At 60.9% G+C, this 99,568-nt stretch carries 90 protein-coding genes, 1 tRNA gene, 6 pseudogenes and 2 riboswitches; of the genes and pseudogenes, 46 read left to right on the top strand and 51 right to left on the bottom strand.

The genetic code is table 11. From position 1 onward, the window contains the following. The 12 genes from J9893_RS17615 to J9893_RS17560 form a co-directional block, all read left to right on the top strand. Positions 1 to 303 (top strand): hypothetical protein (locus J9893_RS17615; protein WP_246875627.1); only part of this gene is annotated, 303 nt, incomplete at its 5' end. A 244-nt stretch (positions 304 to 547) separates the two neighbouring features. Further along, positions 548 to 913: a hypothetical protein gene (locus J9893_RS17610; RefSeq protein WP_232100731.1), complete on the top strand. Its 366-nt coding sequence runs from the start codon at positions 548 to 550 to the stop codon at positions 911 to 913. Then, the gene (locus J9893_RS17605; protein WP_021140796.1) at positions 913 to 1,128 is read left to right on the top strand and encodes a hypothetical protein; all 216 of its coding nucleotides are present in this window, start codon (positions 913 to 915) and stop codon (positions 1,126 to 1,128) included. Before J9893_RS17610 ends, J9893_RS17605 begins: the two co-directional genes overlap by 1 nt. Then, a complete protein-coding gene (locus J9893_RS17600) occupies positions 1,125 to 1,487 on the top strand; it encodes a hypothetical protein (protein WP_021140795.1) in 363 nt (120 codons plus the stop codon). The genes J9893_RS17605 and J9893_RS17600 overlap by 4 nt, the downstream gene beginning before the upstream one ends. A gap of 79 nt (positions 1,488 to 1,566) precedes the next feature. Beyond that, positions 1,567 to 2,109, top strand: coding sequence for a hypothetical protein (locus J9893_RS17595; protein WP_210601640.1), 543 nt, complete (start codon positions 1,567 to 1,569; stop codon positions 2,107 to 2,109). Position 2,110: 1 nt separating this feature from the next. After that, positions 2,111 to 2,467 carry a hypothetical protein gene (locus J9893_RS17590; RefSeq protein ID WP_210601641.1) on the top strand — a complete coding sequence of 119 codons (357 nt, stop codon included), beginning with the start codon at positions 2,111 to 2,113 and terminating at the stop codon, positions 2,465 to 2,467. A gap of 84 nt (positions 2,468 to 2,551) precedes the next feature. After that, positions 2,552 to 2,866: a hypothetical protein gene (locus J9893_RS17585; RefSeq protein WP_210601642.1), complete on the top strand. Its 315-nt coding sequence runs from the start codon at positions 2,552 to 2,554 to the stop codon at positions 2,864 to 2,866. Positions 2,867 to 2,868: 2 nt separating this feature from the next. Beyond that, positions 2,869 to 3,276 carry a type IV toxin-antitoxin system YeeU family antitoxin gene (locus J9893_RS17580; RefSeq protein WP_246875626.1) on the top strand — a complete coding sequence of 136 codons (408 nt, stop codon included), beginning with the start codon at positions 2,869 to 2,871 and terminating at the stop codon, positions 3,274 to 3,276. 368 nt (positions 3,277 to 3,644) lie between these two features. Next, positions 3,645 to 6,038 (top strand): class I SAM-dependent DNA methyltransferase, encoded by a 2,394-nt coding sequence (locus J9893_RS17575; RefSeq protein WP_210601643.1) that lies wholly within the window; start codon positions 3,645 to 3,647, stop codon positions 6,036 to 6,038. 13 nt (positions 6,039 to 6,051) lie between these two features. Next, on the top strand, positions 6,052 to 7,338 hold the full coding sequence (locus J9893_RS17570) for a restriction endonuclease subunit S (protein ID WP_210601644.1): 1,287 nt from the start codon (positions 6,052 to 6,054) through the stop codon (positions 7,336 to 7,338). Between the two features lie 143 nt (positions 7,339 to 7,481). Beyond that, positions 7,482 to 10,514: a type I restriction endonuclease subunit R gene (locus J9893_RS17565; RefSeq protein ID WP_210601645.1), complete on the top strand. Its 3,033-nt coding sequence runs from the start codon at positions 7,482 to 7,484 to the stop codon at positions 10,512 to 10,514. Then, positions 10,514 to 11,182, top strand: a complete 669-nt coding sequence (locus J9893_RS17560; RefSeq protein ID WP_021140873.1) for a UPF0149 family protein — start codon at positions 10,514 to 10,516, stop codon at positions 11,180 to 11,182. Before J9893_RS17565 ends, J9893_RS17560 begins: the two co-directional genes overlap by 1 nt. Before the next feature lie 198 nt (positions 11,183 to 11,380). Here the strand turns inward: J9893_RS17560 and J9893_RS17555 are convergent. Beyond that, a tRNA-Ser gene (locus J9893_RS17555) sits at positions 11,381 to 11,470 on the bottom strand. A gap of 340 nt (positions 11,471 to 11,810) precedes the next feature. Between J9893_RS17555 and J9893_RS17550 the strand changes: the two genes are divergently transcribed. Further along, a complete protein-coding gene (locus J9893_RS17550) occupies positions 11,811 to 12,728 on the top strand; it encodes a L,D-transpeptidase family protein (protein ID WP_042878776.1) in 918 nt (305 codons plus the stop codon). Between the two features lie 22 nt (positions 12,729 to 12,750). After that, positions 12,751 to 13,734: a DUF481 domain-containing protein gene (locus J9893_RS17545; protein ID WP_210601714.1), complete on the top strand. Its 984-nt coding sequence runs from the start codon at positions 12,751 to 12,753 to the stop codon at positions 13,732 to 13,734. A gap of 63 nt (positions 13,735 to 13,797) precedes the next feature. Here the strand turns inward: J9893_RS17545 and J9893_RS17540 are convergent, their stop codons facing one another. The 3 genes from J9893_RS17540 to J9893_RS17530 all read right to left on the bottom strand — a co-directional run bounded on the left by J9893_RS17540 (position 13,798) and on the right by J9893_RS17530 (position 16,347). Continuing rightward, on the bottom strand, positions 13,798 to 14,523 hold the full coding sequence (locus tag J9893_RS17540; protein ID WP_010673529.1) for a MaoC family dehydratase: 726 nt from the start codon (positions 14,521 to 14,523) through the stop codon (positions 13,798 to 13,800). Between the two features lie 236 nt (positions 14,524 to 14,759). Continuing rightward, positions 14,760 to 15,707 carry a 23S rRNA (adenine(1618)-N(6))-methyltransferase RlmF gene (gene rlmF, locus J9893_RS17535; RefSeq protein ID WP_210601646.1) on the bottom strand — a complete coding sequence of 316 codons (948 nt, stop codon included), beginning with the start codon at positions 15,705 to 15,707 and terminating at the stop codon, positions 14,760 to 14,762. Between the two features lie 151 nt (positions 15,708 to 15,858). Next, complete coding sequence (locus J9893_RS17530; protein WP_039039319.1) at positions 15,859 to 16,347, bottom strand: NlpC/P60 family protein; 489 nt, start codon at positions 16,345 to 16,347, stop codon at positions 15,859 to 15,861. A gap of 276 nt (positions 16,348 to 16,623) precedes the next feature. Here J9893_RS17530 and J9893_RS17525 point away from each other — a divergent pair, with 276 nt between their 5' ends. Both J9893_RS17525 and J9893_RS17520 read left to right on the top strand, forming a co-directional pair. Next, a complete protein-coding gene (locus J9893_RS17525) occupies positions 16,624 to 17,346 on the top strand; it encodes a 4'-phosphopantetheinyl transferase superfamily protein (RefSeq protein ID WP_210601647.1) in 723 nt (240 codons plus the stop codon). Next, positions 17,343 to 18,191, top strand: coding sequence for a tetratricopeptide repeat protein (locus tag J9893_RS17520; RefSeq protein WP_041214740.1), 849 nt, complete (start codon positions 17,343 to 17,345; stop codon positions 18,189 to 18,191). The genes J9893_RS17525 and J9893_RS17520 overlap by 4 nt, the downstream gene beginning before the upstream one ends. 140 nt (positions 18,192 to 18,331) lie before the next feature. On the opposite strand, the gene J9893_RS17515 is transcribed toward J9893_RS17520, so the two are convergent. Both J9893_RS17515 and ribB read right to left on the bottom strand, forming a co-directional pair. After that, positions 18,332 to 18,574 (bottom strand): Lpp/OprI family alanine-zipper lipoprotein, encoded by a 243-nt coding sequence (locus J9893_RS17515; protein ID WP_010634682.1) that lies wholly within the window; start codon positions 18,572 to 18,574, stop codon positions 18,332 to 18,334. A gap of 225 nt (positions 18,575 to 18,799) precedes the next feature. Continuing rightward, on the bottom strand, positions 18,800 to 19,453 hold the full coding sequence (ribB, locus tag J9893_RS17510; protein ID WP_010673523.1) for a 3,4-dihydroxy-2-butanone-4-phosphate synthase: 654 nt from the start codon (positions 19,451 to 19,453) through the stop codon (positions 18,800 to 18,802). 104 nt (positions 19,454 to 19,557) lie between these two features. Then, a riboswitch (FMN riboswitch) is annotated at positions 19,558 to 19,715 on the bottom strand. A 209-nt stretch (positions 19,716 to 19,924) separates the two neighbouring features. On the opposite strand from ribB, the gene purU reads away from it, so the two are divergent. Further along, on the top strand, positions 19,925 to 20,761 hold the full coding sequence (gene purU / locus J9893_RS17505) for a formyltetrahydrofolate deformylase (RefSeq protein WP_029313992.1): 837 nt from the start codon (positions 19,925 to 19,927) through the stop codon (positions 20,759 to 20,761). Between the two features lie 57 nt (positions 20,762 to 20,818). On the opposite strand, the gene J9893_RS17500 is transcribed toward purU, so the two are convergent. Beyond that, positions 20,819 to 22,087 (bottom strand): DUF945 family protein, encoded by a 1,269-nt coding sequence (locus tag J9893_RS17500; protein ID WP_182957596.1) that lies wholly within the window; start codon positions 22,085 to 22,087, stop codon positions 20,819 to 20,821. Positions 22,088 to 22,196: 109 nt separating this feature from the next. Then, positions 22,197 to 23,678 carry a cardiolipin synthase gene (gene cls, locus J9893_RS17495; protein ID WP_010673520.1) on the bottom strand — a complete coding sequence of 494 codons (1,482 nt, stop codon included), beginning with the start codon at positions 23,676 to 23,678 and terminating at the stop codon, positions 22,197 to 22,199. A gap of 96 nt (positions 23,679 to 23,774) precedes the next feature. On the opposite strand from cls, the gene J9893_RS17490 reads away from it, so the two are divergent. Then, entirely contained in the window at positions 23,775 to 24,317 is a 543-nt protein-coding gene (locus J9893_RS17490; RefSeq protein ID WP_232098057.1) for a DUF1439 domain-containing protein, read from the top strand. 4 nt (positions 24,318 to 24,321) lie between these two features. On the opposite strand, the gene J9893_RS17485 is transcribed toward J9893_RS17490, so the two are convergent. Beyond that, a complete protein-coding gene (locus J9893_RS17485) occupies positions 24,322 to 24,762 on the bottom strand; it encodes a GNAT family N-acetyltransferase (RefSeq protein ID WP_223919618.1) in 441 nt (146 codons plus the stop codon). A 342-nt stretch (positions 24,763 to 25,104) separates the two neighbouring features. On the opposite strand from J9893_RS17485, the gene J9893_RS17480 reads away from it, so the two are divergent. The 3 genes and pseudogenes from J9893_RS17480 to J9893_RS17470 all read left to right on the top strand — a co-directional run. After that, positions 25,105 to 25,845, top strand: coding sequence for a lytic transglycosylase domain-containing protein (locus tag J9893_RS17480; RefSeq protein WP_041213327.1), 741 nt, complete (start codon positions 25,105 to 25,107; stop codon positions 25,843 to 25,845). 14 nt (positions 25,846 to 25,859) lie between these two features. Beyond that, positions 25,860 to 25,963 (top strand): annotated as a pseudogene (locus J9893_RS17475) (lytic transglycosylase domain-containing protein); the annotation flags it as partial. Between the two features lie 14 nt (positions 25,964 to 25,977). After that, positions 25,978 to 26,081: pseudogene (locus J9893_RS17470) on the top strand (lytic transglycosylase domain-containing protein); the annotation flags it as partial. A gap of 105 nt (positions 26,082 to 26,186) precedes the next feature. Here the strand turns inward: J9893_RS17470 and aqpZ are convergent. From aqpZ to J9893_RS17450, 4 genes and pseudogenes are all read right to left on the bottom strand, one after another. Next, positions 26,187 to 26,872, bottom strand: a pseudogene (gene aqpZ, locus J9893_RS17465) (aquaporin Z). 293 nt (positions 26,873 to 27,165) lie between these two features. Next, positions 27,166 to 27,687: a crossover junction endodeoxyribonuclease RuvC gene (gene ruvC, locus J9893_RS17460; RefSeq protein ID WP_010673515.1), complete on the bottom strand. Its 522-nt coding sequence runs from the start codon at positions 27,685 to 27,687 to the stop codon at positions 27,166 to 27,168. Positions 27,688 to 27,920: 233 nt separating this feature from the next. Next, positions 27,921 to 28,829 (bottom strand): Gfo/Idh/MocA family oxidoreductase, encoded by a 909-nt coding sequence (locus J9893_RS17455; protein WP_048208128.1) that lies wholly within the window; start codon positions 28,827 to 28,829, stop codon positions 27,921 to 27,923. Between the two features lie 277 nt (positions 28,830 to 29,106). Continuing rightward, on the bottom strand, positions 29,107 to 29,334 hold the full coding sequence (locus tag J9893_RS17450) for a hypothetical protein (RefSeq protein ID WP_041214736.1): 228 nt from the start codon (positions 29,332 to 29,334) through the stop codon (positions 29,107 to 29,109). A 634-nt stretch (positions 29,335 to 29,968) separates the two neighbouring features. On the opposite strand from J9893_RS17450, the gene J9893_RS17445 reads away from it, so the two are divergent. Genes J9893_RS17445 through J9893_RS17435 form a run of 3 tightly spaced genes read left to right on the top strand, consistent with a single transcriptional unit; the run spans position 29,969 to position 33,956 of the window. After that, a complete protein-coding gene (locus tag J9893_RS17445; RefSeq protein WP_182957588.1) occupies positions 29,969 to 31,507 on the top strand; it encodes an OmpA family protein in 1,539 nt (512 codons plus the stop codon). Between the two features lie 17 nt (positions 31,508 to 31,524). Next, positions 31,525 to 33,120 carry a hypothetical protein gene (locus J9893_RS17440; protein ID WP_182957585.1) on the top strand — a complete coding sequence of 532 codons (1,596 nt, stop codon included), beginning with the start codon at positions 31,525 to 31,527 and terminating at the stop codon, positions 33,118 to 33,120. A 2-nt stretch (positions 33,121 to 33,122) separates the two neighbouring features. Continuing rightward, positions 33,123 to 33,956: a hypothetical protein gene (locus J9893_RS17435; protein WP_104454538.1), complete on the top strand. Its 834-nt coding sequence runs from the start codon at positions 33,123 to 33,125 to the stop codon at positions 33,954 to 33,956. A 665-nt stretch (positions 33,957 to 34,621) separates the two neighbouring features. Here J9893_RS17435 and J9893_RS17430 read toward each other — a convergent pair. After that, positions 34,622 to 35,572, bottom strand: a complete 951-nt coding sequence (locus tag J9893_RS17430; RefSeq protein WP_124813665.1) for a transposase — start codon at positions 35,570 to 35,572, stop codon at positions 34,622 to 34,624. A gap of 486 nt (positions 35,573 to 36,058) precedes the next feature. On the opposite strand from J9893_RS17430, the gene J9893_RS17425 reads away from it, so the two are divergent. Both J9893_RS17425 and J9893_RS17420 read left to right on the top strand, forming a co-directional pair. Beyond that, on the top strand, positions 36,059 to 37,144 hold the full coding sequence (locus J9893_RS17425; protein ID WP_210601648.1) for an AAA family ATPase: 1,086 nt from the start codon (positions 36,059 to 36,061) through the stop codon (positions 37,142 to 37,144). Between the two features lie 66 nt (positions 37,145 to 37,210). Further along, complete coding sequence (locus tag J9893_RS17420) at positions 37,211 to 37,696, top strand: hypothetical protein (protein ID WP_210601649.1); 486 nt, start codon at positions 37,211 to 37,213, stop codon at positions 37,694 to 37,696. A gap of 77 nt (positions 37,697 to 37,773) precedes the next feature. Here the strand turns inward: J9893_RS17420 and J9893_RS17415 are convergent, their stop codons facing one another. The 3 genes from J9893_RS17415 to J9893_RS17405 form a co-directional block, all read right to left on the bottom strand. Further along, positions 37,774 to 40,107: a YgiQ family radical SAM protein gene (locus tag J9893_RS17415; protein ID WP_210601650.1), complete on the bottom strand. Its 2,334-nt coding sequence runs from the start codon at positions 40,105 to 40,107 to the stop codon at positions 37,774 to 37,776. A 196-nt stretch (positions 40,108 to 40,303) separates the two neighbouring features. After that, complete coding sequence (locus J9893_RS17410) at positions 40,304 to 43,456, bottom strand: efflux RND transporter permease subunit (protein ID WP_210601651.1); 3,153 nt, start codon at positions 43,454 to 43,456, stop codon at positions 40,304 to 40,306. Further along, on the bottom strand, positions 43,456 to 44,508 hold the full coding sequence (locus J9893_RS17405) for an efflux RND transporter periplasmic adaptor subunit (RefSeq protein WP_210601652.1): 1,053 nt from the start codon (positions 44,506 to 44,508) through the stop codon (positions 43,456 to 43,458). Before J9893_RS17405 ends, J9893_RS17410 begins: the two co-directional genes overlap by 1 nt. 210 nt (positions 44,509 to 44,718) lie before the next feature. Between J9893_RS17405 and J9893_RS17400 the strand changes: the two genes are divergently transcribed. Further along, positions 44,719 to 46,275 (top strand): sensor domain-containing diguanylate cyclase, encoded by a 1,557-nt coding sequence (locus J9893_RS17400; protein WP_210601653.1) that lies wholly within the window; start codon positions 44,719 to 44,721, stop codon positions 46,273 to 46,275. Between the two features lie 34 nt (positions 46,276 to 46,309). Then, the gene (gene rssA, locus J9893_RS17395; protein ID WP_029313973.1) at positions 46,310 to 47,179 is read left to right on the top strand and encodes a patatin-like phospholipase RssA; all 870 of its coding nucleotides are present in this window, start codon (positions 46,310 to 46,312) and stop codon (positions 47,177 to 47,179) included. Positions 47,180 to 47,244: 65 nt separating this feature from the next. Here the strand turns inward: rssA and J9893_RS17390 are convergent, their stop codons facing one another. Beyond that, complete coding sequence (locus J9893_RS17390; protein WP_210601654.1) at positions 47,245 to 48,606, bottom strand: sodium-dependent transporter; 1,362 nt, start codon at positions 48,604 to 48,606, stop codon at positions 47,245 to 47,247. Between the two features lie 195 nt (positions 48,607 to 48,801). Next, positions 48,802 to 49,068 carry a helix-turn-helix transcriptional regulator gene (locus tag J9893_RS17385; RefSeq protein ID WP_010673503.1) on the bottom strand — a complete coding sequence of 89 codons (267 nt, stop codon included), beginning with the start codon at positions 49,066 to 49,068 and terminating at the stop codon, positions 48,802 to 48,804. A 258-nt stretch (positions 49,069 to 49,326) separates the two neighbouring features. Here J9893_RS17385 and J9893_RS17380 point away from each other — a divergent pair, with 258 nt between their 5' ends. From J9893_RS17380 to J9893_RS17365, 4 genes are all read left to right on the top strand, one after another. Next, positions 49,327 to 49,914: a hypothetical protein gene (locus J9893_RS17380; protein ID WP_111896972.1), complete on the top strand. Its 588-nt coding sequence runs from the start codon at positions 49,327 to 49,329 to the stop codon at positions 49,912 to 49,914. Positions 49,915 to 50,219: 305 nt separating this feature from the next. Continuing rightward, entirely contained in the window at positions 50,220 to 51,239 is a 1,020-nt protein-coding gene (gene ompA / locus J9893_RS17375; protein ID WP_010673501.1) for a porin OmpA, read from the top strand. Positions 51,240 to 51,651: 412 nt separating this feature from the next. Continuing rightward, a complete protein-coding gene (gene ompA / locus J9893_RS17370) occupies positions 51,652 to 52,653 on the top strand; it encodes a porin OmpA (protein WP_210601655.1) in 1,002 nt (333 codons plus the stop codon). A gap of 219 nt (positions 52,654 to 52,872) precedes the next feature. Continuing rightward, the gene (locus J9893_RS17365; protein ID WP_048208140.1) at positions 52,873 to 53,931 is read left to right on the top strand and encodes an OmpA family protein; all 1,059 of its coding nucleotides are present in this window, start codon (positions 52,873 to 52,875) and stop codon (positions 53,929 to 53,931) included. 74 nt (positions 53,932 to 54,005) lie between these two features. Here the strand turns inward: J9893_RS17365 and J9893_RS17360 are convergent, their stop codons facing one another. Together J9893_RS17360 and J9893_RS17355 are read right to left on the bottom strand one after the other, a co-directional pair. Beyond that, positions 54,006 to 55,700, bottom strand: coding sequence for an NAD-dependent malic enzyme (locus tag J9893_RS17360; protein WP_039039301.1), 1,695 nt, complete (start codon positions 55,698 to 55,700; stop codon positions 54,006 to 54,008). 55 nt (positions 55,701 to 55,755) lie between these two features. After that, entirely contained in the window at positions 55,756 to 56,613 is an 858-nt protein-coding gene (locus tag J9893_RS17355; RefSeq protein WP_041213342.1) for an AraC family transcriptional regulator, read from the bottom strand. 120 nt (positions 56,614 to 56,733) lie between these two features. Between J9893_RS17355 and J9893_RS17350 the strand changes: the two genes are divergently transcribed. Then, positions 56,734 to 58,113 (top strand): MATE family efflux transporter, encoded by a 1,380-nt coding sequence (locus J9893_RS17350; protein WP_210601656.1) that lies wholly within the window; start codon positions 56,734 to 56,736, stop codon positions 58,111 to 58,113. Positions 58,114 to 58,264: 151 nt separating this feature from the next. Next, on the top strand, positions 58,265 to 58,513 hold the full coding sequence (locus J9893_RS17345; RefSeq protein ID WP_010673495.1) for a YciN family protein: 249 nt from the start codon (positions 58,265 to 58,267) through the stop codon (positions 58,511 to 58,513). A gap of 30 nt (positions 58,514 to 58,543) precedes the next feature. Here the strand turns inward: J9893_RS17345 and J9893_RS17340 are convergent, their stop codons facing one another. After that, positions 58,544 to 59,683: a GGDEF domain-containing protein gene (locus tag J9893_RS17340; protein WP_210601657.1), complete on the bottom strand. Its 1,140-nt coding sequence runs from the start codon at positions 59,681 to 59,683 to the stop codon at positions 58,544 to 58,546. Between the two features lie 243 nt (positions 59,684 to 59,926). Between J9893_RS17340 and J9893_RS17335 the strand changes: the two genes are divergently transcribed. Further along, on the top strand, positions 59,927 to 61,324 hold the full coding sequence (locus J9893_RS17335) for a nucleobase:cation symporter-2 family protein (protein WP_210601658.1): 1,398 nt from the start codon (positions 59,927 to 59,929) through the stop codon (positions 61,322 to 61,324). A 100-nt stretch (positions 61,325 to 61,424) separates the two neighbouring features. Further along, entirely contained in the window at positions 61,425 to 62,138 is a 714-nt protein-coding gene (locus J9893_RS17330) for a protein ligase (protein WP_210601659.1), read from the top strand. Between the two features lie 201 nt (positions 62,139 to 62,339). Here J9893_RS17330 and J9893_RS17325 read toward each other — a convergent pair whose 3' ends face one another. Continuing rightward, positions 62,340 to 63,716 (bottom strand): sodium:alanine symporter family protein, encoded by a 1,377-nt coding sequence (locus J9893_RS17325; protein ID WP_210601660.1) that lies wholly within the window; start codon positions 63,714 to 63,716, stop codon positions 62,340 to 62,342. 265 nt (positions 63,717 to 63,981) lie between these two features. After that, a riboswitch (glycine riboswitch) is annotated at positions 63,982 to 64,092 on the bottom strand. A 506-nt stretch (positions 64,093 to 64,598) separates the two neighbouring features. On the opposite strand from J9893_RS17325, the gene J9893_RS17320 reads away from it, so the two are divergent. Continuing rightward, positions 64,599 to 65,747: a type III PLP-dependent enzyme gene (locus J9893_RS17320; RefSeq protein ID WP_010673490.1), complete on the top strand. Its 1,149-nt coding sequence runs from the start codon at positions 64,599 to 64,601 to the stop codon at positions 65,745 to 65,747. A gap of 65 nt (positions 65,748 to 65,812) precedes the next feature. On the opposite strand, the gene J9893_RS17315 is transcribed toward J9893_RS17320, so the two are convergent. The 3 genes from J9893_RS17315 to yfcD form a co-directional block, all read right to left on the bottom strand. Then, positions 65,813 to 66,781 carry a calcium/sodium antiporter gene (locus J9893_RS17315; protein WP_010673489.1) on the bottom strand — a complete coding sequence of 323 codons (969 nt, stop codon included), beginning with the start codon at positions 66,779 to 66,781 and terminating at the stop codon, positions 65,813 to 65,815. A 124-nt stretch (positions 66,782 to 66,905) separates the two neighbouring features. Continuing rightward, the gene (locus J9893_RS17310) at positions 66,906 to 67,376 is read right to left on the bottom strand and encodes a peroxiredoxin (protein WP_052816154.1); all 471 of its coding nucleotides are present in this window, start codon (positions 67,374 to 67,376) and stop codon (positions 66,906 to 66,908) included. 112 nt (positions 67,377 to 67,488) lie between these two features. Then, the gene (gene yfcD, locus J9893_RS17305) at positions 67,489 to 68,019 is read right to left on the bottom strand and encodes an NUDIX hydrolase YfcD (protein ID WP_080990053.1); all 531 of its coding nucleotides are present in this window, start codon (positions 68,017 to 68,019) and stop codon (positions 67,489 to 67,491) included. 177 nt (positions 68,020 to 68,196) lie between these two features. Here yfcD and J9893_RS17300 point away from each other — a divergent pair, with 177 nt between their 5' ends. Beyond that, the gene (locus J9893_RS17300) at positions 68,197 to 68,412 is read left to right on the top strand and encodes a DUF1107 family protein (protein ID WP_010673486.1); all 216 of its coding nucleotides are present in this window, start codon (positions 68,197 to 68,199) and stop codon (positions 68,410 to 68,412) included. 95 nt (positions 68,413 to 68,507) lie between these two features. Here the strand turns inward: J9893_RS17300 and J9893_RS17295 are convergent, their stop codons facing one another. The 20 genes and pseudogenes from J9893_RS17295 to J9893_RS17200 all read right to left on the bottom strand — a co-directional run bounded on the left by J9893_RS17295 (position 68,508) and on the right by J9893_RS17200 (position 86,940). Beyond that, positions 68,508 to 69,251, bottom strand: a complete 744-nt coding sequence (locus J9893_RS17295; protein ID WP_010673485.1) for an amino acid ABC transporter ATP-binding protein — start codon at positions 69,249 to 69,251, stop codon at positions 68,508 to 68,510. 13 nt (positions 69,252 to 69,264) lie between these two features. Continuing rightward, positions 69,265 to 70,359 carry an amino acid ABC transporter permease gene (locus J9893_RS17290; protein ID WP_010673484.1) on the bottom strand — a complete coding sequence of 365 codons (1,095 nt, stop codon included), beginning with the start codon at positions 70,357 to 70,359 and terminating at the stop codon, positions 69,265 to 69,267. A gap of 9 nt (positions 70,360 to 70,368) precedes the next feature. After that, on the bottom strand, positions 70,369 to 71,556 hold the full coding sequence (locus J9893_RS17285; RefSeq protein WP_236729495.1) for an amino acid ABC transporter permease: 1,188 nt from the start codon (positions 71,554 to 71,556) through the stop codon (positions 70,369 to 70,371). Positions 71,557 to 71,618: 62 nt separating this feature from the next. Further along, complete coding sequence (locus J9893_RS17280; RefSeq protein WP_010673482.1) at positions 71,619 to 72,638, bottom strand: amino acid ABC transporter substrate-binding protein; 1,020 nt, start codon at positions 72,636 to 72,638, stop codon at positions 71,619 to 71,621. A gap of 460 nt (positions 72,639 to 73,098) precedes the next feature. Further along, positions 73,099 to 73,410 (bottom strand): DUF2845 domain-containing protein, encoded by a 312-nt coding sequence (locus tag J9893_RS17275; RefSeq protein WP_029313965.1) that lies wholly within the window; start codon positions 73,408 to 73,410, stop codon positions 73,099 to 73,101. Continuing rightward, positions 73,395 to 74,408: an ABC transporter permease gene (locus tag J9893_RS17270; protein WP_210538121.1), complete on the bottom strand. Its 1,014-nt coding sequence runs from the start codon at positions 74,406 to 74,408 to the stop codon at positions 73,395 to 73,397. The genes J9893_RS17275 and J9893_RS17270 overlap by 16 nt, the downstream gene beginning before the upstream one ends. 79 nt (positions 74,409 to 74,487) lie before the next feature. Beyond that, the gene (locus J9893_RS17265; RefSeq protein ID WP_161469727.1) at positions 74,488 to 75,369 is read right to left on the bottom strand and encodes an ABC transporter ATP-binding protein; all 882 of its coding nucleotides are present in this window, start codon (positions 75,367 to 75,369) and stop codon (positions 74,488 to 74,490) included. 137 nt (positions 75,370 to 75,506) lie between these two features. Further along, positions 75,507 to 76,118 (bottom strand): FKBP-type peptidyl-prolyl cis-trans isomerase, encoded by a 612-nt coding sequence (locus J9893_RS17260; protein WP_010673478.1) that lies wholly within the window; start codon positions 76,116 to 76,118, stop codon positions 75,507 to 75,509. A gap of 191 nt (positions 76,119 to 76,309) precedes the next feature. Then, positions 76,310 to 76,399, bottom strand: a pseudogene (locus J9893_RS17255) (copper homeostasis protein CutC); the annotation flags it as partial. A 38-nt stretch (positions 76,400 to 76,437) separates the two neighbouring features. Further along, positions 76,438 to 76,527 (bottom strand): annotated as a pseudogene (locus tag J9893_RS17250) (copper homeostasis protein CutC); the annotation flags it as partial. Between the two features lie 38 nt (positions 76,528 to 76,565). Next, complete coding sequence (locus J9893_RS17245; protein ID WP_052816142.1) at positions 76,566 to 77,291, bottom strand: copper homeostasis protein CutC; 726 nt, start codon at positions 77,289 to 77,291, stop codon at positions 76,566 to 76,568. Between the two features lie 41 nt (positions 77,292 to 77,332). Next, the gene (locus J9893_RS17240; RefSeq protein WP_010673476.1) at positions 77,333 to 78,235 is read right to left on the bottom strand and encodes an ROK family protein; all 903 of its coding nucleotides are present in this window, start codon (positions 78,233 to 78,235) and stop codon (positions 77,333 to 77,335) included. 109 nt (positions 78,236 to 78,344) lie between these two features. Then, positions 78,345 to 78,851 (bottom strand): GNAT family N-acetyltransferase, encoded by a 507-nt coding sequence (locus J9893_RS17235; RefSeq protein ID WP_052816140.1) that lies wholly within the window; start codon positions 78,849 to 78,851, stop codon positions 78,345 to 78,347. Further along, positions 78,839 to 79,654 carry a M48 family metallopeptidase gene (locus tag J9893_RS17230; RefSeq protein ID WP_010673474.1) on the bottom strand — a complete coding sequence of 272 codons (816 nt, stop codon included), beginning with the start codon at positions 79,652 to 79,654 and terminating at the stop codon, positions 78,839 to 78,841. The genes J9893_RS17235 and J9893_RS17230 overlap by 13 nt, the downstream gene beginning before the upstream one ends. Positions 79,655 to 79,806: 152 nt before the next feature. Further along, positions 79,807 to 80,781, bottom strand: a complete 975-nt coding sequence (locus tag J9893_RS17225; RefSeq protein WP_039039286.1) for a phosphate ABC transporter substrate-binding protein PstS family protein — start codon at positions 80,779 to 80,781, stop codon at positions 79,807 to 79,809. Between the two features lie 273 nt (positions 80,782 to 81,054). After that, positions 81,055 to 82,350 (bottom strand): phosphate regulon sensor histidine kinase PhoR, encoded by a 1,296-nt coding sequence (phoR, locus tag J9893_RS17220; protein WP_010673472.1) that lies wholly within the window; start codon positions 82,348 to 82,350, stop codon positions 81,055 to 81,057. 72 nt (positions 82,351 to 82,422) lie between these two features. Further along, complete coding sequence (gene phoB / locus J9893_RS17215; RefSeq protein ID WP_010673471.1) at positions 82,423 to 83,112, bottom strand: phosphate regulon transcriptional regulator PhoB; 690 nt, start codon at positions 83,110 to 83,112, stop codon at positions 82,423 to 82,425. Between the two features lie 102 nt (positions 83,113 to 83,214). Beyond that, positions 83,215 to 83,625 carry a VOC family protein gene (locus J9893_RS17210; RefSeq protein ID WP_181023053.1) on the bottom strand — a complete coding sequence of 137 codons (411 nt, stop codon included), beginning with the start codon at positions 83,623 to 83,625 and terminating at the stop codon, positions 83,215 to 83,217. Between the two features lie 68 nt (positions 83,626 to 83,693). Beyond that, complete coding sequence (locus J9893_RS17205) at positions 83,694 to 84,980, bottom strand: GGDEF domain-containing protein (RefSeq protein ID WP_210601661.1); 1,287 nt, start codon at positions 84,978 to 84,980, stop codon at positions 83,694 to 83,696. Between the two features lie 283 nt (positions 84,981 to 85,263). Beyond that, entirely contained in the window at positions 85,264 to 86,940 is a 1,677-nt protein-coding gene (locus J9893_RS17200; RefSeq protein ID WP_210601662.1) for a sigma-54-dependent Fis family transcriptional regulator, read from the bottom strand. Positions 86,941 to 87,230: 290 nt separating this feature from the next. On the opposite strand from J9893_RS17200, the gene J9893_RS17195 reads away from it, so the two are divergent. Continuing rightward, the gene (locus J9893_RS17195; RefSeq protein ID WP_139700619.1) at positions 87,231 to 88,748 is read left to right on the top strand and encodes an aldehyde dehydrogenase family protein; all 1,518 of its coding nucleotides are present in this window, start codon (positions 87,231 to 87,233) and stop codon (positions 88,746 to 88,748) included. 51 nt (positions 88,749 to 88,799) lie between these two features. On the opposite strand, the gene J9893_RS17190 is transcribed toward J9893_RS17195, so the two are convergent. Beyond that, positions 88,800 to 89,594: a helix-turn-helix transcriptional regulator gene (locus J9893_RS17190; protein ID WP_210601663.1), complete on the bottom strand. Its 795-nt coding sequence runs from the start codon at positions 89,592 to 89,594 to the stop codon at positions 88,800 to 88,802. A 96-nt stretch (positions 89,595 to 89,690) separates the two neighbouring features. Between J9893_RS17190 and J9893_RS17185 the strand changes: the two genes are divergently transcribed. Beyond that, a complete protein-coding gene (locus tag J9893_RS17185; protein ID WP_210601664.1) occupies positions 89,691 to 90,578 on the top strand; it encodes a DMT family transporter in 888 nt (295 codons plus the stop codon). Positions 90,579 to 90,673: 95 nt separating this feature from the next. Here the strand turns inward: J9893_RS17185 and J9893_RS17180 are convergent, their stop codons facing one another. Further along, positions 90,674 to 91,078, bottom strand: a complete 405-nt coding sequence (locus J9893_RS17180) for a carboxymuconolactone decarboxylase family protein (protein ID WP_161470781.1) — start codon at positions 91,076 to 91,078, stop codon at positions 90,674 to 90,676. After that, on the bottom strand, positions 91,075 to 92,058 hold the full coding sequence (locus J9893_RS17175; protein WP_210601665.1) for an aldo/keto reductase: 984 nt from the start codon (positions 92,056 to 92,058) through the stop codon (positions 91,075 to 91,077). Before J9893_RS17175 ends, J9893_RS17180 begins: the two co-directional genes overlap by 4 nt. A 99-nt stretch (positions 92,059 to 92,157) precedes the next feature. Between J9893_RS17175 and J9893_RS17170 the strand changes: the two genes are divergently transcribed. Further along, complete coding sequence (locus J9893_RS17170) at positions 92,158 to 93,066, top strand: LysR family transcriptional regulator (protein ID WP_069785606.1); 909 nt, start codon at positions 92,158 to 92,160, stop codon at positions 93,064 to 93,066. A gap of 114 nt (positions 93,067 to 93,180) precedes the next feature. On the opposite strand, the gene J9893_RS17165 is transcribed toward J9893_RS17170, so the two are convergent. Continuing rightward, positions 93,181 to 93,873 (bottom strand): response regulator, encoded by a 693-nt coding sequence (locus J9893_RS17165; RefSeq protein WP_010673461.1) that lies wholly within the window; start codon positions 93,871 to 93,873, stop codon positions 93,181 to 93,183. 3 nt (positions 93,874 to 93,876) lie between these two features. Next, positions 93,877 to 95,442 carry a sensor histidine kinase gene (locus tag J9893_RS17160; RefSeq protein WP_210601666.1) on the bottom strand — a complete coding sequence of 522 codons (1,566 nt, stop codon included), beginning with the start codon at positions 95,440 to 95,442 and terminating at the stop codon, positions 93,877 to 93,879. Between the two features lie 258 nt (positions 95,443 to 95,700). Between J9893_RS17160 and slyA the strand changes: the two genes are divergently transcribed. From slyA to J9893_RS17135, 5 genes and pseudogenes are all read left to right on the top strand, one after another. Continuing rightward, positions 95,701 to 96,174, top strand: a complete 474-nt coding sequence (gene slyA / locus J9893_RS17155) for a transcriptional regulator SlyA (RefSeq protein ID WP_010673459.1) — start codon at positions 95,701 to 95,703, stop codon at positions 96,172 to 96,174. A gap of 1 nt (position 96,175) precedes the next feature. Next, positions 96,176 to 97,231 (top strand): HlyD family secretion protein, encoded by a 1,056-nt coding sequence (locus tag J9893_RS17150; protein ID WP_210601667.1) that lies wholly within the window; start codon positions 96,176 to 96,178, stop codon positions 97,229 to 97,231. Between the two features lie 10 nt (positions 97,232 to 97,241). After that, on the top strand, positions 97,242 to 98,270 hold the full coding sequence (locus J9893_RS17145) for a DUF2955 domain-containing protein (protein ID WP_210601668.1): 1,029 nt from the start codon (positions 97,242 to 97,244) through the stop codon (positions 98,268 to 98,270). A 183-nt stretch (positions 98,271 to 98,453) separates the two neighbouring features. Continuing rightward, positions 98,454 to 98,813: an MliC family protein gene (locus J9893_RS17140; RefSeq protein WP_010673456.1), complete on the top strand. Its 360-nt coding sequence runs from the start codon at positions 98,454 to 98,456 to the stop codon at positions 98,811 to 98,813. 131 nt (positions 98,814 to 98,944) lie between these two features. Further along, a pseudogene (locus tag J9893_RS17135) lies at positions 98,945 to 99,568 on the top strand (IS4-like element ISAeme15 family transposase); the annotation flags it as partial.

Below are 99,568 nucleotides of genomic sequence, written 5' to 3'. Positions count from 1 at the left end.
CTGAGCAAGCTGCGCCATCGTCTGGCTACTGCCTGCAACGAGGAGGCGCTGGCATTACTGGAAAAAGCCGTCACCAAGGCGCGTGATGACGAGGGTTATGCCAGGCAGCTTGAAGAGGCCTTGCTGCGGGGATCCACCATCGAGATCCGCGAATGCCTCAGCTGCTTTGGCGACTACTTCGAGCGCTCCCGAGACGCACCGCCCTATTACCTGCATCACGATACCGTCAACGGCATTGATTGTGCGCTCTACGCCATCCTGTTTGATGCGGCTTACCCAGACGCAGAACAGGCGCACGAATAACGCCAGCATCCCCAAACCCGGATCATCCGCGCCAACACCATGATCCGGATATTCCAACACTACCCACTGGGCCACCTCACTGCAGGTGGCCTTTTGCATTTCAAGGAATCACCCCATGTCTGCCTTCATGATCGATCGCAAGGATTACCTAGCCTTTGCCGTACAGTTACACCGCTTTTGCAATGCCCCGATGCCACCGCACTACATCCTTGAGTTGCTGCGCACCCTCTGGTGGAACTCGCCAATGGATGTCACCAGTACCTGGACGTGGCGGGTAGACCGGCTGGTACGGCTGATGATGCTCGCCAACCGGCGTGCAGTCTGGCATCGCTATCAGCTGGGGCGTCATCAACCACTTCAGCACCGCTCTACCAAGCTGAGTCCGCTTAAACCTGCCCACCGTTACCACCAGGCTCCACTCACCGATAGCGAGCTGGTGGCCCTCTACAAGTTCACCTGCTGCGCCCTGTACCAATCGAGCGAATGGACCGGGAGCCCTGAGCAGGCACCTCGGCTTGTGAAGGTACTACAGCAGTTGCAACAGGCTCTCGCACAAGACGTGCTGACCCGGCTGTCACTGTGGGAGCAAGCACCCTGGGGAGAGATGTGATGGATCTCTACATCACCCTGACAGTGGCAAGCTCGCCACCGAGTTCAATGGCCCACCTAGCCCAACGTGTCGCCGATGACATGGCACACCTGCATCACCGTCTAGGGGATGGGGTGAGCGATGAACTGGGCATCAGTATCAGCTATCTGGTCGAACAGTTTGCGCTACTGGCAGCTGCTTACCGTTCACCGGAGGAAATGGAGAAACATCAATGATTGAGTTCAATGACAGTTTTAGCCAGGCCGCCGTCGCGGAGGCCATGTGTGCCCATGCGGGACTCGCCAAGCTCATCAGTCAGCCATTGATGCTGCCGGGCTTTGCCTATGCCCACGATGTGGAGGGGCGACGTATTGGTGGCCCGCTGGTGGCCCCCAACCCTGTGTTGCACAAGACCACGCTCTTTGTCAGTCCACGGGATATGCGTGAGCACCTGCCACGAGAGATTAACTTCGCCCGCTTTCGCTGCGCCTGTAATGCAGCGGGTCAGCCGGTCGGTGAGTGGCAACGGGTAATTGTCGGGGCCTACGTCAACCACGGTAGTAATGACAAGCCGGATTGGAGTAGTCACACCTGAGCCACGGCCACCAGCACACACAAGAGCCCATACAGCCCCTCACTCCGAGGGGCTGTTTGCATTTGAAGGAAGCCCAACCATGCACGACCTGCGTGATTACAAGACCCTGACCGCTCGGCAGATCACCACTGCCATCGGTCAGCTCAACCACAACACCGCGCCGAAGATAATGACCTACCTGGGATTGCGGGCCAGGCAGCCGCAACCACTCGGTAATGGCCGTAGTAGAGCCAAAGCCCTCAAGCTGCTGCGCAGAGTCAAGAAGGCCCACAAGGCGGGGCGTATCCCGTTTGAACTTACAGTGACCGGCTGCCGCATCGACCGGGGGAGCCATCAGGCTGACCGCTATTACTACGACCGGACGCTACTGGCCCAAGGCTGGCAGCAATACGACACCGAAGAGGATGCCTGGTACTTTGGCATCTGGATTCACACAGAGAAGCTGGAGACCTTTACCTACGCCGAGGGGGATACCTGCCATGTGATTGCACCAAACGTTGAGGCATTTCGCGCTGAATTGGCGCGGCTCTACCAGTACCACCAGCAGGCACCGGCGTTTATCAGCATCGACCCGGAAGCAGGTGTTGTGACCCGTCACTTTGAACGCAAGCCGGAGGTGTGAAATGGCGAAAAACATCACCATCAAGGTGCCCGGCAAACATCCGCAAACTGGCGAGCTCACCACCTTCGAGCTCAAAGGGCAACGCATGGATATCGACATCGGCGGCCAGGCTGTGCCCTTCCTCATTCACGGGAGGGGGATAGGCACCTCGCTCACCCACATCCCGAGCGGCTATCGCATCGCGCTGCTCGGCGGCTGGCTCACCGCGCGTTACGCAATACCTGAGAATAAGCCCAGCAGAACGGCCTGCGCCCAGATGGCCATAGACCGACTGGTGGCCCAGTACGGCTCGCGGCACCTGCTGGGCCGACTCAACTGCAAGCCGGTTATCAATGAGACGGCTGACTGCGCTAGTTGACGGCCCGCCGTCTCGCTCATCCACAAACAGCATAAAGGGCCAGTCCACACAGGCTGGCCTTTTGCATCATTGGAGTCACCGAACATGACCCGTCTTATCACCGGACTCGAGGTGCATCGCTATGCCCCCGAGCTTAACAAGCTACACCTGCGCAACCGCCAGACGTTACCCGCTCCCGGCATCACCGCCATCAAAGAGGCCAAAGCCCGCCTGTTTGGTCGCTGGCAGCCAGGGCATCAGGTGACCATCACCGTGAGCCATCCTGACTACGTCAATCTCTCCCGGCTCTACCGAGGGCGACTGACAAACCTGACAGACCTCCCAGCGCATCTGGCCAGACTACGTCAGCGCCACAACGTGCCTGGCACTATCATCGACATTCAAATGAGGTGTCGCTAATCATGACCACAACCCATCCCACATACTCTGCCACGCACTCTCCAGAGCTCCAGACTCTCACACCGCTCCCCAGCATTTGCTGGGGTCTGCCGCGTGATATCTCCCCACGCTTTGGCGCTCGTCTGATACAGAGTCGCTACCGGCTCGATTTTCTATCCGAACGAGCCAGTCTGATAGGTGAATGGAGTGAGGCGCAGATAGCCAAGCTCGACCAGGTTTTCCCGGAGATCATCAAGGCACTGGAAGCCAAGCTGCTGACCGGCGAACTGGATGCCCAGCATCAGCACTGCATCACTATCCAGCACGGCGGCTTTACCTGCGAAGCCGATACCCTGGGTAGCCACGGCTATGTCTACTTAGCCATTTACCCAGCGACGAACATGGGCGCCAATCCTGACCGCAAGGCGTGACCACAAATCCGCTTGTGGTAACATTTTGGCACCTATTCGTCCGTGATAAGTGGGTAGGTTTGGGGAGGGCCATTTATGGCCTTCCCTTTGTTTTTGTCCCGTATCTCCCTGTTAATTAAAACAGCAGCTTGCCTGCAATCGGTCAGCCATTCTGGTAAACTGGCGGCCATTTTGAGGCTGTGCCAACACGCTCGAACCATCACGAAAAAACATCCATTTGAACCTCGTGATAAACGGTGGCGCTACTCCTCCACCTGACATCCGCTATCGCTTCCCATCATCCGGCGACACAAGAGCCATGCGTATGCGGTTAATCCCTCAGGCCACACTTTTTGCATTCCGGGGTAACCCGGAGACAGGAAAACAACATGGATCACAGTGTTCATAACAAACTCGTCTCTTTTATCTGGAACATCGCCGACGACTGCCTGCGCGACGTTTACGTCCGTGGCAAATACCGCGATGTGATCTTGCCGATGGTGGTATTGCGCCGCCTGGATACCTTGCTCGAACCCACCAAGGAAGCAGTCCTGGAAGAGGTCCGCTTCCAGCAGCAGGAGATGAACGCAGTCGAGCTGGACGAAGAGCCGCTCAAGGCAGCTTCTGGTTATGTCTTCTACAACATCTCCAAGTGGACGCTCAAATCCCTGTTGAACGCAGCCACCAACAACCAGCAGATCCTGCTGGCAAACGTCAATGAATACCTCAACGGCTTCAGCGATAACGTCAAGGAGATCGTCAACTGCTTTAACCTCAAGGCGCAGATCCGCCATATGGCTGACAAGCAGGTGCTGCTCGATGTGATTGAGAAGTTCGTCTCCCCCTATATCAACCTCACCCCCAACGATATTGAAGACCCGGAAGGTAACAAGCTGCCCGCCCTCAGCAATCTCGGGATGGGGTATGTGTTTGAAGAGCTGATCCGCAAATTCAACGAAGAGAACAACGAAGAGGCCGGGGAACACTTCACCCCGCGCGAGGTGATCGAGCTGATGACCCACCTGGTGTTTGATCCCATCAAGGATCAACTGCCGCTCACCATGACGATCTATGACCCTGCCTGTGGTAGCGGTGGCATGCTGACCGAATCCCAAGGCTTTATCGAAGAGAAATACCCGGCTACCGGTGTCAGCCGTGATATTCACCTCTATGGCAAGGAGATCAACGACGAGACTTACGCGATTTGTAAGTCTGACATGATGATCCGGGGCAATGACCCGGCCAACATCAAGGTAGGCTCCACCCTGTCCACCGATGAATTCTCCCATATGCGCTTTGACTTTATGCTCTCCAACCCGCCCTACGGTAAAAGCTGGGCGTCAGAGCAAAAGCACATCAAAGATGGCAGTGATGTGATCGACAGCCGCTTCAAGATAAAACTCGCCGATTACTGGGGCGTAGTCGATCCCAAAGGCTGTGATGCCACCCCACGCTCCAGCGATGGTCAGCTGCTGTTCCTGATGGAGATGGTCAACAAGATGAAATCCCCATCGGTAAGCCCGCTGGGTAGCCGTATCGCCTCGGTGCATAACGGCTCCAGCCTGTTTACCGGCGATGCGGGCAGTGGTGAGAGCAATATCCGTCGCTACCTTATCGAAAACGACATGCTCGAGGCCATTGTCCAGCTACCGAACAACCTGTTCTACAACACCGGCATCACCACCTATATCTGGCTGCTCAACAACCACAAGCCTGCCCATCGGCAAGGCAAGGTGCAGCTTATCGACGCCAGCCTGCTCTATCGCAAACTGCGCAAGAACCTGGGTGACAAAAATTGCGAATTCTCTCCCGAACATATCGAGGAGATCACCAACACCTATCTCGCCTGTGCCAATGTAGAACGCCAGCTGGATAGCAATGACGATCCAATCGGCATCGCCAGCAAGGTGTTTAAAAACGAGGACTTTGGTTACTACAAGGTGACGGTGGAGCGCCCGGATCGCCGCAATGCCCAGTTCAGTAGTGATCGTCTCAACGCGCTGCGTTTTGACAAATCCTTAAACGAGGTGATGGCACACTGCTTTGCCGAGTATGGCGAGCAGGTCTATCAGGATGGGTTCCTGACCGAGCACAGCAAGCAGATCCTCGAGTGGTGCGAGAAAAACGAGATAAGTCTGAACAACAAGGCCAAAGAGAAGCTGCTGAGCACCGATTTCTGGTGCGCTGCCCGCACTCTGTTCGATACGGCTCATACCCTGATGCAGGAGATCGGTGAAGCCGAGTTTAACGACTTCAACCTGTTTAAGGCGCAAGTCGAGGCGACGCTCAAGGCCCATAAGCTCAAACTCTCAGTCACAGAAAAAAATGCGCTGTTCAATGCCGTGAGCTGGTATGACGAAGCCGCCGCCAAGGTGGTGAAAAAGGTGGTGAAACTCAGTGCCGACAAGCTGGGTGAACTGCTGGAGCTCTACAGCTGTGAAGAGGCCGACCTGCCCGACTTTGGTTATTACCCTACTGGTAAGAAAGGCGAGTTCGTCACCTATGAGAGCAGCAGCGATCTGCGCGATAGCGAATCGGTTCCACTTACCCAGAGTATCTACCAGTACTTTATCGACGAGGTGCAGCCCCATGTGGCAGAGGCCTGGCTCAATATGGAGTCGGTCAAGATTGGCTATGAGGTGAGCTTTAACAAATATTTCTATCGCCATAAACCGCTGCGTTCACTCGAGACAGTCGCTCAGGAGATCCTGACGTTGGAACAGCAGGCCGATGGCTTGATCGCCCAGATCCTGGGTCTCACAACATCCCAAGCCCAGGCATAAGCAGGAGACGATCATGATGACGCTGACTGCTATGCAAAAATATAAAACTTATAAATGGAGTGGCAATCCATTCTTTGGAGATATCCCATCTTGCTGGGATATCTACCCTTTATTCAAAATCGCAAAAATAAAATCCATCATCAACAAGCAAGATGAGGAATTACTCTCCGTCTATCTAGATAGAGGGGTAATCAAATTCAGCGATGTGGACGAAAAGCGCACAAACGGCACCAGCCTTGATCTATCAAAATATCAATTTGTGGAAAAAGGGGATTTCGTATTAAACAACCAGCAAGCATGGAGAGGTTCTGTTGGCGTATCCAACCATATTGGAATAGTTAGTCCCGCATACCTAGTCTTATCTCTATCTAAAGAGATAAACCCTAAATATGCCAATTATCTTTTCCGTGATGGAAGCATGGTGTCGCAATATCTTATCTGTTCAAAAGGTGTTGGAACTATCCAGAGAAATTTATACTGGCCTCATTTGAGGAGAACAATTGTTGCTTTACCTTCGTATATCGAACAAACCGCCATCGCCAATTTTCTGGATGCAAAAACCACCCAGATTGACGAAGCGATTGCCATCAAGGAGCAGCAGATCGCGCTGCTTAACGAGCGCAAGCAGATCCTGATCCAGCAAGCCGTGACCCAAGGTCTCGACCCGACTGTGCCGATGAAAGACTCCGGTGTGGATTGGGTTGGAGATATTCCAGAGCATTGGTCGCTACAGCCAGGATTTATCGTTTTCAACGAAAATAAAAAATCAAACAAAGGGATGATTGAGTCACAAGTTCTTTCTCTTAGCTATGGAAAAATTATTGTTAAAGCGAAGGAAAAATTGAACGGCCTTGTTCCAGAGTCCTTTGAAACATATCAGGTAGTCTCGCCTGGCAATATCATAATTAGATGCACAGATCTTCAAAATGACAAAACCAGCCTGAGAACTGGATTTGTTAAAAACCATGGAATTATTACAAGTGCATATCTATGTCTTAATATTAGCCTAGAGCAAAATGCTGAATACATACATTATTTTTTACATGCATTAGATGTGTGCAAAGAAATTTACCGATATGGTTCTGGTCTAAGACAGAGTCTTAGCTTTTCTGATTTTAAAAGGATGCTTGTAATTGCACCGCCGATTGAGGAGCAAGATCAGATCGTTACTTTCATTAGGGAGCAAGAGGAAAATACAATGTCCGCTGTCGAACTATTGAAAACACAGATTGAAAAACTCACAGAATATAAAAAATCCCTAATACACAGCGCAGTAACTGGCAACATTAAGGTGATATAGCCATAACCAGTCAAGGGTACCAGTGACGTAGTCTGGCTGGGTTGGTGCAATATAGCCAAAGCCCAAGGAGGGCGGGTTTAGATCAATACCAAGGCAAGATGACCACGGGCAGGTAAACGAGAACAAGAGAGCAGGGAGTATTGATGGTCAGCAACACCAAAGAACAGGCCCTTGAAACGGCCATTGAGCAGGCCCTGACCGGCCAGTGTCTGGAAACCCTCGGCAATGATATTGGCGAGGGGGCCGCTGTCTACGCCAAGCCACACCATGGTTTTGTGTTGGGGCAGGCCTTCGATTTTGACAAGCAGTACGCCATCGATAAACGGCTGTTCTGGCAGTTTCTTGAAACCACCCAGGCCATGGAGCTGGCCAAACTCCAGCAGCATCATCCCCACGACTGGCAGCGCAAGGTGCTAGAGCGCTTCGACCGCATCATTAAAAAGCAGGGGGTACTGCACCTGCTGAAAAAGGGCCTGAGCATTGATGATGCTCACCTGACCTTGATGTATCCAGCGCCGCTGGCTAGCAGCAGCGCGACGGTAAGCCAGGATTTTGCTGCCAACCTCTTTAGTTGCACCCGGCAGGTGGCCTACTCGGCGCAAAATCCCAAGCAAGAGATCGACATGGTGCTGTTTATCAACGGCATCCCGCTGATAACCCTTGAGCTGAAAAACCACTGGACCGGCCAGAACGCCAGCTATCACGGTCAGAAGCAGTACCGTGACGATCGCGATATCAGCCAACCCCTGCTGCACTTTGGTCGTTGTCTGGTGCATATGGCGGTGGATACCGACGAGGTCTATATGACCACCAAACTGGCTGGCAAGGCGACCTTCTTTCTGCCCTTTAACAAGGGGCATCGCCATGGCAAGGGTAATCCGCCCAACCCCTATGGCCATAAGAGCGCTTACCTCTGGCAAGAGGTCTTTAGCAAGGAGAGCCTGGCCAATATCATCCAGCACTTTGTGCGTCTGGATGGGTCCGCCAAAGAGTTACTGAGCAAACGCACCCTGTTCTTCCCCCGTTACCATCAGCTGGATGTAGTGCGCAAGCTGGTGGACCATGCCGCTCACCACGGTGTTGGCCAGACCTATCTTATTCAGCACTCGGCGGGCTCTGGCAAATCCAACTCCATCACCTGGGCGGCATATCAGCTGATCGAGGTTTACCCTCATAGCACTGACGTGCATGGTGCCAAGGCCTTCGATCAGCCGCTGTTTGATTCGATCATTGTGGTTACCGACCGGCGACTGCTGGACAAGCAACTGCGTGAGAACATCAAGGAGTTCTCCGAGGTCAAGAACATCATTGCGCCAGCCAACAAGTCATCCGAGCTCAAGTCGGCCCTTGAGAACGGCAAGAAGATCATCATCACCACCATCCAGAAGTTCCCGTTTATCGTCGATGGCATCAGCGATCTGAGCGACAAGCGTTTTGCGGTGATTATCGATGAGGCGCACAGCTCACAATCCGGTGATGCCCACGGCAAGATGAACGCGGCGATGGGCAAGCTGCAGGACGAGGAGATGGAAGACACTCAGGATCTGATCCTGCAGGCCATGCGCTCACGCAAGATGCGTGGCAACGCCTCCTATTTCGCTTTTACCGCCACGCCGAAGAACACCACGTTGGAGAAGTTCGGCCAGTTGCAGCCGGATGGCACCTTCCAGCCGTTTCACCTCTATTCGATGAAGCAGGCCATCGAGGAAGGCTTTATCCTCGATGTGGTGGCCAACTACACCACCTATCGCAGCTACTACGAGATCAGCAAGTCCATCGAAGAGAACCCGCTGTTTGACAGTAAAAAGGCGCAGAAGAAACTCCGGGCTTATGTAGAAGGCAGCCAGGAGACGATCGACGTCAAGGCCGAGATCATGCTCGAGCACTTCATCCCCCATGTGGTGAATGCCAAGAAGCTCAAGGGCAAAGGCAAGGGGATGGTGGTGACGCAGAACATCGTCTCTGCTATCCGCTATTACAAGGCCATCACCCGCCAGCTGGAGGCGATGGGGAACCCGTTCAAAGTGCTGATTGCTTTCTCCGGCAGCAAGGAGGTGGATGGCGTCGAGTACACCGAGGCTGATCTCAATGGCTTTGCTGAGGGCGATACCCGCGACAAGTTTGATACCGACGAATATCGCCTGCTGATCGTGGCCAACAAATACCTGACCGGTTTCGATCAGCCCAAGCTGTGTGCCATGTATGTCGACAAAAAACTGAACGGTGTTCTGTGCGTGCAGGCGCTATCCCGCCTTAACCGCGCTGCGCCCAAATGGGGCAAGAAGACCGAAGACCTCTTTATTCTCGATTTCTTCAACCCAGTTGAAGAGATCAAGGCATCGTTCGATCCCTTCTACACCGCGACTTCACTCTCTGGTGCCACTGACATCAATGTGCTGCATGAGCTCAAGGATGCGCTGGACGATACCGGTGTTTATGAATGGTTCGAGGTTGAGGAGTTTGTTGCCCGCTACTTCAATAACGAAGATGCTCAACTGCTCAGCGCCATCATCGATGTGGCCGCAGACCGCTTCAACCATGAGCTGGAGCTGAGTAACGAAGAGAAGGCCGATATCAAGATCAAGGCCAAGCAGTTCGTGAAGATCTACGGCCAAATGGCCGCCATCATGCCTTACGACATGTTGACCTGGGAGAAGCTGTTCTGGTTCCTCAAGTTCCTGATCCCCAAACTTAAAGTACAGGACCCGGATGCCGACCTACTTGATGAGTTGCTCGAGTCAGTGGATCTCTCCTCCTACGGCCTACAGCGCGTGAAGCTCAACCATGCCATCACCCTGGATGACGAAGAATCTGAGCTGGAGCCACAAAACCCTAATCCACGCGGCGCCCACGGCACTGAGAAAGAGACCGACCCGCTGGATGAGATCATCAAGAGCTTTAACGAGAAGTGGTTCCAGGGCTGGAGCTCGACACCGGAAGAGCAGCGAGTGAAGTTCGTGAATATCCTCGATAGCGTGAAGAAGCACCCGGACTTTGAATCAAAATATCAAAATAATACTGATCCAATTAACCGCGAGCTGGCCTTCGAGAAGATCATGAGAGAAGTCATGCTGGCACGAAGAAAAGATGAGCTGGAGCTTTATAAGCTGTTCGCTAATGATCCGGCATTCAAGGCATCCTGGATGCAAAGCGCACAGAGAATGGTGGGGATGTAATGCAACCTTTTGAAATCTTGAGTGATGAAGAGTTTGATGAGCTGGAGGCGCTGCTTGAGCGCTACGGCAGTGATAACAGCATTGCCTCGATGTCGATGCTCGATGGCTTTTTGACGGCGGTGGTCTCTGGCCCCCATCTCATTATGCCGAGCACCTGGCTCCACGCGATCTGGGGTGGTGAGCAGGATCAACCCGAGTGGCAAAGCGAAGCCGAACTGGAACGTTTTATCGACCTGGTGATGCGCCACAGCAACGACATTGCGACCACTCTGACCTATGCGGCAGAAGACTATTTCCCGGTCGCGCCGGAATTTGAGCGACACGGAGAGTGGGTCCCTCTGATCCATGACTGGTGTGGGGGTTACCTAGGGGCGATTGAATTGGCACCATGGCCCGCTCTGCCCGCACCTGAAGCTGCTGCACTGGCGATGATCAGTGAACCGCTGGAGAAGATGCCTACATCGCTCGAAGCGCTCAGCAATGAACACCTGCAAGAACAAGCCACTAAAGCCCGCTTTGCCGCTCGTATCCTGCATGCCCACTTTCTGGCGCAACGAAGTGAACGCCCGGCACGTTCTCAACCAGTGGTGGCACCCATCAAGATTGGCCGCAACGAGCCGTGCCCCTGTGGCAGCGGCAAGAAGTACAAGCAGTGCTGTTTGCACTGACCAACACAATAGATAGCAAGAGAGGGCCATTGGCCCTCTCTTGCTTTGGTTAAACTGAAAGGAGTAACGACGATGACCTGTCCAAAGAAATGCTATCGAGGAGCAGGACAGCCAACACCTAATGGCATACTCACTGGCATACCGAAAAAATCACTAAAATAAAAAACCCAACTTTTTCAATGTGTTGAGCCTTTAAGATGGCGGAGAGACAGGGATTCGAACCCTGGGTGGCATTGCTGCCACAATTGATTTCGAGTCAATCCCGTTCGGCCACTCCGGCATCTCTCCACGGGCACTCATATTGACCCAACCCTAGCCGGGAAATCAATGTAAATCTCGTTGCAGATCAGACGACTGGCGATAAAACCGCCATCCGGCGATCCCCCCCCTCCCAACGCCAGTGACGTTCACCCGGCAACGCCTCCTCGCTCACTGTCTCCACCCTGTACCCGGTTCCGGGCGGGTGAATACGGCGAGCCTGATGGGCCAGTGACACCCTGTGACGCGCTCGCCTCCGCCCTCCCGGCAGTCATGGTGCCGGACTGGTAATCCCCGCGGGATTCGTTGACAATCTCTGCTCATTTTTTGGAAGGGAACCCGTCCCTCGCCCCAGCCGATAGGAACAACCATGCTCAACACTCGTATCGTCTCACTGCTGCTGGCCGCCGCCAGCCTCTGGGCCGCACCTGTCTGGTCCAACACCTATCCCCTGCCGCCAGCGGACAGCCGTCTCATCGGCGCCCTGGAAGATTACATCGTACAGCCTGGCGATCATCTGGAACTGGTCGGCAAGCATACCCGGACAGGCTTTCTGGCACTGCTCGAAGCCAATCCCGGCGTAGACCCCTATCTGCCCACCCCGGGCACCCGGCTCACTCTGCCGACCCAGATGCTGCTGCCCGACGTGCCGCGAGAAGGCATCGTCATCAACCTGCCTGAACTTCGCCTCTACTACTTCCCCAAGGGCAAGCAGGAGGTGATGGTGCTGCCCATCGGGATCGGTGACATCGGCCGCGAGACGCCGGAGATGACCACCACCGTCATTGCGAAAAATCCCAACCCGACCTGGGTGCCCGGCCCCATGGTCCGCAAGTCCTGGCTGGAGCAGAAGGGGATCGATCTGCCCGCCGTGGTCCCCCCCGGCCCCGACAATCCCCTCGGCAAGTTCGCCATGCGTCTTGGCTATGGCAACAAGGACTACCTCATCCACGGCACCAACAAGGATTTCGGGGTCGGTCTGCGAGTCAGCGCGGGTTGTATCCGGCTGCGCCCGGATGACATCGAAACCCTGTTTGGTCTTGTTCCCGTCGGCACCCCGGTCCGGGTCATCAACCAGCCGGTCAAGATGGCGGTGGAACCCGACGGTCGTCGCTGGCTGGAGGTACACTCCCCCCTCTCCCGCACCGAAGCGGAGATGGCACAGGGGGCGCCGCTGGTGCTCTCCCCCGAGGCCGAGCAGTTCATCGCTGCACCCGACATCGACAGTGCCCGGGTGACCGCCCTGCTCGAGCGAAAGAGCGGGCTGCCCAAACCCGTGAGCGGCTGAAGGCCTGACCACCATGAACAGAATCAGTCATGTGGTTTGCCTGTTGCTTCTGCTGCCTGGCTCCGCGGCGATGGCGGACATCCTCTGGATGCACAACGGCGATCGAGTGAGCGGGACCATAGAGGAGATCACGGACGAGCAGATCCGCATCAAGCCCACCTACAGTCAGGCCATGACGGTCCCGCGCCACGCCATCAAACGATGGCGTCTGGACAAGCAGGAGAAACCCAAGCCGCTCACCAAGACGGGGATCCCCCTGCTGGACTCTCCTGACGAGGCCAATGCCTGGCTGCTGACAGGGAACGGGGATCTCAACATCAAGCTCAAGGAGAACACCAAGAAGACCAACAACGTCAATCTCAAGGTCTCCACCGAGTTTGCCAATCTGGACTGGCGTTACAGCCTGGATGGCGAGTACATCTACGAAACGGCGAACAACATCACCGACAGCCACGAATACAAGCTCAAACCCAAGCTCGACTTCTTCTTCGACGATCACTGGTTCCTGCGATCTTCCGTCGACATCGATTACAACATGATCGATGCCGGCTATCTGGAGATTGACTATGCATCCGGCCCCGGCTACCGCTTCTGGAATGACAGGCAACGCCGGCTGGAGCTCATTACACAGCTCGGTCTGGAACGGGCCTATTTCAGGCCGGAGGTGTGGAGCAATTCCGACCTGTTTGACGACAGGATCATCAATTATCCCTTCGTCAGCCTGGGGTGGGACTACCGGCAGCCCTGGACCCTCTGGGAAGAAAAATTCGAGCTGTTTGGCAAGGGCAGTTATGAAAAATTCGTCGATCAACCCTCCCCCTACCTGACCAGAAAGCAGTCCGTCAGCGGCAGCCTGGGCCTCAGGTACTATTTCAACGATCACCTGCGCCTCTCCTGGTCAAGCGAACTGGATTGGGACGATGCCTGGCTCGACTACCACGGCCTGCACAGGGATGTGAGCGAGAAGGAGTGGCGTCACCTCATCACCCTGGGAGCGAGTTTCTGACCCGCCAGAAACGACACAGGCCCACCGAAGTGGGCCTGTGTTCATGGACGCAAGACGAACGCGTCAGAAATAGATCCGGGTGACCGACTCGATGACGCAGCCAGGGCGACGGATCCCCTCGATCTCTATCTTGATCTCCTTGAGGAGCTCGATGCCTCCCTTGATGGGCGTGACACGCGACAGCTTGGTACGTGCACGGATGTTGCTGTCCACCTTGATAGGATAAGGGAAGCGGACCTGTTCCAGGCCGAAATTCACCACCATGCGAGCGGTCGGGAACTCCGGCGTGCTCTCGTCCACCGAACCGGTCAACTGGGGCAGCAGGGCCAGAGTCAGGAAGCCGTGGGCAATGGTGGTCTTGAAGGGAGACTCGGCTGCCGCACGCTCGGGATCGGTGTGGATCCACTGATGATCGCCGGTCACGGTCGCGAACTGGTTGATCAACGCCTGGGTGACCTGCAACCACTCACCTACATGGGTCTCTTCACCGATGCGGGTCTGCAACTCGGCATAGAGTGCCGCCGCTTCACCTTCGAGCTCCACCACGGGATCCTGCGCCAGGGCAGGCTGGCCATTCGCGACCTGGGTGACTCTGGCAGCCTCTTGCTGGCGGGCATCCTGGGACTCCCCCTGCAGATCCAGCACTCTTCCCAGCAAGGGGTGAAGGTGTGCCTTTTGCTGAAACTCACGCCAGTAGTCGCGGATCGCCGGAGAGAGCCAATCCTTGAGCTCAAAGGGGTGTTGCGCCAGAATTTCGCGCTTGTGCTTCAGAAAATCGACAACTTTCATTTACCGATCCCTATTCGATTCAAAGCCTGTAAAGAGGTCTAACCAGTCCTATTTTATGAAAGTTTCATCAGCAAGTACAAAAAAATCTCGGCGTACACCTGTACCAGGCGCGAAAGTGGTCACTAACATGCGAGCAAACACGGGCAGGAAAACGATTGAATGGAAGGCTGCAAACGAATCAACATCTGATCTGAAAAAGAGACAGGGCCCGTGTCGCCACTGAGCCCCGTCCTCGATCATCTCCCCTGGGCGGTCCACCAGCTCTTGCGCTGCCCATCGTCCAGGAAACTCCAGGCGAGGATCCGGCTCACCTTGTTGCCTTGCGCCATGTCGAGCACGTGAACCTCCCGCGCCCCCACCCGAGCCAGCGCCTTTCGTGCGGCAGGCAGATTTTCCTTTTTCGACACCAGCGAGCTGAACCAGAGGCATTGGCTGGCAAACTCCTTGCTCTGCTCTATCATGGCCGCCAGAAACGCCGCCTCGCCCCCCTCGCACCAGAGCTCGGCCTTCTGACCGCCGAAATTGAGCACGGGCGCCCCGGCCACTGCCTGGCCCTTGCCCAGGTTGCGCAGCTTGCGCTCCGTCCCCTTGCTCGCTTCCGCCAGAGAAGCATGAAACGGCGGGTTGCACAGAGTCAGGGCAAAGTGCTCCTTCGGCCCCAGGATCCCGCGAAAGACATGCTTGGGGTTACCCTGATGACGGCATGTGATCTGGTTGCCCAATCCATTGCTGGTGGCCAGCAGGGTTGCCGCCTTCACCGACACAGGATCGATGTCTGAGCCCACGAAGCGCCAGCCATACTCCCGGGCGCCCAGCAAGGGATAGATGCAGTTGGCCCCGACACCGACATCCAGCACTCGAACCTGCTTGCCCGTCGGTACGCATCCCGCGCTCTCGGCCAGCAGATCCGCGGCTCGATGCAGGTAGTCTACCCGACCCGGAATGGGCGGGCAGAGATAGCCGGGGGGCAGATCCCAATGCGCAATGCCATAGTGCAGTGCCAGCAATGCCCGGTTGAGCGTCTTGACGGCGGCCGGATCGGCAAAGTCCAGGGTTCGGGTGCCGTGCTCGTTGGTGAACACGAAAGGCGTCAACGCCGGGGTACGCTGGCAGAGCGCGTCGAAGTCGTAGGGTGCCTGATGGCGATTGCGCGGGTGCAATCCGGTTTTCTGCTGGGGTGTCATGCTGGACCTGCCGAGGATCAAGGGGGCCACACTATAGAGAGTCGACCAGGGAAAGTCTAAACGAGGGTCATAAAAAAACCGGGCCCTGAGGGCCCGGTTCAAGTGAGGTTGGAAAAACAGTCCGTACTGCGAGCCGTTTGTCCAGCCTGACTCAGATGTCTATCCGGCGTGCCTGCCAGAATTTGCTGCGCCAGTAACTGCTGTCGAGCTTGGAGCGTGTCACCCCGGCGCGGGTGGAGGCATGAATGAATTCGCCATTGCCGACATAGATGCCCACGTGATTGAGGCGGCGGTTGATCTTGAAGAAGACCAGGTCTCCTTCGACCAGATCCTGTTTGGAAACCCGGGTGCCTTCATGGACCTGGGAGCGGGTATCGCGGGGTAACTCGATGCCGACGGCATTGCGGAACACTTCACGGGCGAAGGCGGAGCAATCGATGCCTCGCTGGCTGCTGCCTCCCATCCGGTAAGGAACGCCGCGCCACTCTTTGTATACGGTCAGGATTTCGTTGACGTCAGGGGTTGGTGAAACTTCGGGTTCAATCACGGGTTCCATCATGGAAACCTCGATCTTGCTCGCGACCTCGGGTTGGGGTGCCGATGCACAACCCACCATTCCGAGCGCGACCAGCAGTAGCATCAGGTGGCGCAATCCTTTATCCCCGCAAAAAGAGTGAAACTTGTTAAAATGCAGCCCGAAAGGGCAATTTATAAGGCAACAGCACCCGACTATATCCAAGAATTCTATCGAGGCAAGCGAAAATCCCAATCGACCTCACATTTTTGCAAGGAAATGCTCTGTTTAGCGCAATTTATGTGATCATGCCCAAACAATATACAATCTTGAAAGCATCGGTTTTGAGCGCATCAAACGGACTGTTATCGCTATTTCACCCCCATTTTTAAGTGAAATATTATGCTATCTGCGGATCTCTATTTGTTAAATACGGCAAGCGTTGATGCAGACCTGGTGATCAGGCTGGCATCTGAACTCGCCCCGGATGAACGCCGTCACTGGCACGAGATCCACCAGGCGGGTCGCCAGCATGAGTACCTGCTCGGCCGGGTGCTGCTGCGCCGCCTGCTGGCCGAGCGACTCCATTGCCGGGCCGATGCCCTGACTTTTGGCATCGGTGCGCATGGCAAACCGACACTGCTCAGTCATCGCTGGCAGTTCAACCTCAGCCACAGCGGAGAGTGGCTGGTGATCGCCCTCTGTGAGGAGGGTCCCCTTGGGGTGGACATCGAGATGGGATTGCGTCACCGTCCCATACTGCCGCTGGCCAAACGCTTCTATGCGCCAAGCGAATACCAATGGTTGAACGCCCTGCCCCGAGAGGAGCAACATTCGGCCTTCTATCGGCTATGGTCTCGCAAGGAAGCTGTGCTCAAGGCGCATGGCGACGGCATTGCCGCCGGACTCGACAAAATCTGCTTCCTTCCGGAGCAGGCATGGCAGCTCAAAAATCATCTCGACAATCGCCACTATGAAATCCGCGACTGGCCCGCGGGCAGCGGATGGCTCAGCCTGGCTGCCCCGACCCGCCGGGTCGATGCCCATCTGCTGGATACGCGCTTGAATTCCACCCCGCTGGACCCCATGTTGATCCACACCATTTTTCGAGAGTCAGCCTCATGATCGTCGACATCACTCCCCAGAACTTCCACGCAGAATTGCTCGATGCGTCCATGAAAAAGCCGGTCGTCATCTATTTCCACGCCCCCCAGATGCCGGAGTGCCAGGCCATGACCCCGCAAGTGGAAGCGCTGGTCGGCCCGGCCAATGCGGCGGTGACCCTGGCCAAAGTCGACATGAACGACCCCCAGTTGCAGCCTCTGGCCAGCCAGCTTGCCTTGCGCGCACTGCCCGCGCTGGTGCTGTTCCATCAGGGGCGCCCGGATGAACAGGCCATTCTGGAAGGGCCGCAGGATGAAGCCACATTGCGCCAGTATTTCGCCGCCTTTGCCCCCAAAGAGGAGGAGTTGCTGCTCGATCAGGCAAAGCAGGCGCTGGAGAACGGGCAAGCCGATGTGGCGCACACCCATCTTGGCCAGGCCCATCGCCTCGCCCCCGAGCGTCACGACATCACGCTCTGGCTGATACAGGCCGCGCTGGATCTCAATCTCCTTGACGAGGCGCAGAGCCTGCTTTCGACCATCCCCATGGTGGCACAGGATGATCATTACCAGACCCTGAGCTCCCGCCTCTCGCTGGCGCTGCAGGCCAGCGACAGTCCTGAGCTGCGCGCCCTGGAGCTGCGCCACGCTGAACAGCCTGATGACCATGCCCTCGCCCAGGAGCTGGCGGTGCTTTACAGCCAGGTTGGTAGACAGGAGGAGGCATTGGCCCTGTTGTTCACCATCCTCAAACGTGATCTCGCCTTTGGCGATGCCAAGAAGATCTATCTCGATGTGCTGGCAACCATGGGTGCGCACCCGGCGGCGCAGAGTTATCGTCGCAAGCTCTACAGCCTGCTCTATTGAGCGACAGGAAAATCAGATGAGGGGATGCCGATTCGTCGGCATTGCCTTGTCAGGCGGGTATTAGCGGGAAAAACGCGGGTATTTGACGAATTTCAGGCAAAAAAAATGGCGCATTGAAATGCGCCATTTTTTCGCATGGATTACTTCTTGTAGGAAGTAGCCATGTTGTCGATGCGCTGGTTAGCACGCATAGCTTCTTGCTTGGCTTCTGCAACATCAGCAGCGATCTTGGACTGATCAGCACGAACAGCGCTAACATCTTGAGCCAGTTGGTCAACTTTGTTAGACAGATTCTGAACGGAAGTTTCCAGTTCGCTGGTGTTTGCACAACCGCCCAGCAGAGCGGACAGACCAACAACACCTACCAACAACATTTTTTTCATTTTTAAAAGCTCCCTTTAACTCGCCAGACGTTTAGCAAGCGGCGTGATTATGGCACAAAAAAATCATAGTTTGGATAGGCCTCATCACAGATAAATGCGTTAAAACCCTCATTTTTTTTTAGTTGCACACTTTCCGTACAAACTTTAAGCAAAAATGAGTGTCCCTGGATGAGGTTCGCACAAAGCGTAACCAAAATTTGGGCTTATTACAATTTCGTATGAGGCTCAGGCTGAACGTTCTGACAGCAATTGACGATATTGCACCAGATCTTCGATGGTCAGGACCGGCATCCGGTGCTGGCGACCGAAGGCCACCAGGTCCGGCAACCTGGCCATGGAGCCATCTTCCTTGGTCAACTCGCACAATACTCCGTAAGGTTTGAGCCCGGCGAGCTGCATCAGGTCGACGGTCGCTTCGGTGTGACCACGGCGGGTCAGTACCCCACCCGTACGGGCGCGCAGCGGGAAGACATGGCCGGGTCGATGCAAATCGGAGGGCCGGGCGCCGTCGGCGATGGCCGCGCGGATGGTGGTAATGCGATCGGCAGCGGACACCCCGGTGGTCACCCCCTGCGCCGCTTCAATCGTCACGGTGAAGGCAGTCTGATAGTGGCTGGAGTTGGCCTCCACCATCATCGGCAGCTCGAGCTGGCGAACCCGCTCGTCGGTCAGACAGAGGCAGACGATCCCGGAGCACTCGCGGATCATCATGGCCATCTGCTCGTTGGTCATGGTTTCTGCGGCAAAGATGAGATCGCCTTCGTTCTCGCGATCTTCATCATCGGCCACCAGCACACCCTGACCGGCACGCAAGGCGGCCAGCGCGGCTTCGACGCGAGCAATGGGATCACCGAATTCACTGAGTAGAGACTGATTCATGGTAAGACTCCTAAAAAAGACAAGGACCAGAATCAGGGCATGGAAAGGCAGACAGAAGTAGCCATGCGGCGGCCAACCCGGCAGGGTCTGGCCAGCAATATCTGTCTTATCCTCTTTCATCCGGACTATGACCGTCGGCTCCGGCATCTCACCGGATCTGCTGACCCCGTCCCGGATGAATGCCGGGTCGGGCGCTCGCGGGCTGCCCGAGTCACATCGGGATACCGCCGGTGGGGAATTTCGCCCCGCCCTGAGAATAAGCGCAGACAGCCTAAAGAAAAAAGACGCAGGATGCCAGCCAAAAACCCATCAAAGACAAACCGGGAGCTGGCTGCACTGCAATTTTCGCGCGAGCACCACCCGATACACGGCGCGCTGTCCTTTCTGATTTCGTTTGTGGCATAGTGCCAGCAAAAACGCGCGCGCCCGCGCAGACCGGGTGCCAACATCACAAACGGAATCATGACAGAGATGGAAAAGAAAATACTGCTGACCGATTGCCCCGACGCCAAGGGTCTCATCGCCAAGATCACCAACATCTGCTACAAGCACCAGCTCAACATCAACAAGAACGACGAGTTCGTGGATCACGAAAACGGCCGCTTCTTCATGCGCACCGAGCTGGAAGGGCGCTTCAACGACGAGACCCTGCTGGCCGACCTCGACGATGCCCTGCCTGCCGGCGCCCAGCGTCGTCTCGTCAAGGCGGGCAAGAAGCGCATCGTCATCCTGGTGACCAAGGAGACCCACTGCCTCGGCGACATCCTGATGAAGAACTATGCCGGCGCCCTGGACATGGACATCGTCGCGGTCATCGGCAACTACGACACCCTCGCCGAGCTGACCGGCAAGTTCGACATCCCCTTCCACTGCGTGAGCCACGAGGATCTGAGCCGCACCGAGCATGAGGAGCAAGTGCGCACGCTCATCGATGGCTACCAGCCGGATTACGTCATCCTGGCCAAATACATGCGTGTGCTGACCCCAAGCTTCGTCGAAGCCTATCCGCGCAAGATCATCAATATCCACCACTCCTTCCTGCCTGCCTTCATCGGTGCCCGCCCCTATCGTCAGGCCTTCGACCGCGGGGTCAAGCTGATTGGTGCCACCGCCCACTTCGTCACCGACGATCTGGATGAAGGCCCCATCGTCGAGCAGGACGTGATCCACGTCGATCACACCTTCAGTGCCGATGACATGGCCAAGGCCGGACGCGACGTGGAGAAATCCGTGCTGAGCCGGGCGCTGGAACTGGTGTTGAACGAGCGGGTCTTCGTCTACGGCAACAAGACAGTCGTGTTCAAATAAGCGGCTGCGCGCCCCCAGAAAAAAGGCTCCCGAGGGAGCCTTTTCATTGCGCGGCACTCACGGGTGCAGCGGCAGACCATTGACGGTCACGGCCCCTTTGTCGAGCTTGAGCTCGGCCTGAAGCTGTGACTCCTGCGCCTTCAGATATCCCATGGCAGTGAATTGCTCCAGCATGGGGGCCAACTGGGGAACGGCCTGGCCCAGCGTCTCCCCAAGGTGGGCATGAAGCAGACCGGAGAGTGCCTGCATCCCCTCCTCGCTGCCCATCAACTGTGCCAGAGTGGTGGGCGCCAGCTTGGCCTCACCTTGCAGGCTGACAGGCTCACCGTTCAATCGCGCACTCAGATCCGCCAGTTCCAGCGTAGCCCCTCTCTGGAGCATCTTGTCCAGCGCTTCCTGGATGGCCGCTTCGTCCACCCGTTTGCTGCTGGCCTCTTGCAGCGTCTGATACCCCTCGAGATCCAGCCCCTTGAGGGAGAGATCCAGATTTCCCTGGGTCAGCGCGAGCCGGTCTTCCTCGCTTTCCATGTTGAGGGTCGCCACCTTCATCTGATAGCGAGTGGAGAGCGTCTGAAGATCGTCCCCCGCCAGCTCGGTGGCCGTGATCAGCCCCTCCAGCGTGATCTTGACGTTCCCCGGCTGGGTCAGGGTGAAGGCCGTGAGGGTCGCATCGCTGCGGGGAGAGAGCCAGAGCCCGCTGATCTCGGCCATGTCGGCACTGCCCTTGAGATCCGCCAAGGCCAGATCTGTCTTGCTCTGGGCATCGTGGACCGTCATCCCCAACCAGTGGGCGGTGAGATGACCATTGCCCTCGAGATCCCCACGATAGTCGCCGTTCAAGGGCAGGAAGGTGAACTCGTTGAGCCCCTCCTTGACCTTGAAGTCACTCACCCAGAAGCGGGAACTGTTGCTCATGGTCCAGAGGCTGCTCGCCGATTCTGCCCCCAGTTGCCACTGCTGCATCCCCAGAGAGGTCAGGATAGGCGCCAGCGTGCCCTGTGCGGTATCAAGCTGGAGGTGACTCTTGATATAGAGCGGCAACAGGCGGCTGTTGAACGCGAACTGCATCTCGATGGGTTCGCTTCCCGCCAGCTGGGGATCAAAACTCGCCAGCGTCTGGGGCGGCACCACCACCTTGAGCACGCCGTCGCGGGTGAACAGATTCTCCGTCTCCGGGCTCCAGGTGACTTCGATTCCGCTCTCCTGCTGCGCCCTGGCGATCTGCTCGGTCAGGATCCGGTCGAACGTATTGCCCGTGTACCAGCAGGCGCCAAGCCCTCCCACCACCAACACGGCTCCGACGGCCAAGGCCACTTTTTTCTTCATCAGTTCTGTTTCTCCACAATGGTTCAATGGCGGGTGCATGGGCGCACTCTACGGGGAGGATGGGCATCAACACAAGCCAGACAACGGCTTGGGGTCCACGCTCTGGCTGTCACAGCAGGGGGCTGAACAGGTAGAAGATGTTCTCAAGCAATTTTTTGTACCAGGGGCGGGCACGCCACCTGGTCAGTGACATGGGGGTCGCCTCCAGCATGTAGCCCTGCACCAGCTGGTTCATCTCGGCGACAAACACCGGGTTGTCGATGAGCAGGGTGATCTCGAAATTGAGCCAGAGACTGCGCCGGTCGAGGTTGACCGTGCCCACCAGGGCGAAATCATCGTCCACCAGCACGCTCTTGGTGTGTAGCAGTCCGGCATCATAGCGGTATATCTCCACTCCTGCCGCCAGCAGATCCTCCATGAAGGAGTTGCTGGCGTGGTTGGCCATCAGGGAGTCGTTGCGCGCAGGCAGAACTAACTGCACCAGCACGCCGCGGGCCGCCGCCGAAGAGAGGGCCGCAGCCAGCGGATCGTCCGGCACGAAATAGGGGGTGGTCAGCACCAGATGGTGACGAGCCTGGTAGATGGCGAGCAGCAGGCTCTGCTGGATGCAGTCACCGCCGACGAAGGGGCCTGAGGGAATGAGCTGGGCTCGATAGTTGGTCTGTGGCCAGGCTTCCGGCTCATGTTGCAGACTGTCGAGCAGCCGCTCGCCGGTCTCCATCTCCCAGTCCCAGACGAAGGTGGACCACATCAACGGCACCACGGGGCCCTGCACCCGGATCATGATGTCGACCCACTGGCCGACCCCGGCATCCTGCTTGAAGAAACGGGGATCCACCATGTTCATGGAGCCGGTATAACCAACCTTGTCATCGATCACCACCAGCTTGCGGTGCATGCGCAAGTCCTGGCGCTGGAAGGGGATTCGCCAGGCGCCGACCGGCAACACTTCCACGACTTTGACACCGGCGGCGCGCAAAGTTTTGGGCCAGGAGGAGCGGAAGAAGGTCTTGCTGCCGATGGAGTCGAGCAAGACACGACAATCCACGCCGCGTGCCGCCACCTCCATCAACGCCTCGCACACCTCGTCCACATCCCCGCCGGGGTGCCAGATGTAGAACTCCAGATAACAGGATTGGGAGGAGCCCCGGATGTCGCGCACTATCTCCTCTACGATACTCTTGGGCTTGTGCAGCAGGGTCATCCGGTTGCCCGAGAGCATGGGCATGGCCAAGCGTCCCTGGATCAGATCGTGGAGCGGGCGTGCCTTGCTGCCCACCTCGCAGCAGTGCTGGGGGAAGAGGCGCGCGAGCTGGCGGATCCAGATGGCGTAAGGACGGTACATGGCCTGGGCCCGCTCCGCCCGCTTGCGACCGAGGCGTATCTCGCCAAACAGCACGTAGAAACCGACCCCGGCGAAGGGGATGGCATAGATGAGGGCCAACCAGGCGAGGGATACCCCGATGGGACGTCGCTTCATCACCACCCGCAGGGAGATCCCTGCCACGATCACGGTGTGAAACAACAGCAACAACCAGCCGAGAAAGCGGGAAAACAGCAACTGAATGTCGTATTCCAGACCGTCGAGCAAGGCGACTCCTTGGTGTATTGGACAGATGGCACGGGCAGACCCCACAGGGTCGGGATGGTATGCTATGGGGCACACCCATTCTATCAGGTCGTTAGCATGATCCTGCAATCTATGCTGCTGAGTCTGGCCATGCTAGGTCAAGGCTCATATGACATCAATGAGCAGCAGATAACTCAGTACCTGCAATCCCAGGTGCAAGTGGACAAACAGCTGGAATTGCCCGGCATCATCAAGGCCCATGTGCAACTCGAGCAGAGCGATGTGCAGATTGGTCGCCAGAGCCCGGATACCGCCAGGGTGTTTGGCAAAGGCAAGTTGAAAATCGCGCTCCCGGATCAGACCGAGTACGACGCGCGCCTCAACATGACCTATGAGGCGAGGCCCCGCTACGACAAGGCCAGGAGTGCGCTCTTCCTCGACAACATGAAGCTCATCGATTACAAGCTGGAGCCTGCTGCGGCGGAACAGAAGTTTGGTTTCATGCTGAGGATGCTGCTGCAGAGCATGGAGAAACGGCTGGAGACCCAGCCTGTCTACAAGCTGGATGACAAGGACCCCAATCAGGCCTGGCTCAAGGAAAATCTGCTGGGGCTGGAGCTGTCACCAGGCAAGATCCACCTGCTGACCAAACCCCAATAAGACATCAGTTGAAAACAGGCGCCTTCGCCTGACGCACCAGCAGCTCGATCTGGTAACCCTGTTCGTGCTGCTGGTGATAGTGGGAGTGAAGGGGTCCGTCGAGTTCATGCAGGGGAAGGTGGTCAAATCCCGCCTTGAGGTAGAAGGGTTTCTCGAATGGCAGGGCGTGACAGATCACGGGCTTGTCGGAAAGATCGCGGCAGGCATGCTGCAGCAAGCGGGACCCCAGCCCCAGAGACTGGTAGTGAGGGAGCAGACGAAAGCCGCACAAGTGGTAGTAATCCTGTTCATCGCGCAGGCGCACCGCCCCCACCAGCCAGTGCGCATCACGAACCACAAAAATCCGTTCTGCCAAATCCGGCACATAGTGGGAAAACGTCGTCTCGTAATAGTCTCTGATGAGGGAAAGATCCGCATCACAGTACTCTTCGAATCTGAGCTCCATCGCTCGCCTGCTTGTCATGCCCATTTCGCTCTGGCCATACCGGCCCTCTCCTGCTCGCTCTCTGGCTCCACGAAGAGATCTGACCAGAGTGGAGCAACTGCAAGATAACACGCCTTTAACTTACAAAAAAGCCAATAACTAGATGGAAAAGACGAGGTTGCGATCATGCGTCCCTTGACGCCATGAGCCGCGCCCCTTGTCCTGAGTGAGCACACAGGTGGGACGTCCCTCTGCCATCACATTTCCAGCCTCCCCTGTTCACGGGCACTTGTTCTGCGCCATCCCGAATGCTTTACTCAACATGGCTAACGAGGCTTAAGGAGCAAGCCGTTGAAAGCATGGATGTTGCTGGGCATGATGCCGCTGTTTTCCCACGCAGCCCCGGCTCAGATACCGCCGCCGGCAGAGGTGGTGATCCTGACCCCGGAGACGGCTGTCTCCTCCCCGGTTCCCACGCCGCGTACCGTGGCACTCACCACGGCGCCGCTCCCCTCCCCTGAACCCGCTAAGCCTGCAAGCCGTCAGATCCAGGTCTACAAGTCGGTACAAAAGAACGGGGTCATACGCTATTCCGACATGATGCCGGAGCAGGGTCACTACGAACTGCTGCTGTTCAACGACTGCTATGCCTGCGATCCGGCGTCCAAGGTCAACTGGCGCACGACAGGCCTCTTCCTCTATGACTACGCCAGCACCATACAGGCGGCAGCCAAGGCTTATCAGGTCGAGCCTGCCCTCATCCGGGCACTTATCCATGCCGAGTCCGCTTTCAATCCTCTGGCCGTCTCCCGCAAGGGCGCCATGGGACTGACCCAGCTGATGCCCGCCACGGCGCGCGAGCTCGGGGTCGGCAACGCCCTGCTGGCGGAGCAGAACATCTTTGGCGGGGTGAAATACCTGGCGGGTCTGCTCAAGCAGTATGACGGCAATGTTGCCCTGGCCACCGCCGCCTACAATGCAGGCGCCGGTGCGGTGCAAAAACACGGCGGCATACCGCCCTATGCCGAAACCCGGGCTTATGTGGAACGAGTCAAGCTGCTGCATCAGCGCTACAAAGAGATGCTGAGCGCCAAGGGGTTGTAGGACCGGTACGGTACAAGCACGGCGGCATCCCTCATTGGCCGAAACCCGGGCTTATGTGGAACGGGTCAAGCTGCTGTATCAGCGCTACAAGGAGATGCTGAGCGCCAAGGGGTTGTAGGACCGGTACGGTACAAGCACGGCGGCATCCCTCATTGGCCGAAACCCGGGCCTATGTGGAACGAGTCAAGCTGCTGCATCAGCGCTACAAAGAGATGCTGAGCGCCAAGGGACTGTGATCATGCCGCACCCTATCGTCGGCATGGCGCCCTGCCCGGTATTCCTTCAGGCATAAAAAAACACGCCCGAAGGCGTGTCGATACCACACGTTAACTAGCAACACATCACTCTTTCGTGGCGATCACACGATAGGCCAATGCACCCAGAATGGCACCGACAATGGGGGCAACCCAGAACAGCCAGAGCTGGCCCACGGCCCAGTCACCGACAAAAAGCGCCACGCCAGTGCTGCGCGCCGGGTTGACCGAGGTGTTGGTCACCGGGATGCTGATGAGGTGGATGAGGGTCAGGCACAGACCGATGGCGATGGGAGCAAACCCGGCCGGTGCACGGCTGTCGGTGGCGCCCATGATGACGAACAGGAAGAAACCGGTCATCACCACTTCACACACCAGTGCGGCCAGCAGGCTGTAACCGCCGGGGGAATGCTCGCCATAGCCGTTGGAAGCAAAGCCGACGCTCACATCAAAACCCACCTGTCCGCTGGCAATGACATAGAGCACGCCACCTGCCACGATCCCGCCAAGCACCTGGGCCACGATGTAGGGCAGCACGTTGGAGGCCGGGAAGCGACCACCGGCCCAGAGCCCGACGGTCACGGCCGGGTTCAGGTGGCAACCCGAGATATGACCGATGGCATAGGCCATGGTCAGCACAGTCAGGCCGAACGCCAGGGCGACGCCCAGCAGGCCGATCCCCACATTGGGGAAGGCGGCAGCCAGCACGGCGCTCCCGCAGCCCCCAGCACCAGCCAGAAGGTTCCCATAAATTCAGCAGCAAAAGGTTTCACTCTTGTCTCTCCCATGATGACTAACACGCGAACCTGAAAGGCTCATACGGACACTGTTATTGAACAGGCGCCATATTATGGGAGTGTGGCGGAGCAAGACGAAACCGACCCGATTCATCGCGAATATGTGATGAATGTCACAAGTTATTGATAAAGTAGAAAGATATCCCCCCGCTCGGTGCGCTTCTCCATGGGAGTCCCATCGAGGGACGCGACAGATTGTGACCCGACCAGCGATTTTGCCAGCAGCTCCCCGCGCTTCCCTGCCAACACCAGAAGCCCTCCCCCGGGGATCAGCGATAACGGCCGCGCACCGATCCGCTGGCCCGCCCGGCCATGCGAATGAGGCTCTGACGGGTGTGGAAGTGGCAGAGCGCCACCCCGAGGGCATCCGCCGCATCCGCCTGGGGGGTGGCAGAGAGCTTGAGCAGATGGGTCACCATGTGCTGCACCTGCTCCTTGGCGGCGCCACCGGTGCCCACCACCGCCTGCTTGATCTGGGTGGCCGAGTACTCGCTCACCGGCAGCAGGGCATTGACCGCCGCGACGATGGCACTTCCCCTGGCCTGGCCGAGCTTCAGGGCCGAGTCCGCGTTGCGCGCCATGAAGACCCGCTCGATGGCGAACTCGTCCGGCTTGAACTGGGTGATGATCTCGCTCACCCCGTCATAGACCTGCTTCAGGCGAGACGGCAGCTCCCCCAGATCGGTGCGGATGCAGCCCGATCCCAGATATTCCGCCTTGCCCGCGACGATGCGAATGACCCCGTAACCGGTGATGCGCGAACCGGGATCGATCCCCAGAATGATGCTCATGAACGGAATACCCCGCCCACTGCGGTCAGCCATCTCATCTTCGACACCTTCTTCATTGCGATCTCTTGCCCTGCAGCTCTTGATGGCCGCCAAGATAACAAACCCGCCTTCGCTTGGCTCGCTCGCTGGCACCTTTCCCGGCTGACTGCGCAAGGAGCCACCATCTCATACAGTGCTCTGCCGCTTCTCTGGCCAGTGATGCCTGCCGGTGTCACCAGCCCCTTGCCTTCGGGTCATCCCTTTGCCAGGGCGACGAGGCGCTCTGCCAGTCGATGGCTTTTCAGGTAGCTCTCGACCAGCGCCCCGTCTGCCCGCCCGGCGTCAATCTGCCCATACCAGTGCTCGAGCATGGCGACAAAGCCTCGGCTCGCCAGCACGGGCTGCCAGTCGCCCGGTGCCAGAGTCTGCACTGTGTTGTCTCGCGCAAGCAGGCCACGGGTGCAGTTCTCGATATGCAATGAGAGGTTGTCGCCATAGGCATCGATGCGCTCCTCGGTCATGCCGGCGCTGCGATTCATGCTGCCGCTCACCGCCATCTGCCCGCTCTGCCAGGCGACGCTCACCCCGGCCAGCAGCTCGGGCTGCTCACTGCTGCGTCGCAGCACCGCATGCAGCTCCCCGTCCGGCTCGCCGCCATAACAGCAGAGGCTGTCGAGCACATGGATACAGTCGTCGAACAGGAACTGGCGAGGCGCCCCCGGCAGGGCGTGCCTGTGCTTTTGCCAATGGAGCTCGGTCAGCGGCTGGCCGCGTGCGGCGGCCATGGCGGGCAGATAGCGACGGTTGAAGCCCACAAACAGCGGGCAGTCTCTGGCGATGGCGAGATTGGCGAGTGCCTCCACCTCTCCTGCGTTGTCACACAGCGGCTTGTCCACAAAGGTGGGAATGCCGGCACGCAGGCACAGCTCCGCCAGTTTGCCGTGCACGGCGGTGGCAGCGTGGATCATCACCGCATCAGGTCGGCTCGCCAGCAGCGCATCGACCTCGGTAAAACACTCGCCAATCCGGTACTGGCGCGCCAGTTTGCCGAGCACCGAGGGACTCCGGGTACAGAGCAGCGGGGTGACTCGCTCGTCGTTTGCAAGCAGCGGCAGATAGGCCTTCCGGGCGATATCGCCAAGGCCAATCAGGGCAATGCGCATGGGCACTCCTCTCAAGGGGATAACCAGATAACTGCCTGCACGATCTCAGGATTTCCCTCGCAGATCCAGCCTTGGCGCATCTCGCTCCAGGCGCCTTCTGATGCAATGCGGCATCGCCCCGCGACACCCTGGCCACCTTCCTCCATCGCAGCAAACCCCGGCGGCGCTTGAGCGGCAAACCGCGATAGCAAAACAGGCAGGGCGACAACAGTCGCCCTGCCTGTTACACCCGCACACACCACCGCACTCGGGCGATTGGCGCTCTTCTCACGTCGAGTTACTCTGCCGATCCGGCCTGCTCTTTGGCATCCCGCCACTTGCCAATCCTGGCGCCCAGCTCGGCGCAAAGCATGGCGCTGACCATGGCACCTATCATCCGGGTCATATCCGACATCTCTGTTGCAACCGGAAGCAGGGGCACGATCAGGTTAAAGGCGATGAGCCCCATCACCAGCCCGAGCCCGCTGCCAATCTTTTCTCTTCGGGATCGCGTTGTTATCGCCATCTGATTGCTCCTGACCAAACCCTTTCGACAATATTATCAAACAATGCGTTCAACAGAGGTCTTGCAATGCTTCGCACTGCCTGTGCCCCACTCTATAAACTGTTATCAGACATATTTATCGACAATTAATCCATTATATAAACGGGCTGCCAGACGTTATTCTGCCCATGAACATTATTTCGCCAGCACTGTCAGTGGGGGCAACCACATACTTCCCCCAACAGCCCTCATCCTCAATAGCGATAATCGGCCTGCGCCTTTCACAAACCATAAGAGCGTCACAATAACCCTCTTTGTGTTCAGCGTCGGGGAGATGGGCAAAGATATTGGAAAGTTGATGTTTTTCCTATGGTTGCATCACTTTTCCACTCGCATGATCAGGCTCGTTTGGCTTATCATAGCCACTCGATACCTATTGAACCGCATAGATAATTGCCTCTTCTGACACTCAGGACATATCAGACACAGCCGCTTGCGAGAATGAGCACGCCTGGCGCCGATATTAAACATCAGCCCGCGTTAATATCTTTTATATCAGCAAGTGTCGATATTTCACTCCACCCGAAGACGCTTTTCTCTGGCCTCACTGGCATGTCTGAATCTCGCTATTAAATATAAATGGCAAGGAATCGCTATGGATAAATCGTTTCGTCTTGCACCTCTCAGCTGTGTATTGATTGCCGCCGTGGGTTGCAGCTCTCAGCAGATGCAGAATTTCAAATCCACGGTCAATGATATCGGCAAGGATTACGGCATGCCGGTGCTTTGTGGGGCTGGCATGATTGCAGGAGGGGCTGCGGGCTACGCCATCAACGGGAAAAAAGGGGCTGTCGCGGGGGTTGCCCTCGGTGGGGCGCTGGGCTGTGCGGCAGGCTATATGTGGCAGTCCAGGCTACAAGAGCTTGACCGGATAGCAAAGGAAGAGAATCTCAACATCGCGACCGAGAAGCTGACCGTTGCCGAGCCAGCCGCAGCGACCGGTGTTCCTCAGGACGCCGGCCTTGTGGCCCAGATCCCCGATTCCGGCATGTTCTCGAGTGGTTCTGCCCAGCTCACAGAAAGCGGCCTGCGCGTGGTCACTAAACTGGCCCAGCTCTATGCCAAACCCGCAGCCGCAGACGCCTCGGATCAGCGCCGTATCCTCCTCGTCGGCCACAGTGACGCCACCGGCCCTGCAGAACTCAACCTGCGACTCTCCGAGCAACGTGCGCGAGCCGTCGGCAAGGTCCTGGTCGCATCGGGGATCCCGGCCTCTTCCATTTACTATCAAGGCGCAGGTTCTTCGCGTCCCATCGCAGACAACAGCGACCCCTTGCTTCGCGGTCAGAATCGCCGGGTCGAAATTGTAGAACTGGCGAACGAGCAGGCTCTGGTCATGCGGGCCCAATCCGAAGAGAACAACACCCGCTATCTGCGTTACGGGGCTTCCGATACCGCCAAACCGCGTGTGGCTTCGACCAAACCGGCGGCTCAGTCCGCAAGCGGTTCAAGCAAGGTGGCGGCCACGTCGCAAACCGCCCCTCGCCAACCCGCCGCCAAGCAGAGCGCCTCAAACACCAGCACGACCAAGGCCCTGCCCGATGCCAAGGCCGCAGTGGACTTCGGCGGCAAGCCTGCCGGCACCTATCAATGGAACATGGCTCAGAACATCAAACCCAAGGCGAGTGGTTTTGCACTGATCAGCAGCGCATACGCAAGCGACATGCCGATGTCGAGCTGTGAGGCAGATAAGCCACGCAGTGCAGGCCAGGTACTGAGCATGGCAGACGACAAGCCTCTCCCGCGCCATGCCACCAAGGAGTACATGCCCGGCTATAACAATCGCGTCTGGGCCAATACCGTCAACGGCCACCTGGTGACTGTCTCTCCGGTTTCCATCTTGCGTGACAACGCCCAGGTCGATCGTCAACCGATCCTGCAAGTCGTTCAGGGTTACAAATCCTCGAATCAGAAGAAGCCCCAGACCCTCAAGGCGGTGGCCAACACCTATGAGGGCGAGAGTGAGGTGCTGTACCGCGTCTTCACCAGCGATCCCAAGGCGTCGGTGTCCTGCATGGACCTCGTGTTCAGCAAAGGCAACGCCAAGGTCAGCCAGGGAGCCCTGTTCTACCCGGCAGGTTCCGAGGCTTATGTGGCTTCGTACCTGCCCATTCCCGCCACCCATTCCAAATAAGAAAACGGAGAAACTTAGTGGAAGACTTTTCTTTGGCAGCGCTCAAGACGCTGATCCTCGCCAACCAGATGCTGACCGTTGGCATTGTTTCATTCCTCGTCAGCGCCGTGGTGGTGTGGCGGCATTGGGAGCATGTCTCCTACTTCCTGATCCGGGTATGGCACAGCCTGCCGCTGATCGGCACCGTGGCCCGTCTCGCCCGCAAGCCAGCCTCGGTCGATGGCGATGGCTGGATCAACCATGAAGTGACCCTGTCGAATGTGTACTACCGCGAATACAAGAAGCATTTAAAGGGGACAGATGCCTACAACGCCTCCCTCGACTACCTTGCCAAGGCAGGAGAGGCCGGCCGCTCCCCGCGCCCGGCGTGGGTGCTTGCTCTGGTGCTGGTGCTGGTGCTGGTCGAGGCAATGGGCTTTGCCTACGTGCTGGCAGGCTGGATGAACATGGATGCCTCCACCAATGACCGTCACCTGCTGGCAGCCGCGACGGCTCTGCTGCTCGCCGTTGCATCCGCATTCCTGGCTGAAGTGGCCGGACACTCCCTGCATCACAACAGCCTGATCGCCCGGGCGCGTCACTGGTGGCAAGGGGAAGAGCCCTCAAAACGCTCCCGTACCCTCAAGGCAAACAAGGCCATCAATCTGGAAGACTCCTTCTCGGACTCTGACAAACCTGACTACGAGCAGCTGCTGGCCCGCCTGAAAGACGTGAATTCAGGTGTCAGCCGCAAGTTTGTCTGGCTGATTGTCTGTGCTTCGTTTGTTGCCTGCATGGCAGTGGGCGCCTTCGTGGTGCGTTCAGCCACCCTCGACAGCATCGAAACCGAGATGGTCAACAACATGCGCGCCGAAACAACGGCACAGAGTGACAGCAGCATGGGGTCGCCGTTTGATCTGCCGGAAGCGTCTCAAGCCATCAACAACGAGGCGGAAGAGGCCACCATCGAAGACAAGATGCAGGCCATCCGTGAGGCCAGCCTGACCACCTACGTCATGCTGTCGCTCATCTACATCGCCATCCAGGGGATCAGCATCTGGCTTGCCAGCAAATACCACTTTGCAGGCACCCATTCCAAAACAGCCTGGCGTCTGACACACGAATACGCGACCGCCGAAGAGATGCTGGACGCGATGGACCAGCAACGCACCGCCATTGCCAGCCATGCCGATGACAAGCTCCGCCGCTTGCAGACCCTGTTGTCGAGCCGTGACCATACCAACTCGGGTGTGCTGGGGGCGCTGGAAGGGGAGAAATCCGCCCATCGCAATTTCCTGGCCTTTATCGAGTACAAGGCAGGCACCGTGCCGCCCAAGCCGGCCCCTCAGGCGGCCCCCCAGGTCGCACCGGCAGCGCAAGCCGAGCCGGCACCCGCCGTACAACCGGCTGTTGCGCAGGCAGAGGCGGCTCTCCCGCCCACCACTGACGCCCCCGGCCAGACCGACGCTGCCGTCAAGGCCGCCGATTTCCATGATGTCACTGGCCTGCCCGAAGAGAGTCTGGCAGCAGCCAGCCGCGCACTGGGGGTGGACGAAGCGCAGTTGCGTGATATCCGTGAACAGCAGATGGCCCTCAAGACCCTGGGCCTCTTTCCCACCAAGCAGAGTGCCTAATCGTGAAGATCACCCAGGTATTGCTACTGGCGTTGACGCTGCCTTGTGCAGCGTTGGCGGCCGAGCGTAACGACATACAGAGCTGCTATGAGCGCAATGGCCTGACCGACATCAAGCCTGCGGGCACCGGTCGCGAACTGGTGGTCATCATCGACCAGACCATTCCGATGCCTGACGATCTGCAGCGCAGCAGTTGGGGGCAGATCGAGCGGTTCGTGCAGGCTGGTGATCGCGTCAAGCTCTATACCTTCTCCGCCTTCTTGCCTGGCGAATACCTTCGCCTCGCCTACGCGGGGCAACTGGATATGCCGCTGGAAGGGGAGATCCGGGACGATGTCAGCATGCGCAAATTGCGCGGCCTGGACACCTGCCTGACGACGCAGACCAAGGTCTTTCGTAACGGCTTTGGCAAACAGTTCGTGAAAGCACTTCGTGATGCCCGCCAGGACATCCCCAAGAGCGAGATCATGAACTCGCTGCGCAAGGTGGGTGAAGATATGAAGGCCGAGCAAGGCGTCAATGACCGCGTCGTGTTCCTCATTTCGGACATGCTGGAGCACTCCGATTACACCAGCTTCTATGCCACCAACAAGATCAAGCAGCTCAATGTCGGTGACGAGCTCAAGCAGGCCAAGAGCAAGGGGCTGTTTGCCGATCTGCAAGGCGCTCGCGTCTACGTCACGGGCGCCGGGCTGGTAACCGACGCAGTGAAACACGCCTATCGTTCCGGCAAGACCATGGATGCACTCGGTGACTTCTGGTCACAGTACTTCGAGCACTCCCATGCCACCCTGGTGAACTTCGGTGCCCCCAGCCTGAGCACGGATTTGCAATAACCGTCACGTTCACAGGCAGAGCCCGCGCTTCTGCCCATCACACAAGGGCGACCAACTGGTCGCCCTTGCTATTTATTGCCAACGCTGCCCCCATTCGAGATATCGGCAAACCCGCCCCTTGGCATCAGGTTTGGTCATGTGAGCCAAAGGTGGGTCCCCATATTTGCCGACTCTCGTAAAGATCTCCAAGGGACGTCGTCATCTCCCCCCTTCTCCATGGACCGAGCAAGATAAGCTCCCTTTTTATTTGGGACAGCCATCTTTGTTTTTTATTTGGGACAGCCATCTTTGTTTTTTATTTGGGACAGCCATCTTTGTGTACGGATTGTTCCATTGGAGGAACCATATCACCCACTCTGTTTCACTGATGCAAAAATCACCTGCTCAAGCAACACCCACGGTGTCGCCGCATTGTGAGAAAGGGCCTGTTGACAAAGGACCGATAGCCCCTCTTCCCCAACCCGCCTTATCAGGACAGCCATCTTTTGGAGAAAGCCTTCATCCAGCGCCCAGCACAACTCGTCATCCAGCATGTGCGATGGCATTTGTGAAACTCGGGGGATTAAAGAGAATGTCTTGGCATCGATGACGCCAATTCAGATGCGATCACACAGGCGGGGTGCTGGCGCGATATCGGACGTTGCTATGACACAAGTATTCATCACTCAAAGGGATGGTTGATGACACCGTCGCTGGCCACAGTGCCAGGCAAACTGCTGACAATGCTCTTTGTCACCCACCACTCTGATACCCTGGCGCCGAAACAGCGTCACTTGCTTGAGCCATCGCACCTCGTCCAACCCCAGCCGCACCAGGATGGGGGCAAGAGAAGCCGGGATATGACCCCGTTTGTCCACTCGGATGGCGCGACCTGTCCAGTCCACCAGCATCAGGTAATCCGCAAAGGCATATGGCAGGCTATCGGGTCGCGCGTCGTGCGCGAATGGCAACAGCAACGGCGGCAATGGGGCGGCGGACTGCTCGCCATCGAGACGCTGCTTGAGGCTGGTGTAATCGCTCTGTTCAGGCCGGTCGGACAATCCCGCTCGTATCGGATTGAGATCAACATAGGCCATGCAGGCCAGCAGGGCTGGCTCGGTGAGCAAGGCCTGGCTCTTGAAGCGCCCTTCCCAGAAATGGCCCTTGCAACCATCTTCCCGATTGGCCTGCCGAGCCAGGTTTTCGTTGAGCAACCGCACAAACCAGCTGATGGAATGTAACCGCTCCCGCCACTGCCCTATCAGTTGTTGCACCACAGCGAGTTCAGGCTCAATCAGGGATTCCCCCTGATACCAGCGTCGTACCAGCAGCGGCCACTGGAATAGCGCCGCCCAACGCTCGGCCACCTCCCGCTCGCTCCAATTGACAGCGGTATCCGGCTCGACCTTGAGCACCAGGTGATAGTGATTGCTCATCACCGCATAGGCACACACACCGATGGCAAACAGTCGCGACAATTGGCCCAACTTGTCGACCACCCACTGGCGCCGATGCTCGTAACTCTGGCCGGAGTGGGCATCTTCCCCGCACAGAAACGCCCGCCGCACACAGCGACTGACCACATGATAGTAAGGCGTATCCTGCAAACTGATTTGACGTGAACGGGCAATGGTCATGGCTCACCCCCTGGGCAGTGACACCTCAAGCCAAGTACAGGGCTACGCCGCTGTCAAAAAGGTGGGTGTCCCAGATTTCACCCCCAGATTGCACAATTTGCTGATCAAGTTCAAAAAACGATGTGATTCCGATGGTTACATCATTTTAAGGCTCGCTTGGGTAGTTTCGTTTGTCTTACAGTGGCTATCTGGAACCTGTTGAACTGCGATGGGCCACTGCCCTCGCTGGTCAATGGAGCATATTGGAAGCTGTAATCCATGGGCGGTAGCGTGGGATTTGGTGGCGTTACGCCCCATACAAAAAGGTGGGTGTCCCAGATTCCTCTCGCTGGTCAATGGCGCATATTGGAAGCTGTAATCCATGGGCGGTAGCGTGGGATTTGGTGACGTTACGCCCCATACAGAAAGGTGGGTGTCCCAGATTCCTGCGCTAGATTTCCCAATTCTACTAGTTTTTATAAATAGAAATTTAAGGCTTTTAAGAGTATGAAAAAATTTAAAATAACATTGCCTGATAGTAATGGGAATCAAACTGAAATAGAATCAAACCAGAGCATGCTATTTATAGGTGCTAATGGTTCAGGGAAAACGAGGCTTGGAGTTTGGATAGATCTAAAATCACCACAAAATGAAAAAGTCCATAGAATATCCGCCCAAAAACTATTAACAATGCCAGATACAACAACCCCAGTTGCTATTAATTTAGCTGAAAGCGACTTACTATATGGCAGCCAGAATGTCGATTCATCTGGGCCACTATGGTACAAAGAGTACAGACGCTGGGGGGCTAGTAATAAAAGTGCGGCGGTTTCATCGCTCAATGACTTCGAAAAATTAATGGTATATTTATTTTCAGAGCATACAGAACAGTCTACTAAATATCTGGATGACTCTAAAAAATCACAAACAAGAATAACTCCACCAATAACAAAGCTTGATCTAGTAAAAAATACATGGGAAAAAATACTTCCACATAGAGAGCTAATTATAAGTGGATTGAGGATTCAGACTTGCGTAAAGGGCAGCAAAGATTCTGTATACAGTTCATCAGAAATGAGTGATGGTGAACGAGTCATTTTTTATCTTATTGGGCAATGTCTGGCAGCTCCTAATGATGGAATAATCATCGTTGATGAGCCTGAAATTCATTTACACAAATCGATCCAAGCTCCTCTTTGGCGGGAGATTGAAAATCTACGTAATGATTGTCTTTTTATATATCTAACTCATGATGTCGACTTTGCCATTTCACTTCGAGAGTCAAAAAAAATATGGCTAAAAGGATTTGATGGCATTAATTGGGATTGGCAGATTGTTCCTCAAATGGAGGATTTACCTGAAGACTTACTTATTCAGATACTTGGAAGCAGAAAGCCTGTTGTATTTGTTGAGGGGGAAAATGGTAGCTATGACTCATCACTTTACAGTTCTATTCTTAGTGACTACCTAGTTATTCCATGTGGTTCCTGCAGTCAGGTTATTCAAATTGTAAAATCTCTTAAGATTAACAAAAAAATACATAGACTTACTGTTTTCGGCATAATTGATAGAGATAGAAGAAACGACATATAAATAAAAGAATTAGAGCGTTCAGACATATACACACTAAATGTTGCAGAGGTTGAAAACTTATTCTGCGTGCCTGAGGTAATTAGAATTGCCAGCAAGCAACTTCTTAGAGAAGAAAATGATGATGTCATTTCAGTAAAAAAATTCGTAATAAAAAGCATACGAGATGAGATTGAATCCCAAATATCACTACGAGTCATCAATGAAATAAAATTCAGACTTAACTGCTTTAATGAAAAAGCAAAGGGAAAGGGGGGGATAATTGATGAACTCAAACGTCTCACATCAAGCATTAATATTGATGATATATATTCAGAAAATAAATCACTATTCTCAAGCGCAGTGGAAAATAATGATTACGAGCTAATTTTGAGAATATACAACAGAAAGTCACTGTCAACACAAATAAGTAAACATTTGGGGCTATCTAATGGTGAACTTGCAGAACTTGTTGTAAGAATTGCTAACAGCAGCAATGGCACCGTTATTAAAGATGCATTAAAGCCATATTTCGGTAATTTTTCAGATAAAATAAAATCCACAAAAAATCATTAAAAATACATATAAGAAAACAATAAGAAGGCGACCATCTGGTCGCCTTCTTATTTCTATCGCTTTCAAATCAGGAAAACTCACCGAGCCGGTCGCTTGGCACCATTCCCTTTCGCCGCTGGCTTGCCTCCTTGAGTACCCGGCTTGGCAGAGCCTGCACGGGTCGGGGTTTTACCCTTGTGGGCGGGTTTTCCGGTAGGTTTGCCCTTGCCTTCGCCATGTGCGGCCGGTTTGCCATTACCCGCCCCTTTCTGCAACTGGGAGCCCACCGGCTTGCCGCCCGTTGTCTTGTTGCCAGCCCCGTTACTGCGCTGATGGGTGATGGCACTGTGGCGGGTCAACGCGGGCTTGAGGCCCTTGCTGCGGCTGCGCTCGGCCTTGGCTTCACCACGGCCTTCCGGCGGCACCAGGCAGTCGGGGCCGTTGCCGATGAGGTGACCCTTGCCCATCTCCAGCAGGGCTTCGCGGATCATCGGCCAGCCGGCCGGATCGTGATAGCGCAGCAGCGCCTTGTGCAGGCGACGGCGACGCTCCCCTTTCACCACGAACACGTCCCCGCCCTGGCGGCTCACCTTGTTGAGCGGGTTTTTCTCGGTGTAATACATGGTGGTGGCGTTGGCGAGCGGCGACGGGTAGAAGTTCTGCACCTGATCGAGCTTGAAGCGGTTTGCTTTAATCCAGAGCGCCATGTTCACCATGTCTTCATCCGTGGTGCCCGGGTGGGCGGAGATGAAGTAGGGGATCAGGTACTGCTGCTTGCCCGCCTCTTTGGAGTACTTGTCGAACAGCTCCTTGAAGCTGTAGTAGCTGCCCATGCCCGGCTTCATCATCTTGGAGAGCGGGCCCTCCTCGGTGTGTTCCGGCGCGATCTTGAGGTAGCCGCCGACGTGGTACTTGGCCAGCTCCTTGATGTAGCGCGGATCTTCCACCGCGATGTCGTAACGCACCCCGGAGGCGATCAGGATCTTCTTGATGCCCTTGAGGTCGCGCGCCTTGCGATAGAGGTTGATGGTCGGGCTGTGGTCGGTGTCCATGTGCGGGCAGATGGTCGGCCAGACGCAGGAGGCACGGCGACAGGTCTGCTCGGCCTTGGGGCTCTTGCAGCGTAAGCGGTACATGTTGGCGGTGGGGCCGCCCAGATCCGAGATGACGCCGGTAAAGCCCGGCACCTTGTCGCGGATCTCTTCGATTTCTTTGAGGATCGACTCTTCCGAGCGGCTCTGGATGATGCGCCCCTCGTGCTCGGTGATGGAGCAGAAGGAGCAGCCGCCAAAGCAGCCGCGCATGATGTTGACCGAGGTCTTGATCATGTCGTAGGCCGGGATCTTCTCGTTGCCATAGGCCGGGTGCGGCACCCGCTGGTAGGGCAGGCCGAACACCCCATCCATCTCGTCGGTTTCGAGCGGGAAGGCGGGCGGGTTGACCCAGATGATGCGATCACCGTGGGCCTGGGAGAGGGCGCGGGCGCAGCCCGGGTTGGTCTCATGGTGCAGGATGCGCGACGCATGGGCGTAGAGCACCTTGTCCTCCTTCACCCGCTCGAACGCCGGCAGCTTGACGTAGGTCTGCTCCCACGGCTTCTGCTTGGGCGGCTGCACCAGGATGGGCTTGGCCTCCTGCGCAGCCGGTGCAGTGCCTTCATCATCGCTGCAGGGGGCCCCTTCCATATAGGGGTTGGGGATGGGGTCGATGCGGCCAATCTGGTCGAGCTTGCTCGAATCCACCCCGCGCCAGCCCGGCAGCGGTTCCTTGCGGATCACGGCGGTGCCGCGAATGTCCTGCATGGTGTCGATGGTCTCGCCGCCTGCGATGCGGTGAGCCACCTCCACCAGCGGCCGCTCGGCGTTGCCGTAGATGAGGATGTCGGCCTTGGCGTCGATCAGGATGGAGCGGCGGATGGTCTCGGACCAGTAGTCGTAATGGGCAATGCGGCGCAGGGATGCCTCGATGCCGCCGATGACCACCGGCACCTCTTTATAGGCCTCTTTGCAGCGCTGGGTATAGACCAGGGTGGCGCGATCCGGCCGCTTGCCGCCCACATCCCCCGGGGTGTAGGCGTCGTCGTGGCGCAGTTTCTTGTCGGCGGTGTAGCGGTTGATCATGGAGTCCATATTGCCCGCAGTGACACCATAAAACAGGTTGGGCTTGCCCAGGCGCATGAAGTCATCCTTCGATGACCAGTCGGGCTGGGCGATGATGCCGACCCGAAAACCCTGGGATTCGAGCATGCGGCCGATCACCGCCATGCCGAAGCTCGGGTGATCCACGTAGGCGTCGCCTGTCACCAGCACGATGTCGCAGCTGTCCCAGCCGAGCTTGTCCATCTCCGCACGGGACATGGGCAGGAAGGGCGCTGTGCCGTAGCACTCGGCCCAGTAACGGGGATAGGAGAAGAGGTTGGTAACCGGCTGCATTTTGACCACCTGGAACAATTCGGGTCGCGCATTATACCGGCAGAGCAAGGCGGGGGCGACGGCTTTTTGCCCCTACAGAACGCGAGGGGAAGGGGCGCCTTCGAGCGGGCGCGACGGGTCGGCGTGACAGACTCCGATCTCATCAACAAGCAGGGCGCCCATTGGCGCCCTGCTTGCTGTCATCCGGGTCGGCACGCTAGGCCGCCGGTTTGTCACGCCCCTCGGGGGCCACCGCCCCCGGCACCGTGGAGGGACTGGCCGGGATTGCCGTGGCCAGTACCTCGTCCACCAGTCGGTCCCGCGCTCCCGTCATCCCCGCGCGTCTGGCGATCAGGTGATAGATGGCGGGCACCACCAGCAGGGTCACCAGGGTCGCCAAGGACAAGCCGAAGAAGACCACGGTTCCCACGGCCATCCGGCTCTCGTACCCCGCCCCCATGGAGAGCATCAGGGGCACGGCGCCGATGATGGCGGTGAGCGAGGTCATCAAGATGGGGCGCAGGCGGCGCACCGACCCCTTGATGATCGCCTCCTCGAACCCTTCACCCCGCTGGCGCAGCTGGTTGATGAACTCCACGATGAGGATGCCGTTCTTGGTCACCATGCCGATGAGCATGATCATGCCTATCTGGCTGTAGATGCTGAGCTCCTGCCCCGTGAGCCAGAGGCCGAGCAGGCCGCCGAAGATGCCGAGCGGCACCGTCATCATCACCACCGCCGGGGTCAGCAGGCTCTCGAACTGGGCCACCAGCACCAGATAGACCACCAGCAGGGCCAGGCCGAACACCAGTGCCATCTCCCCCTGGTTGTCGCGATAGTCCTTGGACTCGCCGGCATAATCCACCGACATGCCGGTGGGCAGGTGATCCGCGGCCCAGCCATCCAGGAAGTCGAGCGCCTCCCCCAGGGTGTGGCCGGGGGCCACGTCCGCGGTGAGGGTGACCGCCTTCTGGCGCTGGTAGTGGTTGAGGCGCTGGGGACTCGCCACCTGGGTGACGGTCGCCAGGGTGGAGAGGCTCACCATCTCGCCGCTCGCGGCCTTCAAATAGATGCGGCTGATGTCGGAGATGCCGTTGAACTGGGTCTGGTTGGCGCGCAGGTAGACATCATACTCTTCGCCCCTGTCCACATAGGTGGTCTGGCTGACGCCGCCGAGCAGGGCCTGCAGGGAGCTTGCGATGGTGGAGACCGGAATGCCGAGCTGGGTGGCTCGCTCCCGCTCTATGGTCACCTGCAGCTCCGGGGTCTTCTCGGCATAGTCGAGATCCGGGCTCTGCATCAGCCCGCTCTGGGCCGCCGCCTCCTTGAGCGCCAGCCCCTGCTGGTTGAGCTCGCTGTAATCGGAGCCTTGCAGCACGAACTGTACCGCCGCTGTGGATCCGCCTCTGAACCCCGGCTGGAAGGTGCGGATCATCACGTCGGGGATGCCGGCGAGGCGGCCGCTCAGGGAGCGGCCAAACTCGGTGGCCGTTTCGTCCCGCACCGCCCAGTCACTGAGCTGGATGATGGCCATGCCGGTCTGATCGCCGCCGCGCCCGAAGGCCGGGGTGCTGAAGCTCATGGCCTGCACCACCCCCTTGCCGAGCAGCGGCAGGATGGCGGCCTCCACCTGCTGCATGTTGCGCTTCATCCGCTCGATGCTGGTGCCCTCCGCCCCTTTCACGAACACATAGAGCACGCCCCTGTCCTCGGTCGGGGTGAGGCTCGCGGGCAGCTTGCCAAAGAGGGCGCCAATGCCGCCGAGGCAGAGCAGCAACACCAGGGGCATCCAGACGGCGCGGCGCAGCACGGCCCCCAGCACGCGGCGATAACGCTCCTCCACCCAGCCAAGTCCCTTGTCCAGGGTGGCGGTCAGGGCGTTGGGTTTGTCCACGGCACGCATCAGCCAGGAGCCCATGGCCGGGGTCAGGGTGAGCGCCACCAGGGAGGAGAAGAGCACGGCCAAGGAGAGCAAGATGGCGAACTCGGTGAAGAGGCGCCCCACCATGCCGTCCATGAAGGCGATGGGCACGAACACCATCACCAGCACGGCGGTGGTGGCGATGACGGCAAAGCCCACCTCCCGGGTGCCGTGCCAGGCCGCCATCAAGGGGGACTCGCCCCGTTGCAGGTGGTGGTGGATGTTCTCCACCACCACGATGGCGTCATCCACCACCAGGCCGATAGCGAGGATGAGGGCCAGCAAGGTAATGAGGTTGATGGAAAAGCCCAGATACCAGGCACCGATGAAGGCCGAAATCAGGGAGACGGGCACCGTGATGGCAGGGATGAGCGTGGTGCGCCCCTGCCCGAGGAAGAGATAGAGCACGGCGACCACCAGCAGGGCGCAGATGGCGAGTGTCTCGTATACCTCGTCGATGGCCTGCTTGATGAAGATGGTGGAGTCGTAGTCGACCTCAAGGGTGGCCCCTTCCGGCAGGAAGCGCTGCATCTCCACGAGCTTCTTCTCGATGCCCTGGGCCACCGCCAGAGGATTAGCGGTGGACTGAGCGACGATGCCAATCCCCAGGCTCTCGCGGCCGTTGCGCTGATAGGCGCTGTCTTCGTTCTTGGCCCCCACCTCCACATCCGCAATGTCCGCCAGATAGATGCTCTGACCATTGGTGGCGGTTTTCACCGGCAGGGTGCGAAAATCTTCCGCACTGTGATAGAGCCGTGCGATCTGCACCGCCATGGTCATGGTGTTGTTTCGGATCTCGCCGCCCGGCAGCTCGATGTTCTCCCGCTTGAGGGCATCCTGCACGTCGGCCACCGTGATGCCGCGGGCCGCCATGTCGGCGGGGCGCAGCCGCACGTACATCACCTGGGTCAGGTCCCCGGAGAGGGAGACCTCGCTCACCCCGTCCACCAGGCTCAAAGGGTCCACCAGCATGCGATTGGCGTAATCCGTCATGGCGGTACGATCCATCTGGGTGCTGCTGAAGTTGAGCCAGATGGCCACATCCCCGTTGCCGTTGTCCTTGGTCACCATGGGCTCGTCCGCCCCGTCTGGCAGCTTGGGTCTGGCCCGGGAGATGGCGTCACGCACGTCGGAGGTGCCCTCCAGCATGTTCCAGCCGAGCTTGAACTCCACCGTGATGGAGGAGCGCCCCTTGCGGGTCACCGAGTTGATGTTCTTGATGCCGCTGATGCCGGAGAGCTGATCCTCGATGGGCTTGGTGACCTGGCTCTCCATCACCTCGGGGGCCGCCCCCTCATAGGTGGTGGTGATGGAGACGGACGGGGTCTGCACATCCGGCATCTCCCGCACGGTGAGTTTGCTGAAGGCCACCAGGCCGAACACGGTGAGCAGGGCGCTGATGACCACCGCCACCAGGGGACGGCGTACTGAGATATCGGAGAGCCACATCAGCCTTTCACCTCGCCCAGATCACGTACCTGGGCGCCGTCGCGCAGATTGACCAGCCCCTCCACCGCGATGCGATCGCCGACGTTCAACCCCTTGAGCACCCAGACGGCCTCGCCATGGGTGTCGCCAAGCTCCACCGGCACCCTCTTCACCCGTCCGTCCGCCTCCAGGCGATAGACGAAGCGCTGCTCGCCGGCGTACTCCACCGACTGGGCGGGGATCAAGGTCATCTTCTGGGGTGGCAGAGAGAGATCCACGTTCATCAGCATGCCGGGACGCAGCTGGCCACCGGTGTTGGGCAGGATGACGCGGGCCTTGATGTTCTGGGTGTCGCTGGAGATCCGGCTGTCGAGGGTCTCCAGCACGCCGGAAAAGGATTGATCCGGCCAGGCCGAGCTGGTTGCCGTCACCGCCATGCCGGGGCGCAGCAGGGAGAGGTAGCGCTCGGGCACCGCCAGATCGAGCCGCAGTTTTGCCAGCTCGTCCAGATGCAAGAGCACGTCGCCGCTGTTGACCAGGGCTCCTTCGCTGAGATCGATGAGGCTGACTGTGCCGTCGAAAGGGGCGGCCAGGGTGCGCAGGGAGAGCTCGTAACGGGCCGCATCGACCCGGGCCTGGGCCTGGGCAACAGTCGCCTCCTGCCCCTCCAGCTCCGAGGTGGTGACGGCGCCTCGCGCCACCAGCTTGCGCATGTCCCGCAGCTTGCGAGCCTCGTCGCGCACGCTGGCGCTCTGCTCGGCCAGCTCCGCCTGCTGCTTGCCCGCATCCAGGGCGATCAGGGTCTGCCCCTGTTTGACCTGCTGGCCGGAACTCACCGCGATGGTGGCAATGCGGCCGGTCACCTCGGGGCTGATGGCCACGGAGCGATTGGCCGCAAGCTTGCTCACCAGCTTGATGGAGGGCTCGGCCAGACTCTGCCTGACGGTTTCGGCCCTGATGTTGATCTCTCTTGGTGCTGGCTTGCTGGCGGGTTCAGCCTGCCGCAGATGCCAGACGCCCGCCGCCAGCAATAGAAGAAGAGGGAAAAGCCACAGCCACACGCGCGTTTTCATCACAAGATCCATGCAGTCAAAGAGAGAGGAAGAAGAGATAGCTTCATCAAGGATGGCACCATGTTACCCCCTGACTATGCCGTGACTATGTATAAATGTGACAAAACGTAACAGTCCGGTGAGAAGATCATCAAAAACGCATCTTGTCGGCACGCGCGTCAGGGTTCTGCCTTACACTGATGCCGACTCTCGCCATCTTCCGGTACGCCCATGTCCATTCCCTTCCCCGCCTTTGCCAGATACCGATTGCAGTGGCTGCTGCTGGGCCTCGGCCTGCTGCTGTTGCTGCTCGCCCTGCAACATGCGTTTCGCCAGGTTACCGAGATCAACAAGCGTGACACCATCAACGCCGCGACCCAGCTCAGCAGCCAGCACCAGCGGATGGAGACCTTCCTCGAGGCCATGCGCGGCCAGGCGGAGGAGCGCCTGCGCAGCAATCCCCAGTCCGTGCTCTCTCGCCAGCTCTATCAGGCGCTGCAATCCGACGGGGAGCACGGCATCAACCTGGATCGCATCCCCGTCGATCTGCCCCCCGCCCTCATCGGCAACCTGACCGGGCAGGGCCCGCTGCCCCACGACGGCAGCGAGCGGCAAGCCAGAATACATCTCGCCCTCAGCCTCTCCCCCCTGCTCGCCACGGCCAGCAAGCTGCTGGACAGGGACGTGGCCTGGATCTACTTCACCGGTACGGACAATTTCATCTACCTCTATCCCTGGGTGCCATCCAGCCAGTTTCGCTTCGATCCCGTGATTTACAGCAAGGCCTACTGGCAGGAGGCGATGGCCAGGCATCCCCACCTGGAGCACGCCATGCTCTCGCGCCCCTACCAGGATTTTGCCGGGCGGGGGCAGATGATCACCCTCTCCCAGCCCATTACCCAGGGCGGCCAGATCATTGGCCTACTCAGCATCGACATCCAGACCGTCACGCTGGCGCAGACCCTGCACCGCCTCGCCCCCCGGATTGGCACCCTGTTCCTGCTCAACGCCCATCAGCAGATCCTCGCCAGCAGCCAGTCCGGTACCGCGCCGCCCCCGGCCAGGACGGCGCAGTCAGCGGAATATGAGTGGCAACAGGGCGCCTTGCAGCTCGTCTATCCCATCCCGGAGACACCGCTCTCCCTCATCCATCGCATCCCGCTGCTGCCTCTGCTGCAGACGCTGTTGTGGCAATCGGCGACGGCGCTCATCACCATTTTCTGTCTGGTGGTGGCGACCGTCTCCAGCCTGCGTGCCCAGCGCCTCAACCGGCGCCTCAACTACCTGTCACGCCACGATGCCCTGACCGGGGCCTTCAACCGCCACTACTTCGATGCCTTCGAACACCGCCAGGCCCTGGCAGGCCGCCAACGCATCGGCGCCATCATGTTTGACTGCGATCACTTCAAACAGGTCAACGACCGTTTCGGCCACGGGGTGGGCGATCAGGTCCTCATCCGTCTGGTGCAGCTCTGCCAGTCCCTGCTGACACGGGAGTGCCACCTGATCCGCTGGGGCGGCGAGGAGTTCCTGCTGCTCGTCGCCGATGAAGCGATCCCTCTGGCCCCCTTGGCCGAGCGGCTTCGTCTGTGCATAGCAGAGCATCCCTGGAGCGCCATCGCGGCCGAGCTGAAGGTGACCGTCAGCCTGGGCCACTGTCGCCAGTCACCAGCCATCTCCTTGCAGGAGGTGATCCGCCGCGCCGATATCGCCCTCTATCAGGCCAAGGCCAACGGCCGCAATCGCAGCGAAGCGTGGCGGGATGACGGACAGGAGAAGCCGGAGTAAGCTGGACTCCCACTTCATGTCAGGAGACGCAACTGTGTCACGAAAACCCCGTCTGGGATTGGCCCTGGGCAGCGGTGCGGCCCGAGGATGGGCCCACATCGGCATCATCCGTGCCCTGGAGCGACTGGGCGTCAAGCCGGATCTGGTGGCTGGCTGCTCCATCGGCAGCTTTGTCGGCGCCGCCTATGCCGCAGGTGAACTGGACAAGCTGGAGAGCTGGGTGCGCGGCTTCAGCCGCCTGCAGGTCATGGGGCTGCTCGATCCTGCCCTCTCAGGCGGCCTGTTTCGCGGTGACAAGGTGTTTGGCATCGCCGCCGGCCATCTGGGGGATCCCGCCATCGAAAGCCTGCCGCTGCCCTTTGCCTGCGTCGCCACCGAACTAGATACCGGTCGCGAGATCTGGTTGCAGGAAGGGCCGCTTCGCCAGTGTGTGCGCGCCTCCTGCGGCATGCCCGGCCTGCTCACCCCGACCCGGGTGGAGGATCGCTGGCTGGTGGACGGGGCCGTGGTCAACCCGGTCCCCATCTCCCTGGCCCGCGCCATGGGAGCCGAGGTGGTGATCGCCGTCAACCTCAACACCGACATGCATCAGCCCTGGACCGACGAACCGGACGAACCCGTGCAGGGAGGGCTGCTCAGCCAGTGGTTGAACCGGGGCGAGCGCGAACCCAGTACCCCCGGCATGTGGGGGGTGATGACGGGCTCCATCAACATCATGCAGGAGCGCATCACCCGTGCCCGGATGGCCGGGGATCCCCCCGAGATCCAGCTCTGCCCGCGCCTTGGCAACCTCTCCATCATGGATTTCCACCGCGCGAGCGACGCCATCAACGAGGGGGAAGCCTGTGTCGAGCGCAACCTGGAGCAGCTCAAGGAGGAGCTGTCACGACTCTGCCTGATATGAAGGCATATCGGGGTAAAAGACAAAAAGAGCGCCAATAGGCGCTTTTTTGTTTCGGGTTACGCGGCTCAGAACAGCCCCAGCCCCTTGAGCATCACCACCAGGATCAGCAGCGGCGACACATAGCGGATGATGAAAAACAGGGGGCTGAGGATGGGCAGCGCCAGCTTGCCCCCATTGGTCAGCGCCGTCGTCATCCGCTCGAATCCCCATACCCAGCCCACAAAGAGGCAGAGGAAGATGCCGCCAAGGGGCATCAGCACGTTGGAAGAGACGAAGTCGAACAGATCGAAGAAGGTTTTCCCGCCAACCTGCACATCCGCCAGCGTGCTGCTCGAGAGCGCACAGGTCGAGCCGACCGCCCCCAGCACCAGCAGGTTGATCAGGGTCGCCCTTGTGCGGCTCATGTGAAAGCGCTCGGAGAGCACCGAGACCGGCACCTCCAGGATGGAGAGCATGGCCCCGGTGGCTGCGATGGCGGAGAGCACGAAGAAGAGCACCATGAAGAGGTGGCCAAAGGGGATGCTGGCAAAGACCGCGGGTATGGTGATGAACAGCAGGGAGGGGCCTGCGCTCGGCTCGAAGCCAAAGGCAAACACCGCCGGGAAGATGGCGATCCCCGCCAGCATGGAGACGAAGAGATCCGCGCACATCACCCGTACCGTGGTGAGAGGGATGTGCTGATCATCGCGAAAATAGCTGCCATAGGTCATCATGCAGCCCATCCCGATGGAGAGCTTGAAGAACGCCAGCCCCATGGCCGTCAGCACGACGCCTGCGGTCACCTTGGAGAAATCCGGCGAGAACAGGAAATGCAGTCCTTCGCTCGCTCCGGGCAGAGTCAGGCTGCGCACGCCTATCACCAGCAGCAGGATGAAGAGCAGTGGCATCAACCGCTTGGTGACCGCTTCGATCCCCCTGGAGACCCCCATCAGCAAGATCCCCCCCATCAGGGCCAGCACCAGCCACTGCCAGAGCAGACTCTGCAAGGGATCCGTGATGAGTGAATTGAAGGCAGCCCCCGTGACGGCGGGATCGGTGGAGAGGATCTCGCCGCTGGCCGCCTTGAAGATGTAGGCAAACACCCAGGCCGCCACCTCGGAGTAGAACGACATGATGAGGAAGGCCGCGCTCACCCCCATGGCGGCGATCAGCCACCAGGGTTGCCCCTTCGGAGCCAGCTTGATGAGCCCGCTGACCGCATCCGTCCTGGCCTCGCGCCCCAGCATGATCTCGGAGATCATCACCGGCAATCCCACCAGCAGGGTGGCGATGACATAGACCAGCAGAAAACCGGCGCCACCGTTCTCACCGGTCAGATAGGGAAACTTCCAGATATTGCCGAGCCCGACGGCAGACCCCAGGGTCGCGGCCAGCACGCCAAAGGTGCTGGTAAACCCATCTCTGACTTTGGTAATGGATTGGCTCATCGTTGTCTCGCTGTGTGGATCACCGCCTGAATTAAAAGGGTCGGAGTGTTCCGTGGATTAATCCAGCCCGACAAGATGATTTAGTGAAAATCGCCGTTGACCGCACACAACCCATCATTTAATTAAATAATCATCCATTTTGACAAATAAAAAATGCCGCCTCGAGGGCGGCATTTTTATCAAGGTTGAACTGAATCAAGCCTTGGCAATATCGTCCGGACCGATCTGGCCGATTTCGGCGACTTTCTTGTCAGCCAGCAGCCAGAGGGTGAACTTGTGCAGATCGGGGTGGTGGGCCAGGGCAACCAGGAAGGCGCCTCCGACTTCACGGTAACCCAGTTCATAGTTCTTCAGGGTGGTTGGGGGGACGCCCAGCAGATCGGCAAACTTGGGACGGCTTAGGCCTACCGCTTCGCGGATCTGACGGATCTTCTTGCCAACAGTTACGATATTTGAATTCATGTGTTCCATACTCCGTTCGGCGGATTGACTCCACCTTTATTTTTCGCGACGACTCGTAGTCAAGTGTATCAGTTTTGAACGGACTCGTTATGGTCGAGCCTCTATCTATAATCAGCGTCTTTCGACGACAACCCTTCACAAACCTCGGGGATGGTAATCGCTGCGTCGCCTCAGGTAAACAGTCTCGAAAAGAAACCTTTCTTGTTGCCCGGCCATCCCTCGTATAATTCGCCGGTTATTTCCAAGAGAGTCATCAACATGGCATTTCCCGGCATCATTTCCCGTCTTCATTCCGACCCGGACTCCCTCCCCCGTCAGCTCGCCCAGGGTCTGCAGACCCGGGCCGAAGCGTTCTGGCTGCCTATGGCCATGCAGGGGGACGCCGCCACCGTGCTGGCGGCCCTCCCGGACAGCTGCAGCCTCTATCTTGAAGGCCAGACGACGCTTCCCCTGCGCAGCCACGACGGCGTCGTGGCAGAAAACGGCACCCTGGCACTGGGCAATGGTCACACGATGACGCTGGCCAGGGAGAAAGGCGATGGCGGCATCGTGCCGGAAGAAAGCCTCGCCGAGATGGCCCAATGGCTGGAAGCGGGTCATCGGCACTTCATCTGCTCCACTGCCGTCCAGCCCGTGGCGCGGGCCATCCTCAACATCTGGCCTCTCGATCCCTACCTCGCCCGTCACTTCTTGCTCAGTTTCATACCCTTGCTGTGCGAAGCAACCGAGGCGGACTATCTTGCGGTCCTCTCGGTCAGGGCGGGTGACGCCATCCCGCGGCACGCTTGGGCTGAGGCTTATATGAAGCTTGAGAAGAAACTGCATCGCGCCTACTTGGATCACTAATAAATCCCAAGAAACAGCCAGTTATCCCTACGACACAATTTGCCCCATCCCTTATCTGTGAGCTTGATCATGTTTTGAAATGGGCATAAAGTGCGCCACGTCATCGGAATGACGTCGGCTGTTCGTGGCGGAGTATGCATTGTCGACAGTGCAACCCGCACACTTGTGCACCCAGATACGTGCCTCCTGGATGGATCTAGGATCCCTGTTCGCACCAACGTCGTTGGTCGACAGAGCCAGCAGCTTACATAAATTACAAAGTGCGAAGCACGTGAACAACGTGCCATCTCAACGAGGATTATTTTATGATGAAAATGGCTCCTTCCCTGATCGCCATCGCTATGGCCACCATGGGTGCAACTGCAGCTCACGCCGCTGACGACATCTACTTCGGCGCCGGTGTTGGTGCAACTCACTTCAACGGTCTGAACAAGATCGAAGGCGTGAACGTTGGCGAAGAAGATGCGGCTGCTGCCAATGCCTTCGTTGGTTACAACTTCAACGAATACTTCGGTTCCGAGCTGGGCTACCAGTACACCGGCCGTGGCAACACCGACGGCAACCGTTACGAGAGCCAGGGTGCCACCCTGTCCGGTATCGCTCGTCTGCCGCTGGGCAACGATTTCTCCCTGTTCGGTGAAGCTGGCGCCTACTGGGGCCACACCGACGGTCTGGGCACCAGCGATACCAAAGTATCCCCGCTGGCCGGTGCCGGTGTGACCTACAAGGTCAACGACGCGCTGGATCTGCAAGCTCGCTACCGCTACATGTGGGACGTGGCTGACCTGCACGCCGACAACGTACGCTACAAGTCCAACCAGAGCGTTGCGACCCTGGAAGCCGTTTACCACCCGTTCCGTACTTCCTACGTAGCGCCTGCTCCGGCCCCGGTTGTTGAAGAAGCACCGGCCCCGGCTCCGCAAATCGTTGAGAAGAACTTCGCCCTGAACTCCGACGTGCTGTTCGCCTTTGGCAAAGACAGCCTGAAGGCCGAAGGCGTGCAAGCCCTGAACGCTCTGTACCAGCAAATCGTTGAGTTCCAGCCGAAAGACGGCAACGCCGTTGTTGTTGGTTACACCGACCGTATCGGTTCCGACGCTTACAACCAGAAGCTGTCTGAAGCTCGTGCCCGCACCGTTGCCAACTTCCTGGTCAGCAAGGGTATGGCTGCCAGCAAGGTTGCCATCGAAGGTCGCGGCGAAGCCAACCCGGTCACCGGCACCAAGTGTGACGGCGTCAAGGCCAAGGCTCAGCTGATCTCCTGCCTGGCTCCGGACCGTCGCGTAGAAGTTCGCGTATCCGGCGTACAAGAAGTTCAAAAGTAATCTGACTTCGCTCAGGTAACGTAAAAAAGGGGATGCAACGGCATCCCCTTTTGCTGTCTCTCTCCTCCCCCCAGCGACTCTCTCTGTCTCACCTTTTCTCCCCTTTACCCCCGTATTACGGCCCCGCGACACCGGTGTCGGCGCTGCATATCTGTGCAGAAACTTGATCACGCTGATTCAAAAGAATACAGTAGCAACGCTTGTAAGACATTGGATGAACTATTAAAAGTGCTCAGTGCCCGGTTAGTTGTCCATGGAGAAACAGCTTCATGAGAATCCAGGTTTCCATCCATTTTTTATTCAAGCCGTCCGTGATCCGCTCACGGTGTCGCACATGAAGTGTCATCTGCGACCGGTATAACAAAGAGTGCGCAGTACGCCCATAGCACGGCAACTCAACGAGGATAAAACGATGAAAATGAAAATGGCACCAACCCTGATTGCTCTGGCCATTGCAGCCATGGGAACCACCACCGCTCAGGCGGCCGACGACTGGTACACGGGTATGGGTGCAGGTTGGGCCTATGGCCACGACCTGGATACCTTCGGCCAGGATGCTGACAAGGACGCCACCGCGCTCTCCCTGTTCGGCGGTTACAACTTCACCGAGAACTTTGCCGCCGAGCTCGGCTATCTCTATGCCGGCAAGGCTGGCGTCGATGGCGTCGACTTCAAGACCCAGGGTGCCACCCTGTCCGGTATCGCACGCCTGCCCATGAATGACATCTTCTCCGTCTTCGCCGAAGGGGGTGCCTACTTCAACCACGTCAACGGCAATGGCCAGAGCGACAACGGGACCTCGCCGCTGGCGGGTCTGGGTCTGACTGCCAAGCTCTCCGACCTTATCGACCTGCAGGCCCGCTACCGCTACATGTGGGATCTGGGTGACGATCAGAAAACCTGGAAAACCGACATGAGCGTCGCCACCCTGGAACTGGTGATGCACCCGAACCGCACCACCTATGTGGCACCGGCCCCGGCACCGGCTCCCGAGCTGGTTCCCGAACCCGTCATGGTCGACAAGAACTTCTCCCTGAGCTCGGACGTGCTGTTTGCCTTCGGCAAATCCACCCTGAAGCCGGAAGGGGCTGCTGCGCTCAATACCCTGTATCAGCAGATCGTCGACGTCCAGCCGAAAGATGGCAGCGCCGTGGTGGTGGGTTACACCGACCGCATCGGCTCCGATGCCTACAACCTGAAGCTGTCTGAAGCCCGTGCCCGCACCGTGGCCGACTTCCTGGTTGGCAAGGGTCTGCCGGCTGGCAAGGTATCCATCGAAGGTCGTGGTGAAGCCAACCCGGTCACCGGTACCCAGTGTGACGGCATCAAGGCCAAGGCTCAGCTGATCGCCTGCCTGGCACCGGATCGCCGCGTCGAAGTCCGCGTCACCGGCGTACAGGAAGTGCAGCAATAAGAGGTTGACCACCTGTTGCAAAAAGGGGCCATTCCGGCCCCTTTTTTAATGCCCGCACGGCACCACCAACGCGGGCCGCCCACCTGCCTGCCCCACCGATTCTCCATACAGATGCGTCACTTAAATGGTTAAAGCGCTCACATCGCCTATACATAATGTTGGCTATACATAGCAAAGGGCTGGGAGCCCTATAACACCCAACATCGACGAGGATACGCGATGAACATAAGACTGAAACCTGTGTGGATTGCATTGGCACTGGCGACGAGTGCCGCCCAGGCGGCACCTGTTCACGACTGGTATGTGGGGGCTGGGGGTGGCTGGGCCTTTGCCCATGACATCGATGATTTCAGCCAGGACGTCGGCAAGGACGCAACCGCCATCAACGCCTTTGTCGGCTACAACTACAACGAGAATCTGGGGGCAGAGCTCGGCTACCTCTCCACCGGTGACTGGGATATTGCCGGCCAGGACTTCAACAGCAAAGGGGCCACCCTGTCGGTCATTGGCCGTTTGCCGCTGGGGGACATCTTCTCTGTCTTTGCCGAAGGGGGCGGTTATCTCTATCACGTCGACTCCGTCAACGGGGGAGATGACAATCTGGCTCCCCTGGCGGGTCTGGGCCTGACCGCCAGACTGAGCGACTGGGTAGACATCCAGACCCGCTACCGCTACATGGTGCGAGTCGGGGACGATCCTGACAACGACAAGGTGGGCAGCGGTACCAAACGCTGGGTCAGCGACATCAGTACCGCCACCATCGAGCTGGTGCTTCACCCCAATCGCACCGTCGCCGCAGTGCCGGTGGCCGCGCCTCTGGTCGTGGCACCGCCGCCCCCGGCTCCCGAGCCGGTGGATCAGACCTTCAACCTGAGTTCGGATGTGCTGTTTGCCTTTGGCAAGGCGGAGCTCAAACCGGAGGGGATGCAGGCACTCGACGCCCTCTACCAGCAGATCGTCGACGTCAAACCCAAGGATGGCAACGCCATGGTGATGGGCTACACCGACCGCATCGGCTCGGATGCCAACAACCAGGCACTGTCGGAGGCCCGTGCAAGCACGGTCGCCAACTTCCTGATTGGCAAGGGGCTGCCCGCCGACAAGGTGAGCATCCAGGGCAACGGCGAGAGCAACCCGGTCACCGGCACCCAGTGTGATGCCATCAAGGCCAGGGCCGCCCTCATCGACTGCCTGGCCCCGGATCGCCGGGTCGAAATCCGGGTCACCGGCGTCAGCAATCCCGCCGAGCCCGCACCCGCCGAGCAACCGGCACAATAACCTCCTCTTCCTTCACTGCCGTGCACAAAAAAGGGATGCCGAGGCATCCCTTCTGCATGTCTGTCCCCTTGGGATCAGAAGGAAGTACGACGATAGCGGCGGTACTCGGGGCGCCAGAAGTTCGCCTCGATGGCCTGATCGATCACATCATCGGGGGTCTGCACCGCCTTGCCCTGCAACATGGCGGTCTTGGCCACCATCTTGGCGATGTAGCGGGAGACCTGATGGATGTCCGCCAGATCCGGCAGCAAGGAGCCCTCTTCCCCCTTCACCAGGGGTGAACAATCCGCCAGGGCACGGCTGGCCGACATCAGCATGGCATCGGTCACCCGGTTGGCACCGGAGGCGATCACCCCAAGGCCGATACCCGGGAAGATGAAGGAGTTGTTGCACTGGGCGATGACGTAGCGCTTGCCCTTGTACTCCACCGGTGCGAACGGGCTGCCGGTGGCGACCAGCACCTGGCCGTCGGTCCAGCGAATGAGATCCGCCGGGGTGGCTTCCACCCGGGAAGTGGGGTTGGAGAGCGGGAAGATGATGGGACGGGCACAGTGCTTGTGCATGGTCTTGACCACCTCTTCGGTGAAGAGGCCGGGCTGGCCGGAGACCCCGATCAGGATGTCCGGGCGACCGTGCTCCATCACCTCCAGCAGGGAGATGTTGTCCCCCACCGGCCACTCCTTGATCCGCTCGACCGGCTGGGAGAGCTTGCGCTGGAAGTCGAGCTGGTTGGGGATCTTGTCGGTGATGAGACCGAATCGGTCCACCATGAAGACCCGGCCCCGCGCCTCGGCGTCGGTCAGCCCTTCGGCCTTCATCTGCGCCACGATCTGCTCGGCGATGCCGCACCCGGCACTGCCCGCCCCGAGGAAGGCGACCCGCTTCTCGGAGAGCTTGGCACCGGAGGCCTTGCAGGCGGCGATGAGGCTGCCCAGGGTCACCGCGGCGGTCCCCTGAATGTCATCGTTGAAGCAGCACAGCTCATCCTTGTAGCGGTTGAGCAGCGGGGTGGCATTGCCCTGGGCGAAATCCTCGAACTGCAGCAGGATGTCCGGCCAGCGGCGCTTGACCGCCTGGATGAAGGCATCGACGAACTCGTCGTACTCTTCGCCGGAGATGCGCGGATGGCGCCACCCCATGTAGAAGGGGTCGTTCAGCAGCTGCTGGTTGTTGGTGCCCACATCCAGCACCACCGGCAGGCAGTAGGCCGGGGAGATGCCGCCACAGGCGGTGTAGAGGGAGAGCTTGCCGATGGGAATGCCCATGCCGCCGATGCCCTGATCCCCGAGGCCCAGGATGCGTTCGCCATCGGTGACCACGATCACCTTGACGTTCTGCTTGGTGGCGTTTTGCAGCATGTCATCGATCCTGTCCTTGTCCGGATAGGAGATGAAGAGGCCGCGGGCACGACGATAGATGTTGGAGAACTCCTCGCACGCCTTGCCGACCGTCGGGGTGTAGATGACCGGCAGCATTTCGGTGAGGTGGTTGTTCAGCAGGCGGTAGAAGAGCGTTTCGTTGGTATCCTGGATGTTGCGCAAATAGATGTGCTTGTCCATGTCGTTGCCAAACGCCATGAACTGGCGATAGGCACGCTCTGCCTGCTCTTCGATGGTTTCGATGTTCTGGGGCAGCAGACCTTCCAGATTGAAGCTGCTGCGTTCTTCGCTGGTGAAGGCGCTGCCCTTGTTGAGCAACGGCGTCTCCAGCAGGGCTGGACCTGCGTAGGGAATGTAGAGGGGACGTTTCTGATTATTATCTTCAAACATGGATCTGTACCTTGACTGTGTGGCCCGTCGATCCTATGGGCTTGAGCCAACAATTTCAAAGGGTTTGCACCTCCCTTGCGAAAGGTTTGCGACCCAGTCGACGAAAGGCCCCCGGAGTCTGACCCGTCAGGCGGCGAAAACGGTTGGCAAAGTTGGCGCCGTCGCTGTATCCGACCCGGGCCGCCAGCTCGGCCAGCGGCCAGTTGGTGTAGAGCAGCAACTGGCGCGCCTTGTTCATGCGAAGCCCGGTGAGCCAGGCCATGGGGCCCATGCCGAACACCTGCTGACAGAGCCGGTGCAGATGGGGTACCGAGCAGGCCATCTGATCAGCCAGCAGGGCCACGCTCCAGGGCTCGTCCAGACGTGCCTCCACCCGCCGAAACAGCGCCTGTAGCCGCAGCTCCGGCGTGCCGCGCACCTCCCCCTGCAGGGTCCGCTCCAAGAGCGCCAGCAACAGGCTCAGCAGCTGGGGCTGGAGCGGCGAACGTATTCCCTCCCCCTGCATCAGGCTGAGCAGGTGATAGAGCTGCTCCCCCTCCTCCCCCTGCCAGATGCGATGGCCAAGCCGGTGCAGATGCTGCCAGCGCGGCACGTCGTCCAGCAGGATCCAGCTGGTATGCCAGGCTTCCCCCACCAGCCTGAGGCCCCCCGGCACGGCGGCCGGGAGAAAGACCAGGGCTCCCGCCGGGATGGGCTGCTCCCCGCCATCGGTGAGCAGGGCGCCCCCCTCGTCATGGCTCACCATCAGGATATGAAACTCCGGTCGGTTGCGGCGGATAAGGTAGTGCTCCCGTATCGTCGAGAGGCCGGTCAGGAAGACGCCTGCCTCCCCAAGCAGGGGCAGCCCTTCGCGTCCCAGCATCCGCTCTTCGCAGGCCGGGGCGATTTCCAGACACTCGCTGATAAATGGCATAGCACCTCAACAGGATAGTTTTGCACAAGAAAGCCGAGAGAGGCTCACAGTGAAGCCTCCCGATATCACCCCTATCATACCCACGACAAACCCTGATTTTTACCAACCCGGTTAACATAAATGAATTATTGGCAAGCGATTTTAAAACAAACCACCGATCGCGAGTTCATGACGCGACTGTGGCGACTGGCCCTGCCGGTTTCGCTGCAATCCATGATGTTCTCCCTGCTCGGCCTCATCGACATCATTATGGTGAGCCAGCTCGGCACCACGGCTGTGGCGGCGGTCGGCTTGGGCAACCGGGTCTTCTTCTTCAATCTGCTGGTGATAGCGGGGCTCTCGGGCGGGGTCTCGGTGTTGGCAGCACAATATTTCGGCCGTGGCGAGATGGCCGGGGTGCGCCGCTCCCTAGCCCTGGCCCTGGTGGGCGCCCTGGCGGTGAGCCTGCCCTTTGCCCTCGTCTATGTGTTCTCACCGGGCAGCGTGCTCGGGTTTGCCAGCCAGGAGCCCGCGCTGCGCGAGCTGGCCGACGAGTTCCTGATGATCACCGGCGCCACCATCCTCTGCACCGCCGTGGTGGTGCCCCTGGAGTCGGCCCTGCGCTCGGTGGGCAATGCCGCGGCGCCGACCCGTATCGGCATCATCGCCATCATCGCCAACGTCATCCTCAACTATGCCCTCATCTTCGGCCATTTCGGCGCCGAGGCCATGGGAGTAGCCGGCTCCGCCTGGGGCACCACCCTTTCGCGCCTGCTACAGACCGCGCTGCTGCTTGCCTATGTGTGGCGTGCAGAGCCCCGTCTCATCCCGCGCAAGCAAGACTGGCTCGCCGCCTTCAGGCGCAAGGAGGTGGTGCGCTTCACCCTGATCGCCCTGCCGCTGTTGCTGCACGACGGGCTCTGGGCCTTCGGCATGCTGCTCTACGGCTTCCTCTACGCGCACCTTGGCACCGACGCCCTGGCCATCATGACCACCCTCGGCACGCTGGAGAGCATCCTCATCTCCCTCTTCTTCGGGCTGGCGGTGGCCTGCTCCACCCTGCTCGGTCACCGGCTCGGGGCAGAGGAGTATGACGAGGCCTGGCAGCACTCCCAGCTCTTCCTGCTGCTTGCCCCCGTCGGCGCCCTGCTGGTGGGGACCGCCGTCTGGCTGATGCAGGGCAGCCTGCTGCAATGGGTCGGCAACCTGCCGGGCGAGCTGATGACTGAGGCCGGCCAGGTGCTCGCCATCATGTGTCTGGGCATGCTGCTCAAGGTGTTCAACATGGTGGGGATCGTCGGGGTGCTGCGCTCGGGGGGGGACGTCAACTACAGCATCTTCATCGACATCGTCGGCATGTGGTGCATCGGCCTGCCGCTGGCCTGGGTGGCGGTCAGCCTGCTGGGCTGGCCCCTCTCCTGGGTGGTGGCGGTGGTCCTGCTGGAGGAGCTCTCCAAGGTGCTGCTGGTGCAGCGCCGCATTCGCCAGCGGCGCTGGCTGCGCAATCTGGTGCTGGGATAAGGGAAGAGCGCAAAGCGGGAAAATGCGGGGTCATATCAATGACAGAAAATCCCGCTTTGCAGTATGCTGGCCCCCTCTTCAATCAGAGGCGGGGTGCGCCGGCCATGCCGACCCTTGTGCCCCTGCCCAGTAGTCGTTTAAGGAGACGAGCATGCAACCACAAAAAGAGCGGATCACCGAGACTGCCCTGCTGGAGATGGCCAACAAGATCATTCGTGAACACGAGGACTTCATCCACGGCATGCGCGCCGACTCGGTGGAGCAGAAGGGGGACATTCTGGTGTTCAAGGGGGAGTTCTTCCTGGCAGAGGACGGCACCCCGACCGGCAAGACCATGGCGGTGTTCAACATGTTCAAGCTGCTGGCCCAGCAGCTCTCCGGCAAATACACCCTGGCCTGACGCCAGCCCCGTCATCACCGGATGCCGCCCTCAGGCGGCATCCGTTTTTGTGCGCCCTGCATCGCCCGCGGGTTTCCCTGCCTCGGCCACCACGCAGTTACGACCCGCCATCTTGGCCATGTAGAGGCACTCGTCCGCCCGGTTGAGCAGATCCGCCACCCCCTCGCCACGCTGGGCCAGGGTCAGACCGATGCTCACCGTCACCTCCAGCAGCTCGTCGGAGGTGGGGCTTTTCACCAACCTCGCCTCCACCGCGACCCGCAGCCGCTCCGCCACCCGCTTGGCCTGTGCCAGATCCGTGCAACCGGGCAACAGGATGGCAAACTCCTCCCCGCCGTAACGCCCGAGCACCATGCCGGGCTCCAGCTGCTCCGACAGGGTGGCCGCCACCTCCTTGAGCACCGCATCCCCCGCCAGATGGCCGAAGGTGTCGTTGATGCGCTTGAAGCGGTCCAGATCCAGCAGCAGCACCGCGAAGGGAGCCTGTTTGCGGATCATGGCGGCCCTCGCCTTCTCGAGCTGCTTCATCAGCAGGCGGCGGTTCATCATGCCGGTCAGCTCGTCCGTGGTGGATTCCCGATAGAGTTGCAGCAGCATGTTGAGCTGGCCGCACTGCACCCAGGCGCTGGCGATGGCAAAGAGCCCCAGCAGCCAGACCTGGTTGAGGGTCTGCACGCTCCAGAGAGGCTGGCCCACCAGCAACCAGTTGCCCGCCAGCATGGTGGCCAGGATCCCCCCCGCCAGTTGCAGGCTGAGGGAGAGGGGAATGGGAAAGATGGCGAACAGGCTGATGAGCAGATAGGGGAAGGCCATGTAGCCCGCCTGCATCTCCTGATCCGCGCCGAAGCTGTGCAGGCAGATGAGGGAGAAGAGCATCATCACCGCCATCAGGTAACCGAGCGCCAGCTTCATGCGCTCGCGCTTGAAGTGGATGAGATAGGAGAGGGGGATGAGGGGCGAGAGGGCCAGCAGGCAGAAGATCCTGACCTGGAACAGCGCCTCGAACTGGATGGCTGGCAGGGTCAGCCAGTCCACCAGGGCCCAGCTCGGGAGCCCCGCCATCAGCAGACAGGTGAGCAGCCGCAGCCGCACCGTCATGAAGCCCATCCGGGTCAGGGTAAAATCTTCGGAGTGGGCGCGGGCACTCCAGAACTCCGACAGCTTCAGCATCCAGAGTCTCCATCTTCGAACCGAGGGCTCATTCTACACCGTCCCCATCCTGATGCATCAGCCTCCCTCCCCTTTGTGAGGGATCGGTCTCACACAAACCGGCGGATCTTAATCGCCACAGGAAAACGTTTCAACCCATCAGGAAATAAACGAGTTTGCGCTCAATTAGCGCTGGAAAGCGCGATGCCAATCACTAAAATAGCGCCCAATTTTCTCCCCTCCCCCCACACATTCGAGGTATTTATGGAACAGGCTGCCGCCCCAAGCGCCATCCGAGAGGCCCATCCCCCCAGTCGAGCCCACAGCGAACTGGTCTACGGCATCGAGGATGTCCCCCCCCTGCCCCAGACCCTGTTCGCCGCCCTGCAGCATATGCTCGCCATGTTTGTCGCCATCATCACCCCGCCCCTCATCATCGCCAATGCCCTCGGCCTCCCCGCCGACGACACCCGCTACATCGTCTCCATGTCCCTGGTCATGTCCGGCATCGCCTCCTTCATCCAGACCCGCCGTTTCGGCCCCCTCGGTTCCGGCCTGCTCTCGGTACAGGGCACCAGCTTCAACTTCCTCGGTCCCATCATCGCCTCCGGCCTCGCCCTCAAGCAGGCGGCCATGCCCACCGACGATCTGCTGGGTACCCTGTTCGGCACCATGCTGGCAGCGGCCCTCACCATCGTCGTCATGAGCCGCTTCCTGCACCTGGTCAAACGGATCATCACCCCGCTGGTGACCGGCATCGTGGTATTGCTCATCGGCCTGACTCTCATCAAGGTAGGGCTCATCAGCATGGGGGGCGGCTACGGCGCGCTGGCGGACGGCAGCTTCGCCAGCCACACCAACCTCTTTCTCTCCCTGCTGGTGCTCGGCCTCATCGTGCTGATGCAGCGCAGTCGCAACCCCTGGCTGCGCCTCTCCGCCATCATGATCGCCATGCTGGCGGGCTATGCGGTGGCGCTGCTGCTGGGCAAGGTGGCGGCCCCCACCTTCGACGGCCCGCTGCTGATGGTGCCTGTTCCGCTGCACTACGGGCTCGGCTTTGACTGGCAGCTGTTCGTGCCGCTCGCCATCATCTTCGTGGTGACGGCGCTGGAAGCCATCGGCGACATGACCGCCACCTCCGACATCTCCGGCGAGCCGCTGGAAGGGCCGGTCTACATGGCGCGGATCAAGGGGGGCGTGCTGGCCGACGGCGCCAACTCCATGCTGGCGGCGGTCTTCTCCACCTTCCCCATGTCCACCTTCGCCCAGAACAACGGCGTCATCCAGCTGACCGGGGTGGCCAGCCGCCATGTCGGCCTCTTCATCGCCGCCATGCTGGCCCTGCTCGGCCTGTTCCCGGCGGTGGCGAGCCTTGTGCAACAAATACCTGAACCCGTGCTCGGCGGCGCCACCATCGTCATGTTCGGCACCATCGCCGCCGCCGGGGTGCGCATCATCTCCCGCGAGGAGCTGGACCGCCGCGCCCTGATGATCCTGGCGGTGTCGCTCGCCATGGGTCTCGGAGTGGCCCAAGTGCCCGAGGTGCTGCAACACCTGCCGGAGCTGGCCAGGAGCGTGCTCTCCTACGGCGTCGCCACCGGCGGCCTCACCGCCATCCTGCTCAATCTGCTGCTGCCCAGGCGCGCCGCCGCACAGGCCTGACACTCCGCCATCCTTGCACCAATGCCCCGCCACGCGGGGCTTTACCTTGTTTGCCCCCGCGCGTACTGTGCTTGGCAGCCTCTGCCAAAGGATGCCTTTCATGCCTTATACCCTGCTGCCCCCGCCGCTCGCCCACCAGACACCCGACCAGATCCTGGCCGAGGAGCAGCGCTGGCTACGGGAGTGCGCCGGTGACGGCGAGCCCAGAGCCCTCCTCTGGCAGGGCCCCCAATGCCTCATCGTCACCCGCAAGGACACCCGTTTGCCTCGCTACCAGGCCGCCTGCGAGCAGCTTGCCGCCGAGGGCTGGCCGGTGTTCGTGCGCGACAGCGGCGGCACCGCCGTGCCCCACGGCGCCGGCATCCTCAACCTCTCCCTCATGCTGCCCCGCACCACCACAGATCTGGCCCACTACTACCGGCTGCTGGGGGCCCCCCTGCTCGCCCTGCTGGGGGAATACGGTCTTGCGGGCAGCTACGACTTCGTGCCCGGCTCGTTTTGCGACGGCCAGTACAACCTGGTGATCGGAGGGCGCAAGGTGACCGGCACCGCCCAGCGCTGGCTGGCGCCGGGCCGGGATCACGACGGCGCCGTGCTGGCCCAGGCCATGCTGCTGGTGGCGGGTGATGTGGACGAGGGCACCCGGATGGCAAGCCGCTTCTACGAACTGGCCGGGGGCGAGCTGCGCTTTGCTCGGGGCACCTCCACCACCCTGGCCCACGCCATTGGCTGGCAGGGGGATGAGGCGGCCCTGGTGAGCCGGGTGAGCAGTGCGCTGGCGCAGCGGCTCACCGGAGATATTCCCTCCCCCTGACCCCCTGAGGGCAACAAGCGCCGCCATTCATTGCGTAAAATGCAAAAAAGCCACGATGAGCGTCGTGGCTTTTGCGTATTTCGCACAGATATTGTCAGAGGAGCCGGGATCAAGCCCCGGGTTTTGCCATCCCAGCCCGGATCCCGGTTGACGCCATGGACAGGGGCCCGGTGACAGGGCCGCCCGCAGGCCCGCTTCTCATCAGGCCGTCTGCGGCTCGGGCTCGGCTTCCGTATCCCGGTCCCGACTGAAGTAGGCGCGGGTCTCGGCAATCACCACGTGGCGCAGGCCGATGAGGCCGATGAGGTTGGGCACCGCCATCAGGCCGTTGACGATGTCGGCCAAGAGCCAGATCAGGTCCAGATGGAGGAAGGCACCGCTCGCCACCAGCACCAGATAGATGAGGCGGTAGGGTTTGATCGCCTTCACCCCGAACAGGTACTCGGTGCAGCGCTCGCCGTAGTAGTTCCAGCCAAGGATGGTGGTAAAGGCGAAGAACAGGAGGCCGATGCTCACCAGATACTGGCCCACATGGGCATCCAGCCCCTGGGCAAAGGCCAGACTGGTCATGGCCGCACCGCTTGCATCGCCGCTCCACACCCCGGTCACCACCAGCGTCAGGCCGGTCATGGTGCAGATGATGAGGGTGTCGATGAAGGTGCCGGTCATGGAGACCAGCCCCTGCTCCACGCAGGAATCGGTCTTGGCCGCCGCCGCCGCGATGGGGGCCGAACCCAGCCCCGACTCGTTGGAGAAGACCCCGCGCGCCACCCCGGACTGGATCGCCAGCATGATGCCGGCGCCGACGAAACCGCCGGTGGCCGCATGGCCGGTGAAGGCGCTCCCGATCACCAGCATGACCGCATCGGGCAGGGCGCCTGCATTGTTCACCAGCACCCCGGCACAGGCGACGATGTAGAAGATGGCCATGAAGGGCACCACCTTGCTCGACACACTGGAGATGGACTGGATACCCCCCAGGGTCACCAGCGCCACGATCAGGGTCAGCACCACGGCGGTCACTTCACGGGGTACCGAGAAGGAGAGGCTCATGGCATCACTGATGGCGTTGACCTGGGGGAAGGTACCGATGCCGAAGAAGGCGACGCCGATGCCGAACAGGGCAAACAGCCTGGCTAGCGGCCTGGAGCCGAGCCCCTTCTCCAGATAGTACATGGGGCCGCCCGCCATTTGGCCGTTGGCGTCCTGCTGGCGATATTTGACCGCCAGCAGACACTCGGCGTACTTGGTGGCCATGCCGAACAGGGCGGCCATCCACATCCAGAACAGGGCGCCGGGGCCGCCCAGCTTGATGGCGGTGGCGACCCCGACGATGTTGCCGGTGCCTATGGTGGCGGAGAGGGCGGTGCAGAGCGCGCCGAAGCTGGAGACATCCCCCTGCTTGCCCTGTCCCTGATCGCGACCAAAGACCAGCTTGAGGGCGAGCGGCAAACGCACAATCTGAAGCAGACCCAGACGCAGGGTGAGGTAGATACCGGTCCCGACCAGCAGGATCAGCAGGGGGGGACCCCAGACAAAGCTATCGATGGCGGCGAGCGCCGATTGAATTGATGACATGCATCCTCCTTAAAAAAACAACGATTAAGGAGGAGAAGGATGATCTTCCCATAGGTGTCGCGATCGGCCAGAGGCGATCGGATGCAGGCCAAGAATGTGTTCACACTCTTACTGCGAGGCCGTGATCAAGGCTCATGCGCAGCTCGCTTATGTGGGACCGAGAGGCTCATGTACTCACATACACCCCGGTTCCTGCGCGGCGCTTTACCTTGCTGACGACCTCTCGTGACAGATTGTGAACAGTTCCAAGCTCAGGTACAACCATCCCATCCCCTCTGTCCTTTTGCCTGAGAGTTTCCGGCGCCAGATTGCGATGCAATCGTGGTGCCTTGCTCCTTCGGCGCCCGATCTAACGGGTCTCTCCAGAGTATCGTCCAGTAGCAGTCCACACCGGTTGCCCGGTACCTGAAAGATTCACTTCTTCGGTGGATGGTTGCCCATCGCTCTCCTGCTACCTTCATCCGAACTAGTTTGGATTAGGAAGCGGGCATGGTAATCCAAAAACTGTGAGCTGTCTCGCACTCCCTGGCCCCGGCGCCCCCTTTTTACATGGCCGCAACACCCAGGCCTGATGTTATTAGTTCGTTAACTATCAACAGCTTATCAAGCTCCCTTCGGGGGCGATCCCCATCACGGCCCTGAACGCTCCCCGTATCAAGAGCCTGTTTCGTCTCGACCAGAAAAACTTGCCAACATATCCAATCAAAATGCTTGCACACAAACTCAATAAGCCGATAATCCCGCGCATAACTAAGCACTTCGCAAGGGAGTTATGCATTGTGCCTGGTTGGTCCCTCCGGACCGCTCGCCTGAGCCGGCCGTCGCCGGTTCAATCGCATATGGCTTGGGCATATCACGCCCCCTAAGGATTTTCAAAAGAGAATGAACGAGACCCTGGTCGCACAAGATTACCGTCAGTTGGTTGAACAATTCGGCTCCCCCCTGCTGCTGCTCGACAAGGCAGCCGTCCGCAAACAGTATCGGGCCCTGGCGGCCGCCCTGCCCGATGTGCGCTTGCATTATGCACTCAAGCCCCTGCCCCACGAGGCGGTGGTCTCTGTCTTGAAGGAAGAGGGGGCCTGTTTCGATCTGGCCACCAATGGCGAAGTGGATCTGGTGCGCAGCCAAGGGGTTCGCCCGGGGCGCTGCATCCATACCCATCCCATCAAGCGCGACAGCGACATCCGTTATGCCCTGGAATTCGGCTGCACCGTGTTTGTCTATGACAACCCGCTGGAGCTGGAGAAATTCCTGCCCTACAAGGACGAGGTGAAACTGCTGCTGCGGGTCAGCTTCCCGAACCCCGAGACCAAGGTCGATCTTTCCAAGAAGTTCGGCTGCACCCCGGAGCAGGCACTGCCGTTGCTGCAACTGGCCCAGGCCAAGGGGATCAAGGTGATGGGGCTGTCATTCCACGTCGGCTCCCAGGTGCCCCATGCCCGTCGCCACGTGCAGGCCATCGACGCCTGCCGCGAGATCATGGAGCAGGCCTGGGAGCTAGGGCTCAAGCCCTGGGTGCTGGACATCGGCGGCGGCTTTCCGGTGGACTATGACGGCGGCGAGTTCGACATCGACGGTTTCTGCGCCCCGATCCGCGAGGCCCTGGCCAAGCTGCCCGCCACGGTGCAGAAGATTGCCGAGCCGGGCCGCTTCATCAGCGCGCCGGCCATGACCTCGGTTTCCAGCGTGATGGGCAAGGCCCACCGCGGCGACAAGATCTGGTACTACCTGGATGACGGTCTCTACGGCAGCTACAACGGCCAGCTCTACGACCACGTTACCTACCCGGTGAGCACGCCCTATGCCCACGGCGAACTGCACAATGCGGTGCTCTCCGGCCCCACCTGCGACAGCGTGGACGTCATCCGCGACAGCATCATGCTGCCGGATCTCGAGATCGGCGAGCTGGTGGTGGGTCGGGTGATGGGGGCCTACACCTGGGCCTCCGCCTCCACCTTCAACTTCTTCCCCAAGGCGAGCATCCTGATCCTGGACAGCGCCCAGAAGCAGAAGCTGGTTGCCGTGGCCTGAGACCAGGACCCGCGCACAAAAAAGAGGGGACGCCGCGGCGTCCCCTCTTTCATTTCATCACCAGACTAGATGAACTGGCTCGTCAGCAGCCAGCCGGTGTAGGCGACGAAGCAGGCGAGCAGCACGCCCCCCTCCAGCCGGTTGATGCGCCCCTGCCCCTTGCGGCCCAGACACATCACCAGCAGCAACAGGGTCAGCCCCATCATGATGCTCCAGTCGCGGGAAAGCACTTCGGGCGCCACCTCGAGCGGGTGGATGCCGGCGGCGATGCCCACCACGGCCAGGGTGTTGAACAGGTTGGAACCCAGCACGTTGCCAAGGGCCAGATCGTGCTCGTTCTTGCGAATGGCGATGAGGGACGATGCCAGCTCCGGCAGGGAGGTCCCCACCGCAACTATGGTCAGGCCAATCACCAGATCGCTGATGCCAAAGCCCTGGGCGATGGTCACCGCCCCCCACACCAGCAGACGGGAAGCCCCGATCAGCAGCACCAGGCCGACGATGAGCCAGAGGATGGCGCTCTTGAGAGACATGCCCTCGGAGACGATGTCCTCCTCAGTATCAGTATCCAGCGCATCCCCCTTGCCGTTCATGCCGGCCCAGATGGACCAGCCCATCAGCACTGCGAACACAGCCCCCAGAATGGCGGCATCCATCCGGCCCAGATTGCCATCGATGAGCAGGGCGCCGGAGAGCAGGGTGATGCCGAGCAGGATGGGGATCTCCTTGCGCACCACCTGGGAGGCGACGGCAATGGGGCTGATCAGGGCGGTCAGACCCAGGATCAGGGCAATATTGGTGATGTTGGAGCCATAGGCATTGCCGAGCGCGAGCCCGGGATTGCCCTGGGAGGCCGCCAGCGCGGAGACCACCATCTCGGGGGCCGAGGTACCAAAACCGATGATCACCATGCCGATCAGCAGCGGCGGCATACCGGCGTAACGGGCGGTGGCGGCGGCGCCGTCCACGAACTTGTCGGCACTCCAGACCAGCAACGCCAGTCCGGCAATCAGGGCAACAAAAGCCAGGGTCATATTGTTCTATCTCATCCACGGCAAACACGAGAGCCAGGCAAGTTGCCTGGCTCCATCCAAACGCGGCCTCAGTGTAACGGGGTCGCTTGCTATTTCAAGGTGTAATCAAACGCCGATTAATCTTTCACAGCGCCGCCAGCAGGCTCTGGGCATCCGACACCTCGAACTTGCCTGGCGCCTCCACGAAGAGCCGCTCCACCACACCGTCGTTGGCGATGAGGGCAAAACGCTGGGCCCGCACGCCGCCGAAGGCGCCGGTCTCCTTGGCCAGACCCAGTGCCCGGGTCCAGCTGCCGTCACCGTCCGCCATCATGGTGATGGCAGAGGCGTTCTGGGCCTCTTGCCACGCCTTCATCACGAAGGCGTCGTTGACCGACAGACAGCACAGTTCCACCCCCTTGGCCTTGAACTGATCGGCCAGCACCACGTAGCCCGGCAGGTGAGCGTTGGAGCAGGTGGGGGTGAAGGCGCCGGGCACCGCAAAGAGCACCACCCGCTTGTCGGCAAACAGGGCCTGGGTATCCTTCACCTGCTTGCCCTCGGCGGTGATAAAGGTAAATTCCCCTGCGGGCAGGGATTGACCGACCGTGATCATGATGACGCATCCTTCTGTGGTTCAAAGAGGCCCAGTCTACCCCATTCCACCAGAAGGCGAAGGGGTCCATCGAGCAGCAACCAAGCGATCGGGGAGCGAACGCCTGTCGCCCCTATTTCTGGCCTGATGGCAGGCGCCTTGCCTGCCAGGTGGCGATGGCGAGCAGGGAGTCAGGCGTGAACTCGTCCGCCCGATCGGCTATCTCGCCCAGGCTCATCCAGTGCACCTCGCTCACCTCTTCGGCCTGCAGTTGCAGCGGCCCCTGATAGTGACAACTGAACAGGCCGCCCCAGACCCGGTAGCGGCTGCAGCTCGCCTCCCCTTCGGCATAGAAGGTGCCGTAATCCTGCAGGGGCACGTCGCGGATCCCCAGCTCCTCGGCCAGCTCTCGCCGGGCGGAAAGGGCCATGGCCTCCCCCGTGGTCACCACGCCACCGGCGCAGGCATCCAGCATGCCGGGGCAAAAATCCTTGCTCGGGGTGCGCCGCTGCACCAGGATGCGCTCAGCCTCATCCAGCACCAGGATGTAGCTGGCACGATGGCGCAGGTTTTCCTGACGCACCCTGGCGCGCTCGGCCACCCCGATCACCCTGTCCTGCTCGTCTACTATGTCCACCCACTCCACGTGCGGCACCTTTGTCATGTCTGCAATGGCCGCAGTATATCGGGCCCCGGACCCGGACTCTCACTACTTTTTCAACGCCGGGGCTGCACGCCAGCCGATCACAAGACAGATTCATACAAATCTTTATCAAGTGTCACATCAGTGTCACGGTCCGTCGGCATAGTGTGCCCTGTCCAAACAACAGGGTCTCTTGCCATGAAGGTGTTCAAGCAGTGGTCTCCCCGTCGAATTGCTCGATATATCAAGAGCTTCCATCATGGAAGTTTCATGGTTGAAGCACTGGGGCGGTTTGAGTTTCAAGGGGGGATCATCGATGTGAAGCCGTTGAGCTGTCATCAGGCGCTGAGCCTGGCCCGGCAGATCAACCTGGCCGTGCGCGATCTGCGCACCACCACCCTGTTGCCGGGCTGACATACTCCTTTCTGTCTGTCGTCGACTTCCATGTACACATTTGCCCGCCGCTCATTCGAGCGTGCGGGCTGTTTTTCTGAAGGTTGTGCCCTGCCTCAGTGCTGCAGGATCTGGGAGAGGAAGAGCTTGGTCCGATCGGACTGGGGGTTGTCAAAGAACTGATCCGGCACGTTCTCTTCGATGATTTGCCCCCGGTCCATGAAGATCACCCTGTCCGCCACCTGCTTGGCAAACCCCATCTCGTGGGTGACGCAGAGCATGGTCATCCCCTCGTGGGCCAGCTCCACCATCACATCCAGCACCTCCCGCACCATCTCGGGATCCAGCGCTGACGTCGGCTCGTCAAACAGCATGACCTGGGGATTCATGCACAGACTGCGGGCGATGGCGACCCGCTGCTGCTGGCCACCGGAGAGCTGCCCCGGATACTTGAGCGCCTGTTCGGGGATCCGCACCCGGCGCAGGAAGTTCATGGCGATCTCCTCGGCCTCCTTGCGCGGCAACTGCTTGACCCAGATGGGTGCCAGGCAACAGTTCTCCAGCACGGTCAGATGGGGGAAGAGGTTGAAGTGCTGGAACACCATGCCCACCTCCCGGCGCACCGTCTCGATGTTCTTGAGATCCGAGGTCAGGGCCGTGCCCTTGACCAGGATGTCTCCGCTCTGGTGCTCTTCCAGCCGGTTGATGCAGCGGATCATGGTGGACTTGCCCGAGCCCGATGGTCCGCAGATGACGATCTTCTCCCCTCTGCCCACCTGCAGGTTGATGTTGCGCAGCACGTGAAACTCACCGTACCACTTGTTGACCTCTTTCAGTTCGACAACTGCGTCCGTTTTCATATCAGAACGACTCCTAATGCTTGTGGCCCGTGTTGAGTTTGCGCTCCAGATAGATGGAGTAGCGGGACATGCCAAAACAGAACATCCAGAAGATCATGGCGATAAAGACATAAGCTTCGGTGGAATACCCCAGCCAGGCCGGATCCGCCAGGGCCACCTTGGAGATGGCCAGCAGATCGAACAGCCCGATGATCAGCACCAGGCTGGTGTCCTTGAACAGGGAAATAAAGGTGTTCACCAGGGAAGGAATGGTGATCTTGAGGGCCTGGGGCATGATGATGAGGCCCATCACCTTCCAGTAGGAGAGCCCGAGGGCATCCCCAGCCTCATATTGCCCCTTGGGGATCGCCTGCAGCCCCCCTCTCACCACCTCGGCCACATAGGCCGCCTGGAACAGGATGATGCCGATGAGCGCCCGCAGCAGCTTGTCGAGCTCCACCTCGGTACTCATGAACAGTGGCAGCATGACGGACGCCATGAAGAGCACAGTAATGAGCGGCACCGCCCGCCAGAACTCGATGTAGACGGTACAGAGGCTGGAGATGACCGGCATGTGGGAGCGGCGCCCCAGTGCCAGCAGGATGCCGAACGGCAGTGCGACCACTATGCCCACCACCGCCAGCACCAGGGTGAGCATCAGCCCGCCCCAGCGGTTCGTTTCCACCACCTCCAGCCCCGCTCCCCCATGGATGAGGAAGAAGGCGATGACAGGGAACACCAGCAGGGTGAAGAGCGCCAGCCACCCCTTGCGCGGGGTCTTTGGCCAGATGAGCAAGGCCAGCAGCGCCGCCAGACCGGCGAAGGTCAGGTTGATGCGCCAGTACTGATCGGCCGGGTAGAAGCCATAGAGATACTGCCCCAGCCGGCTCTCGATGAAGATCCAGCAGGCACCGCCCTGGACGCAGGCCTCGCGGCTGCTCCCCTGCCAGGTGGCCGAGAACAGCGCCCAGTCCAGTGCAGACCAGATGAGTGGCAGCAACAGATAGGCCAGCACCAGGGTCAGCAGGCCGTTCCACCAGTTGGGGAAAAGGTTCTGCCTGATCCAGGCGAGCGGCCCCCGACGGTGGTTGGGAGGCGGCAGCGCCTCCTGCAATTCATTCACGAACATGACAGCTCCCTAGCGCTCAACCAGCGTCATTCTGCGGTTGTAGATGTTCATCAGCACCGAGGTGGTGATACTGATGACGAGATAGACCCCCATGGTCATGGCGATGACCTCGATGGCCTGCCCTGTCTGGTTGAGAGTCGTCCCCATGAACACCGAGACCAGATCCGGGTAGCCGATGGCGGTCGCCAGGGAGGAGTTCTTGGTGAGGTTCAGATACTGGCTGGTCAAGGGAGGAATGATGACCCGCATGGCCTGGGGAATGATCACCAGCCGCAGCGTCTTGATGGGCGAGAGCCCGAGGGCGGAAGCCGCCTCCGTCTGCCCCTTGCTGATGGCCAGGATGCCGGATCGCACTATCTCGGCGATGAAGGCCGCCGTATAGATGGTGAGCGCCAGCAAGAGGGCCGCGAGCTCCGGCAACACCGTCAGCCCGCCCCGGAAGTTGAACCCTTGCAGCGCAGGCACGCTCCAGCTGAGCGGGCTGCCCGCCAGCAGGAAGGTGATCCCCGGGAGCAGCATGACCAGGGCGGCCACACAGCGCCAGAACGGGAAGATCCTGCCGGTCAGGGCCTGACGGCGGCGAGCCCAGCGGCCCAGCCCCCAGCTCAGCAGCACCGCGAGCACCAGTGCCCAGATCACGTAGCCGAATCCCTCTTCGAACAGGGGCTTGGGCAGATAGAAGCCCCGCACGTTGAGGAAGGCGAGCCCGCCTATATCCACGCTCTGACGCGGGGAAGGCAGGGTACGCAGCACCGAGAAATACCAGAAGAAGATCTGCAGCAGCAGCGGGATGTTGCGAAACGTCTCTATGTAGACGGCCGCTATCTTGGCCACCAGCCAGTTGCGCGACAGGCGCGCGACCCCGAGTGCGAACCCGAGCAGGGTGGCAAACAGGATGCCGAGCACGGAGACCAGCAGGGTGTTGAGCAAGCCCACCACGAAGGTGCGACCGAAGGTATAGGTCTCGTCGTAAGGGATGAGGCTCTGCAAGATGCCGAAACCGGCCGTGTTGCCCAGAAAATCAAAGCCTGTGGTGATGCCACGGGTGGCCAGATTGGTCAGAGCATTGTTGACGATGTAGAACAGAAACCCGATAACCGCCGCGATGGCCAGGCACTGGAAGAGCAGCGCCCGCACCTTGGCGTCATACCACCAGCGGCCCTGTTCTTTCCTATGGTTTGATGCGTGTAACGCCATGAGGATGACTCCGACAAAGCCAGGGATAACATGGGGGGCCAGGCCCCCCGGTGACTGTCGACTCAGCGGATGGGTGGCGCGTACATCAGACCGCCCTTGTTCCAGAGGGCATTGATGCCGCGATCAATCTTGAGGGGGGAACCGGCACCGACGTTGCGATCGAAGGATTCACCGTAGTTGCCGACCTGTTTGACGATGTTGTAGGCCCATTTGTCATCCAGCCCCAGCACAGTCCCTTTGGGCTCTTCCAGCCCCAGCAGACGACGGATGTCAGGATTGGTGGACTTGAGCATCTCGTCCACGTTGGCAGAGGTGACTCCGGCCTCCTCGGCATTGAGCATGGCGTTGAGGCTCCAGCGCACCACCTTGAACCACTGATCGTCACCCTGACGTACGGCTGGGCCCAGCGGCTCCTTGGAGATGACCTCCGGCAGCACCACGGCTTCCTCTGGCTTGGTGAGCTTGATCTTGAGGGCATAGAGCTGGGACTGATCCGAGGTCAGCACGTCACAGCGGCCAGCTTCGAAGCCCTTGACGGTCTGATCCGAGGTATCGAACACCACTGGGGTGTACTTCATGCCGCCATTGGCGCGGAAATAGTCGGCCAGGTTGAGCTCGGTAGTGGTACCGGACTGGATACAGACGGCGGCACCGTCAAGCTCCTTGGCGCTCTTGACCCCGAGGGACTGCTTGACCAGGAACCCCTGCCCGTCGTAGTAGTTCACCCCGGCGAACGTGAGGCCCAGCGACCCATCCCGGGTCAGGGTCCAGGTGGTATTGCGCGAGAGCAGATCCACTTCCCCGGACTGCAGGGCGGTAAAGCGCTCCTTGGCGGTGAGGGAGACATACTTGACCTTGCTGGCGTCCCCCAGTACCGCGGCGGCCACGGCGCGGCACACATCCACGTCGAGCCCGGTCCAGGTTCCCTTGGCATCCGGGTTGGAGAACCCGGGCAGGCCGTCACCGACCCCGCACTGCACGAATCCCTTCTTCTTGACGGCATCCAGCGTACCGTCCGCCCACGCATTGGCTGCCATCAGCGACAGCGCCATCACCATACCTGCCTTGTGTATCTGCTTCATGTCACTCTTCCCTGTGGTTTGATTCGAACAGGCATCAAAATCTAGCGAGATGCCATCGTTTCCCTGCTTTTTGGCAGCTTATCCAGCCGCAGAAAAACCTGTCAATCGGTGCAATCCGGCCCAACCATGGTGCAACAGAACAAAATATCTAAACGGGGGAATATGCACTCTCAGAATCAAAAGTAGACCCTTATTTGCCAAATAGCCTGCTGCTTAAAACCCTTCTTGGCATGAGGATTATTTTTCGAAAATAAATCGGCTGCACCGCATTGGGGCAGCCATTTCTGCTGACAACTGACTCATCAGATTCAGTTTTATGCCAAAAGCACCAGAGTGAGGCAGCATGAGCCCATATGGAAAAATGGCGATAACAGGCAGGGAAAAGCAACAGAAAAAGAGGTAAAAGGCGGGGAAATGGCGACCTCATCTCCCGCAGGCTGGGCTTCAGAAAACCAGGAGGTCATCCTCCCCGTGGACCATCCGCAATGTCGGTGATGACGCCGTTTTCGACGGTGACAAACTGCATGAATTCCCGCTTGCCAAAGTTGTAGGTCCAGCGCTCGGCATACTTGACCGTCACTCTCGCCCCGAAGCCGTTCTCCTCGAAGCGGGTGAGATCTTCCTTGAGCATCGGCTGGCCGCAGCGAACCAGCAGCTCTGCCGTGGTGTCTCCCTCGGTCAGCAAGGCGTTCTTGCAACGCAGGGTACCTGCCTGCACAGGCAAGGCCGCCACCAGCAACAACCACAGAACAGGTTTCATTTTGCACTCCATTTGAACAGCATGGTTCCCAGCGAGATGCACACCAGGGCGAACACCATGACCTGGCCCAGAGGGCCTGCCACCTCCTGCCATCCCGCCCCTTCCAGCATCACGGCGCGGGCTGCTTCGATGATCTGGCTGAGGGGCAGCCTGGCCGCAAGCTGCTGCAGCCAGGCGGGCGCGCCTTCTAGCGAGAACCAGACACCGGATAAAAACATCATGGGCAAGCTGATGAGATTGAGCAAACCGCTCGCCAGCTCCTCGTTCTGCAGGCGAGCGGCGATGAGCAGGCCAAGGGAGGCCATGGCCGTTCCTCCCGCCAGGGCGATCACCAGCAGCAGCCACCCCGACCCGATGAGGGGCACATCCAGCAACCAGTAGGCCGCGCAGAAGACCAGCAGGCTCACCACCAGGGTGATCAGCACCCGTGACAGCAACTGGGCGAAGAGAAACTCCAGCGCGCCGAGCGGCGTGGCTCGCAGCCGTTTCAGCACCCCGTTCTTGCGATAACGCACGATGACAAACCCGACCCCGAACAGGCCGGAGAACATCAGGTTCATGCCGATCACCCCGGGCAGCAGCCAGTCGCCGTAGCGAATGGCGCGCCCGCTCAGGGTCTCTCTTTGCAAGGGCCCCTGCACCGCCTGGCGCAGCAGATACTCGGCCATGGCCCCCTGAGGGGCGTCCGGGTTTATCCAGTAACGCCCCCCGGCGGGTGAGAGCAGCAGGTCCAGCTGATGGTGACGGACCTTGAGCTGACCTCTCGACGCCTCGTCATAGGGGATGATCTTGAGCAGCGGCACGGCGCGCAGTGGGGCATAGGTTGCAGGCAGTTCCCCCACCACCCCGATCTGTACCAGCGGCTTGGGCGGGCCGGAGAAGATGAGGGAGAAGCCGATGACCAGCAGGAGCGGGAAAAGCAGGTTCCACACCAGGGCCGCGCGATCGCGTACGAACTCGAGGGTGCGGGCATAGAAGAGCGCCCCGATGCGCTTGAGGGATCCCTTCATCGTCCACTCCCGGGATTGCATGTCGGCAAGGCGTACCGCAACACGGGGGCCACGGTCAGACAGAACTCGGTCATCCCTCTCATGCGCCGCTCCGCAGGCTGTGGCCGGTCAGGTTCAGGAAGAGATCTTCTAGATTGGGGGAGCGCACCTGCATGCCGGTGAGCGGCACACCAAGATCCAGCAAGGCTGGCAACAGGGTCGCCACGTCGGGGCAACAGAGCTCCACCTGATCGCCGACCGGACGCAGGGGATAGCCGAGCCCAGCCAGGGCCGGGTGCCCCCCAAGGCGCACCAGCACGCCGTCGAAGTGTTGCGCCAGCAAGGCAGCCGGCGTATCCAGACTGAGCAGGTGGCCGTGATCGACGATGGCAATCAGATCGCACAGCTGCTGCGCTTCGTCCATGTAGTGGGTGGTGAGCACCACCGTCTTGCCCTGGGCCTTGATCGCCTCTATTCGCTGCCAGAAGTGGTGGCGCGCCTGGGGATCCAGTCCTGTGGTGGGCTCATCCAGAAACAGCAGTTCGGGATCCCCGAGCAGGGCCAGAGCCAGCAGCAGGCGCTGACGCTGGCCCCCCGAGAGCTTGCGACTGTCCCTGTCGATGAACTCGCCCAAGGCGCACAGATCGATGAGCAGCTCCCGTGGCAAGGGATTGGGGTAGAGGCTGGCGAACAGGCGCAGGGTATCGCGCACCGTCAGGAAATCCTGCAGCGCCGTGTGCTGGAACTGGATGCCGATGCGGGAGCGATAATCCGGGCCGCGCGGGGCGCCGTGAAACAGGATCTGGCCGCTGTCCGGGGTGAGGAGCCCCTCCAGCAATTCTATGGTCGTGGTCTTGCCCGCCCCGTTCGGGCCGAGCAGGCCGAAGCAGCTGCCGGCGGGAATGGCAAAACTGAGCCCGTCCACCGCCTTGACGCCGGGGAAGTGCTTGACGAGATCGACGACCTCGATGATGGCTGCCATGGCGTGTCTCCCTCACATGGCCGGAATGGACGACGCTCTGACTATATCCAAATCCCCGCCGTAGGCACATGGCCCGTTTGGGCGGTCCAAAAACAAACGGCGACCTCAGGGTCGCCGTTTGCATCACGCCAGCCGGATCACAGGATGTCCAGCAGCTCCACTTCGAATACCAGAGCGGAGTACGGCGGGATGGAGCCGGCGCCACGGGCACCGTAGGCCAGATCCTGCGGAATGTAGAGCTTCCACTTGGAGCCAACCGGCATCATCTGCAGCGCTTCCACCCAACCGGCGATCACGCCGGTCACTGGGAACTCGGCCGGTTGGCCGCGCGCAACGGAGCTGTCGAACACACCACCGTGGGTGAAGGTACCGTGGTAGTGCACGCGCACGGACTGACCGGCAACCGGCACGGCACCATTGCCTTCGACCATGACTTCATATTGCAGACCAGAGTCGGTGGTCTTCACTTCGGCGCGCTTGGCGTTGTCGGCCAGGAAGGCTTCGCCTTCGGCGGCAGCGGCCTTGGCGGCAGCTTCCTGCTCTTCCTGCATACGGGCGGTGATGACCTGGAAGGCATCGTTGATATCGTCACGGCTGACCGCGAACTCCAGACCGTTCAGGGCATCAGCCAGACCTTGTTGCAGGGCCGGGATATCCAGACCGGCGAAGGCTTGCTGAGCCAGTTGGTCGCCCATGTTGCGGCCGATGCCGTAGCTGGCCTTCTGTTCGATAGAGTCGTATTGGGACATTGAGAGGTTGCTCCGGGTCCTGATGGTAAAAGAGACGGGATGATAACAGACTTTTTTGCACCGTGCTGCCAAGACGCCCCTCAATTGCCCGCCGGTGGGAGACGCCTCACATCGGCCCCCTCATCCCCGCCCCTTCTCCCGCAAGGGGAGAAGGGAGCAAAACAGGGCACCATGCCGCCGCACAGTCTGTATCAGGCCCTGTCCAGCAACGCCCTCACCGCCGCGACCTTGGCCCCATCGGTGATGTTGACCCGGCCATCGTCCGAGGTGCCCATGTTGACGTCACAGAGAGAGGCACCATGGCGCCGCACAGTCTGTATCAGGCCCTGTCCAGCAGAGCCCGCACCGCCGCGACCTTGGCGCCGTCGGTGATGTTGACCCGGCCGTCGTCCGAGGTGCCCATGTTGACGTCACAGATAGAGGCACCATGGCGCCGCACGGTCTGTATCAGGCCCTGTCCAGCAGTGCCCTCACCGCTGCGACCTTGGCGCCGTCGGTGATGTTGACCCGGCCATCGTCCGAAGTGCCCATGTTCACACCATGGGGCACCATGCCGCCGCGCCAGCCCATGCCGGACATGTGCACTTCATTGACGCCGGTGAATTCGATGATGGTGCGCACGTTGTCGGCGTTGACCCCGGCCCCGGGCATCAGGCTGGCGCGACCCGCCAGCGCCTGGTGCATGGCCTGCAGGGTTTCGAGCCCCGCCAGCGCGGTCGGCGCATGGCCGGAGCTCAGAATGCGCTCGCAACCTGCCGCGACGATCGTCTCGAGATCCAGCCGCCAGTCGGAGGAGAGATCGATGGCCCGGTGGAAGGTGACGCCGAGCGGCCCCGCCGCCTCGACCAGTTGCCGGAGCTTGCCTTCGGGTACCCGTCCATCTTCATCCAGCAGACCGACCACCACCCCTTGCAGGCCCGCAGCACGAGCGGCCGCGATATCCAAGAGCATCATCTCGAACTCGCCGTCGTTGAAGCAAAAATCTCCGGCGCGTGGACGGATCATGGCGTAGACGGGGACGGTGGCGTGGCGCGCCACCTGCTGCATGAAACCATAGGAGGGAGTGAGACCGCCCAGCCCCAGCGCAGAGCAGAGCTCGATGCGATCGGCGCCGGCCGCCTGGGCGGTGAACAGGGATTCGAGGTTGTCGATACAGATTTCAAGACGGGTCATGATGACTCCTTGTTCGGGGAGATCAGACCCTCTGTCCGATCTCACAGATTGAGCAGGGCTGCACCGCGCACACCGCCGGCTCCACCGAAGCGGGCCTCGCGGATCGCCGGCAGGGCGACACCGGGCAGCAGGTGGCCGGGCAGACGTTTGGGCAACTCCTCATAGAGGGCTGGCAGGGCGCTCAGGCCGCCCCCCAGCACCACCACATCGGGATCAATCACCGAGATGGCGGTGGCGAGGCCAGCGGCGATGATCTCGAGCCAGCAGTCGATGGTCGAGAGGGCCGCCGCCTCACGGGCATCGGCACGGGCGACGATCTGGTGGCCGCTCACCCGTTCTCCATGAACATGGTGGTATAGCCGCTCCAGGCCCGTGCCCGACGCATAGGTTTCGAAACAGACCAGGCGCCCGCAGCCACAGCGGGGACGGGGCAAATCCGGGTATTTCATCAGGATGGTGGCGGGCAGCGGGTAGTGACCTATCTCCCCCGCCAGCCAGTTGCGCCCCTGGATGAGCTTGCCCGCCAGGTAGACGGCGCCGCCGATGCCGGTACCTATGGTGACGCCGAGGGCGCTGCCAGCACCGTCTGCGGCCCCCTGATGCACTTCCGACCAGAGGAAACAGTTGGCGTCATTGTCGACCTTGACCGGTCGGCCCAGCAGTTCGGCCAGATCCGCCCCCAGATGGCGGCCATGGATGGCGGGCAGGTTGGCCGCCACTATGCTCCCGTCGAGGCGATTGAGGATCCCCGGAAACCCGATGCCGACGGCCCCTTTCACCCCGAAGCGCGCATCCGCCGCCTCGACCCGCTCGCGCACAAGCTGCTGCAGCGCCGGGTAGTCGTTGCCCGGCGTGCTCACCCGCTCTTCATGGCAGAGGGTCAGGGCGTCGTCATACACCGCGAAGGCAATCTTGGTGCCGCCAATATCAAATCCGTAGTACATGCCACACTCCCTTGCGGTGGACCCGGCCACCTCGGTCTGTCCAGATGGGGCACATTGTATTAATTCGCAAAAAAAATAAAGTGACCAGGGGCGAAAAACGGGAGCCAGCTCAAAGCAAACGGAACATTTGTCGTTGTTGGCAAGGGTGTCCGAGGCTCATCAGGGTGCGCTCCTGACCGTCGAACATGAAGCCGCGGCGCAGGTAGAATCCCTCGCCGATGTGATTGCCATCCAGCAGCCAGAGCCTGACACACTCGCAACCGGCCCGGCGCATCTGCACCGCCACCGCCTGCCACAGCCGTTTGCCATGACCCTGACGCCAGTGATCGGGATGAAGGTAGAGCGCCCGGATCCGCGCCGTCATCAAGCCTTCCTCCAAAGAGGGCTGCCAGTAGAGCAGGCCTATGACCACGTCGTCCTGACAGACCAGCATGGGAACGGGGCCGGGCTCGGCGAGCCGGTGTCGCCAGATCTGCAGGTGGTCGGTCACCGCCAGCTGGGCCAGCATGTCGGCCCCCAGCACCTCCCCGTAGGCCGCCAGCCAGCTCGCCCGCTGCATCACCGTCATGGCGGCGGCATCGGCGGGACGCGCCAGGCGCAGGCTTACGCCTTGCACTGGGGAACCAGCCCTGATGCTTTCGCCTGCTGGTACAGTGGCTGCACTTCGGCCTGCTGGGCCTGCAGGTTGGCGATCCGGCTCTGGTCGCTGGGGTGGGTGGAGAGCAGCTGGGGCGGTGCCTTGCCACCGGAGGCGGCGCTCATGTTCTGCCACAGGGTGACGGCTTCGGCCGGGTTGAACCCGGCGCGGGCCATCAGCTCGAGGCCGAGCCGGTCCGCCTCGCTCTCCTGGGTTCTGCCATAAGGCAGGGCTATCCCCACCTGGACCCCGAGGCCCAGGGCGGCCATGGTGGCAGCGCCCCCGAGGCTGTCGCTGCTGCCGATGGCGGCGTCCGCCACCGCCAGCCCGATACCAGTCAGCTGATCCCGGGAGAGGCGCTCGTTGGAGTGCTGGGCCAGCACGTGGGTCAGCTCGTGACCGATGACGGTGGCGAGCTGGTCCTGATTCTTGGCGACTTTCAGCAGGCCGCTGTACACGCCTATCTTGCCGCCGGGCAGGGCGAAGGCGTTGATCTCCTTGGAGTCGAACACCACCACCTCCCAGCTGGTGATGCCATAGCTGGCAGGCACCTGGGCGGTCACCGCCTTGGCCACGCAGCCCACATAGGCATTCATCCTGGCATCCGTGCTCACCTTCTCCTGCTGCTTCATCTGGGTGAAGGAGTCGGCGCCCAGCTGGTTCATCTGCTGGGGGGAGAAGAGCAGCATCTGGTTGCGACCGGTCGGTGACTGGGCGCAGCCGGCCAGCAGGGCGCTGCACAAGGCCGTCAGGGCCAGTCTGGAGAGGGAAGATGCGCGCATGAGAGGGTCCTTTGCCGTGAAGTTGCCCTATTCTCGGAAATGCCGCCGCCCGGCGCAAGCCGGGCGCTGCGCCATGCGACCAAAAAGATCCTGGGGCGCACCAATGAAAACGAGCCCGCATGGGGCTCGTTTTTCTGCAAGGGCATGTTCTGTTACATGATGCCCAGCTTCTTCAGGTCGGCCTGAACCACCTTGGCCGGGACCGGCACATAGCCGTCCTTGGCAACGATGGTCTGGCCCGCCTTGGAGAGCATCATCTTCACAAACTCCTGCTCCATCGGGGAGAGCGGCTTGTTCGGATGCTTGTTCACGTAGACGTACAGGAAGCGCGACAGCGGGTACTTGCCGGTGATGGCGTTGTCGGAGCTCGCCTCGATGAAGGTCTTGCCATCCTTGGAGAGCGGAACGGCGCGCACGCCGGAGGTGACGTAGCCGATACCGGAGTAGCCGATGCCGTTCAGGGAGGAGGAGACGGACTGTACCACGGAGGCGGAGCCCGGCTGCTCGTTCACGCCGCTCTTGAAGTCACCGTTGCACAGGGCGTGTTCCTTGAAGTAACCGTAGGTACCGGACACGGAGTTGCGACCGAACAGTTGCAGATCCTTGCCGGACCAGCTGCCGTCCAGACCCAGATCAGACCACTTGGTGGCCGCCTTGGCTTCGCCGCACTTGAGGGTGCTGGAGAAGATGGCGTCGATCTGCGACATGGTCAGCCCCTTGATGGGGTTGTCCTTGTTGACGAACACGGCCAGGGCATCGACGGCGACGCGGATGGCGGTCGGCTTGTAGCCGTAGCGCTTCTCGAATGCCTCCTCTTCACCGGCCTTCATGGCACGGCTCATGGGGCCAAACTGGGCGACGCCCTCGGTCAGGGCAGTCGGTGCGGTGGAAGAACCGGCGGCCTGGATCTGCACGTTGACGTTGGGATACATGCGCTTAAATTCTTCGGCCCACAGGGTCATCATGTTGGCCAGGGTGTCCGAGCCGACAGAGGACAGGTTGCCCGAGATGCCGCTGGTCGGTGTGTATTCCGGCAGGTCTTTATCCACACCGGCAGCCAGAGCGCTGACAGAAAACAGGGTTGCTGCGGTGAATCCGATGACACCAGCCAGTTTGTTGAGTTTCATCCAATCTCTCCAAGTCCAAGGTTGCAGAAGGCAATCGTCAGGTTGACGTCTAAACGTGGTTGACACCCGATCGCAATGATCCGTGGGCCAGCACCACTCCTTCTCCAGTGTTACAGAAGGTCCGTTCTTTAAGACGGCGCCAGTATCTGGCCTGGCAGTGACAAATTTATGGAATTTATATGACACTTTGATGACATGGGCCGAGAGTGGCCCGGATGAAAAAAGGGCTGCGATGCAGCCCTTCTCTCGTTGCTAACACATTGACACAAAATATTATTTCACCAGCACCATGCGGGCGGGAATGAGAAAGCTGAAGCGGCTGCCCGCACCGACCCGGCTCTCGATATCGAGATGGGCATCGTGATGACTCAGGGCGTGCTTGACGATGGCAAGGCCGAGCCCGGACCCTCCGGTGTGGCGCGAGCGGGCCTTGTCGACCCGATAGAACCGCTCGGTGAGCCGCGCCAGATGCTCGGGGGGGATCCCCTCCCCCTCATCCTGCACCGCAAACAGCGCCATGCTCCCCTGCTTGCGCCACTCCACGGTGATCTTGCGCCCCGCCGGGGTGTAGTGGATGGCGTTGTAGACCAGGTTGGAGACGGCGCTGCGCAGTTGATCCTGATCCCCGCGCACCAGCAGATTGGGCTGAACCATGAAGACGATCTCGTGGGCCCGCTCGCCGGAGAGTGCCCGCGCCTCCTGCTCCAGCAGCCCCAGCATGGCGGGCATGTCCACCAGATGGGAGAGATCCACGGTGGGCGCCGCCTCGATGCGCGACAGGGTGAGCAGCTGGTTAACCAGATTGTCCATGCGGATCGTCTGCTCCATCATCACCTTGTGCGCCTTGGCCCACATGGCGGGGGGCGGCGGCTCCTCGGTCATCTCCAGATACCCCTTGAGCACGGTGAGCGGGGTACGCAACTCGTGGGAGACGTTGGAGACGAAGTGCTTGCGGGTCTTCTCCAGGCTGCGCAGCCGGGTCACGTCCCGCACCACCAGCATGGCCTGGTCCTCCGCATAGGGCATGATGCGAAATTCGAGGAACTTCTCCTCGTTGATGGGGGAGTGCATCTCGAACGGCTCGTCATACTGCCCCTTGCCCAGATAGGCGACGAAGGCGGGGTGACGGATCAGGTTGCCGATGTGCTGGCCGGCATCCTCGGGCCAGCGAAAGCCGAGCAGTTGCTCCGCCAGCCGGTTGCACCAGAGGATGCTGCCGTCGGTACGAAACACCACGGCCGCATCGGGCAGCGCCTCCGCCCCTTCCCGAAAGCGGCGGATGAGGCCCGCCAGCTCCCGGCGCCGGGCCCGGTGACGCTGCTGCAACTTGTAGATGCCGTTGAAGATGTGCTCCCAACTGCCGCTGCCGTGGGGCGGCACCAGGCTGCGATCGTGCCACAGCCAGTCCGACAGCCGCTTCTGGAAGCGGTAGTGCCAGACCAGGTGCACCACAGTGGCCACCAGCAGGCAGAGAACGAGATGATCGATTAACCAACCTACCAAGACGAAGGGGCTGTAGAAGAACGCCATTCGCCACAACTGTCGCCGCCAGGCGTAAGGTTGCAACATTAAGATCTCCTAGAGACAGCAAAGAGCCGGGTCCAATGCCCGCCGGCAGGCGCTGGCGGCACTGGCCCTGACCTAGAGACGGGTCGAGAAGCGGTAGCCAGCCCCGCGCACCGTCTGGATCAATCTGTCGTGCCCCGTCTCTTCGATGGCCTTGCGCAGGCGGCGAATGTGTACGTCTACCGTCCTGTCCTCGACATACACGTTGGTACCCCAGACGTTGTTGAGCAACTGCTCGCGGCTGTAGACCCGCTCGGGGTGGGTCATGAAGAAGTGCAGCAGCTTGAATTCGGTCGGCCCCATGTCGAGGGCCTTCTCCTCGGCACTGACCCGGTGGGAAACGGGATCCAGCTTGAGCCCCTGCACCTCGATCACCTCGTCCACCGAGGTGGGAGAGACACGGCGCATCACGGCGTGCAGGCGGGCGGTGAGCTCCTTGGGGGAGAAGGGTTTGGTGATGTAGTCGTCGGCACCGGCCTCGAGCCCGCGCACCTTGTCCTCTTCCTCGCCCCGGGCGGTCAGCATCACCACCGGGATCTGGCGAGTCATCTCATCCTGCTTGAGCTGCTTGAGGAACTGGATACCGCTGCCGCCTGGCATCATCCAGTCCAGCACGATGAGTTCGGGGTAGGGTTCGCGCACCTTTGCCAGTCCATCGGCGTAATCTTCTGCTTCTACTGTTTCATATCCCTTCTGCTCAAGCACGAAGCAGAGCATTTCGCGGATCGGTGCCTCGTCCTCGACCACCAGAATTCGCTTAGCCATATCCCTTCTCTCTCCTCTGTGAAGATGGGTGCGCCAATTATTAGAACTTTCTGTGACACTTTTATGACTTTATGACGGGCGGGATGATAAACGTTTTCAGATTCAGTTGGCAGCAGCGAGTTGCAGCAGGTCCCAGCGATTGCCACTGATGTCCTCGAACACCACCACGGTGCCGTAAGGTTCGAGGCGCGGCTGTTCACAAAAACGAACGCCATAGGCCTGCATCCGCTCGTAATCGCCCCAGAAGTCGTCGGTCTCGAGAAACAGGAAGACCCGACCGCCCCCCTGGCGACAGATGGCGGCGCGCTGCTCCTCGTTGGCCGCGCGGGCCAGCAGCAGGGCGGAGCCGGGAGCCCCCTTGGGAGCGACCCGCACCCAGCGTTTGCCCGGTTTGCCCGGCTCGTCGAGGGGGGTGTCTTCCAGTAGCTCGAAGCCCATTCCCCGGGTGAAGAAGGCGATGGCCTCGTCGTAATCCGCCACCAGCAGCGTCAGGGCGCCAATGTGTTGTGCCATGGCATCTCTCCTCGGATAAATGATGGGGCGCATGATAGCCCCGCCCGGCCATGGGCTCCAGCGCCGGATCAGTCGGGCGCCACCTCCACCCGGTTGCGACCATTCTGCTTGGCCTGATAGAGCGCCTCGTCGGCCCGCTTGAGCGCCTGCTCCAGGCTATCCTTGCGCCGCTCGGCCACCCCGAAGGAGGCGGTGATACCGAGCCCCAGCGGCCAGTGCCTGTACCCCTCCAGCGCCCCTCTCAGCCGCTCCGCCAGGGTGGCGGCTCGTCCCTCGTCGTAATGGAGGCAGACCAGCACGAACTCCTCCCCGCCCCAGCGCACCAGTCGGCACAGGCTGTCACAATGGCGCAGCAGCTCGCTCACCATGTGTTTGAGCACCTCGTCCCCCACCGGGTGGCCGTGACCGTCGTTGACCCCCTTGAAGTGATCGATGTCGATATAGATGAAGGAGAGCGGCATCTCGCCGAGCTCCCCGAGCAGCTTTTCGCCGCCGAGCCGGTTGAGGGCCCCGGTCAGGGGATCGTAGCGGGCCTCCTCCTCGGTACGCCGGTTCTGCTCGCACAGGCTCGCACTCAGGGCTTCAGCCGCGAGGCGCGCCTCCCTGGCCTTGCGCAGCCGATCGCCAAACATCAGATTCTGGACCAGGAAGAGCAGCACGCCGTAGACAAGCCACCCCAGCAGCAGATAGCGATAGAAGTCCCCCGGCTTGCACCAGCGGCCATAGAACTCCAGCCGCTCGAGCCGCAACCGGTACTCCCCCGGCAGCATCTTGTCATCGGAGGCGATCTCGATGGCATAGACATGGTGCAGATCCGGCCCCTGCTGGACCAGCGGAATGTCGTACTGCTGCACCCACCAGGAGCTGGGGGCGAAGACGTTCAGGGGGACATCCTGCTCGCGGCCAAAATCCCTGGCGGTGAAGAGCACTTCGTTGAACTTGTGGGAACTCTCGTCTTCCCGCGTCGAATAGACGGGATCGTAGTTGCGCAGATAAAGGCGCCAGGCCTGTACCCCCTGCCCTTCTACATCCAGCCTCACCCGCACCCCGGTGAAGCCGGAGAGATCCAGCCCCCGCTCGGGGTCGGTCAGGGTCAGAACCAGCTCGCAGAAAGGATAGGCATATTGGCTTCGCAGGGTGCACTGGATGGCGGGTCTGTCGCCCCCCTGACTCAGGGTGGCGACGGAGGAGCCCTTGTGGGCCCTGTCATCCTGGGCACGCACGGACAAACCGGCCTGGCTCAGGATGTCGAGCCGCCGCTCGGGTCCGAATTCGAATAACACCATGGCCAGCAGGCTCGCCGCCAGCAGGCACCAGAACAACAGCGTCGTCATGCGGGAATAGGAAGGGATCATCGGCATCACACCTGAAAAAGGGCTTTTACCCTACACCTTGAAGCGCCGGACCGCGCTGATCCAGATCCAAGGTTATTACACGCGCCGCACCGGGCGCAGACGGGTGCCGACTAACCGGCACGGGCCCCATGGGGCGCAAGCGGCATCGGCCAGCTGGCGGGAGAGAGGCGGGGAGCCTCGTCGGTCGTAAGATGGATCATTGCGCACTCCCTGCGATGGAAACATAACGAAAAAACGTCCTTGCCTTCGCAGTCTACACAAGCGCTGGATGGCGCGACACCCTTCACCCCTCCTCCCGCAGTGCCCGATAGAGGGTAGTGCGACTGATGCCAAGACGGCGCGCCGCCTCGCTCACGTTGCCGCCGCACTCTGCCAGGGTCTGCTGCACCCGCTGCCGACTCTGCTCGCGCAGGGTACTCCCTCCCAAAGGTGAGCTCTGCCCCCCCTCCACGGCGGGCAGATGCAGATGGGCAGGTTCAATCCAGCCCTGCCCCTCTGCCAGTACACAGGCCACCTCCAGCGCCTGTTTGAGCTGGCGCACGTTGCCGGGCAGAGGGTGAGCCAGCAACCGCTGCTCCGCCTCCCGGCTCAGTTGTAGCGCCGGGTCCATCTGGGCGAGCAGGTTCAGGATCAACCCCTGACGCTCGGGCACCGACCAGGCCCGCAGGGGTGCCAGTTGCTGGCGCCAGCCGCAGATGCGGTAGTAGAGATCTTCGCGAAAGGTGCCGGCCGCCACCATGGCCGCCAGATCCCGATGGCTGGCGCTGACCAGCCAGAAATCCACCGCCTCGGGTCTGTGGCTGCCTACCGGGGTGACGACGCGCTCCTGCAACACCCGCAGCAGCCGGGTCTGGGCCTGGAGCGGCAGCTCGCCAATTTCATCCAGCATCAGGATGCCGCCGTGGGCGGCGCGCAGATAGTCCTGGCTGCCCTGGCTGCGGGCACCGCTGAAGGCCCCCCCCACGTAGCCGAACAGCTCGGCCTCCACCAACTCCGCCGGCAGGGCGCCGCAGTTGACGCACACCAGAGGCCGCTCCCGACGGCTCGATCTGGCGTGCAGGGTGCGCACCAGGTGCTCCTTGCCGCTGCCGGTCTCCCCCTCGATGAGCAATGAGATGCCCCGCTCCAGCATCTTGAGCGGCACCTGCTGCGCCTGCGATCTCCCCTCCTCAACCGCGCTCGGCAGGGGAAGCCTGGCGGCGCGCTCCCCCGCCTCCGGCACCAGCCGCAGGCCGCGGCGCTCGCGCAGCAACTGCTGACCGTCGAAGGGGTGCTGGCCGAGCCAGAGCCGACCGGCCCGGTTGGCCCCGAGCAGCTCGCCCCCCTCCCCCAGCAGCAGGCGGGCAGACCAGAGACTCTGGGGATCGAGATCCACCAGCCAGCCCGGCTGGCGGGCCAGCAGGGCGTTTTCCAGGGTCATGGCCAGGAGGCGCACGGTGCCCAGCATGTCGCCGCCGTGGTGGGCCGCATTGGTGGAGATGTCGAGCACGCCGAGCAGTTGCCCGTCCGGCCCGAGCAGGGGGCAGGCGCTGCAACTGAGAAAGCTGTGCTGGGCGAAGAAGTGCTGCGCCCCCAGCACCTGCACCTCGCTCTGCTCGGCCAGCGCGGTGCCGATGGCGTTGGTGCCCTTGCTCGCCTCCCCCCAGCGGGCGCCGCTGCGCAAAAAAATGCGCTCGGCATGGCGGGCAAACCGGTCGTCTCCGCTCACCGCAAGAATGGCCCCCTCGCCGTCACACAGCAGAAGACGACAGGGTCTGCCCGCCAGCAACTGGCCAAAGAGCGGCAGCACGAAGCGCTGGAAGCAGGCGATGAGCGTCCTGTGCTGCTCCTGGCGAGCCGACAGCTCCCCCTGGGGCAGCAAGTCCAGCTCGGCGCTCTGCTGGCGGCTCAGCCCCTGATGCAGGCAGCGCTCCCAGGAGCGCTGGATTGGGCTGGCACCGGATTGAGGCAACTCGCTCATCACACCTCCTTCTACACACTCGCGAATAGGGCCGCCTTGGGGGAGCGCCTTCATCACGTCTCCTGTTCACAAACGGCACAGTGTCACACCCGATGTTCAGAAACGGCACAGTTTGGGGGCCGCCCTGGGGGGCACTGGTTAACCAAGATACCCCTTGGCACCCCGTTTGATAACGTTTTTGCAACCTTTTTGTGTAGAGCGCCGCCCGCTGGCACGCCCCTTGCGATGACAGGAAGCAACCGGACTGCCCACCAGGCCGGTCAGGACCACACACACATAAGGATGATGAGATGATTTATACCGCTCCCGGTCAGGCAGGTGCCCTGGTCAGCTTCAAATCCCGTTATGACAACTTCATCGGTGGCGACTGGGTGGCGCCGCGCGCCGGCCGCTATTTCGAGAACATCTCGCCGGTGGATGGCCGGGTGTTCTGCGAGGTGGCCCGCTCCGACGCCGCCGACATCGAGCTCGCCCTGGACGCGGCCCACAAGGCGTTCGCCAGCTGGAGCAAGACCAGCGTCACCGAGCGCAGCAACCTGCTGCTGCGCATCGCCGATCGCATCGAACAGAACATTGAAGTGCTCGCCGTCGCCGAGACCTGGGAGAACGGCAAGGCGGTGCGCGAGACCCTGGCCGCCGACCTGCCCCTGGTGGTAGATCACTTCCGCTACTTCGCCGGCTGCATCCGCGCCCAGGAGGGCTCCGCCGCCGAGCTGGACCAGAACACCGTCAGCTACCACTTCAAGGAGCCCATCGGCGTGGTCGGCCAGATCATCCCGTGGAACTTCCCCCTGCTGATGGCCGCCTGGAAGCTGGCCCCGGTACTGGCGGCCGGCTGCTGCAGCGTGCTCAAGCCCGCCGAGCAGACCCCGGTCACCATCATGCTGATGATGGATCTCATCAAGGACATCCTGCCCCCTGGCGTAGTCAACGTGGTCAACGGCTTTGGTGCCGAGGCGGGCCAGGCGCTCGCCACCAGCAACCGGATCCAGAAGCTGGCGTTTACCGGCTCCACCGAGGTGGGCGCCCATATCCTGCGCTGCGCCGCCGACAAGCTGATCCCCTCCACCGTGGAGCTCGGTGGCAAGTCCCCCAACATCTACTTCGCCGACGTGATGCAGCACGAGAGCAGCTACATCGACAAGGCGGTGGAAGGGATGCTGATGACCTTCTTCAACCAGGGCGAGGTGTGTACCTGCCCCTCCCGCGCCCTGGTGCAGGCCAGCATCTATGACGACTTCATGGACCGGGTGCTGGCCCGCGCCCGCACCATAGTGCAGGGCAACCCCCTCGACACCACGACCCAGGTGGGGGCCCAGGCGTCCCGCGAGCAGTTCGACAAGATCCTGAGCTACATGGAGATCGGCCGCGGCGAAGGGGCCAAGATGCTGCTGGGCGGCGGCCCGGCCAAGGTGAGCGGGCTGGAGGGGGGCTTCTACATCCAGCCCACCATCTTCTCGGGCCAGAACAAGATGCGGGTGTTCCAGGAGGAGATCTTCGGGCCGGCGCTCGGGGTCACTACCTTCAAGGACGAGGCGGATGCCCTGGCCATTGCCAACGACACCCAGTACGGGCTGGGGGCGGGCCTGTGGACCCGGGACAGCAATCTGGCCTGGCGCATGGGGCGCGGCATCCAGGCCGGCCGGGTCTGGGTCAACTGCTACCACGCCTACCCGGCCCATGCGGCCTTTGGCGGCTACAAGAAGTCGGGGATCGGTCGCGAGACCCACAAGATGATGCTGGACCACTACCAGAACACCAAGAACCTGCTGGTGAGCCACGACATCAACCCCCTCGGCTTCTTCTAAGCCCATCCCGTGATCCACAAGGGCGCCTGCGGGCGCCCTTTTTCATGCGGTTCAGGCCACGGGTTGGCCCAGCTGCTGGCGATAGCGCTGGGGGGCGCAGCCCTGTTCGCGCTGGAACATGGCGATGAAAGCCGAGGTGGAGGCGTAACCGAGGCGCCAGGCGATCTCCTGCACCGGCATCTCGCCCCGCAGCCAGTCCAGCGCCTTCACCAGCCGCAGCCGGGTGCGCCACTGGCCCAGGCTCATGCCAAGCTCCTTCTGGCAACGCCGCGCCAGGGTGCGCTCCGTGGTGTGCAGCGCCCTGGCCCACTCCACCAGCGTGCGGTTGTCCTCCGGCGCCGCCTGCAATGCCGCCAGCAAGGGTGCCAGCAGGCGATCCCGGCTCTGGGGCAGGTAGCTCGGCTGGCAACGGGTGCGGGCCAGCTTCTCGATGAAGAGCTCACCCTGACGGGCATCCCACTCATCCTCCATGTGCCCGACCCGGCGCTGGGTGAAGTCCTCCAGCAGGGCCCGCAGCAAGGGGGTGAGGGCCAGCAGCTGGGGTTCCCGTGGCAGGCGCGGTGCCAGCGCGTGGCTCACGTAGATGGAGGTGTAATCCAGGGTCTGCTCGTTGAAGGCGGTGTGGGGCAGGTCCGCCGGCACCCAGATGAGGTAGTCCGGGGGCGCCACCAGCCGCTCTCCCCCCACCTCCACCACCATGACCCCCAGGCTGATGAGGCTGAGCTGACCCCAGGGGTGGGCGTGTTCGGCGCAGGCTTTGCCCCCCTGGATCTGGCTGTAGCGAAAGTAGAGGGGGTTGGGGTCGGCCAGCAGGCGATCCTGCTCGGCCAGGGTGAGGGTGCCCATGCAGATTGTCCCAAAGCGGTTATGACATGTCTTATTTACGCTACTTACCTCGTTCAAGACAAGGCTAGACTCTCCCCATCGTACCAAGGAGTGCTTATGCCTTTTCTCTTCCCCCTGCTCGCCATCTTGATCTGGGCCGCCAATACCGTGGTCTCCAAGGCCGCCGCCGGCGTGCTGGATCCCGCCGCCATCTCCTTCTATCGCTGGGTGATCGCCGCCCTCGCGCTCTCCCCCTTCTGCCTGCCGCAGCTCTGGCGCCGCCGGGCCGACATCCGCCTCTGGCTCGGCAAGCTGCTGGTGCTCTCCCTGCTCGGCATGGTGCTCTACCAGTGCCTCGCCTACTACGCCGCCCACAGCACCTCGGCCACCAACATGGGGGTCATCGGCTCCCTGCTGCCCCTGCTCACCCTGCTCATCGGGGCCTGCTGCTTTGGCCAGAAGCCGGGCAAGCAGGCGCTGCTCGGCATGAGCCTCTCCCTGTTCGGGGTGCTCTGGCTGCTGGGTCAGGGCAATCCCCTGGCACTGCTGCACAGCGGCATCAACCCCGGCGACGGCATGATGCTGCTGGGGGCGGCCAGCTATGCCCTCTATGGCCTGCTGATCCGCCGCTGGCAACTGCCGTTCGGCCCCTTGCTCAACCTCTACCTGCAGATCCTGCTGGCGGTGATGCTGCTCATCCCGGTGGCCCTCTCTGCCGACTCCCTGGCCATTCCCGCCCAGGGCTGGAGCATGGTGCTGTTCGCCGGCCTCGCCTCCTCCATCTTCGCCGCCTACTGCTGGATGCGCGGCCTCGCCACCCTGGGGGCGGAGCGCACCTCGGTCTTCATGAACCTGATGCCCCTGTGCACGGCCCTCATCGCCGTCATCACCCTGGGGGAGCCCATCCACGGCTATCACCTGCTGGGGGGCGGCCTCATCCTGACCGGGGTCATGCTCTCCCAGCTCAAGCCGAGGGTACGCCGTCCTCTGCCAGAAGGGGCTTGAGCCGGCCAGCACCATGAAAGAAGGGAGCCTCGGCTCCCTTCTTGCTGCCCTCGTCAGGGCACACCTGACCTTTTCGCCAGGGTGACGTCTCCACCTTAATCCCTGCCCCCCCGCCCCTTGTCATGGGCGGCGAAGGCGCTGCGGGCCGCACGGATGCCATTCATGCAGGCGGGCACTCCGGCATAGACGGCGACCTGGAGCAGGATCTCGATGATGGTCTCCCGGCTGACCCCCACATTGAGGGCGGCCCGGATATGGAACTCGAGCTGTCCGGGCGCCGTGCCCATTCCCATCAGGGTCGCCACCGTGAGTATCTCGCGGGTGCAGAGATCGATGCCGGGACGGGCGAGCACATCGGCAAAGGCAAACCCCAGCACCAGCTCGGCAAGTTCCGGTGGCAGGGCATCCAGGCTGGCGGCGACTCGCGTGGGTGCCTGGGGATCGAGCCGGGCCAGCAGCGCGAACGCCCGTTCATGGCGATCCGTGTGCGAGCCGCTCATGCGTTCACCCCCTTCATCCCCTCGGCAGTATAGCGCTCCCCCGCCACCGGCAGGGTCCGGATGGCCTGGCCCAGGGCCCCGAGCTCCGCTGGGGAGAGGCGCACCGAGAGGGCGCCGAGGTTATCCTCAAGGTGGGTCAGGCGCCGGGTGCCGGGGATGGGCACTATCCCCTCCCATTGCGCCAGCAGCCAGGCCAGGGCTATCTGCGCCGCCGTGCACCCCTTCTGCCGGGCCAGGGCCATGACCGCCTGCACCAGGGTGCGGTTGGTGGCGAGGTTCTCCCCCTGAAAGCGCGGCAGACTGGCCCGAAAATCCCCTTCCTCGAACACCGCCTCCTGCTGGTAACGCCCGGTCAGAAACCCGCGCCCCAGGGGGGAGTAGGCCACCAGACCAATCCCCAGCTCCCGGCAGGCGGGCAGCACCGCCGCCTCCACCTCCCGGGTCCAGAGGGAGTATTCGGTCTGCACCGCCGCCACCGGGTGCACGGCATGGGCGCGCCTCAGGGTGGCCTCGCTCACCTCGCACAGACCGATGCGGGCTATCTTGCCCTCCTGTACCAGCTGCGCCAGCCCGGCCATGGTCTCATCGACGGGATGGGCCGGATCGAGGCGGTGCACATAGTAGAGATCGATCTGCTCGATGCCGAGGCGGCGCAGGGAGCCCTCGCAGCTCTGGCGCGCATAGCGGGCGCTGTTGTCGAGGGTACGCCTGTACTCCCCGTGCTGGCGCACGATGCCAAACTTGGTGGCGACCTTCACCTGCCCCCGCCGGGTCGCGAGAAAACGCCCGATCAGCGCCTCGTTGTGGTGGGGGCCGTACATGTCGGCGGTGTCGAGCAGGTCGATGCCCCGCTCCACCGCCTCCGCCAGCACTCGCAAGGACATCTCATCGTCCCGCGGCCCGTAGAATTCGCTCATCCCCATGCAGCCCAGCACCAGGGCAGAGACCTGCAGGTTGGCTCCCAGTGTTCGTCGTTGCATCGCATTTTCTCCCTGACAAGTTGCAGGGGAGTATGGTCTTCCGAAAATTAATGAGATATAGAGATAACTGGCAACCCATTTTCCGATTATGGAAACACTATGCACGATCCCCTGCTCTGGGACGACGCCCGCGTCTTCCTGGCCATCGCCCGCAGCGGCACCCTGAGCGGTGCCGCCCACGCCCTTCGCATGGGGGTGGCCACCGTCTCCCGGCGCCTGGACAGGCTGGAGGCGGCCCTCGGCCTCCCCCTGTTCAGCCGCCACCAGCAGGGCTATCGCCTGACCGACGACGGGGAGGCCCTGCTTGAGCGAGCCGAGGCGCTGGAACATGCGGGACTGGCCTTTGGCGAGGCGGGGCAGTTGCAGGGACAGGTGGCCGGCACCGTGCGCCTCGCCACTGCCGAGAACCTGGCCAATCCCCTCATCATCCCCTCCCTGCCGACGCTCTTTGCCCAGCACCCCGAGCTGAGGGTGGAGCTGGTCACCGGGGTGCAGACGGTGAACCTGCACCGGCGCGATGCCGATCTCGCGGTGCGCATGGTCAAGCCCGATGCCGGCCACCTCACCCTGCGGCGCCTGGGCACCCTGGGCTTTGGCCTCTACGGGACCGGCGCCTACCTGGATGCCCGCAGCCCCGGGCTGGATGCCGCCAGCTTCGATCAGGATGACTTCATCGGATGGAACGAAACCCAGAGCCACCTGCCCGCCGCCAGATGGATGACCCGCATGCTGCGCGGCCGCCCCTGCCGGGTGGAGACCAGCACCCTGGCGGCCCAGCTCGCCGCCGCCCAGGCCGGTCTGGGGCTCGCGGTGCTGCCCCACTACCTGGCCCGCCAGACGGATCTGGTCTGCCTGCTGCCGGAGCTCGGAGTGGATCAGCCCATCTGGCTGGTGCTCCACAGCGATCTCGCCCACTCCCGGCGGGTGAGAGCCGTGGCGGATCATCTCATCGCCCTGTTCGAGCGCGCCCGCACCGCCCTGCACCCCTTCTCGGGCGATCCCAGATAGAAGGGCCGGGTCGCATCGGGGCAAAACAAAAGGGAGCTCAAAGGCTCCCTTTTATCTGCGCGGCCTGCGCAGCATGGTGTGCGCGGCCTCTTCGGCGTTGTGCCCGCGGCGGGGTCACGACTCCCGGCGCCAGTGGTAGCGCCGCTCCGGGCGGCCACGCTGGCCGTAGTTGAGCTCCACGTCCAGCCGATCTTCTGACTCCAGAAACTCCAGGTAGCGGCGGGCCGTGGTGCGACTCAGGGAGAGGCGCAGGGCCACGGTGTCGGTGGAGAAGGTGTTGTCCGGCTCCCCCGCCAGCAGATCCAGCACCTGTCGCAGGGTGATGGCGTCGATCCCCTTGGGGGTCTCCCGCGCCTCCCGACCCTGGTTGCGCGCCTTGCCCATCAGGCGGTCCAGGTCGCTCTGGGCCAGCTCCCCCGGCTCGCACAGGCGGCGATGCAGGACCAGGATCTCCTCCAGGCTCTGCTGGATGCGAAACAGCCGCAGCGGCTTGATGACGTAGTCCTGCACGCCCAGGTTGAGGGCCTGCTGTATGGTCTCCACGTCGCAGGAGGCGGTCACCATCATCACCATCACCTCCCGGTTGTAGCTGCGCAGCCGGCTCACCCACTCCAGGCCCGAGCCATCGGGCAGGGAGATGTCGACCATCAGCAAGCGGGGCTCGCTCCCCGCCATCAGGCGATCCGCCTCGGCCAGGGTGCCGGCCCGCCCCATCAGGGAGAACCCGGCCGTGGAGGAGACCAGCTCCCCCAACATGGCGCCTATCCGCTCGTCATCCTCGATAATCAGCGTGAAAATTGGCTTCATGACTTACACCAATTGGTTTTTATTCAAATAGATACCAAACAGGGTCGTCTGCTCGGCGGTGCGACGCCATTCTATCACGCCCCCCCGCCTGGCCACCGTCTTCTTGACCAGGAAGAGGCCGACCCCGTGATCCCCGGTCTGGCGGCTGACACCGTAGTCGAACAGGTGATCCGCCAGCGCCTCGTCCACCCCCTCGCCACTGTCCTCCACCTCGATCACCAGCCGCCGCCCCAGATCATAGAGGGAGAGCAGCACCCTGGGCGCGGCGTGCTCGCGGTTCCCCCAGGCGGCGCGAATGCCGTTGTCCAGCAGGTTGCCGATGCAGGTGATGAGATCCGCCGACACCTCGGCCGGATACTCCCCGAGGGCCGACCCCGCATCCAGCACCAGCTCCACCCCCAGCTCCCGCGCCCGGCTGAACTTGCCGAGGATGAGCCCGGCCACCGGCTTGTTCTCGATGACCCGCAGCAGATCCTGCAACATGTTCTGGCAGGCTTCGTTCTCCTGCTGGATGAGGTCTACCGCCTGATCCACGTGGCCGAGCTGGAGCAGACCGGAGAGGCTGCTGAGCTTGTTGGCGAATTCATGGGTCTGGATGCGCAGCATCTCGCCGTACTGGCGCAGGTGGGTCACCTGCATGCCCAGGCTGCCGGTGCCGTCTGGCCGGCTGAAGATGAGCATGCGCCCCGGCTCGCGACCGCTGAGCTCCTGCCAGTGGCCGACGAAGTCATCCCCCTGCACGGTGAACCTGACCGCCCCCCCTTGCTGCAACGTGGGCACGAGGCCGGGGGCCAGCTCCGCCAGGGAGCGGCCCAGCAGGGCGTGGCGCCCGGTGCCGGGCAGTCGCAACTGATAGAAGGCGGCGCTGTTGAGCATGGTGATCCTGTGCTGGTTGTCCAGGGCCACTATCCCCTCCGAGATCCCCTCCAGCACCAGATCCTGCTGGGCGAAGCGATTGGCGATGGTCTCCGGCTCCAGATCCAGCAGGGTGCGGCGCAGCAGGTGCTGCACCCAGAGCGCCAGCAGCAGGCCGCACCCCAGCACCGCTGCGATGGCGCCGACCAGCAGGGCGATCCGCTCCTGATAGGTGCCCTCCACGGTGCGCATCAGATAACCCACCGCCACTGCACCGATGGCCTGGCCATCGGGCCCCACTACGGGAGCGAAGCAGCGGATGGCGGGACCCAGGGTGCCCACGTCCCGGGAGCAGTAGCTCTCGCGCGACTGGAGTGCAGGCCAGATGTCCTCCCCCCGGAAGGTCTGGCCCACCAGCTCGGGCGAGGGGTGGCTCAGGCGCCTGGCATGTTCGTCGGTCACCACCATGTAGGCGGCGTCGGTGCGGCTGCAGATCCCCTGCACATAATCCCGCAGCCCGGGATCGCTCCCCTTCTCCAGGGCCCGGACCACCCGGCTGTCCGCCGCCAGCACCCGGGCCAGATCGCTCCCCTTCTCCTTCAGGTTGTTCTCCAGCAGGTGGCGCATGAAGAGGGCGAGCAGACAGCCCAGGATCAGGATCAGCAGCAGTGACAAGCCAAGCGAGAGGGTGACTAGCTGGTGGCGCAGTTTCATCGTTCAACCTTGCAGCGGACAGGAAAGCCCAGGGTGAGGGTGTCCCCCGGCCGGGTCAGTGGCCAGCCTGGCGCACCTCAAAGGTGGCCACTCTAGCGCCTCCCCCGGCCGTTGTCGGTTAGCTGGCCCGCAAAGCCATATAAAAACTTAAACACCACGGCCCGGGCAAAAAACCTGAACGTGAGCTGTATCACACTATTTACTTAGCCTGCGAAATAAATATAATGCTTCGCAAGCTAAGTAATTGAGGTGCCCGTCATGAAAAAGGATCTGGAGATGTTGCGAGAACTCTCCCTCGCCGAGCAGCTGGGGCGATTGCACCGGCTCTGGCGCACCGTGGCCGATCTCGAGCTGGCACCTCTAGGGCTCACCCATCCCCGCTGGACCGCCCTGTGGAAACTCAGCCGCCTCGGCGGCCACCTCAGCCAGAAGACCCTGGCCGAGGCCCTGGAGATAGAGCTCCCCTCCCTGATGCGGACCCTGGGTCAGCTCGAGGAGCAGGGGCTGATCGAGCGCCATTGCTGCAGCCAGGACAAGCGGGCCCGCATCGTCACCCTGACCCCGGCGGGCAAGGCGCTGCTCGATCAGATCGAGGGCCGCATCATCGCCGTGCGCCGGGAGCTGCTCACCGGCATCAGCCAGCAGGAGCTGGCCCAGTTTGAAGACATTGTGCACCGCATCTCCGCCAACGCCCTCGGCAAGATAGCCGCACAGCACGAAGAGAGAGAATAAGATGACACCGGATCAACAATTCAAGCGCTGGATAAAGTGGGCCATCATCTGCTTCGTCCTGGTGTTTGGCTACTTTCTGCTGGCCGACATCAAGATGCCCCTGACCCCCCAGGCCATGGCCACCCGGGTCGTCACCCGGATGGCCCCCCAGGTCAGCGGCAAGGTGGTCGAAGTCGCCGTCGCCAACAACCAGCACGTCAAGCAGGGGGATCTGCTGTTCGCCCTCGACCCGGAACCCTTCCAGCTCGCCGTGGATCAGGCCAGGCTCGCCCTGGATCAGGCCAGGCAGCAGAACCGCCAGCTGGACGCGACCCTGACCGCCTACGAGGCGGAGTACAGCTCGCTGCGCACCCAGGCCGACCAGAAACAGCGGGAAGCGGCGCGCATCGACGCCCTCTACCGCCGTCACATGGTCTCTGAACAGCAGAAAGATGACGCCGACAGCGCCGCCCGCACCGCCCGTGCCAACCTGCTCGGCAGCCAGGCCCGGGTAGAGCAGGCCCGCGTCAACCGCGGCTTGCCAGGGGAAGACAACCTGCTGCTGCGCCAGGCCCGCAACCGCCTCGCCCAGGCCGAGCTCAACCTCGCCTACAGCCGGGTTCATGCGAGCCAGGACGGCATCATCACCAACCTGCAGCTCAAGCCTGGCAGCGTGGCCAATGCAGGCTCCCCCCTGCTGGCCCTGGTCTCCGAGCAGGTGGACGTGATCGCCGATTTTCGCGAGAAGAGCCTGCGCCACGTCAGCGCCGGCAGTCAGGCCCTCGTCGCCTTCGACGGCGAGCCCGGTCGTCTCTATCCTGCCCGCGTCGCCAGCCTGGATGCCGGGGTCAGCGCCGGTCAGTTTGACGCCAACGGCCAGCTTGCGAACCCCGTCGAGTCCGATCGCTGGGTGCGCGATGCCCAGCGCCTGCGCCTGCACCTGACCCTGGAGCAACTGCCCGCCCACCTGCCGGCCGGGGCCCGCGCCACGGTGCAGTTGCTGCCGGACAACACCCTGACCGGGCTGCTGGCCCGCGGCCAGATCCGTCTGCTCAGCCTGCTGCACTACATCTATTGAGATGACGACCATGAACCTGTGGCACAGACCCCTCACCCCCAACGAACTGCGCCAGTGTCTGCGCATCGCCTTTGGCTGTACCCTGGGGTTTGTGCTGTGCAAGATCTTCGGCTGGAGCAACGGGGTCTTCTTCACCGTCACCCCGGTGCTGCTGCTCGGCCTGGTGCCGGTGATGAACGGTCACGCCGCCCGCCAGCTCATCGCCTCCGCCGCCATGTGCGGTCTGGAAGTGGGGCTGCTCGGCGGCCTGTTTGGCGGCCACCCGGGGCTCATGACCCCCCTGGTCTTTTTGCTCTTCCTCTACCGTTTCGCCGCCATGTCCCGGGGCAGCCTGTTCCTGTTCGGTGCCAACGGGGTGCTCAGCCTCAGCATCATGCTGCACTTTGCCAGCTACCCCGGGATTGATCTGAACGACCTCATCTTCAGCAACCTCTGGGCCAGCGTCCTGTCGGTGCTCATCGCCTATCTGATGACGGCCCTCATTCCGGACGTGGAGGAGTGCCCCAGGCCGGCCCCCTCCCCCAAGGCGCCGCACCGGATGCGCCACGAAGCCCTGCTGGGGGCGTCCATCGCGACCCTCTCGTTCCTGGTGTTCCAGATCTTCGACCTGCGCGACTCCATGTCTGCCCAGGCCACCACCCTGCTGCTGCTCTTCCCCATGCACTGGAACGGCGCCCTGGACTATGCCCGCAAGCGGGCCATGGGCACCCTGCTGGGGGTGAGTTTCGGCATCCTGGGGCAGCTGGTGCTCTATGACTGGTCCGGCTTGCTGCTGCTGGTGACCCCGGTGCTCTGGCTCGGCGCCATGCTGTTCAGCTATGCCCATGTGAAGGAGGCAAGCGGCTCCGGAGTCGGCTTCGGTGCCCTCACCACCCTCGGCATCCTGTTCGGCCAGTACCTGACCCCGGGCAACGACCTGGTGTTCAGCGCCCTCTATCGGGTGAGCAGCATCCTCTTTGCCATCGTGGTCACCCTGCTCGCCTGCTACCTCATCCACCGGCTGCTCAATCGCTTCGAGGCGACACGGTTCGGCCACTGACCCTTTTCTGCAGCCATTGGATGGCTCCCTTTCGCCCCGCTTGCCTGCCGGGGCGTTTTTTTGCCTGCCCCACGGACCAGAGGGAGACGGACGCATCCCGACGCAGGGCTCCTGCCACGAGGTTGCAGTTGTGCCTCATCCTGTTAGGCTCAAGGCCATATGACACCGTTGTGAGGATCAAACATGAAACACGCCAAGCTCTTTCTACTGGGGGCGGGCGCCATCACCCTGCTCGGCGGCTGCGATCTGGGCAGCGGCAAGCTGGGAGTGACCGGCGGCGATCCCGTCACCTATCTGTGTGAACAGAACCAGAAAGTGCAGGTTCGCTACTTCTCCCTCTCGGACGAGAGCCTGAACTTCGTCAAGCTCTCCCTCCCCGATGGCAAGGATTACACCCTGCCACAGGCGGTTTCCGCCTCCGGCGCCCGCTATACCGACGATCACGAGGTGGTCTGGTGGAACAAGGGCAAGGAGGGGTTCGTCGAGATGCGCGATGACGCCGGGGAGTGGCAGAGCCGCTACAACGACTGCAAGGAGCAGTGATCCGCGCCGTCATGGCACAGAGCCCACACGAAACACCCCGGCCTGGCCGCAATGCTGATCAGTTAAGGATCCATTGACCGATCCTTCTGCTGTAGGACAATCCGGAACCAATCACTGGTTCCGGATTTTTTATGTCTATTGCAAACGATCTGAACGATGTTGTTGAGGCATCTGGCGACATGCTGGCTCGGCTGGCCATTTTTGCCGACCATATTCCCGACGAATGGATTACTGCCGCTGCCGCCTTGTCTGAAAAGGCCACTATCCGCCGACGCCGCTTACCTTCTGATATGGTCTTGTGGCTCGTCGTGGGGATGGCCTTTTTCCGCAATGAGCCCATCTCCGAGGTCGCTCGGCGCCTCAACATCTGTGCAGAAGGGTTGGCCAATGATGCCTTGCTCGCGGACAGTGCCCTGTCTCAGGCCCGTCAGCGACTCGGCAAACAGCCGCTCGAGTGGCTGTTCAAACAGTGCGCCGATGTGTGGGGGCGGGAACGTTATCCTGAAGACCATTGGCACGGTTTACAGGTCTTTGCCATCGATGGGGTCCTGTTCCGAACCCAGGATATGCCTGAACTCAGAGCACATTTCGGCTCGGGTAACACCTCAACCAACCGGCAGACACCCTACCCGATGCTGCGGTTGGTCACGCTCATGAATGTCCGCTCGCATGTCATTGCCAACGCGGCCATCAGCCCGTACCGTAAAGGGGAAATCCCCCTGGCCAGCGAGTTCATTCACTCATTGCCGGACAAG

The sequence above is a fragment of the Aeromonas sp. MaB10011B genome, from assembly GCF_017939325.1.
Taxonomy (GTDB): domain Bacteria; phylum Pseudomonadota; class Gammaproteobacteria; order Enterobacterales; family Aeromonadaceae; genus Aeromonas; species Aeromonas caviae.
Note: the sequence above shows the minus strand (reverse complement) of the source record. Positions and strands in the feature narration are given on the sequence as shown.

What these genes read in the sequence shown, in the direction of transcription:
- J9893_RS17190 (WP_210601663.1), bottom strand. Translation starts at nt 89,594, where the DNA reads ATGGGCACCCTCACCCTGGCCGAGCAGGATCGCCTGCTGGCCGACCCC.
- J9893_RS17595 (WP_210601640.1), top strand. Translation starts at nt 1,567, where the DNA reads ATGCACGACCTGCGTGATTACAAGACCCTGACCGCTCGGCAGATCACC.
- J9893_RS17315 (WP_010673489.1), bottom strand. Translation starts at nt 66,781, where the DNA reads ATGACCCTGGCTTTTGTTGCCCTGATTGCCGGACTGGCGTTGCTGGTC.
- J9893_RS17575 (WP_210601643.1), top strand. Translation starts at nt 3,645, where the DNA reads ATGGATCACAGTGTTCATAACAAACTCGTCTCTTTTATCTGGAACATC.
- J9893_RS17585 (WP_210601642.1), top strand. Translation starts at nt 2,552, where the DNA reads ATGACCCGTCTTATCACCGGACTCGAGGTGCATCGCTATGCCCCCGAG.
- J9893_RS17325 (WP_210601660.1), bottom strand. Translation starts at nt 63,716, where the DNA reads ATGTCATCAATTCAATCGGCGCTCGCCGCCATCGATAGCTTTGTCTGG.
- J9893_RS17300 (WP_010673486.1), top strand. Translation starts at nt 68,197, where the DNA reads ATGAAGGTGTTCAAGCAGTGGTCTCCCCGTCGAATTGCTCGATATATC.
- J9893_RS17175 (WP_210601665.1), bottom strand. Translation starts at nt 92,058, where the DNA reads ATGCAACGACGAACACTGGGAGCCAACCTGCAGGTCTCTGCCCTGGTG.
- J9893_RS17590 (WP_210601641.1), top strand. Translation starts at nt 2,111, where the DNA reads ATGGCGAAAAACATCACCATCAAGGTGCCCGGCAAACATCCGCAAACT.
- J9893_RS17320 (WP_010673490.1), top strand. Translation starts at nt 64,599, where the DNA reads ATGAACGAGACCCTGGTCGCACAAGATTACCGTCAGTTGGTTGAACAA.
- J9893_RS17340 (WP_210601657.1), bottom strand. Translation starts at nt 59,683, where the DNA reads ATGCTGAAGCTGTCGGAGTTCTGGAGTGCCCGCGCCCACTCCGAAGAT.
- J9893_RS17610 (WP_232100731.1), top strand. Translation starts at nt 548, where the DNA reads ATGGATGTCACCAGTACCTGGACGTGGCGGGTAGACCGGCTGGTACGG.
- ruvC (WP_010673515.1), bottom strand. Translation starts at nt 27,687, where the DNA reads ATGAGCATCATTCTGGGGATCGATCCCGGTTCGCGCATCACCGGTTAC.
- J9893_RS17165 (WP_010673461.1), bottom strand. Translation starts at nt 93,873, where the DNA reads ATGAAGCCAATTTTCACGCTGATTATCGAGGATGACGAGCGGATAGGC.
- ribB (WP_010673523.1), bottom strand. Translation starts at nt 19,453, where the DNA reads ATGAATCAGTCTCTACTCAGTGAATTCGGTGATCCCATTGCTCGCGTC.
- J9893_RS17600 (WP_021140795.1), top strand. Translation starts at nt 1,125, where the DNA reads ATGATTGAGTTCAATGACAGTTTTAGCCAGGCCGCCGTCGCGGAGGCC.
- J9893_RS17390 (WP_210601654.1), bottom strand. Translation starts at nt 48,606, where the DNA reads ATGAGCCAATCCATTACCAAAGTCAGAGATGGGTTTACCAGCACCTTT.
- J9893_RS17550 (WP_042878776.1), top strand. Translation starts at nt 11,811, where the DNA reads ATGCTCAACACTCGTATCGTCTCACTGCTGCTGGCCGCCGCCAGCCTC.
- slyA (WP_010673459.1), top strand. Translation starts at nt 95,701, where the DNA reads ATGAAAAAGGATCTGGAGATGTTGCGAGAACTCTCCCTCGCCGAGCAG.
- J9893_RS17260 (WP_010673478.1), bottom strand. Translation starts at nt 76,118, where the DNA reads ATGTCCCAATACGACTCTATCGAACAGAAGGCCAGCTACGGCATCGGC.
- J9893_RS17355 (WP_041213342.1), bottom strand. Translation starts at nt 56,613, where the DNA reads ATGCCATTTATCAGCGAGTGTCTGGAAATCGCCCCGGCCTGCGAAGAG.
- J9893_RS17525 (WP_210601647.1), top strand. Translation starts at nt 16,624, where the DNA reads ATGCTATCTGCGGATCTCTATTTGTTAAATACGGCAAGCGTTGATGCA.
- J9893_RS17275 (WP_029313965.1), bottom strand. Translation starts at nt 73,410, where the DNA reads ATGGAGTGCAAAATGAAACCTGTTCTGTGGTTGTTGCTGGTGGCGGCC.
- J9893_RS17240 (WP_010673476.1), bottom strand. Translation starts at nt 78,235, where the DNA reads ATGTACTACGGATTTGATATTGGCGGCACCAAGATTGCCTTCGCGGTG.
- J9893_RS17185 (WP_210601664.1), top strand. Translation starts at nt 89,691, where the DNA reads ATGCCTTTTCTCTTCCCCCTGCTCGCCATCTTGATCTGGGCCGCCAAT.
- J9893_RS17520 (WP_041214740.1), top strand. Translation starts at nt 17,343, where the DNA reads ATGATCGTCGACATCACTCCCCAGAACTTCCACGCAGAATTGCTCGAT.
- J9893_RS17270 (WP_210538121.1), bottom strand. Translation starts at nt 74,408, where the DNA reads ATGAAGGGATCCCTCAAGCGCATCGGGGCGCTCTTCTATGCCCGCACC.
- J9893_RS17380 (WP_111896972.1), top strand. Translation starts at nt 49,327, where the DNA reads ATGGCATTTCCCGGCATCATTTCCCGTCTTCATTCCGACCCGGACTCC.
- J9893_RS17145 (WP_210601668.1), top strand. Translation starts at nt 97,242, where the DNA reads ATGAACCTGTGGCACAGACCCCTCACCCCCAACGAACTGCGCCAGTGT.
- J9893_RS17230 (WP_010673474.1), bottom strand. Translation starts at nt 79,654, where the DNA reads ATGCGCGCATCTTCCCTCTCCAGACTGGCCCTGACGGCCTTGTGCAGC.
- J9893_RS17205 (WP_210601661.1), bottom strand. Translation starts at nt 84,980, where the DNA reads ATGATCCCTTCCTATTCCCGCATGACGACGCTGTTGTTCTGGTGCCTG.
- J9893_RS17350 (WP_210601656.1), top strand. Translation starts at nt 56,734, where the DNA reads ATGAATTATTGGCAAGCGATTTTAAAACAAACCACCGATCGCGAGTTC.
- J9893_RS17580 (WP_246875626.1), top strand. Translation starts at nt 2,869, where the DNA reads ATGACCACAACCCATCCCACATACTCTGCCACGCACTCTCCAGAGCTC.
- J9893_RS17200 (WP_210601662.1), bottom strand. Translation starts at nt 86,940, where the DNA reads ATGAGCGAGTTGCCTCAATCCGGTGCCAGCCCAATCCAGCGCTCCTGG.
- purU (WP_029313992.1), top strand. Translation starts at nt 19,925, where the DNA reads ATGGAAAAGAAAATACTGCTGACCGATTGCCCCGACGCCAAGGGTCTC.
- J9893_RS17335 (WP_210601658.1), top strand. Translation starts at nt 59,927, where the DNA reads ATGGAACAGGCTGCCGCCCCAAGCGCCATCCGAGAGGCCCATCCCCCC.
- J9893_RS17450 (WP_041214736.1), bottom strand. Translation starts at nt 29,334, where the DNA reads ATGGCGATAACAACGCGATCCCGAAGAGAAAAGATTGGCAGCGGGCTC.
- rlmF (WP_210601646.1), bottom strand. Translation starts at nt 15,707, where the DNA reads ATGACACCCCAGCAGAAAACCGGATTGCACCCGCGCAATCGCCATCAG.
- J9893_RS17415 (WP_210601650.1), bottom strand. Translation starts at nt 40,107, where the DNA reads ATGCAGCCGGTTACCAACCTCTTCTCCTATCCCCGTTACTGGGCCGAG.
- J9893_RS17160 (WP_210601666.1), bottom strand. Translation starts at nt 95,442, where the DNA reads ATGAAACTGCGCCACCAGCTAGTCACCCTCTCGCTTGGCTTGTCACTG.
- J9893_RS17285 (WP_236729495.1), bottom strand. Translation starts at nt 71,556, where the DNA reads ATGGCGTTACACGCATCAAACCATAGGAAAGAACAGGGCCGCTGGTGG.
- J9893_RS17280 (WP_010673482.1), bottom strand. Translation starts at nt 72,638, where the DNA reads ATGAAGCAGATACACAAGGCAGGTATGGTGATGGCGCTGTCGCTGATG.
- J9893_RS17540 (WP_010673529.1), bottom strand. Translation starts at nt 14,523, where the DNA reads ATGAAAGTTGTCGATTTTCTGAAGCACAAGCGCGAAATTCTGGCGCAA.
- J9893_RS17385 (WP_010673503.1), bottom strand. Translation starts at nt 49,068, where the DNA reads ATGAATTCAAATATCGTAACTGTTGGCAAGAAGATCCGTCAGATCCGC.
- J9893_RS17565 (WP_210601645.1), top strand. Translation starts at nt 7,482, where the DNA reads ATGGTCAGCAACACCAAAGAACAGGCCCTTGAAACGGCCATTGAGCAG.
- J9893_RS17455 (WP_048208128.1), bottom strand. Translation starts at nt 28,829, where the DNA reads ATGCGCATTGCCCTGATTGGCCTTGGCGATATCGCCCGGAAGGCCTAT.
- J9893_RS17445 (WP_182957588.1), top strand. Translation starts at nt 29,969, where the DNA reads ATGGATAAATCGTTTCGTCTTGCACCTCTCAGCTGTGTATTGATTGCC.
- J9893_RS17310 (WP_052816154.1), bottom strand. Translation starts at nt 67,376, where the DNA reads ATGATCACGGTCGGTCAATCCCTGCCCGCAGGGGAATTTACCTTTATC.
- J9893_RS17345 (WP_010673495.1), top strand. Translation starts at nt 58,265, where the DNA reads ATGCAACCACAAAAAGAGCGGATCACCGAGACTGCCCTGCTGGAGATG.
- J9893_RS17210 (WP_181023053.1), bottom strand. Translation starts at nt 83,625, where the DNA reads ATGGCACAACACATTGGCGCCCTGACGCTGCTGGTGGCGGATTACGAC.
- J9893_RS17405 (WP_210601652.1), bottom strand. Translation starts at nt 44,508, where the DNA reads ATGAAAACGCGCGTGTGGCTGTGGCTTTTCCCTCTTCTTCTATTGCTG.
- J9893_RS17290 (WP_010673484.1), bottom strand. Translation starts at nt 70,359, where the DNA reads ATGTTCGTGAATGAATTGCAGGAGGCGCTGCCGCCTCCCAACCACCGT.
- J9893_RS17360 (WP_039039301.1), bottom strand. Translation starts at nt 55,700, where the DNA reads ATGTTTGAAGATAATAATCAGAAACGTCCCCTCTACATTCCCTACGCA.
- J9893_RS17400 (WP_210601653.1), top strand. Translation starts at nt 44,719, where the DNA reads ATGTCCATTCCCTTCCCCGCCTTTGCCAGATACCGATTGCAGTGGCTG.
- J9893_RS17410 (WP_210601651.1), bottom strand. Translation starts at nt 43,456, where the DNA reads ATGTGGCTCTCCGATATCTCAGTACGCCGTCCCCTGGTGGCGGTGGTC.
- J9893_RS17365 (WP_048208140.1), top strand. Translation starts at nt 52,873, where the DNA reads ATGAACATAAGACTGAAACCTGTGTGGATTGCATTGGCACTGGCGACG.
- J9893_RS17265 (WP_161469727.1), bottom strand. Translation starts at nt 75,369, where the DNA reads ATGGCAGCCATCATCGAGGTCGTCGATCTCGTCAAGCACTTCCCCGGC.
- ompA (WP_210601655.1), top strand. Translation starts at nt 51,652, where the DNA reads ATGAAAATGAAAATGGCACCAACCCTGATTGCTCTGGCCATTGCAGCC.
- J9893_RS17485 (WP_223919618.1), bottom strand. Translation starts at nt 24,762, where the DNA reads ATGGAGCTCAGATTCGAAGAGTACTGTGATGCGGATCTTTCCCTCATC.
- J9893_RS17515 (WP_010634682.1), bottom strand. Translation starts at nt 18,574, where the DNA reads ATGAAAAAAATGTTGTTGGTAGGTGTTGTTGGTCTGTCCGCTCTGCTG.
- J9893_RS17570 (WP_210601644.1), top strand. Translation starts at nt 6,052, where the DNA reads ATGATGACGCTGACTGCTATGCAAAAATATAAAACTTATAAATGGAGT.
- J9893_RS17530 (WP_039039319.1), bottom strand. Translation starts at nt 16,347, where the DNA reads ATGCTACTGCTGGTCGCGCTCGGAATGGTGGGTTGTGCATCGGCACCC.
- J9893_RS17195 (WP_139700619.1), top strand. Translation starts at nt 87,231, where the DNA reads ATGATTTATACCGCTCCCGGTCAGGCAGGTGCCCTGGTCAGCTTCAAA.
- J9893_RS17140 (WP_010673456.1), top strand. Translation starts at nt 98,454, where the DNA reads ATGAAACACGCCAAGCTCTTTCTACTGGGGGCGGGCGCCATCACCCTG.
- J9893_RS17490 (WP_232098057.1), top strand. Translation starts at nt 23,775, where the DNA reads ATGATCCTGCAATCTATGCTGCTGAGTCTGGCCATGCTAGGTCAAGGC.
- J9893_RS17170 (WP_069785606.1), top strand. Translation starts at nt 92,158, where the DNA reads ATGCACGATCCCCTGCTCTGGGACGACGCCCGCGTCTTCCTGGCCATC.
- J9893_RS17560 (WP_021140873.1), top strand. Translation starts at nt 10,514, where the DNA reads ATGCAACCTTTTGAAATCTTGAGTGATGAAGAGTTTGATGAGCTGGAG.
- phoR (WP_010673472.1), bottom strand. Translation starts at nt 82,350, where the DNA reads ATGTTGCAACCTTACGCCTGGCGGCGACAGTTGTGGCGAATGGCGTTC.
- J9893_RS17605 (WP_021140796.1), top strand. Translation starts at nt 913, where the DNA reads ATGGATCTCTACATCACCCTGACAGTGGCAAGCTCGCCACCGAGTTCA.
- J9893_RS17245 (WP_052816142.1), bottom strand. Translation starts at nt 77,291, where the DNA reads ATGACCCGTCTTGAAATCTGTATCGACAACCTCGAATCCCTGTTCACC.
- J9893_RS17150 (WP_210601667.1), top strand. Translation starts at nt 96,176, where the DNA reads ATGACACCGGATCAACAATTCAAGCGCTGGATAAAGTGGGCCATCATC.
- phoB (WP_010673471.1), bottom strand. Translation starts at nt 83,112, where the DNA reads ATGGCTAAGCGAATTCTGGTGGTCGAGGACGAGGCACCGATCCGCGAA.
- J9893_RS17425 (WP_210601648.1), top strand. Translation starts at nt 36,059, where the DNA reads ATGAAAAAATTTAAAATAACATTGCCTGATAGTAATGGGAATCAAACT.
- ompA (WP_010673501.1), top strand. Translation starts at nt 50,220, where the DNA reads ATGATGAAAATGGCTCCTTCCCTGATCGCCATCGCTATGGCCACCATG.
- J9893_RS17295 (WP_010673485.1), bottom strand. Translation starts at nt 69,251, where the DNA reads ATGAAAACGGACGCAGTTGTCGAACTGAAAGAGGTCAACAAGTGGTAC.
- J9893_RS17480 (WP_041213327.1), top strand. Translation starts at nt 25,105, where the DNA reads ATGTTGCTGGGCATGATGCCGCTGTTTTCCCACGCAGCCCCGGCTCAG.
- J9893_RS17430 (WP_124813665.1), bottom strand. Translation starts at nt 35,572, where the DNA reads ATGACCATTGCCCGTTCACGTCAAATCAGTTTGCAGGATACGCCTTAC.
- J9893_RS17225 (WP_039039286.1), bottom strand. Translation starts at nt 80,781, where the DNA reads ATGAAACTCAACAAACTGGCTGGTGTCATCGGATTCACCGCAGCAACC.
- J9893_RS17330 (WP_210601659.1), top strand. Translation starts at nt 61,425, where the DNA reads ATGCCTTATACCCTGCTGCCCCCGCCGCTCGCCCACCAGACACCCGAC.
- yfcD (WP_080990053.1), bottom strand. Translation starts at nt 68,019, where the DNA reads ATGACAAAGGTGCCGCACGTGGAGTGGGTGGACATAGTAGACGAGCAG.
- J9893_RS17180 (WP_161470781.1), bottom strand. Translation starts at nt 91,078, where the DNA reads ATGAGCGGCTCGCACACGGATCGCCATGAACGGGCGTTCGCGCTGCTG.
- J9893_RS17500 (WP_182957596.1), bottom strand. Translation starts at nt 22,087, where the DNA reads ATGAAGAAAAAAGTGGCCTTGGCCGTCGGAGCCGTGTTGGTGGTGGGA.